Annotated in this window: 103 protein-coding genes and 2 tRNA genes (1 of these 105 cut by a window edge); 40 read left to right on the forward strand and 65 right to left on the reverse strand. The window is 67.8% G+C overall.

What is annotated here, in order from left to right:
- Positions 1 to 85: 85 nt before the first annotated feature.
- On the reverse strand, positions 86 to 1,270 hold the full coding sequence (locus O9344_RS12495; RefSeq protein ID WP_298477505.1) for a Mur ligase family protein: 1,185 nt from the start codon (positions 1,268 to 1,270) through the stop codon (positions 86 to 88).
- A gap of 258 nt (positions 1,271 to 1,528) precedes the next feature.
- Between O9344_RS12495 and O9344_RS12500 the strand changes: the two genes are divergently transcribed.
- From O9344_RS12500 to O9344_RS12510, 3 genes are read left to right on the forward strand one after another with little or no spacing between them, the layout of a single operon-like run.
- A complete protein-coding gene (locus tag O9344_RS12500; RefSeq protein ID WP_298477508.1) occupies positions 1,529 to 2,008 on the forward strand; it encodes a PqqD family protein in 480 nt (159 codons plus the stop codon).
- A 40-nt stretch (positions 2,009 to 2,048) separates the two neighbouring features.
- The gene (locus tag O9344_RS12505; RefSeq protein ID WP_298477511.1) at positions 2,049 to 2,432 is read left to right on the forward strand and encodes a lasso peptide biosynthesis B2 protein; all 384 of its coding nucleotides are present in this window, start codon (positions 2,049 to 2,051) and stop codon (positions 2,430 to 2,432) included.
- Positions 2,429 to 3,442, forward strand: a complete 1,014-nt coding sequence (locus tag O9344_RS12510; RefSeq protein ID WP_298477514.1) for a hypothetical protein — start codon at positions 2,429 to 2,431, stop codon at positions 3,440 to 3,442. Before O9344_RS12505 ends, O9344_RS12510 begins: the two co-directional genes overlap by 4 nt.
- Here the strand turns inward: O9344_RS12510 and O9344_RS12515 are convergent.
- The 4 genes from O9344_RS12515 to O9344_RS12530 are packed head-to-tail and all read right to left on the reverse strand — an operon-like array spanning position 3,436 to position 6,703.
- Positions 3,436 to 4,380, reverse strand: a complete 945-nt coding sequence (locus O9344_RS12515; protein ID WP_298477516.1) for a nucleotidyltransferase family protein — start codon at positions 4,378 to 4,380, stop codon at positions 3,436 to 3,438. The two genes, O9344_RS12510 and O9344_RS12515, sit on opposite strands and share 7 nt — an antisense overlap.
- A 43-nt stretch (positions 4,381 to 4,423) precedes the next feature.
- On the reverse strand, positions 4,424 to 4,690 hold the full coding sequence (locus tag O9344_RS12520; protein WP_298477519.1) for an acyl carrier protein: 267 nt from the start codon (positions 4,688 to 4,690) through the stop codon (positions 4,424 to 4,426).
- Positions 4,677 to 5,252, reverse strand: a complete 576-nt coding sequence (locus tag O9344_RS12525; RefSeq protein ID WP_298477523.1) for a GNAT family N-acetyltransferase — start codon at positions 5,250 to 5,252, stop codon at positions 4,677 to 4,679. Before O9344_RS12525 ends, O9344_RS12520 begins: the two co-directional genes overlap by 14 nt.
- A gap of 23 nt (positions 5,253 to 5,275) precedes the next feature.
- Positions 5,276 to 6,703, reverse strand: coding sequence for a class I adenylate-forming enzyme family protein (locus O9344_RS12530; RefSeq protein WP_298477526.1), 1,428 nt, complete (start codon positions 6,701 to 6,703; stop codon positions 5,276 to 5,278).
- 909 nt (positions 6,704 to 7,612) lie between these two features.
- Here O9344_RS12530 and O9344_RS12535 point away from each other — a divergent pair.
- A complete protein-coding gene (locus O9344_RS12535) occupies positions 7,613 to 8,713 on the forward strand; it encodes a formyltransferase family protein (protein ID WP_298477529.1) in 1,101 nt (366 codons plus the stop codon).
- Positions 8,714 to 8,883: 170 nt separating this feature from the next.
- On the opposite strand, the gene O9344_RS12540 is transcribed toward O9344_RS12535, so the two are convergent.
- Positions 8,884 to 9,792: a LysR family transcriptional regulator gene (locus tag O9344_RS12540; protein ID WP_298477532.1), complete on the reverse strand. Its 909-nt coding sequence runs from the start codon at positions 9,790 to 9,792 to the stop codon at positions 8,884 to 8,886.
- 97 nt (positions 9,793 to 9,889) lie between these two features.
- Between O9344_RS12540 and O9344_RS12545 the strand changes: the two genes are divergently transcribed.
- From O9344_RS12545 to O9344_RS12565, 5 genes are all read left to right on the forward strand, one after another.
- Positions 9,890 to 10,558: an RraA family protein gene (locus O9344_RS12545; RefSeq protein ID WP_298477535.1), complete on the forward strand. Its 669-nt coding sequence runs from the start codon at positions 9,890 to 9,892 to the stop codon at positions 10,556 to 10,558.
- The gene (locus O9344_RS12550) at positions 10,555 to 11,646 is read left to right on the forward strand and encodes an Ldh family oxidoreductase (protein ID WP_298477538.1); all 1,092 of its coding nucleotides are present in this window, start codon (positions 10,555 to 10,557) and stop codon (positions 11,644 to 11,646) included. Before O9344_RS12545 ends, O9344_RS12550 begins: the two co-directional genes overlap by 4 nt.
- Before the next feature lie 192 nt (positions 11,647 to 11,838).
- Positions 11,839 to 12,651, forward strand: a complete 813-nt coding sequence (locus tag O9344_RS12555) for a tripartite tricarboxylate transporter substrate binding protein (protein ID WP_298477541.1) — start codon at positions 11,839 to 11,841, stop codon at positions 12,649 to 12,651.
- Positions 12,652 to 12,654: 3 nt separating this feature from the next.
- Complete coding sequence (locus O9344_RS12560) at positions 12,655 to 13,566, forward strand: NAD(P)-dependent oxidoreductase (RefSeq protein WP_298477543.1); 912 nt, start codon at positions 12,655 to 12,657, stop codon at positions 13,564 to 13,566.
- Between the two features lie 620 nt (positions 13,567 to 14,186).
- The gene (locus tag O9344_RS12565; protein ID WP_298477545.1) at positions 14,187 to 15,092 is read left to right on the forward strand and encodes a cobalamin B12-binding domain-containing protein; all 906 of its coding nucleotides are present in this window, start codon (positions 14,187 to 14,189) and stop codon (positions 15,090 to 15,092) included.
- A 390-nt stretch (positions 15,093 to 15,482) separates the two neighbouring features.
- On the opposite strand, the gene O9344_RS12570 is transcribed toward O9344_RS12565, so the two are convergent.
- The 12 genes from O9344_RS12570 to O9344_RS12625 all read right to left on the reverse strand — a co-directional run bounded on the left by O9344_RS12570 (position 15,483) and on the right by O9344_RS12625 (position 32,042).
- Positions 15,483 to 16,175, reverse strand: a complete 693-nt coding sequence (locus tag O9344_RS12570) for a response regulator (RefSeq protein ID WP_298477548.1) — start codon at positions 16,173 to 16,175, stop codon at positions 15,483 to 15,485.
- Entirely contained in the window at positions 16,172 to 18,871 is a 2,700-nt protein-coding gene (locus tag O9344_RS12575) for a sensor histidine kinase KdpD (protein WP_298477550.1), read from the reverse strand. The genes O9344_RS12570 and O9344_RS12575 overlap by 4 nt, the downstream gene beginning before the upstream one ends.
- Before the next feature lie 4 nt (positions 18,872 to 18,875).
- Positions 18,876 to 19,469 carry a potassium-transporting ATPase subunit KdpC gene (gene kdpC / locus O9344_RS12580; RefSeq protein WP_298477553.1) on the reverse strand — a complete coding sequence of 198 codons (594 nt, stop codon included), beginning with the start codon at positions 19,467 to 19,469 and terminating at the stop codon, positions 18,876 to 18,878.
- A gap of 11 nt (positions 19,470 to 19,480) precedes the next feature.
- Positions 19,481 to 21,544, reverse strand: a complete 2,064-nt coding sequence (gene kdpB / locus O9344_RS12585; protein WP_298477557.1) for a potassium-transporting ATPase subunit KdpB — start codon at positions 21,542 to 21,544, stop codon at positions 19,481 to 19,483.
- Positions 21,545 to 21,555: 11 nt separating this feature from the next.
- Positions 21,556 to 23,247, reverse strand: a complete 1,692-nt coding sequence (gene kdpA, locus O9344_RS12590) for a potassium-transporting ATPase subunit KdpA (protein ID WP_298477560.1) — start codon at positions 23,245 to 23,247, stop codon at positions 21,556 to 21,558.
- A 13-nt stretch (positions 23,248 to 23,260) separates the two neighbouring features.
- Complete coding sequence (locus O9344_RS12595) at positions 23,261 to 23,350, reverse strand: potassium-transporting ATPase subunit F (RefSeq protein WP_298477563.1); 90 nt, start codon at positions 23,348 to 23,350, stop codon at positions 23,261 to 23,263.
- A 517-nt stretch (positions 23,351 to 23,867) separates the two neighbouring features.
- Positions 23,868 to 25,031 (reverse strand): iron-containing alcohol dehydrogenase, encoded by a 1,164-nt coding sequence (locus O9344_RS12600; RefSeq protein WP_298477566.1) that lies wholly within the window; start codon positions 25,029 to 25,031, stop codon positions 23,868 to 23,870.
- 226 nt (positions 25,032 to 25,257) lie between these two features.
- Positions 25,258 to 26,190: a 3-keto-5-aminohexanoate cleavage protein gene (locus O9344_RS12605; protein WP_298477572.1), complete on the reverse strand. Its 933-nt coding sequence runs from the start codon at positions 26,188 to 26,190 to the stop codon at positions 25,258 to 25,260.
- A gap of 38 nt (positions 26,191 to 26,228) precedes the next feature.
- Positions 26,229 to 27,155, reverse strand: coding sequence for a 3-hydroxyacyl-CoA dehydrogenase (locus tag O9344_RS12610; RefSeq protein ID WP_298477575.1), 927 nt, complete (start codon positions 27,153 to 27,155; stop codon positions 26,229 to 26,231).
- A 48-nt stretch (positions 27,156 to 27,203) separates the two neighbouring features.
- A complete protein-coding gene (locus O9344_RS12615; RefSeq protein WP_298477859.1) occupies positions 27,204 to 29,729 on the reverse strand; it encodes a branched-chain amino acid ABC transporter ATP-binding protein/permease in 2,526 nt (841 codons plus the stop codon).
- A 4-nt stretch (positions 29,730 to 29,733) separates the two neighbouring features.
- Positions 29,734 to 30,612 (reverse strand): branched-chain amino acid ABC transporter permease, encoded by an 879-nt coding sequence (locus O9344_RS12620; protein ID WP_298477578.1) that lies wholly within the window; start codon positions 30,610 to 30,612, stop codon positions 29,734 to 29,736.
- A 161-nt stretch (positions 30,613 to 30,773) separates the two neighbouring features.
- A complete protein-coding gene (locus O9344_RS12625) occupies positions 30,774 to 32,042 on the reverse strand; it encodes an ABC transporter substrate-binding protein (RefSeq protein WP_298477581.1) in 1,269 nt (422 codons plus the stop codon).
- Positions 32,043 to 32,236: 194 nt separating this feature from the next.
- Here O9344_RS12625 and O9344_RS12630 point away from each other — a divergent pair, with 194 nt between their 5' ends.
- Complete coding sequence (locus O9344_RS12630) at positions 32,237 to 32,950, forward strand: GntR family transcriptional regulator (protein WP_298477587.1); 714 nt, start codon at positions 32,237 to 32,239, stop codon at positions 32,948 to 32,950.
- 11 nt (positions 32,951 to 32,961) lie between these two features.
- Complete coding sequence (locus tag O9344_RS12635; RefSeq protein WP_298477591.1) at positions 32,962 to 33,738, forward strand: SDR family oxidoreductase; 777 nt, start codon at positions 32,962 to 32,964, stop codon at positions 33,736 to 33,738.
- Positions 33,739 to 33,786: 48 nt separating this feature from the next.
- On the opposite strand, the gene O9344_RS12640 is transcribed toward O9344_RS12635, so the two are convergent.
- From O9344_RS12640 to O9344_RS12690, 11 genes are all read right to left on the reverse strand, one after another.
- Positions 33,787 to 34,905: an FAD-dependent oxidoreductase gene (locus tag O9344_RS12640; RefSeq protein ID WP_298477594.1), complete on the reverse strand. Its 1,119-nt coding sequence runs from the start codon at positions 34,903 to 34,905 to the stop codon at positions 33,787 to 33,789.
- A 54-nt stretch (positions 34,906 to 34,959) separates the two neighbouring features.
- Positions 34,960 to 35,601 (reverse strand): VTT domain-containing protein, encoded by a 642-nt coding sequence (locus O9344_RS12645; RefSeq protein WP_298477596.1) that lies wholly within the window; start codon positions 35,599 to 35,601, stop codon positions 34,960 to 34,962.
- Between the two features lie 95 nt (positions 35,602 to 35,696).
- Positions 35,697 to 37,121 (reverse strand): FAD-dependent oxidoreductase, encoded by a 1,425-nt coding sequence (locus O9344_RS12650; RefSeq protein WP_298477599.1) that lies wholly within the window; start codon positions 37,119 to 37,121, stop codon positions 35,697 to 35,699.
- A gap of 159 nt (positions 37,122 to 37,280) precedes the next feature.
- Entirely contained in the window at positions 37,281 to 37,892 is a 612-nt protein-coding gene (locus O9344_RS12655; protein WP_298477602.1) for a CDP-alcohol phosphatidyltransferase family protein, read from the reverse strand.
- 140 nt (positions 37,893 to 38,032) lie between these two features.
- Complete coding sequence (locus O9344_RS12660; RefSeq protein ID WP_298477605.1) at positions 38,033 to 38,893, reverse strand: hypothetical protein; 861 nt, start codon at positions 38,891 to 38,893, stop codon at positions 38,033 to 38,035.
- Positions 38,894 to 38,920: 27 nt separating this feature from the next.
- Positions 38,921 to 39,712: an ABC transporter permease gene (locus O9344_RS12665; RefSeq protein ID WP_298477608.1), complete on the reverse strand. Its 792-nt coding sequence runs from the start codon at positions 39,710 to 39,712 to the stop codon at positions 38,921 to 38,923.
- Positions 39,713 to 39,715: 3 nt separating this feature from the next.
- Positions 39,716 to 40,597 (reverse strand): ABC transporter permease, encoded by an 882-nt coding sequence (locus O9344_RS12670; RefSeq protein WP_298477611.1) that lies wholly within the window; start codon positions 40,595 to 40,597, stop codon positions 39,716 to 39,718.
- On the reverse strand, positions 40,594 to 41,724 hold the full coding sequence (locus O9344_RS12675) for an ABC transporter ATP-binding protein (RefSeq protein WP_298477614.1): 1,131 nt from the start codon (positions 41,722 to 41,724) through the stop codon (positions 40,594 to 40,596). Before O9344_RS12675 ends, O9344_RS12670 begins: the two co-directional genes overlap by 4 nt.
- Positions 41,721 to 42,752, reverse strand: a complete 1,032-nt coding sequence (locus O9344_RS12680; protein WP_298477617.1) for an extracellular solute-binding protein — start codon at positions 42,750 to 42,752, stop codon at positions 41,721 to 41,723. Before O9344_RS12680 ends, O9344_RS12675 begins: the two co-directional genes overlap by 4 nt.
- Before the next feature lie 89 nt (positions 42,753 to 42,841).
- Complete coding sequence (gene hydA, locus O9344_RS12685) at positions 42,842 to 44,293, reverse strand: dihydropyrimidinase (protein ID WP_298477620.1); 1,452 nt, start codon at positions 44,291 to 44,293, stop codon at positions 42,842 to 42,844.
- 145 nt (positions 44,294 to 44,438) lie between these two features.
- A complete protein-coding gene (locus O9344_RS12690) occupies positions 44,439 to 45,422 on the reverse strand; it encodes a tripartite tricarboxylate transporter substrate binding protein (RefSeq protein ID WP_298477623.1) in 984 nt (327 codons plus the stop codon).
- Between the two features lie 215 nt (positions 45,423 to 45,637).
- On the opposite strand from O9344_RS12690, the gene O9344_RS12695 reads away from it, so the two are divergent.
- The 7 genes from O9344_RS12695 to O9344_RS12725 all read left to right on the forward strand — a co-directional run bounded on the left by O9344_RS12695 (position 45,638) and on the right by O9344_RS12725 (position 54,635).
- Positions 45,638 to 46,525, forward strand: a complete 888-nt coding sequence (locus O9344_RS12695; RefSeq protein WP_298477626.1) for an NAD(P)-dependent oxidoreductase — start codon at positions 45,638 to 45,640, stop codon at positions 46,523 to 46,525.
- A gap of 237 nt (positions 46,526 to 46,762) precedes the next feature.
- Complete coding sequence (locus O9344_RS12700; RefSeq protein WP_298477629.1) at positions 46,763 to 48,094, forward strand: extracellular solute-binding protein; 1,332 nt, start codon at positions 46,763 to 46,765, stop codon at positions 48,092 to 48,094.
- A 3-nt stretch (positions 48,095 to 48,097) separates the two neighbouring features.
- On the forward strand, positions 48,098 to 49,003 hold the full coding sequence (locus O9344_RS12705; protein ID WP_298477632.1) for a sugar ABC transporter permease: 906 nt from the start codon (positions 48,098 to 48,100) through the stop codon (positions 49,001 to 49,003).
- Positions 49,000 to 49,959: a carbohydrate ABC transporter permease gene (locus O9344_RS12710; protein WP_298477635.1), complete on the forward strand. Its 960-nt coding sequence runs from the start codon at positions 49,000 to 49,002 to the stop codon at positions 49,957 to 49,959. Before O9344_RS12705 ends, O9344_RS12710 begins: the two co-directional genes overlap by 4 nt.
- 3 nt (positions 49,960 to 49,962) lie before the next feature.
- A complete protein-coding gene (locus O9344_RS12715; RefSeq protein ID WP_298477638.1) occupies positions 49,963 to 51,042 on the forward strand; it encodes an ABC transporter ATP-binding protein in 1,080 nt (359 codons plus the stop codon).
- Entirely contained in the window at positions 51,039 to 53,420 is a 2,382-nt protein-coding gene (locus O9344_RS12720; RefSeq protein WP_298477641.1) for a xanthine dehydrogenase family protein molybdopterin-binding subunit, read from the forward strand. Before O9344_RS12715 ends, O9344_RS12720 begins: the two co-directional genes overlap by 4 nt.
- Positions 53,421 to 53,657: 237 nt before the next feature.
- Complete coding sequence (locus O9344_RS12725) at positions 53,658 to 54,635, forward strand: tripartite tricarboxylate transporter substrate-binding protein (protein ID WP_298477644.1); 978 nt, start codon at positions 53,658 to 53,660, stop codon at positions 54,633 to 54,635.
- A gap of 60 nt (positions 54,636 to 54,695) precedes the next feature.
- Here O9344_RS12725 and O9344_RS12730 read toward each other — a convergent pair whose 3' ends face one another.
- The 13 genes from O9344_RS12730 to O9344_RS12790 form a co-directional block, all read right to left on the reverse strand.
- Positions 54,696 to 55,436, reverse strand: coding sequence for an ABC transporter ATP-binding protein (locus O9344_RS12730; RefSeq protein WP_298477648.1), 741 nt, complete (start codon positions 55,434 to 55,436; stop codon positions 54,696 to 54,698).
- Positions 55,437 to 55,446: 10 nt separating this feature from the next.
- Complete coding sequence (locus O9344_RS12735) at positions 55,447 to 56,193, reverse strand: ABC transporter ATP-binding protein (RefSeq protein ID WP_298477651.1); 747 nt, start codon at positions 56,191 to 56,193, stop codon at positions 55,447 to 55,449.
- Positions 56,190 to 57,221 carry a branched-chain amino acid ABC transporter permease gene (locus O9344_RS12740; protein WP_298477654.1) on the reverse strand — a complete coding sequence of 344 codons (1,032 nt, stop codon included), beginning with the start codon at positions 57,219 to 57,221 and terminating at the stop codon, positions 56,190 to 56,192. Before O9344_RS12740 ends, O9344_RS12735 begins: the two co-directional genes overlap by 4 nt.
- Positions 57,218 to 58,096, reverse strand: a complete 879-nt coding sequence (locus O9344_RS12745; protein WP_298477657.1) for a branched-chain amino acid ABC transporter permease — start codon at positions 58,094 to 58,096, stop codon at positions 57,218 to 57,220. The genes O9344_RS12740 and O9344_RS12745 overlap by 4 nt, the downstream gene beginning before the upstream one ends.
- A 50-nt stretch (positions 58,097 to 58,146) precedes the next feature.
- Complete coding sequence (locus O9344_RS12750; RefSeq protein ID WP_298477863.1) at positions 58,147 to 59,289, reverse strand: ABC transporter substrate-binding protein; 1,143 nt, start codon at positions 59,287 to 59,289, stop codon at positions 58,147 to 58,149.
- Positions 59,290 to 59,416: 127 nt separating this feature from the next.
- Complete coding sequence (locus O9344_RS12755) at positions 59,417 to 60,403, reverse strand: tripartite tricarboxylate transporter substrate binding protein (RefSeq protein ID WP_298477660.1); 987 nt, start codon at positions 60,401 to 60,403, stop codon at positions 59,417 to 59,419.
- A 116-nt stretch (positions 60,404 to 60,519) separates the two neighbouring features.
- Positions 60,520 to 61,515: a tripartite tricarboxylate transporter substrate binding protein gene (locus O9344_RS12760; protein ID WP_298477663.1), complete on the reverse strand. Its 996-nt coding sequence runs from the start codon at positions 61,513 to 61,515 to the stop codon at positions 60,520 to 60,522.
- Between the two features lie 63 nt (positions 61,516 to 61,578).
- A complete protein-coding gene (locus tag O9344_RS12765; protein ID WP_298477666.1) occupies positions 61,579 to 62,748 on the reverse strand; it encodes an exo-alpha-sialidase in 1,170 nt (389 codons plus the stop codon).
- 10 nt (positions 62,749 to 62,758) lie between these two features.
- Positions 62,759 to 63,886, reverse strand: a complete 1,128-nt coding sequence (locus tag O9344_RS12770) for an iron-containing alcohol dehydrogenase (RefSeq protein WP_298477669.1) — start codon at positions 63,884 to 63,886, stop codon at positions 62,759 to 62,761.
- A 7-nt stretch (positions 63,887 to 63,893) separates the two neighbouring features.
- Complete coding sequence (gene pdxA, locus O9344_RS12775) at positions 63,894 to 64,904, reverse strand: 4-hydroxythreonine-4-phosphate dehydrogenase PdxA (protein WP_298477672.1); 1,011 nt, start codon at positions 64,902 to 64,904, stop codon at positions 63,894 to 63,896.
- Positions 64,901 to 66,049, reverse strand: coding sequence for a four-carbon acid sugar kinase family protein (locus O9344_RS12780; RefSeq protein ID WP_298477675.1), 1,149 nt, complete (start codon positions 66,047 to 66,049; stop codon positions 64,901 to 64,903). The genes pdxA and O9344_RS12780 overlap by 4 nt, the downstream gene beginning before the upstream one ends.
- Positions 66,046 to 66,729, reverse strand: a complete 684-nt coding sequence (locus O9344_RS12785; protein WP_298477677.1) for an SDR family oxidoreductase — start codon at positions 66,727 to 66,729, stop codon at positions 66,046 to 66,048. Before O9344_RS12785 ends, O9344_RS12780 begins: the two co-directional genes overlap by 4 nt.
- A gap of 4 nt (positions 66,730 to 66,733) precedes the next feature.
- Positions 66,734 to 67,633, reverse strand: coding sequence for a dihydrodipicolinate synthase family protein (locus O9344_RS12790; RefSeq protein ID WP_298477680.1), 900 nt, complete (start codon positions 67,631 to 67,633; stop codon positions 66,734 to 66,736).
- 315 nt (positions 67,634 to 67,948) lie between these two features.
- Between O9344_RS12790 and O9344_RS12795 the strand changes: the two genes are divergently transcribed.
- The gene (locus O9344_RS12795; RefSeq protein ID WP_298477682.1) at positions 67,949 to 68,692 is read left to right on the forward strand and encodes a FadR/GntR family transcriptional regulator; all 744 of its coding nucleotides are present in this window, start codon (positions 67,949 to 67,951) and stop codon (positions 68,690 to 68,692) included.
- On the opposite strand, the gene soxA is transcribed toward O9344_RS12795, so the two are convergent.
- The 7 genes from soxA to O9344_RS12830 form a co-directional block, all read right to left on the reverse strand.
- Complete coding sequence (soxA, locus tag O9344_RS12800) at positions 68,689 to 69,441, reverse strand: sulfur oxidation c-type cytochrome SoxA (protein WP_298477685.1); 753 nt, start codon at positions 69,439 to 69,441, stop codon at positions 68,689 to 68,691. The genes O9344_RS12795 and soxA overlap by 4 nt on opposite strands.
- Positions 69,438 to 69,767 (reverse strand): thiosulfate oxidation carrier complex protein SoxZ, encoded by a 330-nt coding sequence (locus O9344_RS12805; protein WP_298477688.1) that lies wholly within the window; start codon positions 69,765 to 69,767, stop codon positions 69,438 to 69,440. Before O9344_RS12805 ends, soxA begins: the two co-directional genes overlap by 4 nt.
- A 3-nt stretch (positions 69,768 to 69,770) precedes the next feature.
- Complete coding sequence (locus O9344_RS12810) at positions 69,771 to 70,247, reverse strand: thiosulfate oxidation carrier protein SoxY (protein ID WP_298477692.1); 477 nt, start codon at positions 70,245 to 70,247, stop codon at positions 69,771 to 69,773.
- A gap of 4 nt (positions 70,248 to 70,251) precedes the next feature.
- Complete coding sequence (gene soxX / locus O9344_RS12815) at positions 70,252 to 70,689, reverse strand: sulfur oxidation c-type cytochrome SoxX (protein ID WP_298477695.1); 438 nt, start codon at positions 70,687 to 70,689, stop codon at positions 70,252 to 70,254.
- Positions 70,686 to 72,860, reverse strand: a complete 2,175-nt coding sequence (locus tag O9344_RS12820; protein ID WP_298477698.1) for a molybdopterin cofactor-binding domain-containing protein — start codon at positions 72,858 to 72,860, stop codon at positions 70,686 to 70,688. Before O9344_RS12820 ends, soxX begins: the two co-directional genes overlap by 4 nt.
- 11 nt (positions 72,861 to 72,871) lie before the next feature.
- Entirely contained in the window at positions 72,872 to 73,330 is a 459-nt protein-coding gene (locus O9344_RS12825; protein WP_298477701.1) for a (2Fe-2S)-binding protein, read from the reverse strand.
- Positions 73,331 to 73,553: 223 nt separating this feature from the next.
- Entirely contained in the window at positions 73,554 to 75,095 is a 1,542-nt protein-coding gene (locus O9344_RS12830; protein ID WP_298477704.1) for an amidohydrolase family protein, read from the reverse strand.
- A gap of 225 nt (positions 75,096 to 75,320) precedes the next feature.
- Between O9344_RS12830 and O9344_RS12835 the strand changes: the two genes are divergently transcribed.
- Positions 75,321 to 75,932 carry a glutathione S-transferase gene (locus O9344_RS12835; RefSeq protein ID WP_298477708.1) on the forward strand — a complete coding sequence of 204 codons (612 nt, stop codon included), beginning with the start codon at positions 75,321 to 75,323 and terminating at the stop codon, positions 75,930 to 75,932.
- Positions 75,933 to 75,942: 10 nt separating this feature from the next.
- On the opposite strand, the gene O9344_RS12840 is transcribed toward O9344_RS12835, so the two are convergent.
- On the reverse strand, positions 75,943 to 76,851 hold the full coding sequence (locus O9344_RS12840; protein ID WP_298477711.1) for a LysR family transcriptional regulator: 909 nt from the start codon (positions 76,849 to 76,851) through the stop codon (positions 75,943 to 75,945).
- 120 nt (positions 76,852 to 76,971) lie between these two features.
- Between O9344_RS12840 and O9344_RS12845 the strand changes: the two genes are divergently transcribed.
- The 3 genes from O9344_RS12845 to O9344_RS12855 are packed head-to-tail and all read left to right on the forward strand — an operon-like array spanning position 76,972 to position 80,275.
- The gene (locus O9344_RS12845) at positions 76,972 to 78,033 is read left to right on the forward strand and encodes an ABC transporter substrate-binding protein (protein ID WP_298477714.1); all 1,062 of its coding nucleotides are present in this window, start codon (positions 76,972 to 76,974) and stop codon (positions 78,031 to 78,033) included.
- A gap of 11 nt (positions 78,034 to 78,044) precedes the next feature.
- Positions 78,045 to 78,839, forward strand: a complete 795-nt coding sequence (locus O9344_RS12850; RefSeq protein WP_298477717.1) for an SDR family NAD(P)-dependent oxidoreductase — start codon at positions 78,045 to 78,047, stop codon at positions 78,837 to 78,839.
- Between the two features lie 11 nt (positions 78,840 to 78,850).
- Positions 78,851 to 80,275, forward strand: coding sequence for a dihydroorotase family protein (locus O9344_RS12855; protein ID WP_298477720.1), 1,425 nt, complete (start codon positions 78,851 to 78,853; stop codon positions 80,273 to 80,275).
- A gap of 77 nt (positions 80,276 to 80,352) precedes the next feature.
- Here O9344_RS12855 and O9344_RS12860 read toward each other — a convergent pair whose 3' ends face one another.
- The 4 genes from O9344_RS12860 to O9344_RS12875 all read right to left on the reverse strand — a co-directional run bounded on the left by O9344_RS12860 (position 80,353) and on the right by O9344_RS12875 (position 83,712).
- A complete protein-coding gene (locus O9344_RS12860; RefSeq protein WP_298477723.1) occupies positions 80,353 to 80,769 on the reverse strand; it encodes a cytochrome c family protein in 417 nt (138 codons plus the stop codon).
- A 175-nt stretch (positions 80,770 to 80,944) separates the two neighbouring features.
- Positions 80,945 to 82,195 carry an aminopeptidase gene (locus O9344_RS12865; RefSeq protein ID WP_298477726.1) on the reverse strand — a complete coding sequence of 417 codons (1,251 nt, stop codon included), beginning with the start codon at positions 82,193 to 82,195 and terminating at the stop codon, positions 80,945 to 80,947.
- A 107-nt stretch (positions 82,196 to 82,302) separates the two neighbouring features.
- Positions 82,303 to 83,085 carry an SDR family oxidoreductase gene (locus O9344_RS12870; protein ID WP_298477730.1) on the reverse strand — a complete coding sequence of 261 codons (783 nt, stop codon included), beginning with the start codon at positions 83,083 to 83,085 and terminating at the stop codon, positions 82,303 to 82,305.
- Positions 83,086 to 83,175: 90 nt separating this feature from the next.
- Positions 83,176 to 83,712, reverse strand: a complete 537-nt coding sequence (locus O9344_RS12875) for a VUT family protein (protein WP_298477732.1) — start codon at positions 83,710 to 83,712, stop codon at positions 83,176 to 83,178.
- A gap of 135 nt (positions 83,713 to 83,847) precedes the next feature.
- Here O9344_RS12875 and O9344_RS12880 point away from each other — a divergent pair, with 135 nt between their 5' ends.
- Positions 83,848 to 84,714: a phosphatase PAP2 family protein gene (locus tag O9344_RS12880; protein ID WP_298477735.1), complete on the forward strand. Its 867-nt coding sequence runs from the start codon at positions 83,848 to 83,850 to the stop codon at positions 84,712 to 84,714.
- On the opposite strand, the gene metC is transcribed toward O9344_RS12880, so the two are convergent.
- Positions 84,715 to 85,896 carry a cystathionine beta-lyase gene (gene metC, locus O9344_RS12885; protein ID WP_298477738.1) on the reverse strand — a complete coding sequence of 394 codons (1,182 nt, stop codon included), beginning with the start codon at positions 85,894 to 85,896 and terminating at the stop codon, positions 84,715 to 84,717. It abuts the gene before it with no gap.
- 235 nt (positions 85,897 to 86,131) lie between these two features.
- On the opposite strand from metC, the gene O9344_RS12890 reads away from it, so the two are divergent.
- From O9344_RS12890 to O9344_RS12905, 4 genes are all read left to right on the forward strand, one after another.
- The gene (locus O9344_RS12890; protein ID WP_298477741.1) at positions 86,132 to 87,160 is read left to right on the forward strand and encodes an amino acid ABC transporter substrate-binding protein; all 1,029 of its coding nucleotides are present in this window, start codon (positions 86,132 to 86,134) and stop codon (positions 87,158 to 87,160) included.
- A gap of 134 nt (positions 87,161 to 87,294) precedes the next feature.
- Positions 87,295 to 88,488: an amino acid ABC transporter permease gene (locus tag O9344_RS12895; protein ID WP_298477865.1), complete on the forward strand. Its 1,194-nt coding sequence runs from the start codon at positions 87,295 to 87,297 to the stop codon at positions 88,486 to 88,488.
- Positions 88,489 to 88,499: 11 nt separating this feature from the next.
- Positions 88,500 to 89,837 carry an amino acid ABC transporter permease gene (locus O9344_RS12900; protein WP_363321938.1) on the forward strand — a complete coding sequence of 446 codons (1,338 nt, stop codon included), beginning with the start codon at positions 88,500 to 88,502 and terminating at the stop codon, positions 89,835 to 89,837.
- 59 nt (positions 89,838 to 89,896) lie between these two features.
- Positions 89,897 to 90,646: an amino acid ABC transporter ATP-binding protein gene (locus O9344_RS12905; RefSeq protein WP_211353820.1), complete on the forward strand. Its 750-nt coding sequence runs from the start codon at positions 89,897 to 89,899 to the stop codon at positions 90,644 to 90,646.
- Positions 90,647 to 90,715: 69 nt separating this feature from the next.
- Here the strand turns inward: O9344_RS12905 and sseA are convergent, their stop codons facing one another.
- The 6 genes from sseA to O9344_RS12935 form a co-directional block, all read right to left on the reverse strand.
- Positions 90,716 to 91,573 carry a 3-mercaptopyruvate sulfurtransferase gene (sseA, locus tag O9344_RS12910; RefSeq protein ID WP_298477743.1) on the reverse strand — a complete coding sequence of 286 codons (858 nt, stop codon included), beginning with the start codon at positions 91,571 to 91,573 and terminating at the stop codon, positions 90,716 to 90,718.
- Positions 91,574 to 91,585: 12 nt separating this feature from the next.
- Positions 91,586 to 92,305 (reverse strand): alanyl-tRNA editing protein, encoded by a 720-nt coding sequence (locus O9344_RS12915; protein WP_298477746.1) that lies wholly within the window; start codon positions 92,303 to 92,305, stop codon positions 91,586 to 91,588.
- The gene (locus tag O9344_RS12920; protein WP_298477749.1) at positions 92,305 to 93,345 is read right to left on the reverse strand and encodes a cysteine synthase A; all 1,041 of its coding nucleotides are present in this window, start codon (positions 93,343 to 93,345) and stop codon (positions 92,305 to 92,307) included. The genes O9344_RS12915 and O9344_RS12920 overlap by 1 nt, the downstream gene beginning before the upstream one ends.
- Before the next feature lie 87 nt (positions 93,346 to 93,432).
- On the reverse strand, positions 93,433 to 94,686 hold the full coding sequence (locus O9344_RS12925; RefSeq protein ID WP_298477752.1) for a cyclopropane-fatty-acyl-phospholipid synthase family protein: 1,254 nt from the start codon (positions 94,684 to 94,686) through the stop codon (positions 93,433 to 93,435).
- Between the two features lie 192 nt (positions 94,687 to 94,878).
- The gene (locus tag O9344_RS12930) at positions 94,879 to 96,327 is read right to left on the reverse strand and encodes a deoxyribodipyrimidine photo-lyase (protein ID WP_298477754.1); all 1,449 of its coding nucleotides are present in this window, start codon (positions 96,325 to 96,327) and stop codon (positions 94,879 to 94,881) included.
- Between the two features lie 136 nt (positions 96,328 to 96,463).
- Positions 96,464 to 96,538: transfer RNA gene (locus tag O9344_RS12935), tRNA-Asn, on the reverse strand.
- A 129-nt stretch (positions 96,539 to 96,667) separates the two neighbouring features.
- On the opposite strand from O9344_RS12935, the gene O9344_RS12940 reads away from it, so the two are divergent.
- Positions 96,668 to 96,964, forward strand: coding sequence for a hypothetical protein (locus O9344_RS12940; protein ID WP_298477757.1), 297 nt, complete (start codon positions 96,668 to 96,670; stop codon positions 96,962 to 96,964).
- A 13-nt stretch (positions 96,965 to 96,977) separates the two neighbouring features.
- Here O9344_RS12940 and O9344_RS12945 read toward each other — a convergent pair.
- Positions 96,978 to 97,051: transfer RNA gene (locus O9344_RS12945), tRNA-Cys, on the reverse strand.
- Between the two features lie 227 nt (positions 97,052 to 97,278).
- On the opposite strand from O9344_RS12945, the gene O9344_RS12950 reads away from it, so the two are divergent.
- From O9344_RS12950 to O9344_RS12960, 3 genes are all read left to right on the forward strand, one after another.
- Complete coding sequence (locus tag O9344_RS12950; protein ID WP_298477760.1) at positions 97,279 to 97,932, forward strand: protein-L-isoaspartate O-methyltransferase; 654 nt, start codon at positions 97,279 to 97,281, stop codon at positions 97,930 to 97,932.
- Positions 97,933 to 98,090: 158 nt separating this feature from the next.
- Positions 98,091 to 99,527 (forward strand): TolC family outer membrane protein, encoded by a 1,437-nt coding sequence (locus O9344_RS12955; RefSeq protein ID WP_298477763.1) that lies wholly within the window; start codon positions 98,091 to 98,093, stop codon positions 99,525 to 99,527.
- 153 nt (positions 99,528 to 99,680) lie between these two features.
- On the forward strand, positions 99,681 to 100,328 hold the full coding sequence (locus O9344_RS12960) for a DUF2497 domain-containing protein (RefSeq protein ID WP_298477766.1): 648 nt from the start codon (positions 99,681 to 99,683) through the stop codon (positions 100,326 to 100,328).
- Positions 100,329 to 100,334: 6 nt separating this feature from the next.
- On the opposite strand, the gene O9344_RS12965 is transcribed toward O9344_RS12960, so the two are convergent.
- Positions 100,335 to 101,549: an MFS transporter gene (locus tag O9344_RS12965; protein WP_298477769.1), complete on the reverse strand. Its 1,215-nt coding sequence runs from the start codon at positions 101,547 to 101,549 to the stop codon at positions 100,335 to 100,337.
- A 234-nt stretch (positions 101,550 to 101,783) separates the two neighbouring features.
- Here O9344_RS12965 and O9344_RS12970 point away from each other — a divergent pair, with 234 nt between their 5' ends.
- The 5 genes from O9344_RS12970 to O9344_RS12990 all read left to right on the forward strand — a co-directional run bounded on the left by O9344_RS12970 (position 101,784) and on the right by O9344_RS12990 (position 109,967).
- Positions 101,784 to 102,773 carry an alpha/beta fold hydrolase gene (locus O9344_RS12970; RefSeq protein ID WP_298477874.1) on the forward strand — a complete coding sequence of 330 codons (990 nt, stop codon included), beginning with the start codon at positions 101,784 to 101,786 and terminating at the stop codon, positions 102,771 to 102,773.
- Positions 102,774 to 103,094: 321 nt separating this feature from the next.
- Positions 103,095 to 105,761: a valine--tRNA ligase gene (locus O9344_RS12975; RefSeq protein WP_298477773.1), complete on the forward strand. Its 2,667-nt coding sequence runs from the start codon at positions 103,095 to 103,097 to the stop codon at positions 105,759 to 105,761.
- A 298-nt stretch (positions 105,762 to 106,059) separates the two neighbouring features.
- On the forward strand, positions 106,060 to 107,778 hold the full coding sequence (ilvD, locus tag O9344_RS12980) for a dihydroxy-acid dehydratase (protein ID WP_298477776.1): 1,719 nt from the start codon (positions 106,060 to 106,062) through the stop codon (positions 107,776 to 107,778).
- Between the two features lie 58 nt (positions 107,779 to 107,836).
- Positions 107,837 to 108,580: a tetratricopeptide repeat protein gene (locus tag O9344_RS12985; protein ID WP_298477779.1), complete on the forward strand. Its 744-nt coding sequence runs from the start codon at positions 107,837 to 107,839 to the stop codon at positions 108,578 to 108,580.
- Positions 108,581 to 108,593: 13 nt separating this feature from the next.
- Positions 108,594 to 109,967 carry a cytochrome P450 gene (locus tag O9344_RS12990; RefSeq protein WP_298477782.1) on the forward strand — a complete coding sequence of 458 codons (1,374 nt, stop codon included), beginning with the start codon at positions 108,594 to 108,596 and terminating at the stop codon, positions 109,965 to 109,967.
- Here the strand turns inward: O9344_RS12990 and xth are convergent.
- Complete coding sequence (gene xth / locus O9344_RS12995) at positions 109,964 to 110,746, reverse strand: exodeoxyribonuclease III (protein WP_298477785.1); 783 nt, start codon at positions 110,744 to 110,746, stop codon at positions 109,964 to 109,966. The genes O9344_RS12990 and xth overlap by 4 nt on opposite strands.
- Positions 110,747 to 110,838: 92 nt before the next feature.
- Here xth and O9344_RS13000 point away from each other — a divergent pair, with 92 nt between their 5' ends.
- Complete coding sequence (locus O9344_RS13000; RefSeq protein ID WP_298477788.1) at positions 110,839 to 111,444, forward strand: pyridoxamine 5'-phosphate oxidase family protein; 606 nt, start codon at positions 110,839 to 110,841, stop codon at positions 111,442 to 111,444.
- Positions 111,445 to 111,448: 4 nt separating this feature from the next.
- On the opposite strand, the gene erpA is transcribed toward O9344_RS13000, so the two are convergent.
- Positions 111,449 to 111,793 carry an iron-sulfur cluster insertion protein ErpA gene (gene erpA / locus O9344_RS13005; RefSeq protein WP_298477791.1) on the reverse strand — a complete coding sequence of 115 codons (345 nt, stop codon included), beginning with the start codon at positions 111,791 to 111,793 and terminating at the stop codon, positions 111,449 to 111,451.
- A 154-nt stretch (positions 111,794 to 111,947) separates the two neighbouring features.
- On the opposite strand from erpA, the gene O9344_RS13010 reads away from it, so the two are divergent.
- On the forward strand, positions 111,948 to 113,165 hold the full coding sequence (locus O9344_RS13010; protein ID WP_298477794.1) for a deoxyguanosinetriphosphate triphosphohydrolase: 1,218 nt from the start codon (positions 111,948 to 111,950) through the stop codon (positions 113,163 to 113,165).
- A gap of 29 nt (positions 113,166 to 113,194) precedes the next feature.
- A protein-coding gene (argS, locus tag O9344_RS13015) for an arginine--tRNA ligase (protein ID WP_298477796.1) crosses the window boundary here: on the forward strand, positions 113,195 to 113,305 show its beginning. The gene runs 1,644 nt beyond the window's last position; only the first 111 of its 1,755 coding nucleotides appear in the window; it begins with the start codon at positions 113,195 to 113,197; its stop codon lies off the right edge, out of view.

The raw sequence follows: 113,305 nt of genomic DNA on the forward strand, positions 1-113,305 counted from the left end.
GAGGGGTAATCGCCCTCGTGATCCAGCACCAATCGCACCGCGCGCTCCCGCACCTCGGGAGAGAACTTGTTCGTTGTCTTGCTCGTCATGGCTCCATCCTATTTGGAAGTTGGAGCCTCCGACAAACCGGGGGCGGTTCAAGGTGAAGATCTCGCGATCCCTTCAGCAGGATCAGGTCGTCCGTGCCAGCCTGCTGCAGAATGAGGTCCGCCACGGCCTTGACCGACCTGCCCTCGACGAAGCGGCCGGTAGCGCGATCGTCCTGGCTCGCCATGGACCGGTGCGCGTGGTCGCCGACGAAGATCACCTGATCAGCGGCGTCCCGCGCGTCCCGATAGGCGTCTCGATACTTGGCCTTCGGACTGCCCGTGTAGTCGGATAGCATTCCAAGGACGATGCGCCGGCGCTTGGCCTGCGCATGTCGGAGCACGTCGAAAGCAAGCCCCAGCGTCTGCCAGGGAGCCTTCCACGTATCGAGGATGAAGACAGGTCCCGTACGGGTAGGGAACGGCTGGCACCGGTCGGGAATCGGTTCGAAGCTCGCGATCCTTGCTCGCGCCCTTTCGACAGGCACACCGAGTTCGATGGCCGTTGCGAAGGCAGCCGTTACAGGCAGCCAGAAGTGCTCGCCAAGGATTCGCGTCTCGAGTGGCGTGACATGTCCTTTCCATTCGACCTCGAGGCGAAGGCACTCCGGGTAGCGCGACGCAATTGCGGTCGCCCTGAAGTCGGCGCCAGGCCCTCGCCCGAAGGTGACCGTACGGGCGGTGGTCCCGTGCCGCATGGCCAGCGTCAGATCGTCATCGGCATTGAGGACGGCCAACCCGGTGTCTGACAGCGCTTCGACAAGCTGGCCCTTTTCGGCAGCGATATTCTCGCGAGTCCGGTATTCCTTGTAGTGCTCGATGCCGATGAAGGTGACGATGGCGACATCCGGCTGCACCATCCTCACGACATGCTTGAGATGACCCCTCCGGCCGACGCTCAGTTCGGCGACATAGTACTGTGTGCTCCGCCTGAGGCGCGCGACCGACTTCACGATGTCGCTGGTAACAACGGCCGACGCCAGCGTCTCCACGCTCCCATGACCCTTGAGAATGTGAGACAGGAGAAGCGTCGTCGTTGATTTGGCGGAGCTTCCGGTCACCGCAATACAGGTCGCGGTCGCGAAGCGCCGGTTGGCCAGGGCTCCGACAAAACGCAGCGTCCGGCGCAGATTTCGTTCGAACAATCGGCCCCAGCGGCGCACCGCTCCGTCCCGATCCAGCACCGACCCGATCACATGGAACCCCGGACTCCCGAGAGATTGAAGGGCGATGCCATGACGAGCCTCATGCGTTGCAAAGGGATCGTCTGATGCATGGGGAGCAATGAGCAACGCCCCATTCGACATCGTCCGCGCCGGGGATGCAATGCTCGCCGCTCCCCGGTTTGACGCCGATGGCGACGCCCCCCGCAGGTGTTTCCAGCAATGCGCGGCGCGGAAATGACGAGTCCGAGCCCCTGGTGCTGCGCCCCGAAGGCGCATTTGTCGCGCCAGCAGCGATTCGAATTGTGGCGCAGGCGCTGGTTGGCTATCGGTGTCGGCGTGGTGATCTGGATGATCGCGATTGCGGCCTGGCCGTTTCGTGGTCTCAAGGACCAGTTCACGATGCAATTGCCTGCCAGGGTCGCGACAGGCCGCGCGGCAGGTCCGGGAAACATGCGGACAGGGCGACACAATTCCGTGGATATCAGGACGAAGAGCGTGAAACTGGCGCCCACCGCGGCCTTCAGGGCCATGGGGGATGAGGGGGTGATCCTCATGACGGATAGCGGCCAGATCTACTCCACCAATCCGAGCGGCACGGCCTTCATCCGGCAGATCACGGTGGGACGTTCGGTGGCCGATGCGGTGAATGCTGTGCTGGACGAGTTTGATGTGGGGGAGGATGTTCTCCTGGCCGACCTGGAAGAGCTGGTCACTTTCCTGGAGGCTGAAGGGGTTGTCGTCACTACCGGTTCCTGACCTTCGGGAGGGGCTGCCTGACAGCGGCCGGGCAGCGCGGATGCGTCGCCTGATGTGGTGGCACGCCCGGATGCTGCCCGCCATCGTCGGCAGGCGGGATCTGCAGGCGGTCCTGCGCTATGCGGATGTTCGGCCCGACCCGCGCTTCGCCGGGATTCCCGCCGAGGCGATTGCCGGATGGGTGATAGCAGCCACGCGCAAGCCGTGGCTGATGCGCAAGCGCCGCTGCCTGCGCCAGGGCCTTCTCGGCATGCGGTTCATGCGCCTGGCCGGACACGATCCGGAACTGCATTTCGGTATCGAAAGGCAGTCCCTCGCACGACCCGCAGTCGCAGCTCACTGCTGGGTGGTCCTCTCCGGCAGGCCTGTTCTCAACGACATCCTCGAGGACATGGAGCCTCTGCATGTCTGGCGGCCGGCATGACCGGCCCTGAGACCCGCTTCGATCTTCACACCGTCGAACTGATCTGCGCGATGGAAGACCTCCCCGCCAGCGCGGAGCACGCAGCGATGCTGGACTGGCTCATCGGCGAGCGGCGGATCGAGACACCTGGCGACCTGCCGAAGGCGCGCTTCACGGTCCGACGGGCCGGCAAGGACGGGCTCGCGCTTCCGGCGGACATGGTCGAAATGCCTGTCGCCGATGGAGGTCGGCTGAGAACCGGACGCACGGCCGACGGCCACCCCGTGCTGGCCTTGGAGGAGGCCGTCTGCCTGAGGCTGCTCCCCGGCGGTCACAGCCTGCTGGAGGCAGCGCTCCAAGCGGACCGGCTTCTACCCGCGCTTGGCGATGCCACGATTTTCGCGCTCGACCACGCGCTGTCATCCAATGGCCAGTGTCTCGCCCATGCCGCCTGCCTCGCGACCCCGGATGGCCGCGGCATGGTGATGCTCCATGCCGCCAGCGGCACTGGCAAGACGACGACGGCGATGGCGCTGGCGCTGGCCGGCTTCCGCCTGTCGGGCGATGACACGACGGCGCTTCTGTCGCCAGGCGGATCCGGGCAGCTCATGGGCTGGGGCTTGCCGCGCGGCGCCAAGGTCCATCGCAGAACGGCCGACATGCTGCCGGCCTTGCGGAAACTCGTCAGCGATGACGCATGGGATCGTCATGGCGAGCAGATGATCAGCCGGTCGACGCAGCATGGTGCAGGCCTTGCCACAGACGCCGGCCCGCTGCCTGTCATCGGCGTCGTGTCCCTCGCTCATGCGGACGAAGGGACGAGCCCCTACACCGTGCAGGGCGCCTTCGAAGCCCTCGAATCCTTGATGCGTGACAACATCAGCCCTCATCCGAATGGCTTTTTCCCAGGTCATGAGGCGCGCTTCGACATCTTTTCGTCGCTCGTCTCGGCCACCAGGTGCCTCCGCGTCCCGGTGCGCGGCCATCCCTCCGAGGTCGCCGCCACCATCGCCGCGGCGCTGGGCTATTGATCGTCCGCCGCTGCGTGCCGCTTCTGCTGCCAGCGAAAGGCGAAGCGTCGGAAGCGCGAGCGGATATCGCCGCGCAGATGTGCGTTGGTGATCGTGTCGCGGTCGAGCCAGCGCGGCGTGTCCATCAGGCTGGCGAGCCCGTTGATGGGCGCGTCGGCCTGGGCGTCCGGAAAAAGGCGGCCGACGAGGCTGGCCGCAGCCGCCAGTTCATAGGTGAGGTCCAGTTGGCGGGCGGCCGCGATGGCCTGCGGCATCGCGCCCCCGAGCCTCCTGATCGCCTGAAGCACGTCGACGGCCAGTTTCAGCTGGTGGAACTTGTGCCCGATCGCGCCATGGACCACCGCGGTGAGGAGATGCCCCGAAGCGGGGGAAGTGCCGCCATAGTCGGCGATCTCGACCTGTTGAAAGCCGAAGGTCACGCGCCGGCGCATCGCCGGCAGGTGAACCAGGTCCGTATGGACCTCGATCAGAAGATGCGGCTCGCCCTCCCGTATCCACTTCTGCTCGCGGTAGATCTCGGCCTTTTCCGGCCGCGGCAGGACGGCCAGTGCGAAGCCCGACGCGACCATGGCGGCACCGACGTCGTCGAGCACCGCCGCGGGAACGAGGATATCCACATCGGTGTAGGGCCGGTCCGAGATCTGCGGATAGAGCGCTCCGGCGAAGGCTGCGCCCTTCACCAGTCTGTGCGGCAGCCCTCTGGCTCTCAATTCATGAACGATGCGCGCCGCGTGAGCCTCAAGCATCATGGTCACGCCCGTGGCGACACGAACCCGCTCGGTTAGTGCCTCCATCGCTCCGGCCCAGCCATGGCCGGGGATGCCCGACAGTGGCGAAAGCTTGCGCCAAACGGTGGCTTCTATGGCGTGGTAGCAGACAAGATCGACCAGGTCCGCAGGCTCGAAGCAGGAGAGTTCCCCTGCCTCGGGCGCGGGCACCTCGGGGTCAGCGAGATGGCAGAGCAGCGCCTGCTGCCGCGGGTCAAGCCGTCGACGTGTCATGGGCAGCGGGCCGGCCGGCAGGAATGGATGCGAGGAAGTCTGCGATCGCTCCGACGCTGAGCAAGCCAGCGACCCTGTCGTGTGGAATCACACCTCCGGCGCGTTCCTCCAGGGCCAGCATGATGTTGATATGCACGATACTGTCCCAAGCCTCGGTATTGAGTACGCCCGTATCGGCTCCAACAACCGCGGGGTCCACTTGCAGGGCCTCAGCCACCATCTGGCGCGCATCCTCAAGCGGCGACAAGGGCACCTTCCTTCTCCCAGGCATCGACAGACCGCCGCAGGGCATCGCCCCGCAAAGAGAAGACCAGGAAGTCCGCGGGTTCATCGCGGAACTCGTCATAGGCCGCCATGGGGCTGGCCCCCACATGTTCGAAGCCCAGTTTTCCGTAGTTGAGAACCGAACCGAAATTGCGCGAATGAACCAGGCTGAGCATCTGCTCAAGCCCGGCCTGGCGGACCAGGACAATGATCAGAGCCTTGCGAACCTCGGGGACCACGTCTCGGCCCCACCAGGCCCTCTCGCCGAGGATGACCTCGAAGCCTGCAGTCCTGAAGGGGATCAGGCGGGTCGAATGGGTACCGATCACGGCCTTCGTGGTCCGATCGACGATCGCATGATGGAACCGTGTTCGCCCGTTCGCCCGGCCTATCCGTCGAAAGGACCGCCAGAGCGATGGCGGCTTGCGGTGCAAGGTGAGCAGGGCGCGGATTCCATCGTCCTTCAGGTAGCGATGTTGCAGCCGGGCCATCTGCCAGCGGGTGATCGGCTTCAGCACGAAGCGCGGCGTCACGATATCGCCCATCAGCGCCTCGATACGCCGCCGTCTCATCCTGTGCTCCCCGGTCCGGCCACGAGCGCGCGCACCTGGTCGCGCAGCACCTTGCCACGTTCATTACGCGGAATGTCCGGCACGACAAACAGGCGCACCGGCACCGCCTCGGCGCGCACCTGGCTGCGGCACCAGGACCGGAGCGCCGCGACGTCGAGATGCCGGCCGGCGATCGGAACAACCGCGGCTGCCACGGCCTCGCCGCTGGCCGGATCCGGCAGGCCGAAGGCGCAGGCTTCCGCAACGTCGGGATGACGTTCCAGCATCATGTCGATTTCCTCGGCCTGAATCTTGATGCCGGCACGGTTGATCTCGAACTTGATCCGGCCGACCAGTGTCAGCCCGCCATCGTCATCGATCTCCCCGATATCGCCGGTTCGAAACCAGGGACCGGCGAAGGCGGCCCGCGTCGGGTCGGGCTGGTCCAGATAGCCGCTCATGATGGACGGTGACAGCACCACGGCCTCGCCGCGCCCCCGGTCTCTCACCTGTCCGTCGCCGTCCAGTACGGCGATCCGGCCGCCCCATGGCCGGCCGACATAGCCATCGCGGCCGCGGGCCTCGCTGAGCGGGGCGCCCCCGATCCAATTGGCGGTCTCCGTCATGCCGAACATGTTCCAGACATCACCTGTACCGGACCATCCCGCGATCGCCTCCCATTGCGGTAGGGACAGAGGCGAGGACCCGACATGAATGCGTCTCGGCGGTCGCTGCGGCGGTGCAGACATCCGCATGGCGAGCTTCCAGAAGGCTGGAACGGAGCTCATGAAGGTGATGGATTGATCCGACAACCGCGTCGCGAAATCGACCAGTTCCGCCGCCGTCGGGGAGGTCCAGAGATGCAGCCTTCCGCCAGCGGCAAGCGGCGTCAGGCAGTTGCCGATCAGACCGTGGCCGAAGAAGACCGGCAGGACACAGAGCGTTTCGGTTAGCGGCGCTGGCCCGATCGCCGCAAGATTGAGTGCGATCCGGGCATGAAGACTGCGCAGTGTGTGGACGATCCCCTTCGGCACCCCTGTGGTGCCAGACGTCATCAGCACCAGCGCCGGATCGTCCGGATCTGATGGTCGAGGTGCCTGTCGATGCGCCGAGCGCCGGGACAGCAACACCTCGGGGCCGTCGCTGCCGATCCAGACGGACGGACGGGCGCGGGCGACAATGTTTGCCCTCTCGACAGTTGTAATGGCCGGATTGACGACGATTGCCGTCAGGCCGGTCTCCCACGCCGCGAACATCCACAGCAGCGCGTCGGCCGCGCCGGCAGGCGCGATGACACAGCGGTCTCCGCGCGCGACACCGTTCCGTAAGAGGATATTGCCCCTTGCGCGCGCCTCCGCCTCGATGTCGTGCCCGGTCCATCCTTGGCCGGACCGCAGGTCAACCATTGCTGCCGATGACGGGAACATGGCGGGAAGTATGCTCATGTGCGATATCTAGGGCACGGTCCGGCAAAGAGTCTGCTATTGCTCAATCGTCGCATTGACTCCATCGCCAATGATTGCCTCTGATGCGCGCTCTCCGCGTCAAGGATGGATCACGATGAAGAAGCTCTACGTCAAGGCCGCGGCCCAGAAGCGCCAGCCTCTGACGGCGGTCACCGCCGGCAAGCCGGTATCTTTCGGCAAGCCCGTCTGACGGATCGCGGGAACTCTCGTTCGGCAGACAGGAGGCCTGAAATGGTGATCACCAAGAAGACCTATGCCAAAGCGGTAGCCATGAAGCGCCAGCCTCTCGCGGCGGTGACGGCCATCAAGCCGGTATCCGGCGCCGCGCTCGGATGACGCTGAGCAGTTGGCACTCTCTATCGAGGGACAGGAGGCTTGAAATGGCGATGATCAGGAAGGCCTACGTCAAGGCCGCGGCCCAGAAGCGCCAGCCTCTCACGGCGGTGACCGCTATCAAGCCGGTCTCAGGGCCCGTCGCGACCTGATGGCCTCAAAGGGGCCAAGCTTGTCGACAGCTAGGAGGCTCGAAACGGCCATGATCAAGAAGACCTATGCCAAGGCGGTAGCCATGAAGCGCCAGCCTCTCACGGCGGTGACCGCTATCAAGCCGGTCTCAGGGCCCGTCGACTTCTGATGCCCCCAAAGGCGCCAAGCTTGTCGACAGCCAGGAGGCTCGAAACGGCCATGATCAAGAAGACCTATGCCAAGGCCGCAGCCATGAAGCGCCAGCCTCTCACGGCGGTGACCGCCCTCAAGCCGGTCTCAAAGAATATTTCACAGCAGTGACGGCGCCTTTGGCCTCTGGCCGCACCGGTCAGTGGTACGATTGGTCCGGCGGCGACGATATGTCTTGCGGTCCGAGGATCCGCGGCGCCACGCCGCAGAACGGTGGATGATGGAACGAAAGCCAGGCCGCTACCCATCCGGCATGGAGCTTCGCGAGCCGTTGCCTCCATTGCCCTGGCACTCGGCCGGCATGGCCGCTGGACTCAACGCGTGTCTGGCCTTTTGAACCCAGTCTCCGGTTCCGGCGACGCGCCTGTCGATTGCGTGCTCGTCGCAGACCCCGACGCCATGGGAGCCATGGCGATGGACGCTCTTCGGGCTGGCGGCTATCGGATCGTTGAAGTGTGGACGTCCGGCGTCGAGACCCCATCGGGCGCCATGTCCCGCATCGCGTCTCTTGCCTCTGCCCGCCAGCGCGCGGCCTCGAGGGTGCTGTCCAGAGCGGCGGCCCCGGTTCGCCGCTTGCGCCGTCCCTGGGCAGCGAGCCTTGATAACGCGTTGGAGGCTGCCCCGGCCTTCGACGTGCTTGTTTGCGCAGGGTCGCAGATCATCTTTCCGGCCGCCTTCCTGGAGCGCCTTCGGGGGCGCGCGGTCAATCTCCACCCCGCCCTGCTGCCGCATTACCGCGGCCCGAGGCCCCTCCATGCCCTGCTGATCGATGGCATGGCCGACACGTATGGCGGCATGACGCTTCATCTCATCACCAGCGAGATCGACGGGGGCCCCATCATCGGCCAAAGGCGGGTAGGGCTTGTTGATCATGGCACGCCGGACAACTGGCAAAGGGCCGTGATGGAGACCATGACGCCGCTCCTGGCCGATGATCTGCGTGCCTATCTCGCCGGCAGGCGCGAGCCTGTGCCGCAGCTGTCCGGCTCCGGCAGCTACCAGGCCTTGCGTGACGTGCCGCTTCATGCCGCGCCCGACCAGACGGTGGACCGGATTGCCCGTTACCTTGCGGCTGCCGCGGGAATGCAGCGCCACGCCATGGCGGTCCTGCCCGACCCGCACCGGCCGCGTCGCTTCGTCGTCACCGGAGGCGTGCGGATCATCGGCCGGCCAACGGGCGAGGCACCGGTCGTCAGCCTCGGCCATGTCGAATTCGACGCCTTGGATGCGCGGATCAGGATCCGGCGAATGACCCGTCCGGAGCGGCTCCTTCGCAAGATTCGCCGCCGTCTTGCGGCCGTCTTCCGTCGCTGAGAGCCCGATCGCCGCGGGGCTCTGGCACACGGCAATATTCGCGGCGTGTCACCCGCCGGCAGGCCCTCGCTCATGCCGGGCTTGCTCCAGCGCATCCAGAACGACGCTGGCTCGGGCCGTCGTCGCGGGGTCGTCAAAGTCGCCGAAATCAATGCACAGGGAAGCTTCTCTCAGCCTCGATCGTCACGTAGGCGTCGATCGGGAAGCTGCGACCCGGCCCTCACGAAGGCCTGAACGGCGGGTGATGTCTCCCCCTGACGCGCACCGATACAGACCTCGACGGCCTCGGGTCCATCGCTGATGCGCAGGAAGCGGACGCCTCTCACACCGAGGCGAGCCGCCACCTCCGGGACAAGTGCGACGCCCAGGCCGGCCGAGACAAGACCGACGACCGTGTGGATCTGCGTCGCCTCCTGAACGATGGGTGGCGTCACGCCGGCCCGGTCCAGGGCGCCGGTGACGCGCGCATGGAACATCGGGCTCGTCAATTGCGGAAAGCCGATCATCGCCGTGGTGGCCAGATCGCGCAACGATACCATCTGGCGCGCGGCGAGCGCCCAGTCGTCGGGGACGGCCAGCAGAAAATGCTCGCGGCCGATGGTTGTGAAGCAGAGGCCCTCGACGCCCGACACCGGCCGGAGGATGCCGACGTCGATTTCACCGGCAACGAGGGCGGCAGCCTGCTCGACCATCGTCATTTCCGAAAGGTCGAGCACCACCTGCGGATGATCATGCGCGAACAGGCGCAGCAGTTCCGGCAAAGTGCCGTAGGTCGAGGAGTGAATGAACCCGATACGAAGGCGGCCCGACTTTCCTTCGGCGATGGCACGCGTCTCGTCGCTGGCGCGACGGAGATCGTCGAGAATGCGCCGCGCCCGCGGCAGCAGGGCGGCGCCCGGTCGGCTCAGCACGACGCGGCGCTGGCTGCGCTCGAACAACACGGCGCCGACGTCGTCCTCCAGTTCGCGGATGCGTCGACTGAGATGAGGTTGAGCGATGCCGAGGCGCGCCGCTGCCCGGCCGAAGTGAAGATCCTCGGCGAGAACGACGAAGCTGCGCAGGCGAACGATATCCATCATGATACGATTACCGTATCAAAGGTGCTCTTTCAATTTATTGGACGTCTGTTTGGCCCTGTTCATACTCCCTGCACAAGAAAAGCGTCGGGGAGAGCACATGAGCATCGGTTTTCGCGTGCGGCCGCGGGTCTCCGCGGACAAGGCCCTCGTCACAGGCTTCGATGGGGTCCCGACCTCCATCGCCTCCGACAATATGGGTCGGCTCTTTGCCGGCGGCTGCGGTCTGAGGCCTTTGCACCGCGGCGGCGCGCTCCTCGGCACCGCTTTCACCGTTCGCACCCGACCCGGTGACAATCTCATGGTCCATAAGGCGATCGACATGGCCGAGCCCGGCGATGTCGTCGTCGTCGATGCGGGCGGCGACCTGACCAATGCGATCATCGGCGAGATCATGCTGTCGATCGCCGCACGCCGCGGCCTTGCCGGCTTCGTCATCGACGGGGCGGTCCGTGACACCGACCATATCGGCGCCTCGTCGCTGCCGGTCTATGCGCGGGGCGTTTCTCACCGCGGTCCCTACAAGGACGGGCCTGGCGAGCTGAACGGACCGGTGAGCGTCGGCGGCATGCCGGTCATGCCCGGTGACATCATTCTCGGTGACGCCGACGGGATCCTCGCCATTCCGCAGGCTGACGCGGCTGAGGTCGCCCGCCTCAGTCGCGCGCAGATGGCACGTGAGCGGGCGATCCTCGACTCCATCGCCGACGGCACGATCGATCGCTCCTGGGTGGACGCCACGCTGAAGGCGAGGGGGTGCTCCCTATGACCCGCTACGCGCCCGAGGTTCTGACCGCCTTCTGCACGGACGTGCTCGTTGCGAGCGGCGTGAGGCAACCCGTGGCCGCCACGGTAGCCGCGTCGCTCATCTACGCGGACGTGCGCGGGGTTGATTCCCACGGCGTTCTTCGCCTGCCCATCTATGTGCGCCGGGTGCGCGAGGGGATGGTGGATGTCGAGCGGGAACCGGGGATCATCGAGGATCGCGGTGCCACGGCGCTCCTCGACGGCGGCAACAATTTCGGCGCCTATGTCGGTCAGAAGGCCCTCGACCTCGCCATCGAGCGGGCGCGACGGCACGGGGTGGCGACCATCGCCGTGCGCCGCTCCAACCATTTCGGTACCGCCGCCTATTTCGCTGAACAGGCGGCGGCCGGCGGTCTGATCGCCGTCATCGTCTCCAATGCGTCGCAGACAATGCCGCCAACGGGGGGTGTCAGGCCGTTTCTCGGCACCAATCCGCTGGCTATCGCCGCCCCCTCTGGTGGTGTCAGCCCGTTCCTGCTCGACATGGCGACCAGCCAGGTCGCGCGTGGCAAGATCATCGCGGCCGCACGGCGGGGCGAGCCGATCCCGGAGGGCTGGGCGATCGATGCGGCGGGTCAGCCGACCCGCGACGCCGAAGCGGGCCTTGCCGGCGCCGTGCTGCCTTTGGGCGGCGCCAAGGGCTATGGCCTGTCCATGGCCATCGACATCTTGGCGGGCGTGCTCACCGGCGCCGGCTATGGGCCCTATGTGCGCAACATGTACGAGGATTGGGACAACCCGCAGGATGTCGGCCATGCCTTCATCCTCATCGACATTGCCGCCTTCATGCCGCTGTCGTCGTTTGTCGCCCGCATGAGGGAATATCTGGGCCTGCTGAAGACCGAGCCACGGGCGCCCGGCGTTGCCGAAATCCTCTTCGCCGGCGAGTACGAGCACCGGCTGGCGGAGGGGACCCGCGAAAGCGGCATCGCGCTTTCCCCGGCGCTCGTCCAGGAACTGGCCGTGCTGGCGAAGGACCTTGCAGTGGCCCCGCCGGTGCCCATTGTCACGCCCCTCGATCTGCGTGGCGCGGCCGCGGCCGGAAGTTGACCGATCAATCGTGAAGTCGCCGCAGCGCGACACCGTCAAGGGAGGAATGCCATGTTCGACCGCAGGCAGGTTCTTGGTCTCGCGGGATCCGCTGTCCTGGCTCCGGCCATCTCGGCCAGGGCCCAGTCCGGCTGGACCCCCGATCGCCCGATCACGCTCATCGTCGGCTTCCAGGCCGGCGGCGGGACGGATGTGACGGCGCGAACGACCGCGCAGGCGGCAGAGGGCATCTCGCCGGTCCCGGTGGTCGTCGTGAACCGTCCGGGGGCGGCTGGAGCCATCGCCGCCGAGTTCGTGGCGCGGGCCGAACCGGATGGCCATACGATGCTGATTGGCGGCGGGAGCGAAAGCACGACCCTGCCGCACTACAATCGCCTCAACTACAAGCTTGAAGATTTCCGCGGTATCGCCCGCGTCAACCGGGAGCACATGGTTCTGGTCACGTCCTCGAAAGGCGGCATCAACTCGGTCGCCGAACTGGTGAGACGCGCCAAGGCCGATCCCGGCAAGCTGACCTATGGGTCGTCAGGTCAGGGCGGTATTTTGCATGCCGCGTTCCAGGCGCTCGAGAAGACCGCGGGCATCCAGATGACCCACGTCGCCTATCGGGGCGGCGCCCATGCGTTCCAGGATGTTCTGGGCGGCCGGCTCGACATGACGCTGCTGACCCCGGCGGAGGCGAAAAACCAAGCCGATGCAGGAAATGCCTTCATCCTTGCAACAACGTCCAATCGCTCTGGCATCCTGCCAGAGACCCCCTCGCTGACCGAGGCGGGAGTCGCCGTCAACATCGAGAACATGAAGGGGCTGATGATCTCCGCCCGCACCCCCGAACCGGTGATCGCCTATCACGAGGCGCTGTTTGCCCGCGTGCTGCAGAGCGACCGCATGAAGGAACTGGCGCAGCGGACCAATCTCGACCTCGCCTATCTCAATGGCGCGGGCTTCATGAAGGCCATGGACGACACGTCACGTGCCGTGCTGGCTGCCAAGAGAGACGCCTGAGCCATGGCGCAACCGGGCGGACGTGTGACGTTCATCGGGCTTGGCGTCATGGGAGCCGGAATGGCCACCAACCTCGTCCGCAAAGGCTTTGACACGACGGTGTACAATCGCACCGCCGCCAAGGCCGAGCCGGTCGTCGCCGCCGGTGCGCGTCTGGCATCGTCACTGCGCGAGGCGGTGGAGGATGCCAGCGTCGTCTTCCTGTGTTTGCCGGCGACCGGTGACGTCGAGGCGGCGCTGTTTGGTCCCACGGGCATGGCCTCAGGTCTTGCCGCCGGGACCGTGGTCGTCGACACCAGCACGATCGACCCGGTGGCAAGCCGCGGCTTTGCCGAGCGCCTCGCCGCACAGGACGTCATGATGCTCGATGCGCCGGTCTCCGGTGGCCAGAAAGGCGCCGTGGACGGCACACTGACCTGCATGGTGGGCGGCCCGGACGAGGCGCTGGCCATCGCCCGGCCGTTCCTCGCGGCCATTGCGACGACCATCGTCCATATTGGTGGCCATGGCGCAGGGCAGGTGGCCAAGGCCTGTAACCAGCTCTGCGTCTCCGCCAACCTCGCGGGGGCGAGCGAGGCCATGGCTCTGGCGATGAAAATGGGCGTCGACCCTTCGCGCGTGCGCGAGGCCCTGCTCGGCGGCGCGGCGCGCAGCGTGGTGCTCGAACGGCACGTGCAGAAGCTTCTCGACCGCGACTTCCGGCCTGGATTCAGAACGGCCCTTATCGCCAAGGACCTCAGCATCGCTGCAAAGGCGCTGAACGACGCAGGCGTCTTCGCGCCGGTATCCGCTGCCGTGATGCAGGTCATCAAGGCTCTCGCTGCCTCGGGCCGGCAGGACGACGATTGGAGCTCTGTTGGTGCGCTCGTCCAGCAGCTCTCGGGCGTGCAGGAGTCGGACGCCGCCCAACCGTGATCCCCGGCGTTGCAGAGGCTACCTCGCAATCCAAAAGCGCCCTCGATTGTTGCGCGCCAGAAGCTTTGGCCGGGACTGCCGTCGCCAGCGTGAACTGTCGCTGAGGAGATGTCTTTTGGCCTTCTGCCGGTCTCCCTGGCACCGTGTCCTCCCGGCCAGAGGCCGGTTTTCTGCGGCGGCCATGAAAGGCCCCCTGACGGCCGAACAGATCCGGCGGCTTCGATCGGAGGGGCACGGGATCAGCGGGAGCCATCGCATCCAGATGGCAGACGTCCTGTTGGCGTCGCCGCCCGACACTCACCTTCAGACCTTCTGGGCAGATGAGGCCTCAGGTGCCGTCCACGATTCCGCTTTTTCGCGCCGTCGGCAATGGAGACGTCGCTGGCTCCCATGATGTCGCGGAGTCGGTCCAGCCCCGGCGCATTGTTGCCGGCGAACGGTAACGTCATCCCTTTTACCCTTCGTCAGGTGCCGAAAGGCTGGTTGCCAGGCGGCATGTGCGATGGTTCACTTGTCTATGGTGGGAGACAACGTTTTCCGGTTGCCTGATCGCTATCCTGCGGCAGGCGCCGATAAGGCCGAAGCGCCATTCCGGAAAACAGCCCGCCACGGGGAACGTCATGGCAGGGACCCACCGTACATCGTCCAGCGAAGACACTTGTCTTGATCTTCAGACGCGTGAGGCCAAGGCGACAACGCACAAGATTCTTCATCCCCTCGCAGACGTTCTGTCCCCGAACGGGCAAGGGAAGCTCAAACGAGCCATCGAGACCCAGATCATTCCGCGTTTGATGACCGCGCACCGGTCGGACTTGGGGTCCGGCTACGATCTGAGGCCCAGCGCGAGCGGCGGAACGTCATTCTCCTATGCCGAGGTCGAGGCCTTCTGTGACCTGCTGATCCGGCAGCCCTATGCAGCCGCCGATGCCTATGTCGAGAAGTTGCTCGACGACGGCTTTCCCATCGAAGCGGTCATCTCATCGGTTCTCTGCAGCGCTGCCCGGCATCTCGGCCTGCTCTGGGACAGCGACCGTGTGACCTTCGTTTCCGTCACGGTCGGACTGTCGCGGATCCAGCAGCTGCTGCGTTCCTTCGGGCCGAGTTTCAGCGCCAACGTCAAACCGCGCGGGGAGGGGTTTCACATTCTCCTCGCCCTTGTGCCGGGTGGCGGTCATTCGCTGGGCGTGTCGGTCGTCGAGGAGTATTTTCGACACGCGGGTTGGGAGGTCGACAATCTTGGCTCTGCGTCGCGGCCAGCACTGCTCGATCGAGTCCACGACAGATGGTTTGATGCCGTCGGCCTGTCGGCGGGCGGCGAGGTGTCGAACGACGACATCGCGGCGACCATCGCGCTTCTTCGAGACGCTTCGGCCAATCCGCGGATCTGCGTGGTGGTGGGAGGCTATCACTTCACCGAAAATCCCGACCTGGCCTTGACGCTCGGCGCCGATTTCGGCGCGCGCGACCCTGACCAGGCCATCGCGTTGCTTGAACAGGTGCCGCGTATGCAGCGTATCGGAGGCTAAGGGGCTCAACGGGCCGTCCGGCTCACCCGCGAACCCACGATGTGCCGCTTCCAGGTGTCGATGACGACGGACACGAAGACGAAGTCTGACCACGTCGAGTGATCGGCGCAGCCGCGCCTGGCGGCAATCGAGGCGCAAGCGTCCTAAACACCAGGACTGCTCAGCCTCCTGGACCGGTCCAAGCCGTACCGGGCGCGCGCTGACCGCAGGTAAAAACAGGTTCGTGAGCTTGCTCGTCATGGCTCCGACCCAGCTGGACTTTGGAACCCCCCGCAGACCCGCGGCGGTTCACATCTCAGCGGCAGGTCAGGGACAAGCCGAGGTGCTGTTGACGGTGGCCCCCGCCGCGCCCCTCGCAGGGTCGCGCGTCCTCTCGCCGCCACTAAGGCATCACTTCAGCCGGTAGCCGACGCCCGGTTCCGTCAGGACGAACCGCGGATCGGCCGCATCGTCGCCGAGCTTGTCGCGGATATGGCCAACGGCGATGCGCAGGTAATGGGTGTCCTCGACATGGGCCGGACCCCAGATCGTCGTCAGCAGCTGGCGATGGGTGAAAAGGCGGCCGTGATGGCGGGCGAGCAGCGCCAGCACGTCGTATTCCTTGCGAGTCAGCTTCACCTCGGCGCCATCAAGGGTCACGGTGCGGCGCGCGAGGTCGATGGCGAGTGCACCGATGGTCACCGCCGGTGTCTCGGCAGCCGTGGGCCGCCGGCTGCGCGTGAGGGCTCTGAGACGTGCCAGCAATTCGCCCGCGGCGAAGGGTTTGGTCACGTAATCGTCGGCACCGGCATCAAGGGCGGCGATCTTCTCGCCCTCGCCGTCGCGCACCGAGAGGACGAGGATCGGCACCTGCGACCATTCGCGAATGGCCGCCACCACCGCCTTGCCGTCCATGTCGGGCAGGCCAAGGTCGAGGACGACCACGTCGGGCGCCGAGGTCGCGGCCCGCTCGATGCCGTCGCGGCCGCGCGAGGCCTCCTCCACCGCCATCCCGGCGCTGCCGAGGATGATGCCGAGGAACCGCCGGATCGGCGCCTCGTCCTCGACCACCAGCACGCGCAGCGACTGTGCGCTCTCCGTCATCGCGCCTCCTCGGGCGGCTCGTTCACCGGCGCACGGGGCAGGGTGAGGGCGATGGCGGTGCCGCGGCCCCCGGGCCCTGCGTCGATGCTGACGCGGCCACCATGGGCTTCCACGAAGCCGCGCACGATGGCAAGCCCGAGGCCCGTTCCCGAGGGGGCGCCGTCGCCGCGGGCTGCACGGTAGAACTGGTCGAAGACGCGCTCCCGGTCGGCGGCGGGAATGCCCGGCCCGTCATCGGTGACAGTCAGGATCACCATGTCATCGGTCGGCTGGCCACCAATGACGATGCGCCCGCCGGGCGGGCCATACTTCGCGGCGTTCTCCACCACATTGGCGAGGGCCTGGCCGATCAGCACGGGATCGACGAGGGCGCGGGGCAGATCGCGCGGCATGTCGACGACGACCTCGTGGCCGGCGAGAGGGCGGGCAAGATCACCGCGCACCCGGCCGACCACCTCGCGCAGGTCGACGCTCTGCGCGTTCGGGGTCAGCGCCCCGTGGCCGAGGCGGGTCATGTCGAGGAGGTTCTGCACATAGCGGTCGAGACGGCGGGCCTCGTCCAGCGCCGTGCCGATCAGCTCCGACCGGTTCTCCGCCGTCAGCACCGTTTCGGCATCGGCGAGCGTGGTGACAGCACCGATGACGGTCACGAGCGGCGTCCTGAGGTCGTGGCTCACCGAGTTGAGAAGCGCCGCGCGCAGCTTCTCGCCCTCGGCGCTGACGCGCGCATCCTCGAGATCGGCAGCCAGCGTGAAGCGCTCCAGTGCCACGGCCACCTGGTCCTCCACGGCGAGAAGCAGCCGCTTGGTCTCAGGGTCCAGCCCCTGTGCCTCGCGGAACTGCACGCCGATGACGCCGAGGATGCGGCGGGCGGTTGCGAGCGGCACGAAGAGCCAGTCCGAGGTTGGCAGCGTGGTGGTGCCGGCGCCTGCCGGCTCGTTGCGCTCGAAGGCCCAGCGGGCCGCGCCCTCGGCCTTGGCATCCAGCTCCTCGATGGAGGGATGGCCCTGGACCTGTTCGAGGGCCCCCGAGGCTCCGGGCATGAGGATGAGCGAACGGCAATTGAGGGTGACGGCGATATGGGCCGCCGCTGCCCAGAGCACGTCATCGGCCTTGGTCGCGGCGGCGATCTTGCGGGCGAATTCATAGAGCGTCTCGGTGCGGCGCCGCGCGGCACGCATCGAATCGACCTGGGCCTTGAGCCGGCTCGCCAGCGTGCCTGTGAACACCGCACTGATGAGGAAGACGAGCAGCGCCACCACCGCCTCGTGCTGCTCGACGGCCAGCGAGTAATAGGGCGTGGTGAAGAAGAAATTGTAGGTGAGGAAGCCGAGCGCGCTGGCCAGCAGTGCCGCCGCAAGCCCCTGCCGGAAGGCGACGATGGAGACGGCGAGGAGATAGACCACGGCGATGGAGGCGACCGGCAGATGCGCCGAGAAGGGCCAGGCGATGGCGGTGGCTGCCGCCATGGCGCCGCAGGTCTCGGAGAGGATCGCGCCCCAGTCGCGCCAGCCTGCCATGTCGGGCGCGGAGAGAATCCGGCGCCGCTCGACACGGGCGCGATGGGTGACCACCGTCACCTCGAAATCGGTGGCGAGGTCGAGGATCCTGTCGCTCACCGGCTCGCGCAGCAGCACCCAGGGCCAGCGCTGGCGGGGACGTCCCACCACAAGCCGGGTCACGTTGCGCGAACGCGCGAAGGCAAGGAGCTCCGCCGCCACGTCCCTCTCGGTGTGGCGAGTCACGACCTCCGCCCCCAGCGTTTCGGCGAGCCTTAGCGCTTCGGTCGTTGTCGCCCGCGCCTCCTCGCCGAGCGCCTCGTGACGCGGCGTCACGACGGTCGCGACGATCCAGGGGATGCGGGCGCGGTCGGCCATGCGCTTGCCGGCTCGCACCAGGGCCTTGGCCACCGGCGCCTCGTTGACGCAGACCAGCAGCCGCTCCTGCGTCGGCCAGGGGCCCTTCACCGCATGGGCCTGCATGTAGGTGAGCATGTCGGCGTCGACGCGGCTCGCCGCCGTGCGCAGGGCAAGTTCGCGCAGTGCCGTCAGGTTGCCCTTGGTGAAGAAGCTCTCTAGCGCCTTCCCCACCTGCTGCGGCACATAGACCTTGCCGTCGCGCAGCCGGTTGATGAGCTCGTCCGGCGGCAGGTCGATCAGCTCGATCTCGTCGGCCCGCTGCAGCACCTCGTCCGGCACGGTCTCCTGCACGCGCACGCCGGTGATGCTGGCGACGACGTCGTTGAGGCTCTCGATATGCTGGATGTTGAGCGTTGTGGTGACGTCGATCCCCGCGTCCAGCACCTCCACCACGTCCTGCCAGCGCTTCGGGTGGCGGGCGCCCGGCACGTTGGTATGGGCGAACTCGTCGATCAGGGCGAGCTGCGGGCGACGCGCCAGCAGCCCGTCGAGATCGAGCTCCTCCAGCATCTGGCCACGATAGGGCACCGTCTTGCGCGGCAGTACCTCGAGGCTGGCGACGAGGGCCGCTGTTTCCGCACGGCCATGGGTCTCGACCAGCGCCACCACCACGTCGCGCCCGGCGCGCTGACGCTGCCGGGCCTCTTCTAGCATGGCGAAGGTCTTCCCCACGCCGGGCGAGGCGCCGAGGAAGACCTTGAGCCGGCCGCGCCCGTCGCGGCGATGCGCGTCGAGCAGGGCTTGGGGATCGGGGCGGTCGGGTTCTGTCGTCGGCATGCGCTCAGGGAAGTTCAGCGTCGAGGGCGAGGTTGAGCGCAAGAACGTTGACGCGCGGTTCGCCGATCACCCCGAAACTACGCCCTTCCACGTGCCGTTGCACCAGGGCCTCGACTCGGGCAGGCGCGACGCCCCGGGCGGTGGCGACGCGGGCCGCCTGCATCAGCGCCGCAGCCGGTGAAATGTGCGGGTCGAGGCCCGAGGCCGAAGCGGTGACGAGGTCGGCCGGCGCCTGCGCCACGCCCAGCGCGTCGGCACGCGCCTGCATCGCCTCGAGCAGCGCCTTGGACGAGGGGCCGAGGTTCGAGCCGCTGGACGCGGCGGCGTTGTACGGCGCATCCACCGTCTTGGTGGCGTCGGCGGGATCGGCGGCGCTGGTCGCCGCAGACGGGCGGGCATGGATATAGCGCGGGCCGGCGAAGGCCTGGCCGATCAGTTCCGAACCGACGACGCGGTCGCCGCGCGTGATCAGGGAGCCGTTGGCCTGGCGGGGCATGAGCCCCTGGGCGAGGCCGGTGATCGCTAGGGGATAGGCGAGGCCGGTCAGCACGGTGAAGAGCGCCGTCAGGACGAGGGCGGGACGCAGCAGGGTGAGCATGGAAGCCTCCTTTAGGCGAGGCGCAGGAGATCGACGATGATGTCGATCGCCTTGATGCCGATGAAGGGCACGACGAGGCCGCCGAGGCCATAGATCGTGAGGTTGCGGGCGAGCAGGGCGGAGGCCGAGGACGGCACGTAGGAGACGCCCTTCAGGGCAATGGGGATCAGCGCGACGATGACCAGCGCGTTGAAGATGATCGCCGACAGGATCGCCGACTGGGGCGTGCCGAGGCCCATCACGTCCAGCACGGCGAGGCCGGGATAGGCCGTGACGAACAGCGCCGGGAGGATTGCGAAGTACTTCGCCACGTCATTGGCGATGGAGAAGGTCGTCAGCGCACCGCGCGAGATGAGCAGCTGCTTGCCGACCAGCACGATCTCGATGAGCTTGGTCGGGTCGCTGTCGAGGTCGATGAGGTTGCCTGCCTCCTTGGCGGCGGGCGTACCGGAATTCATGGCGACGCCCACATCGGCCTGGGCGAGGGCGGGCGCGTCGTTGGAGCCGTCGCCGCACATGGCCACGAGGCGGCCCTCGGCCTGCTCCTTGCGGATGAGCTCGAGCTTGCGCTCCGGGGTCGCCTCGGCGAGGAAATCGTCGACGCCGGCCTCCGCGGCGATGGCCGCGGCGGTGAGCGGGTTGTCGCCGGTGATCATCACCGTGCGAATGCCCATGCGGCGCAATTCGGCGAAGCGCTCGCGGATGCCGGGCTTCACGATGTCCTTGAGGTGGACGACGCCGAGAACGCGGTCGCCCCGGGCGACGACGAGCGGCGTGCCGCCGCTCATGGCGATCTTGCGGACGATGCCCTCGAGCGCCGCATCGGCCGGCCGGCCGACGAGCCGCAGCATCGCGTCTGAGGCGCCCTTGCGGATGGCGGTGCCACCGGCGAGGTCGACGCCCGACATGCGGGTCTGGGCGGTGAAGGGGACGAAGGTCATGCCGACCCGGTCGGTGCGGGTGATCCCGAATTTGCGGGCGGCGAGATCGACGATGGACTTGCCCTCCGGCGTATCGTCGGCCAGCGAGGCGAGGCAGGCCGCCTCGGCGAGGTCGCGCTCCGCGACACCGGGGACCGGCTCGAAGGCATCGGCCATGCGGTTGCCGAAGGTGATCGTGCCGGTCTTGTCGAGCAGCAGCACGTCAATGTCACCGGCGGCTTCCACGGCGCGGCCGGACTTGGCCACGACATTGGCCTTCACCAGGCGGTCCATGCCGGCAATGCCGATGGCCGAGAGCAGACCGCCGATCGTCGTCGGGATCAGCGTGATGAACAGGGCGGCCAGATAGATCACGGGGATCTCGGTGTTCGACCAGGAGGCGAAGACCGGCAGCGTCACCACGACGAAGAGGAAGACCAACGTCAGGCCTGCGAGCAGGATGTCGAGGGCGATCTCGTTCGGCGTCTTCTGGCGCTTGGCGCCCTCGACCAGCGCGATCATCCGGTCGAGGAAGGTCTCGCCCTGGCGGGCGGTGACGCGCACCACCAGCCAGTCCGAGACGAGCCGCGTGCCGCCGGTGACGGAGGAGCGATCGCCGCCGGATTCGCGGATGACCGGGGCGCTCTCGCCGGTGATGGCGCTCTCGTCCACCGAGGCGACGCCCTCGATCACCTCGCCATCGGTCGGCACCGTGTCGCCGGCCTCGACGAGGATCACGTCGTCGATGGCGACGTCATCGATGTCCTTCGCCTGCCAGACGTCGCGGCGCGAGGGGTCCGCCAGCACCTTGGCGCGGGCGCTCGAACGCGTCGCGCGGAAGGCGTCGGCGCGGGCCTTGCCGCGGCCCTCGGCCACGGCTTCGGCGAAATTGGCGAAGAGCACGGTGAACCATAGCCAGATGGCGATCTGCACGCCGATGAAGGCGTTGACGCCGCCACTGGCGACCTCGCGAGCGGCGAGAATGGTGGCCAGCACCGCCACCAGCGCGGTGACGAAGATGACGGGATTGCGGACGAGGCCGCGCGGATCGAGCTTGGCGAAGGCCTGGACAGCTGCGGCCTTGAGGATGCGGCCATCGAACAGGCCGATCTCGGCGGTCGGCGACGGCGCGGTGGTGTTGGGACTCTGGGTCATGGCGGGGACTTTCAGAAGGTCTTGGCCGCCAGGATCGACACCTGCTCGGCGATGGGGCCGAGGGCGAGGACCGGCAGGAAGGTGAGGGCGCCGACGATCAGGATGGTGACCACCAGCAGCACGACGAAGACGGGGCCGTGGGTGGGGAAGGTGCCGGCGGAGGCGGGAGCCGTTTTCTTCGCCGCCAGCGAGCCGGCAATGGCGAGGATCGGCACGATGTATCCGAAGCGGCCGAGCATCATCGCAAGGCCCAGCATCGTGTTGTGGAACGGCACGTTGGCGTTGAAGCCGGCAAAGGCCGAGCCGTTGTTCCCCGTCGCGGAGGAATAGGCGTAGAGCAGCTCCGAGAGGCCGTGCGGGCCTGCATCCTGGATGGAGCCCTGCGCCGCGCCCGCGACGATGGCGATGGCCGCCAACGCCAGCGCGCCGATCGGCATGACCATGAGCGTCAGGGCCGCCAGTTTCACCTCGCGCGCCTCGATCTTCTTGCCGAGATATTCCGGCGTGCGGCCGACCATCAGACCGGCGAGGAAGACGGTGAGAATGACGAAGAGCAGCATGCCGGTGAGGCCGACGCCGACGCCGCCGAAGACGATCTCGCCGAGCTGCATCTGCAGCATGGCGACGAGGCCGCCGAGCGGCGTCAGGCTGTCATGCATGGCATTGACCGAGCCGTTGGAGGCGGCCGTCGTGGCCACCGCCCAGAGCGCCGAGCCGATGATGCCGAAGCGGACATCCTTGCCCTCCATATTGCCGGAACCGGGGGCGACGAGGCCGGCATGGAGCGGGTTGCCGATGCGCTCGGCCGCATAGAGCACCACGAAGGCGAGGACGAGCATCACGCCCATGGCGGCGAAGAGGGCGACGCCCTGGCGGCGATCGCCGACCATGCGGCCATAGGTGAAGCAGAAGGCTACCGGCAGGGCGAGGATGGCGAGGAGCGACAGAAGGTTCGAGATGGCGGTCGGGTTCTCGAAGGGATGGGCGGAATTGACGTTGAAGAAGCCGCCGCCATTGGTGCCGAGCTGCTTGATCGCAATCTGGCTGGCCACCGGCCCGAGCGCCAGGGTCTGCCGGCCGCCCTCGACCGTCGTTGCGTCCACCGAGGCCGCCAGCGTCTGCGGCATGCCGGTGGCGACGAAGGCGATGGCGAGCAGCACGGAGAGCGGCAGCAGCACGTAGAGGACGGAGCGGACGAGGTCGCTCCAGAAATTGCCAATGGTGCGCACCTGGCGGCCGGCGAAGCCGCGGGCAACGGCAGCAGCGACCGCCATGCCGGAGGCGGCCGAGACGAAGTTCTGCGTCGTCAGGCCGACCATCTGGGAGAGGTGCGAGAGCGTCGTCTCGCCGCCATAGGACTGCCAGTTGGTGTTGGTGACGAAGGAGATGGCGGTGTTGAAGGCGAGATGCGCCGGAACGCCATCGAAGCCCTGCGGGTTCAGCGGCAGCAGGTTCTGGAAGCGCAGCAGCAGGAAAAGCACCAGAAATCCGGCGGCGTTGAAGGCGATGAGCGACAGCGCATAGCGCGTCCAGTGCTGGCCTTCCTCGCCGCGGATGCCGGCGGGAGCGAGCAGCGCGCGCTCGAGCGGGGCGAGGAACGTGGCCTCGCCGGAGAAGACGCGGGCCATGTAGAGGCCGAGCGGCACGGCGATGACGACGAGCAGGGCCGCGTAGAGCGCGGCCTGGAGAAGGTCGGGTGTCATGGGATGGGGTCTTTCAGAAGCGCTCGGGACGCAGCAGGGCGACCGTGAGGTAGCCGAGGGCGAAGAGTGCGAAGGCGAGGCCGAGGCCGATATCGAAGGTCATTGCCGCCTCACACGCGCTCGGCGCCGGTGACGGCGGCGGCCACCAGGGCGAAGCCGGCAAGCCCGCCGGCGAGGAACAAGAGGTCGATCCACATGGGAATGGCTCCGGATGATGAGATCCGGAGGCTAGGAGCGCGGTGCGTAAAGCCGCGATGCGGAAGGTGGCGCGGGGCGTAAGGCGAGCGTAAAGCCCAGACGATGCAGGGGGCGGTGGTTCCTGCCGCCAGTTCCGGGCTAGCTGGAAATGGGGCTCCGTAAGGTCCGCTTTGGGCTCAATAAGAGTGTGTTCCTTGCGCGCTGCGTTGATGAGCCCAAGCCGGGCCACCGGTCTGGCATGATCGCGCTGCCGCGCGCTTTCTCCAGGCGTCAGCGGCCGGTGGGAATTTGGGCGCAAAATCGGTATGACTATGCTTGTGATGGGGGTTATAAATTATTGAAAATAAATATTATTTATTGCTTTTTCTGAGCCCCGTTGGAGGTGCCGCTACTGTGCCGCCTGGTTGATCCTGCCGATCCCGTCACGCCGCCAGCTGCAGGATCGCCAGCACGTCAGCCGGGCCGGTGATCGGGCGGGGATTCGCCTTCACGAAGGGGTTGCTCATCGCCAGCTCGGCGATGCGCTCGAACTGGTCCTCGCGCACGCCGACATCCGCCAGACGGCAGGGCTGGCCAAGATCAGCGATGAGCCGCGCCACCGCCGTCGCCGCGTCCGGGGCGCTCGCATCCACAGCCTCGTGGACCAACCGGTCGCGGCCGCCGACATGGCCGGCATTCCACCTCATCACTGCCGGCAGCATGACGCAGGAGGTGTGGCCATGGGCGACGCCCGCGACTGCGCCGAGCTGATGGCCGATCCCGTGGCTCGCGCCATAGCGCACGCGGCCGACGCTTTGCGATGCGAGCCAGACGCCGAACTGGCTGTCCTGGCGGGCCAGACGATCGCCGGGATCAGCCCTGGTCACCCGAAGGCTGCTGCCGAGGAGGCGCAGCGCATGCAGGGCGCAGCCGTCGATGAAGGGATTGGCGTCGGGTGACAGGATGGCCTCCACCGCATGATCGATCGCCCGGACGCCGCTGGACAGCCACAGTCCTTCCGGCGTCGCCTGGCCAAGGGCCGGATCGAAAATGACCGTCTCGGCCGGAAACCAGGATGCTGCGAAGCCGAACTTGATGCGCGTCTGCGGATCGACCGATCCGCCGATGGCGCCGAACTCCGCGCCTGACAGCGTCGTCGGGGCCGCGATGTAGCGCGGCGGATTCGCCACCGCCAGGGGCTGGCCGCCCTTCTGCATGGAGCGGGCAATCAGCGTCTCGCGGTCGCCGATAGCCTCGGCCTGGATGAGGCCGGCGATCTTCACCGCGTCGATCACGCTGCCGCCGCCAAGCGCCAGGATGAGGTCCGGGCGGAAGGCGGCGAGGCGCTGAGCCAGCGCGAAGACCGAGGGCATGGGCGTATGGGCGGGGATGGCATCCTCGACCTCCACCGCATCAAGGCCATCATGGGCCTTGGCCAGCGCCGCCGCCCGCTCGGCAAGCGAACGGGTGGTGACGATGAACAGCCGTCGGGTGCCGCGCTTGCTCACCTCCTCGGCGAGGGCTGCGTCGAGCGACTGGCCCCATGCGACAGCCTTCTGGTCGAGGAGGGCGAAACGGCCGGCCGGGGGAGTGGCATGGGTGGACATGAGCGGCTCCATGGCAGCACCGTTCAGGCGACGACGCCTTCTCCCTCAATGGTGCTGCCGGTTCGACGATGGGGACAAGCCTGCGGTTCGTTGATGCCCTTTTGACCGGGAGCCGGGCCGGCCACCGCGACATATGGATTGCACCATGCCGGTTGTGCCGGAGGTCGCCCATCGTCGCGGTGGGAGCGCAGATCCCTGTGCGGCCTGGAACTGCCCGATAGGGGCGTCAGAAATTGACCTTGTCGCCGCCCTTGAGGCCGAGGATCTCGCGGGCGTCGTCGGGGGTGGCGATCTCCAGCCCCATGCCCTCGATGATCTGGCGCACCTTGGTGACCTGCTCGGCATTGTTCTTCGCGAGCTTGCCGGGGCCGATCCACAGCGAGTCCTCAAGGCCGACGCGGACATTGCCACCCATGGCGAGCGCCATGGCGGCGATGGTCATCTGGTTGCGCCCGGCGCCGAGCACGGACCACTGGTACTGATCGCCAAACAGCCGGTCGGCCGTGCGCTTCATCATCACCACGTCCTCGTAATGGCCGCCGATGCCGCCGAGGATGCCGAAGACCGACTGGATGAAGAAGGGCGGCTTGATGACGCCGCGGTCGGCGAAGTGGCGCAGGGTGTAGAGGTGGCCGATGTCGTAGCACTCCACCTCGAAGCGGGTGCCATTGTTGGCGCAGGTGGTGAGGATGTACTCGATGTCGGCAAGCGTGTTCTTGAACATGCCGGCGCGCGAGCCCTCGAGATAGGGGCGCTCCCAGTCGTATTTGAACTCCTTGTAGCGCTCCAGCATCGGATAGAGGCCGAAGTTCATCGTGCCCATGTTGAGGCTCGCCACCTCGGGCGCGTAGTGCGCGGCAGGCTTCACCCGCTCGTCGACGGTCATCGTCTGCGAGCCGCCGGTGGTGATGTTGATGGCGACGTTGGAGGCCTGCTTGATCACCTTCAGGAAGGGCGCATAGGCCTCGATCGACTGGTCGGGCCGGCCGTCCTTCGGGTCGCGCGCGTGGAGGTGGACGATGGCCGCGCCGGCCTCCGCCGCGGCGATCGCATTCTCCGCGATCTCCTGCGCGGTCACCGGCAAGTGCTCCGACATGGTCGGCGTGTGGATCGAGCCGGTGATGGCGCAGGTGATGATGACTTTCTTCGACTTGGCCATGCGTGGCTCCTTACGTCGGCATGCGGGACAGGCGAGGATCAGGCTGGCTTCTTCTTCGCGCCGCGTTTGTGGGCCTTCAAGGCCGCCAAACGGCTGTCGCGCCATTTCGACAGGCGGGCTATGCGCTCGGGCGTCTGCTCGCCCGGCCATTCCGCCATGATCGCGGCTTCGTTGGCGGCGGTGAACACCTTGCGGCCGGTCAGGCGGGTGAGGCTCGGCCCATAGCGGCGGTTGTAGTCGGGGATGCCGCCGGGGGCATTGAGTTCGATGGTCTCGAAGGGCCCCATGAAGCTCCAGCGCAGGCCGAGCCCGTCGCGGATGGTCTTGTCGAGGTCCTCCGGCGAGACGACGCCGGAGCCGACGAGGTCGAAGGCCTCGGCCATCAGCACGGCCTGCAGGCGGTTCAGGACGAAGCCGTCGACCTCCTTGCGCACGATGATCGGGACCTGGCCGGCACGGGCATAGAGGCCGCGCGCCTTCTCGACCACTTTCGGGTCCGTCCAGGGCGAGGGACAGAGCTCGACGATGGGCACGAGGTGCGGCGGGTTGACCGGATGGGCGACCAGCACGCGCGAGCGGTGCTTCAGGTCTTTGGCCCAGAGCGAGGCGAAGAGGAAGGAGGTCGAGGAGACGACGATGGCCGATGCCGGTGCCAGGGTGTCGATCTCGGTGTGGATGGCGATCTTGGCCGCCACCGTCTCCGGCCCGTTCTCCTGGACGAGGGCGGCGCCGGCGAGGGCCTCGGCGAGGCTACCGCAGGCGATGAGCCTTGCCGCCGAGCCCTTCGGGTCCTCGACGAGCCCGAGTTCGGCGAGTTCGGCGAGGTTGCGGCGGATATGGGCCTTGGCCGCTTTGGCGACGCCGGGGACGGGATCGTAGAGCGCCGTCGTCCAGCCGTGGCTGCAGAAGACCGTGGCCCAGGCCCGGCCGATCAGGCCCGATCCGATGATGGCGACCTTCGGCATGTCAGTTGCCCTTCCTGGCAATGAAGTTTGGGTGGAAGCGCGGGCTCGTCACAGCCACAGCACCTTGCGGCGGAGATCCTGGTCCTCGCGCAGGTCGCGCGAAGCGCCTGCCCAGGTCACCGCGCCGCGCTCCAGCGCGACCGTCCGGTCGGAGAGCGCCAGCGCCAGGTCGAGATGGTGGTCGACGATGATGATCGAGACGTCGTGGCGCAGCTTGTCGAAGGCCTCGAACAGTTCCTCGGTGATGGCCGGCGACAGGCCTTCGAAGGGCTCGTCGAGGAGCAGCACGCGGGTGTCGCCGACAAGGGCGCGCGCCACCGCGACCATCTGCTGCTCGCCGCCGGAGAGGAAGTCGGCGGGCGTGGTCCAGCGCTCCTTGAGGCGCGGGAAGAAGTCGAGGACGCGCTCCTCGTCCCAGTGGCGCCCGGCGCCGGTGAGGCGGCGGAGGCGGCCGAGCATGAGGTTGTCCTTCACCGACATGCCGGCGAAGAGGCCGCGGCCCTGGGGCACGTAGCCGATGCCGCGCCGCGCCGCCTGGTCCGCTGCTAGGCCCGACAGCGTCTCGCCGGCCAGCGTGATCGTGCCCGAGGCCGGCTGGGCGATGCCGGTGATGGTCTTGAGGACGGTCGACTTGCCGGCCCCGTTGCGGCCGAGCAGGGCGACGATCTCGCCGGAGCGGAGGGTGAAGCTGACGTCGTTGAGGATGTGGCTCTTGCCGTAGAAGGTGTTGACCGTGTCGAGCGAGAGCAGCGTGTCCTGCGTCGCGGCAGAGGCCCGCTCCTTGGCGGCCACGGCATGGGCGCCGGAGCCGAGATAGACGGCCTGGACCTTTTCGGAGGAGCGCGCCTCCTCCACCGAGCCATCCACCAGCACCTCGCCGTCATTCATCACCGTGACGTGGTCGGCGAGCTGAAACACGCGGTCGATGTCATGCTCGACCAGCAACACGGGAATGTCGCCCGAAATGGTCTTGATGATGTCGCCGACGCGCTTGCGCTCGGCAGCGGCAAGCCCTGCCAGCGGCTCGTCGAGAAGGAGGATGCGCGGGCGCGTGGCGAGGGCCAGCGCCATGTCGACGAGACGCTGGCCGCCATAGGAGAGGGCGCCCGCCTCCGCCTGCTCGATGCCGGCGAGGCCGAGATAGCGGATGAGGGTCGTCGTGTCGTCCTTGAGGCCGGGGAGGGCGCTCGCCTCCGCCCACAGGCCGAAGCGGCCGGAATGGCGGGCCTGGACGGCGAGGCGGACATTTTCCTCGATGGTGAGCCCGGGGAAAAGATTGGTGATCTGGAAGGACCGCCCGACCCCGGCCTGGGTGATGGCCTGTGGCGATAATCCGCCGACCTCGCGGCCGTCGAGGCGCACTGAACCGCGATCCGGCGGGAACATGCCCGACAGCAGGTTGAAGGCCGTGGTCTTGCCGGCGCCGTTGGGGCCGATGAGGGCGTGGAGTGTACGGTCGCGGACGGCGAAGGACACGCCGCGCACCGCCTTGATGCCGCCGAAGCTCTTGGCGATGTCGTCGACGGCGAGGACCGGCTGACCCGGCGCCGTCGCGCCCTCGCGGATGAAGGCGGGCGGCACCGGCCCGACGGCCTCGACCCGCCGCGCCGCCATGGCCGCATCGGTCTCCGGCACCTTGCGGAAGGGCGCCATGATCCGCCCGGCGACGCCAACGAGGCCGGTCGGCGAGAAGATGATGAAGCCGACGAACAGGAGGCCGAAGATCAGCAGCCAGCTTGAGGTGTAGAGCGAGAGATACTCGCGGAAGAGCATGAAGAAGAGGGCGCCCAGCGCCGGCCCCATGAAGGAGCGCATGCCGCCGATCACCACCATGGCGAGGAGCTCGCCGGAGAACTGGATGGCGATGGGATCGGCGGAGGTGAAGCGGTGGTGGAAGGCCGAGAGCACGCCGGCAAATCCCGTCAGCGTGGCCGACAGGGTGAAGGCGATCAGCTTGTAGCGGTCGGTGTCATAGCCGACGAAGCGGGCGCGGACCTCGTTCTCGCGGATGGCGACGAGCACGGTGCCGACCGGCGAGCCGTGGAACCGCTGCAGCAGGACGACCACGAAGAAACCGACAAGGGCAACGACCGTATAGAACACCCAGCCATTGTTGAGGTTGGCAAAGCCCCAGTCGGGCCGCACCACGCCGCCGAGGCCGTTCTCACCGCCCGTCAGGTCTGTCCAGCGGAAGGACACGGTGTAGGCGACCGCTGTCATGGCGAGGGTCAGCAGCGAGAAATAGACGCCGCGTCGCCGCAGGATGAGCAGGCCAAGGATTGCCGAGACGACGCCGACGAAGAGGATGGCGAAGCCCATGGGCATGAGCATCTGGCCGGGAAAGAAATGGCGCTGCGCCAGCACGGCGGCATAGGCGCCAAGGCCGAAGAAGGCGCCGTGGCCGAAGGAGACGAGGCCGGTATGGCCGACCAGGATGTTGAGGGCGAGGGCGGCGATGGCGAAGATGACCACATCGGTCGCCGAGGTCAGGGTCAGACCGATCGACAGCATGAAGACGGGCAGGACGACAAGCGCCGCGATGGCCGCCAGAAGGTTGCGCTGGGCCGGGGTCATCATGTCACTCGAATTTCTGGATGCGCTCGCCGAAGAGGCCGCGCGGCCGCATCAGCAGGACGAGGACCATCAACAGGTAGACCGAGGCCTCGGTGGCGGCCGGGTAGAAATGGGCCGCGACGCCGCGGGTCATGCCGACGATGGCGGCTGCCGCCACCACCCCCCAGAAGGAGCCGAGACCGCCGATGACCACCACGACGAAGGCGAAGGTGATGATCTCCTGGCCCATGGCCGGGTGGACGCCGGCAATCGGCGCGATCAGCACGCCGGCCAAAGCCGCGAGGCCGACGCCGATCATTACAACCGCCGTCATGTAGGGCTTCAGCGAAATGCCGAGGGCGCCGACCATGTCGGGGTTCTGCACGCCGGCCCGCACCACCTTGCCGAAGGCCGTGCGGGTGAGCAGCAGCCACAGGCCGAGCACCGACAGGGCGGTGATGCCGAGGATGATGAGCCGGTAGCGGGAATAGACGAAGTCGCCGATGAAGACCTGACCGCGCAGCTCCGGCGGGATGGAGAAGGGGATGGGCGCGGCGCCATAGGCCATGCGCAGGCCCTGCTCGGCGACCATGGCCAGGCCGAAGGTCAGCAACAGGCCGAGGATGGGGTCGGCCGTGTAGAAGCGGCGCAGCAGGTAGCGCTCCACGATCATGCCGATGACCGCGACGATCAGCGGAGAGACCACCAGCGCGCCGCCGAAGCCGATGCGGTCGGCGAGCGTGACCGCGAGATAGGCGCCAATGGCATAGAAGGCCCCGTGGGCGAGGTTCACGATGCCGCCGAGGGAAAAGATCATCGACAGGCCGAGCGCGATCATCAGGTAGTAGGACCCGGCAAGCAGGCCGTTGAGGATCTGCGACAGGAGCGGGATCAGGTCAGGCACGGAATCCGTCCAGATTGCGGGATGGCATCGGCGTTCGGCGTGGGGAGGGGGTCGCTCGCGGCGCGGTCCGCAGGTTCGGCAGTGGCGCTTTGCGAGGAGCCGGGACCAGGTAGCACGGCAACCGGAGCGGCGAGATCCGCCGCCCCGGCCTTGCCGTCAGGTCACGCCCGGAACGTGCACTTGTTCTCGTCGTCGGTCGCCGCGATCACCTCGAGGCTCTCGTTGGCGGCCGGAACCGGGGGCGACGATGTGAAGATGTCGTACTGGTTCCTGATCTGCGCCGCGGGGAGCGCGGTGATCGCGTACATCTCCATCATCATCTGATGGTCCTTGGCCCGGAAATAGCCCTCGCGGGTCTTCAGGAGGTCGAACTTCGCGCCCTTCTCGAAATGTTCGACGATCTTCACCGGATCGGTCGCGCGCGTCTCGGCGATCGCCTGCGCGACGATCTTGAGCGAGCAATAGTCGCCCCAGGCCTGGTTCTCCGGCATCCGGTTGTACTTCCGCTGGAAGCCGCTGACGAAGGACTTCGAGCCGGGCGTATCGATCAGGTGGTGCCAGACGACCGGCCAGATGCCGCCGAAATTGCCGCGGCCCGCGCCCCAGGCCAGCGCCGTGTCGAAGCCGAAGCCGGCGACCGGGAAGGTGAGGCCGAACTCGGCATATTGCTTGAGGAAGTTGGTGATCTGCGTGCCTGCGAGGTTGAGGCAGACCACGTCCGGGCGGGCCTGACGGATCTTCAGCAGGAAGGGCGAGAAGTCCGCAAGGTCGGTCGGGATCAGGTCGTCGCCGGCATGGTTGCCGCCATTCGCCGCCATGTAGCGCTTGGCGACGTTCAGGAGGTCGTGGCCGAAGGCATAGTCGGCCGTCAGCGAGTACCACCTCTTGCCCGAGACGAGGCCGTCGCGGATGAGCGAGCGGCCGACCGCCTTCACATACATCGAGTTCTGCGCCTCGATGTGGAACATGAATTTCTGGCAGTCGGAGCCGCGCAGCGCGTCCGAATTGGCGCCGGTGTTGATGAACAGCACCTTCTCGCGCTGGACGACCTGGGCGATGGCGAGGGCCGAAGCCGAGGAGATTTCGCCGAGCAGGGCGATGATCTTGTCGCGCTGGACGAGGCGCTCGGCCTTGGCGGAGGCCTGCTGCGGGTTGGGGCTGTCGTCGAGGATGAGCTCGATCCGCCGGCCGAGGACGCCGCCTGCGGCGTTGATCTCCTCCGCCGCAAGCTGGACCGCCTGGGCGGCATATTCGCCCAAAGGACCGAGGAAGCCGGTGCGGGGGGTGATGTGGCCGATCTTGATGGTTTCGGCCTGGGCATAGCTGATGGCGGGGGCGCCAATGGCGCCGAGCGCCGTGATGCCGGCCGACGCCTTCAGCACGGTGCGGCGGGACAGGCTCTTGTGGTCCGGGGTCGTATTGCCCGTCATGGGACGTCTCCTCGAGGTGCGTTTCCAGGCCCTGCGTCACACCGGCGGGCGCGTTGGCCGCTCCTCGCCGACGGCCAGCCGAAGCTTGCCGTGATCTGTGATCACAGTTAGGGTTTCTCATTGGCGGCGCTTTGTCCAGTCCCTTCGCAGGGGTGGCGGGCCGCCGGACAGAAAGGTCGCAGCCCGGAGCCCCGATGAGCGTCGCCGACGCCCTCACCACGATCGGCCCGCTGGAGCGGGAGACGCTCGGCGAGCGCGTCTATGGTCACCTGCGGGAGCTGCTGATGGCCGGCCGGCTGGCGCCGGGCGACAAGATCTCCCTTCGGGCGACGGCGCTGGCGCTCGGCACCAGCATGATGCCGGTGCGCGAGGCGGTGAGCCGGCTTGTGGCCGACCATGCGCTGGAGGTCACCCCGAACCGGGCCGTGCGCGTGCCGGTCATGTCTGTGGAGGGGTTCCGCGAACTGACCACCGTGCGCATCGCCATCGAGGGCTTCGCGGCGGAAACTGCCGCGGCGGCGGCCGGTAGCGAGGCCATCGCACGCATCGCGGCGCATGAGAGCGCCTTCCGGGCGCTCGGCGGCCAGCCGAACGCCGACCTGTCTGAGGCCGTACGCATCAACAAGGACCTGCATTTCGCCATTTACGAGGCGGCGGGCCTGCCGACTCTTGTCGAGATCATTGGTGCGCTTTGGCTCAAGGCTGGACCGGTGCTCAATCTCGATCTCGGCGCCAATCCGGATCGCCTGGCGCGGGGCGGGGCGATCCGGTTCCACGCCAACGCACTTGCCGCCATCACCCGGCGGGACGGTGCCGCGGCACGGGCGGCCATTGCCGCCGACATCCGCGGCGCGGCTGATTTCATCATCGGGCGTGGCGGCCTCGCGGCCGCCCGCGACAGGGCATAGGGAGAACGATCATGGATCTCGGCATCGGCGGGCTGCGTGTCCTGGTGACGGCTGGCGCGAACGGCATTGGTCGTGAGGTTGCGCGCGCCTTTGCCGAGGAGGGGGCCAAGGTCCATGTCTGCGACGTCGACCGGGAGGCGCTCACGGCGCTTGCGGCCACCGATCCCGGGATCTCGTCGTCTTGGTGCGACGTGGCCGACCGGAGCGCGGTCAAGGCGCTGTTCGACACCGCCATCGACCGGCTCGGCGGCCTCGACGTGCTCGTCAACAATGCCGGGATCGCCGGGCCCACGGGCCGTGTCGAGGAGATCAATCCCGAGGACTGGGACCGCTGCATCGAGGTCTGCCTCACCAGCCAGTTCAACTGCGCAAGGCTCGCCGTGCCGCATCTGAAGGGCAGCACCAACGCCTCGATCATCAATCTCGCCTCGGTCGCCGGGCGCTTCGGTTTCGCGCTGCGCACGCCCTATGCGGCGGCGAAATGGGGCGTCGTCGGCTTCACCAAGTCGCTCGCCATCGAGCTTGGCGAGTTCGGCATCCGCGTCAACGCCATCCTGCCGGGGCTCGTCGAGGGCGACAGGATCCGGCGGGTGCTGGAAGCCAAGGCCCAGTCGCGCGGCGTGTCCTTCCGCGAGATGGAGAACCAGGCGATGGCCTACACGTCGCTCAAGACCTTCGTCACGGCTCGTCAGCTCGCCGACCAGATGCTGTTCCTGGCATCCCCAAAGGGCCGGACCATCTCAGGCCAGGCCCTGTCGATCTGCGGCGACATGCAGATGCTGACCTGACGCCGGCGCGCTGTGGGGAGATGGGGGAGAGCCGCTCGGCGTCCGTCCTCAGCGGACCGAAAAGCCCCCAACAAAGCGCTGGTCGATCCAGTCCTTCCACCACCAGACCCACCGCCCCTCGACGGCAAACCCGTCCCCCCAGGCGGCAACGGCCCGACCATCGCCAGTGGACAGGATGGAGAGCGCCCGGCCCTGTGGCCGGTAGGCGATTGGCGGCTCCCCGCGGCTTCGCCGGCGCAGGTTTTGGGCAAGCACCGGACCTTGCCGCACGGCATAGACGCCCGCCTTCTCAAGCGGTTCACCCATCAGCTCGGCGCAGTCTCCCGCGGCGAAAACCGCGTCATCGCCGGTGCAGGCAAGCGTGCTGCGGACCATTACCGATCCATCCGCCGAGAGAGGGAGATCCGTTCCTGCGAGCCAGGGCTGTCCCCTGGCCGCGGTCGCCATGATCGTCAGGTCCGCGGCGATCCACCGGCCATCGTGATCCCTTGCGCCATCCGGGTGGACCTCATCGATCCGACAGGGCGACAGGACCTCGATGTTCTTGCGCGCCAGAATCATCGCCAATTTGCTCCTGGCGCGATGATTGAGGCGGGGGACAAGGCCGCGACCCGTCGCGATGCCGATCCAGGGCTGGCGCGCGCCGCGGGTGAGCCGAGCCCGCAAGGCAAGGGCGATCTCGACTCCCGCAGGTCCGCCCCCGACCACCAGAATGCGACCGGGACCCGTCGGCGCTCCTGCTCCACCAAACGCCTCATCCAGCTTCGCAAGGAGGCTTCCGATCGGCTTGAGCGCCAGCGCATACCGGTCCGCCCCCCTGACGGACGAGCGGTCGGGCGTGATGCCGATGTTCAGCGAGAGCGTGTCGTAGGGAACAAGGCTTCCATCCGCGAGGACAACCCTGCGGCCTGTCCTGTCGATGCCGACCGCGGCCTGAGGCACGATGTCCGCCGCGCAGCGAGCAGCAAGGCCCTGGAGGTCGATATGCATGGCCGCGCGCGTATAGAGACCGGCAATGTGCCCCGGCAGCATGCCCGAATAGGGCGCTTCCAGGCGGTCGCTCACCAGCGTCAGCCTGACCCGCGGCTCGGGACGCTCCGCGAAAGCCCGAAGCACCAGGACATGGCTGTGGCCTCCGCCGATCAGAACGATGCGGTGGTCATCCATGCAACGGCCTGTCCGTGCTGACGGGCGTTCCACGAGTCGCCGCGCCCGAACGGGTCATGGATTGGATGCCTCCTCGGATCGGGAGAGCCATTTTCGCAGCGGAATCGCGACAAGCGACAGGAGAGCAAGGCCGCACAGGCCGATGATGATCTCAGGGGTGACGATGGATGCCGGCGACAGGGTCTCCCCGCGGTCGAGAACGGCACCGAGACCGGCACCGGTGACCGAGAAGACGGCCGTTGCCGGGATGATCCCGACAAAGGTCGTCGCCACATAGGTCCGCAGGGGCACGCCGATCAGGGCGGGGACGAGGTTCACCACGAAGAACGGGAACATGGGGACGAGACGGAGGACGAGCAGATAGGAGGCGGCATTGCGCCGGACGCCCGCCGCCATGGCGGCAGCGGCGGGGCCGAACCGCTCCAGGGCATCGGCGCCGAACATGGTGCGGGCGAAGAGAAAGATCAGCGTTGCGCCAAGGGTTGCGGCCACGACGGTGAACAAGGTGCCGGACAGGGCCCCGAACAGGAACCCGCCGGCGAGCGTGAGAAACACCGCGCCGGGGAGGGACACGGCAACCGCCGCCACATAGACCGCCATATAGGCGAGGGCGGCGCCGAGCGGATGCCCCGCGACCCAGTCCTGCAGCACTCCCCGGTGGGTCCGTAGCGTGTCCAGCGACAGCTGGTCCGCCAATCCCGACCACCTCAGCCCAACAAGCAGGCCAACGATCGCCACAGCGGCCCACAGGCGTTTGTCCCGCAGATGAGATCGCAGCGCCATGGTGCCGCCTAGGGAACGAGGCGCTGGATGAGGCCGACCAGCCGGCGGGTGGTCGGCCCGAACAGGCGCGGCGTGAAGTGGCTCCCCGCGGCGCGCTTCGAGATCTCCGACAGGGTGGGGTAGGGCAGGACCAGCCCCGCCATGGCGGCGAGCGGCAGGCGCTGCGAAATGGCCAGAGCCCACAGACCGATCAACTCGCCGGCGCCTGGGCCGACAATGGTCGCCCCGAGGATCCGCCCCCGACGGCCGACGATGATCTTGGCGAAGCCTTCGGTCTGGCGCTCGGTCTGGGCACGGTCATTGGCCGCGAAGGGCGATACCAGCACCTCGACGGCCTGACCCGCTTCGCGGGCGTCCTGCTCGGTCATCCCCACCTGGGCGAGTTCAGGGGCGGTGTAGGTCACCCGGGGCAGGGCGCGATAATCCACCTTGGCGGGGAGCAGAAACAGGGCGTTGCGGATGACAATGCCCGCCTGCTGGGATGCAGCATGGGTGAAAAGCGGTCCGCCAATGACGTCGCCGAGCGCGAAGATGCGTCGATTGCTGGTGCGCAGGCGCGCATCCACCGTAATGCCTCTGGCGCTGGTCGTGACCCCCGCATCCGCGAGGCCGAGGTCCTCGATGTTCGCCATGCGGCCTGTCGCAACGAGAAGATGCGTGCCGCTGATGACGCGCCCTGCATCAAGTTGAACCTCGACCCTCTCAGCGGTCCGGGCGACGGAGGCAACGCCCTCGTGCTCGATGATCGCGACACCCTCCGCCGTCAGCCTGTCTCGCACGACGGCCACGGCCTGTGGATCATCGCGGCAGAGGATGCTGTCCTTCTCGATGATGGTCACGACCGACCCGAGCCGCCGGAAGGCCTGCGCCATCTCCACGCCGATGGGCCCACCGCCGATGATGACGAGTGCGCCCGGCAAGGCCGTGAGCGCGAAGATCCTCTCGTTGGTGAGGAAACCGCTCTCTGCGAGCCCCGGTATGGCCGGGACGGCTGGCCGCGATCCGGTGGCGATCACGAAGCGTCGCGCTCTGATCCGTCGTCCCGCCGCATCAACCGTTTGCGGGTCGAGGAAGCGGGCAGGGGCCTTGATCACCTCTACCCCCAGGCCTGCGAAGCGCGCCTCGCTGTCGTGGGGGGCGATGGCGCCGATCACGCCGTGAATGTGGTCGTGCACCAGCCTGTGGTCGATGGATGCCGGGGCGAGCGCCACGCCGAAGGCCGGGCTGACCAGGGGCGCGCGAGCCTTTGCCGCGGCGGCAATGAGGGCCTTGGAGGGAACACATCCGGCGTTGAGACAGTCTCCGCCCATCTCGCCCTTCTCGATGAGGACGACTGCGGCCCCCATCTGCACCGCTCCGGCGGCGACGGAGAGGCCCGCTGACCCCGCACCGATGACGCAGATGTCGCAGACGAGATGGTCGCCACGCTGCACCGGTCGACGGGCCGTCGGGGGAGGAGCGGTTGCCTCTTGCATCAGATCTCAGACCCCCTTGGCCTTGCTTGCACGTCGGGACGTCCCTTGCGTGTCCGTTGGAGCGCCATCCTGCCACAGCTTGGCGCGATCGGCTGCAATCGCGACAGCCGCAGCCCGCTAAGGGGCATCATGGAAGAGCCGCGCCGCGTCGAGGCAGCGGCCTGCTGCCGTGACCACGCACATGGCCGCGAAGATCCAGGCGATCAAGGCAAAGCTCTGCGGAAAGAGGCACATCAGGCAAAACGCCGCAATCGTCTCGGTTCCTTCCGCCAGGCCTCCCGCGTGAAAGAAGCTCTTGGCGCCTCGTGCCGTGCTGGTCATCCCGCGCTTGGCGGCGATGGTCGCGAAGGCGAGGAAGCTTGTTCCAGACAGGAGAAAACTCGCGACGAGGACGAGCGCCGGCAAGGCGTTCGCAGCGTCGGCGACACCGAAGGCAACGGGGATGGCGGCATAGAATGCGAAATCCGCGATGATGTCGAAATAGCCGCCGAGATCGGTCGGGCCGCGCGCGCGGGCAACGGCGCCATCCAGCCCGTCAGCGATCCGCGACAGGGCGACGAGCAGGAGGCCGAGGGTGAAATGGCCTGCGGCAATCGCCACCGCTGCCATGAGGCCGAGGCCGAGACCGGTCGCCGTGATCGCGTTGGCGGTCGCTCCGCGATCCGCCAACCAGGCCCCTGCGCGGGTCAGCGGCGGATCGATGATGCGCCGCGCGAGTGGGTCCAGCATGCGACGATCTCCCGTTCCGCCGGCAGGGATATCGGCCAGACATGATGTCCAATGCCTTGGCCCTGCCGCCGCGGCCGCAAGCCTCGACCATACCACGGCAAAGGCCCATCAGTCAGCGCGCGGGACCGTCGGAGCAGCTCTCAGACCGGCGTCAACCGCGTGATGCGGCTCGGATTGACCTCGGCGAGGAAGAGGGTGCCGTCGGCGGTGCCCCAGATGCCGTGGGCGCCGTTCAGAACGGGACGGCAGGAGCCGACGAGGCGACCGTCGGCATCGTAGCGCGACAGCCGCGGCACCTGGTCGGTCACGAAGACGGACCCATCGGGAGCGCTCCAGACGTCCATGGCGCGCGGCAGGTCGGGCCAGGCGTCGAGCGGTTCTCCGTCCGCGGAGAAGACCTGGAGGCGGTCGTTTTCGCGGTCGGTCACCAGGACCCGCCCGTCTGCCGCCACCCAGACGCCGTGCGGCGTGCTGAATTCGCCCGGCGCCTTGCCACGCCGCCCGAAGCTTCCGACGAGGTCGCCCGCCGCCGAAAAATGCTGCACGCGCGAGGTCCCGTACCCGTCGGCGACGTAGAAGCTGCCATCGGCGGCGAAGGCGACGGACGAGGGGTGCGAGAAGGGTTCGCCCGGGCATTCCGGTGAGCCGATCGTTCGCATCGCCCGGCCATCGGTCCCGAAAAAGACCAGGCGATGGGCGTCACGGTCGACGACGACGACACGATCATCAGCGTCCACGGCCAGCATGTGGGCATCGAGGATGTCCGCGGCGCCGAAGGACCTGACGAAAGCGCCCTGCGGGTCCAGTTCGACGACGGGGTCTGCGGGTGCGTCCACCAGCGGATCGAGCCGCAGCAGCACGAAGACGTGGCCGCGGCTGTCGCAGGCAACGTCGCTGACCAGGGCGCGGCCGCGGTCGAAGTCACCGAAGGGGCGTTCGACCCGATATCGCTGCGGTCCCAGTGTCACGAAGAGGCGACGGTCGCCCGGTTCGGCGGTCATGGCGGCGCTCCTGATGGTCCGGCGGGGCTAGATCGAGGCCATCCGCTTCAGCCCCACCAGCCGGTCGCAGACGATGAGGGCGGCGATGGTGCCGAGGATGAGAAGGGCCGAGATGGCGGCAACCGTCGGGTCCGGCGACATCTCGACCTGGTTGAGGAGCTGGATCGGCAGCGTCTTGGTGCGCACGTCCACGAGGAAGATCGAGACGGGATAGTTGTCGAAAGAGGCGATGAAGGCGAAGAGCCCACCGCTGACGAAGCCCGGCAGAATGTTCGGCACCAGCACGGTCCACAGTGCCGCCGGATAGGAGCGGCCGAGCATGCGGGCGGCGTCCACCATGGCGAAGTCGAACAGCGACAGGCTCGCAAGCACCGTGCGCATGATGAAGGGCATGGTGATGACGACATGGGCGATCAGCAGGGTCGAGTAGGTGTCGCGCAGGCCGAAGTCGCGTGCCGCCTGGAGGAAGGCGATGCCGAGAACGAGGCCGGGCAGCATGAGCGGCGAGGCCATGAAGGTCGCCACTACCTTGGCGCCGGGGATCATGCCGCGCGTGATGGCGATGGCGCAGAGAGTGCCGAGCACCAGGGATATGGCGGTGGAGAGGGCGGCGATCTGCGTCGACAGCCAGACCGCCTGCAGCATCGAATCCGCGTTGGCGAGGGAGGCGTACCAGCGCAGCGAAAAGCCGGGCGGCGGGAAGGCGAAGACGGCCGAGGATGAGAATGACACCGTCAGCACGATCAGGATCGGCAGAAAGAGGAAGACGATGACAAAGCCGAGGACGAGGCGACAGAAGAGCGAGCCGAAAAGGGCCATGGGTCAGCGCCTCTCTCCGCCCGGCGTGCGGACGAGGTACGAGGACGCAAGGATCAGCGCTGCCGAGATGACCAGCATGATCACCGCCATGCTCGCCCCCAGCTGGAAGTCGCGGATGTTGAGATAGGCCTTGGCCATGACCTGCGACATGGTCATGAAGCGGTCGCCGACGAGCAGGCCCGGCGTCACATAGGCCGCCACCGAAATCGAGAAGACGAGCGTTCCGCCGGCAATGACGCCCGGCATGGTGAGCGGCAGGGTCACACGCAGGAAAGTGTGAACCGGGCCGGCGCCGAGCGAGGCGGAGGCGTCGAGCAGCCGCGGGTCCAGCATGCGCATGACCGAATAGAGCGGTAGGATCATGAAGGGCAGAAAGACGTTGACCATACCGAAATAGAGGCTGAATTCGGTGAAGACGAGCCGCATCGGCCGCTCGATGAAGCCGAGATTGACCAGCAGGAAATTGATGATGCCGTCGCGGCGCATCATGATGGTCAGGCCGAAGGTCTTGACGACAATCGACACCGTCAGCGGCAGGAAGATCAGCGCGAAGAGGATCACCTGCCACACGCCGCGGATGCGGGCGAGTGCCCAGGCGGCCGGATAGCCCACCGCGAGGCAAACGGCTGTCGTGATACAGGCGAGCTGCAGCGAGTTGCCGATGATGCCGATGTAGTAGGGATCGCCGAGCACCTTGCGGTAGCCGGCGAGGCTGAGGCCGTCGCGGTCGACGAAGCTGTCACCGATCAGCATCAGCACGGGCACCGCGAAGGCGAGGCCCATGAAGATGAGCCCCGGCGCGGCGATGAGCGCCTTGGCGTCGAAGGACCAGCGCGCGGGTTTCGCCGTCGACGCCACCGCTAGGTCGTCCCGGGCGAGGGTCATCGGTCGTCACCGGCCGGTGCGGGAAAGACGCGGCTGTCGTCAACGCGCCAGCGCACCGTCATCTCGACGCCGGGCGACACGGTATCGGGCAGGCGGTTGAGCTCGACGTGGAGGCGGTCGTCGTCCTGCGCGGTGCGGAAGTGGAGGAGGGTGCGCGAGCCGAAATAGATGACCTCGGCGACGGTCCCCCGCACGGTGTTGTATTCGCCGGCCGGCCCCTCGCCCGCGGCGATCGCTTCCGGCCTGACGCCGACGACGACCTTGCTGCCGCTGAGAAAATGCCCCGGTGCCCGGATCAGGCCGAAGGGCGTGTCGATCTCGACAAGGCCGTCGCGCCCGCCCGTCACCACGCCGCCGATTCGGCTCGACTGCCCCACGAACTCCATCGTGTAGAGCGATTTCGGCCGGGCATAGACCTCCGACGGGGTGCCGAGATGCTCGATCCGTCCCTCGTTCATCACCGCGATGCGGTCGCTCATGACCAGCGCTTCGTCCTGGTCGTGGGTGACGAAGATCGAGGTGATGCCGAGGTCGCGCAGAATGTGGCGCAGCTCGATCTGCATGGTCTCGCGCAGCTTGCGGTCGAGGGCCGAGAAGGGCTCGTCGAGGAGGAGGAGGCTGGGCTCCACCACCACCGCGCGGGCGACAGCGATGCGCTGCTGCTGACCGCCGGAGAGCGCGGTGACGGCGCGGTCGGCAAAGGCCTCCATCCGGACGAGGCCGAGAGCGTCAGCCACCTTCTTCGCCTGCTCCGCCTTCGGCACGCCCTTGGCGCGCAGCCCATAGGCGATGTTCTCGGCGACGGTCAGATGCGGGAACAGCGCATAGTTCTGGAACACCACGCCGATGTTGCGCCGGTGGGCGGCGACCCGCGTGAGGTCGCGACCGCCCACCTCGATCGCGCCCTGATCGGGCGCGAGGAGGCCGGCAATCAGCCGCAGCAGCGTTGTCTTCCCGCAGCCCGAGGGGCCGAGGAGCGACACGAATTCGGCCCGGCCCACGGACAGGCTAAGGCTGTCGAGAACCGTGGCGGCCCCGAAACGCTTGGTGACGTTGGAGACCGCCAGGTAGCCCGGCTCATGCTGCGCCTCCGCCTCGGGCGGCAGGGCGGTTGCCTGCTGGCTCATCGCGAGGAGACTTCCCGCTCGAAGCGCTCGATCATGGCGTTGCGATTGTCGGCGAAATACTCCCAGTCCAGCGAGATCAGCTCGGGGAAAGTGATGCCCTGCGGCAGGACCGTCTTGGTGTTGGTGGGCTTCGACCAGAAGGTGCGGGCGATGAGGGCCTGGGTCTCCGGGTTCAGCATCTCGTTGATGAAGGCGATGCCGAGATCCTGGTTCGGACCGCCCTCGACGAGGGCAACGCCGGCGGGCATGGCGAGCACGCCCTCACGCGGCAGACCCTTGTCGACAGGCGCGCCCTGTGCCTTGCGGAAGAGCGTCGTGCGCGAATCCGGCGCCATGTAAAGGTCGCACTCGCCGGTCTCGAGCAGCTGCTGGGCCTGCGGCGCGTTGGACGAGACCTGGATGACGTTGGGCCGCAGCTCCTTGAGCCGCTCGATGCCCGCGCCCCAGTCCTTCAGTGCCTGGTCGAGGGGCTTCTTCGTGGCGTAGGAGGCGGCCGCCACGAGCGGCGCCACGGCCTGCGTGATGCGCATCGAGATCATGATGATGCGCTCGCGGAAACGGCGGTCCCAGGCGTCGTTGTAGGAGGGAAGCCCCTGCGGCAGCGCGCGGCTGTTGTAGGAGAAGGAGCACATGGGCTGGCACCAGTTCGCCCACATGGCGTCGCGCGGCTTGGCGCCGGCCGGAACGTCGGCAAGGTTGGTGATGTCTGCGGGAAGCTTGCGGATGACCTTCTCGCGCTCGGCGAGGACGAGGACCGGGTCGTCCATCATCGTCACCGTCATCGTTGGACGGGCCTTGTTGGCGCGGATCTTCTCGAGATTGATCAGCGAGTTGGTCCCCTCGAAGAGGATCTTCATGTTGTGCTTGCGCTCGATGACCGGGAACAGGATGTCGGTCAGGCCGGGGGACGCGGGCCCGCCGACGAAGATCTCACGCGTCTGGCCGCGGACGATGTTGGGAAAGCCGGTGACAGCCAGGAGCGAACCAGCGGCGAATGCACGGCGCGACATGCGGGTCGGGGAGGCCATTCTGCGTCATCCTTGCACGGGGGCGCGGCGTTGCGCTCGGCCTTGGGGCTGGCAAGGGACGTGCCAGCCGGGCCGGACGTGACGTAAAGTCAGGTGAGCTTGCCCTCAACCGCGTTGAACGGTGTCGGGAAGCGCTGGAGGGGCGCGATCATCGGGTAGGGCTGGCGCGCGATGAAGCGGCCGCCACCGGCAGCGCCAACGACGGTCTCGCCGTCGAAGATCGGTTTGCCGCGCAGGAAGGTGGCGACCGGATAGCCCTGCGTCCGATAGCCCTCATAGGGCGTATAGTCGCCGCCGTGGTGCATCAGCGCATTGGTCAGGGTGACCGCCTTGTGCGGGTCCCAGAGGATGAAATCGGCATCGCTGCCGACAGCCAGGCTGCCCTTCTGGGGGAAGAGCCCGAACAGCTTGGCCGGATTGGTGCTGGTGAGGCGGACGAAGGTCGGCAGGTCGATGCGGCCTTTCGAGACTCCCTCGGTGAAAAGGACGGGCAGCCGTGCCGCGAGGCCCGGAATACCGTTCGGCACCTTGTTGAAGGGGGCGGGGTCGCCCGCGAACTTCTTGCCCTTGGGATCGTCGAAGCGGGTCGGTGAATGGTCCGAAGAGACCACCTCGATAACGCCGCGCTTCAGATAGCCCCAGAGCGCGTCCTGGTCGGCCTCGGTACGGGCCGGCGGGCCGAAAATGTACTTGGCGCCCTCGAAACCCGGCCGGTCGAGATCCTCCGCGGTCAGCGTCAGATAGTGGACGCAGGTCTCGCCCCAGACCTTGAGGCCGCGGGCCTGCGCCCGGGCGATCTCCTCAGCCGACTGGGCCCCCGACACATGGAAGATCTGGATGGGGACGTCCAACGCCTCGGCGAGGCTGATGATCCTGTATACAGCTTCCCGCTCGGCGATCATCGGTTTGGCATATGCATGAAATTTAGGCGCCGTTAATTCGGCAGAGACCAGTTGTTCAGTTAGCCAGGCGATGAGGTCGTGGTTCTCCGCGTGGACGCAGACGAGCGCCTCGTTGCGGCGGGCGGCTGCCAGGGTCCGCAGCACCTGGCGATCGTCGAGGCGGACGCCGTCATAGGTCATGAAGACCTTCACCGAGCGGCAGCCTTCGGCGATCAGCTGCGGCAGCTCCACCTCCAGGACCTCGGGCGTCGGGTCGGTCACCGTGAGGTGGAAGGAATAGTCGACCCGCGCCTTCTGCGCCTTGATCCGGTAGTCCGCGGCGACGGCGGCCAGCGAGCCGCCCTTGGGCTGCCAGGCGAAGCAGACCACGGTGGTGGTGCCGCCGGCGGCAGCCGATGCGGTGCCGCTCTCCCAGCTGTCGCACATTTCCGGCCCGAGGCCGGTCTGCTCCAGATGGACGTGGGTATCGACCCCGCCGGGGAGGATCAGCATGCCCGATGCGTCGATGATCTCTGCGGCTGTCCCGAGATCGCTCCCGATGGCGGCGACCACACCGTCCTTGATGGCGAGGTCGGCCAGGAAGACGTCGCTGGCGGTCACGATCGTGCCGCCACGAACGATGCTGTCGTAGTCTGCCATGACGTCTGTCCTCTCGCCGCGACCTCGCGGGCGTGACGCAGGGTCAGCAACTTGCGTGCCGTCGATAGTGGAGGCGCGACGGTCACGGCCGCCGCCATCGCGGCAGCGGCCGTCAGGGCAGGGCGCGTGACGGAAGGGGCTGGTCTTACTGGACCACCAGCTTCAGTTCGGTGATGAGCGGCCGCACGCCGTCGGCCTGACGCCGCAGGACCGCGAGGAATTCCGCCGGTGTCGACCCGATGGGATCCGCCCCTAGGGCAATGAGCCGCGCCCGCAATTCCGGCTCCTGCATCGCCCGCTTCACCCCCGCCTCCAGCTTGTCGACGATGTCGTCCGGGGTCGCAGCCGGCGCGAAGAAGCCGTTCCAGCCCTGCATCTCCATGTTGGGGAAGCCGAGTTCGCGAACGGTCGGAACGTCGGGGAGGGCCGTCGGCCGGCTGCTCGACAGAGTCGCAAGCGGTCTCACCGCCCCCGACCGGATGAATTCCAGGGAGGTCGACAATTGGTCACCGCCGAGATGCAGGCGGCCGGCGATGAGTTCCTGCAGCAGTGGTGCGGCGCCGCGGAATGGGACGTGGTCGAGCTTCAAGCCGGAATCCCGCCGAAACACTTCCATGGCGAAGTTCATGACGCTGCCCGGGCCGGTCGACCCGTAAAGAGCGGATTCGCTGGACTGGCGGGCGGCCGTGACGAAGTCGGCGAGCGTGCCCGGCGGACCATTGGCGCGTCCAAGGACGATCATGGGCACATGGGCCGCCAGCGATACCGGCCGGAAATCGCGGAACATGTCGTGCGTCGCACGCCCGGCGATCTCGAGCGACACGCTGGTCGTGGAGAATGTCAGGTTGTGGAACAGCAGCGTGTAGCCGTCGGGCGTGGCCTTGGCGACCCGATCAGCCCCGAGGGAGCCGCCGGCGCCGCCGACGTTCTCCACCACGAAAGGCTGGCCCCAGTAAGTCTGGAGCCGTTCGCTCACCAGGCGTGCCAGGAGGTCCGTGGTGCCGCCTGCGGGGAAGGGCACGATGACCCTGACCGCCCGGTTGGGATAGGCCGTCTGGCCCATGGCGCGGCTTGCGGCCGCCACCGACATCAATCCACCCGCGACAAAGCTTCTGCGATCGACCCGCATTCTATCCTCCCTGGTGAGCAGCCCCTGTTCCGAGGCTTGCGCCCAGCCAATCACGAAAGCGGCTGGCCTTGAAGACATGCATTTTGCAATGTGCTGCGCGGGGGGCGGCGCAGGCCGCATCCGGTCCGCGCGACCGGTGTCCCCGTTGAAGGAGCAGAGGCGCCAACGGAAGCGGTCACCGTGCCGCGAAGGCGCCCACGCAAGAGGGTGGATGGATGACGATGATCGGAGTGGCCGGGCTCGGCCGGATGGGGGCGGCAATCGCCCAGCGCCTGATCGAGACAGGCGCGGGCGTGGTTGTCTGGAACCGCAGCGCGGAGAAATGCGAGGCCTTGCGCGCACGGGGGGCAACGGTCGCTCCGTCCCCGGCGGCCCTGGCGGCGCAATGCGACGTCATCATCACGATCCTGACCGACGCGCATGCGATCGAGGCCGTCTATCGCGGTCCCGATGGGCTGCTCTCGGCCGCGGTCTCGACCAGGCTGTTCATCGAGATGAGCACCGTTCGCCCGCAGACGGAGCAGGCGCTCGCGCGGGACGTTGCTGCCGCCGGAGCCGCTTTCGTGGAATGTCCGGTCGGCGGGACGGTCGGCCCGGCCCTCAAGGGGCAGTTGCTCGGCTTTGCCGGTGGCGAGGCCGCGGCAGTGGAACGGGCGCGGCCGGTGCTCGAGAAGCTGTGCCGCCGCTTCGACCATGTCGGCGATGTGGGCGCCGGCTCGAGCTTCAAGCTCGCCATCAACCTGCCGCTCGCCGTGTACTGGCAGGCGCTGGGAGAGGCCTACGCCCTCTGTGAGCATCTGCCCATCGACCGGGCCAGGATGATCGAGATCTTCCAGGAGACGTCGGGGGCACCGAATGTCCTGAAAGCGCGGGGCGCAACCGTGGCGGAGGCGCTCGGCGGCAAGTCCCTCGGCCCCGGCCTGTTCGACTGCGACGGGATGCGCAAGGACCTCAGCACGATGATCGCCGAAGCCGGGGCGCGCGGCTATCAGCTGCCAGTGGCCGCCTCAGCCCTTGCCGTCTTCGACGAGGCCAGTGCCGCAGGTTGGGGCGCCAGGGACTGCATGGAAATGCCGACCTACACGGTGAAGCGCAGGTCCTGACGGGGCCGCAGGTTCGGCACGGCTGGAGCCGCATCCCCGCCTCACGGGCGCCAGGCCTGGATCGCCTGGCGCCGCCCCCGCAGCAACGCGGCGCCTGTCGGATGCGCGACCTGTTGCCGGCTCAGTCGGTCTCACTGCAATGGTCGGCTCCCCTGCGCTTGGCGCAACCCCTATTTGGTTGCGTGCAATGACACTGCATCGCAGTCTGCCTGACGCAGCGTCAAAGAGGGTGTCGCCATGGCTTTCCCGGATCGTTCTCGCATCTCCCGTCGATCGCTCCTGAAGGCCTCCGCGGCTGGCGGGCTCGTCGCCACCACGGGCGGGATCAGCGCCACTTTCGGCCAGGGCGCGCCCGTCAACTTCACCTCCTGGTCTGCGGCCGTCGATCAGGTCCGCAGCCATGTCTCGGCCTTCGAGCGCGCGACCGGCCTGAAGGTGAACTACGAGAACTTCCCCTGGGCACAGTATCGCACCTCCGTGGTGACACGCCTGGTCGGCAATGCGCCGATGGACGTGCTCTGGGTGAGCGATGCCTGGCTGCCGGAATTCGCCGAGGCCGGCTGGCTCGCGACCATCGACGATGTGCCGGAGCTGATGAAGTACAACGCCGATGCCGCCCAGTTCTGCACCCAGTCGATGGTCTACAAGGGCAAGCAGTACGGCCTCGCCTATTACGGCGACCACATGTCCTTCATCTACAACACCGAAATCCTCCAGAAGGCGGGTATCACCACCCCGCCGACCAGCTGGGAGGAGGTCGTCCAGCAATCGCTGAAGATCAAGCAGTCCGGCGGGCCTGAATTCCCCATGCTGATGGCGCTTGGCATCGACACCTGGCTGATCGAGTTCATGAGCGCGCTCGTCTTCGCCCATGGCGGTCGCTTCGTCGATGCCTCCGGCAATGCCATCATGGCCGATGCGAACCGTGGCGTGGTGGAGGCGGTGAGCTGGGTGCGTGAGGCGATCCACACCCACAAGATCGTCTCGCCGGGTGCGGTTGAGACCACCGAGATCAATGCGCTTCGGGCGATGGGCGCGGGCCAGCACGCTTTCGCCATCGTGCCAACCTATCGCCTGCGCGCCCTCAACGACCCCTCCCAGGCCCCGGCCGCCGGGAAACTGCGTCCCGCACTGATGCCGAGGGGGCCGCGGGCGACCGCCAGCGCCACCTGCGGCTGGATCCGCTTCTACGGCATGACGCCCGGCGCCAAGGCCAATGCGGGTCGCCGGGCCAATGCGGTGAGGTTCATGGAGTTCTTCGGCGGCAAGGACACGACCGGTTCCTACACGTTGCAGAAGCTCCTCTTGACCGATGTCGGCCTTCCCTTCTGCACGACGCCACTTTCGGCGGATCCGGAGGTGCAGGCCTTCTGGACGCGCTGGGCCGGCGGCGGCGATGTCATCGCCCAGCAGGCCGCGACTGCCGTCAAGAAGGACGTTATCGCCCCCTGGTTCGGCGAGTGGAACGAGACCGCCAATGCGGCCTGGCAGTCGGTCTTCCTCAACCGGGCGACGCCCCAGGCCGCTGCCACAGCCATGGCCGCAAAATGGAAGGACCTGAAGGGCTGAGCGATGGCCGACACATGGGCTGATCGGCTCAGCCGCAAGGCCGGCTACGACGAGCGCAGCGCCGCGATCCTCATCCTGCCGGTCTTCGTCGTGCTGATGGTGGTCGCGCTCTATCCGATCATCTACTCGTTCTACACGAGCCTGTTCGATATCGTGCTGACCCGGCCCTGGCGCCGGCCCTTCGTCGGCTATGGCAACTATGCCCGCATCTTCCAGGACCCGATGTTCTGGGTCGCGGTGCAACGGACGACGGTCTACACGGTCGTCACCGTGTCGATCACCACGGTCTTCGCCCTGGTCGTCGCCCTGCTGCTGAACGAGGCCTTTCCGGGCCGGCGGCTGCTCTCGGCGCTGATCCTGCTGCCCTGGGCGACGCCGAGCATCGTCAACGGCCTGATGTGGAAGTGGATCTACGATCCGGGCTACGGGCTGCTCAACGGCATCCTCGTCCAGGTCGGCCTTCTGGAGAGCTACACGGTCTGGCTCGGCAATCCCGACCGCACCCTGTTCATGATCGCCAATGCGGCGATCTGGAAGCAGATGCCACTCGCCGCCATCCTGCTGCTGGTCTCGATGAAGGCGATCCCGCAGGATCTCTATCGCGCCGCGACCGTCGACGGCGCCAATGTCTTCCAGCGGTTCTGGCATGTGACCCTGCCGGCGCTGAAGCCCGGCCTGATGCTGGTGCTGGTCTACGAGACGATGATCTCGATCCGCCACTTCGACCTGTTCCTGATCATGACGCAGGGCGGACCGGGGGATGCCTCCTACACCCTGTCCTGGCAGATCTATGTCGAGACCTTCCGCAACCTGAAGTTCGGCATCGGCGCGGCGCTGTCCTATCTCCTGGCGATCGCGACCTTCGTTCTGTCCTACCTGTTCATCCGCGGCTTCGGATCCAAGTCATGAGCGCAGGACCGGTCATGGGCATGGCGTCGGACGGAGGACGGGGGGCGATGATGTGGCGGCGGGGCCTCCGCGCGCTGGTCATCACGGTCTTGTCGCTGCTGCTGGTCATCTATGTCGCCGGGCCGGTCGCGTGGCTCGTCTCCTCCTCGCTGCAGTCGGAATCCGACATCACCGCCGTGCCGCCGAACTGGCTCCCGCCGAAGGTGACCTTCGACAATTTCGAGGCGATCTTCGCCCCGCCGAAGCGCGAGGTGACCTATGAGACCCGCCGCCAGGGCGATCCCGCGACGGGTCGCTTCCTGCCCTCGGGTGCCGAGAACCTTTTGCCAGCCCTGTGGAACAGCTTCGCGGTGGGAATGCTGGTCGCGATCCTCAACCTCGTGGTTTCGATGACCGCCGCCTATGCCATCGCCGTCATTCACTTCAAGGGACGAAAGGCGGCCCTCTACACGATCCTGGTGACGCGGGTCATTCCGGACATCGCGTTGATCGTGCCGCTCTTCCTCGTCATGCGGCAGCTCGACCTCGTCAACACGCGCTTCGCCCTGGTCGTCACCTACCTCGCGGTGACCGTGCCCTTCACCATCTTCATCCTCATCTCCTATTTCGAGCAGATCCCGCGCGACCTCTACCGGGCGGCGCGCGCCGACGGCTGCTCGCACTGGCAGGCGCTGCGCTTCGTCTATCTGCCGCTGTCGTTGCCGGCGCTCGTCGCCTCGGTGATGTTCGCCTTCCTGACCAGCTGGAACGAGTTCATCTTCGCGCTGATCCTCACCCAGAACATCACGTCGCAGACCCTGCCGATCATCATTTCCGGCTTTGTGATGGACTTCACCACCAGTTTCTCGTTCATCAATGCGGCGGGCGTCATCGCCATTGTGCCGCCGGTCGTGCTCGCCATGATGTTCGAGCGCTACATCGTCTCCGGCCTGACCGCCGGGGCCGTGAAGGGTTAGGCCATGGCTCGCATCCGCCTCGACGGCATCACCAAGCGCTACGGCCAGGTGACCGCGCTGCAGCGCCTCGACCTCGACATCCGCGACCGCGAATTCATGGTGTTCCTCGGCCCCTCCGGCTGCGGCAAGACCACAACGCTGAACATTATCGCAGGGCTCGAGGAGATTTCCGACGGCGATATCTGGTTCGATGACCGCCGCGTGACCTTCATCCCGCCGCACCAGCGGGAAATCGCCATGGTCTTCCAGTCCTATGCGCTCTACCCGCAGAAGAGCGTCTACGAGAACATCGCCTTCGGCCTCAGGCTGCGGAAGGTCGACGAGGCGACCATCGATGCCAAGGTGCGGGCGGCCGCGACCCAGCTGGAGATCGAGCATCTCCTGGACCGCAAGCCCCAGCAGCTCTCCGGCGGCCAGCGCCAGCGTGTCGCCCTCGGCCGGGCGCTGGTCCGCCAGCCCACCGTCTTCCTCATGGATGAGCCGCTGTCCAACCTCGACGCGGCGCTGCGCGTGTCGATGCGGGCGCTGATCAAGAAGCTGCACATCGCCATGGGCACCACCTTCGTCTATGTCACCCACGACCAGGCCGAGGCCATGACGCTGGCCGACCGGATCACCGTGATGCGCGACGGCGTGGTGCAGCAGCTCGACACTCCGGATGCGATCTACAACCGGCCGGCCAACCGCTTCGTCGCCGGGTTCCTCGGCAGTCCGCAGATGAACTTCGTCGAGGGCGAGATCGCGGAAGGGCCGGGCGGCCCGGCCTTCACCCGCGGTGCCCTCCGCATTCCCGTGGATCCAGCCGTCGCGGCCGGGCAGGGCGGGCGCAAGGTCGTTCTCGGGCTCAGGGCGGAGGATGCGGTGATCGCCGAGGGCGGGCCGCTCCGCGGCGAGGTCGCGCTGATCTCGCCGCTCGGCTCCGAACAGCATGTCCATGTCGCCGCCGGTGACAGCGAGCTCATTATCCGCGCCCCGAAGGACCAGCGTGTCGCGGTCGGCGAGGCCATCGCTCTCGCTTTCGATCCCGCCCGCCTGCACCTGTTCGACGCCGCCACCGAGCAGCGGCTCGGGCAGCAGCCATGAGCGCGCCGTCGTCCGGGTCGGCGGGCCCGCGCTCGTCCGGGGGCATCGGCGCCGCCGTGCCCCGGCGCGAGGACGAGCGCTTCGTGAAGGGCCAGGGGCGCTATCTCGCCGACATCGCCGTGCCGCGGGCGCTCCACGCGGTCTTCGTCCGCAGCCCCCATGCCCATGCCGACATCCGCGCCATCGATGCAACGGCCGCGCTGGCCATGGAGGGCGTCGTCGCGGTGTGGACGGGCGCCGATGTGGCGCGCCATGCCACGACGCTGCGGATGGCGCCGCCGATCGAGGGCCTCAAGCCCGTCGACGTGCCGCCGTTCCCTGTCGACAAGGTGCGCTTCGTCGGCGACCTCGTGGCGGTCGTCGTTGCCGAGCGGCTGGACATGGCCGTCGATGCGGCTGAGCAGGTGGCGGCGACCTATGGCCCGCGGGCCGCGGCTCCCGGCATGGCGGAGGCGGGCGAGCCGGTCGATCCCGGCCTGCCGACCAATCTCGTCTCGCACCAGACCTTCGCCAATGGCGACCTGCGCGCGGCCTTCGCCAAGGCGGATCGCATCGTCGAGAGCCGCTTCGCCCAGGGCCGGCAGACCCACATGCCGCTGGAGCCGCGGGGCATTGTCGCCGAGTGGGACGAGGGGCGGCGTCATCTCACGGTGCGGCTCGGCAACCAGGCGCCGCATCCGCTGCGATCGGCGCTGGCCGCTCGCCTGGGGCTTGCGGAAAGCGCCGTCACCGTCATTTCACCCGACATGGGCGGCGGCTTCGGCCAGAAGATCGCGTTGCTGCGGGAGGAGCTCACCATCGCCGCCCTGGCCCGCGCTCTTGGCCGTCCCGTGCGCTGGCAGGAGACACGCGGGGAGAACCTCATCGCCTCGCTTCACGCGCGCGAGGAGACCATCGTCACCCGCGCCGCCGTCACCCGCGAGGGCCAGATCCTCGGCCTCGAGGCCTGGATGGAGGCCGATGTCGGCGCCTATTGCTTCTTTCCCGCCAACTACATGGCACGCGTCGTCGCGCTCATCCTCCCGGGGCCCTACCGCATCCCCGCCTATGCCTATGACGTGAAGGTCTATCTCTCCAACAAATGCCCATCCGGGCCGATGCGCGCCCCCATGGCGAGCGCCTCCTGGGTGATGGACGGCACGATCGACGCAATCGCCCGCGCCCTCGATCTCGACCCCGTCACCGTCCGTCGCCGCAACACGATCCGCGACGGCGACCTGCCGTTCACGACCATCACCGGCGAGACCTATGTCGACGTCACGCCAGCGCAGACGCTGGAAGCGGCGGTCAAGGCGCTCGACTATGGCGCCCGCCGCGCCGAACAGGCCCGTGCGGCCCGCGCCGGGCGTCTCCTCGGCATCGGCTTCTGCACCGTCGTCGAGCCGACCACCTATGGCTCGGCCTTCTACAAGAATGCGGGGATCGCCGGTTCCGGCCACGAGACCGCGACGGTGCGCATCGAGCCCTCCGGTGCCGTGCTGGTCTCCTGCGGCATCATGGGATCGGGGCAGGGCTACGAGACGACGCTCGCCCAATGCGCCGCCGAGGGGCTCGGAGCGCGTTTCGAGGATATCTCGGTCCGGATCGGCAATACCGACGAGGCGCCCTATGGCATGGGCAGCCGCGGCGCGCGCGGGGCCGCCGCCGGCGGCGGCGTCGTGCTCATCGCGACGCGGCGCATGCGCGAGAAGCTGCTGAAGCTCGCCGCCCATCTCCTTGGCCTCAACAGTGCCGAAAGCCTCGCCATTGCCGACGGCCGGGTCCTCCGCCTCGTCGACGGGGCCTGGACCTCGACCGACCATTCGATCGCCAGCCTCGCCCGCATCGCCCATCTCGATCCGCTGCGGCTGCCGGAGGGCATGGAGCCTGGCCTTCACCTCACTGCCGCCTATGACCCACCGGCGATGACCTATGCCAACGCCACCCATGCCTGTGTGGTCGACATCGACCCGGGCTCGGGGGGGGTGAAGGTCCTGCGCTACCTCGTGGCGCATGATTGCGGCGTCGAGATCAATCCCACCATCGTCGCCGGCCAGGTGCACGGCGCCGTCGCCATGGGCCTATCCGGCGCATCCATGGAACGCTGCGCCTATGACGCGGATGGGCAGGCGCTCGCCGGCTCGCTGATGGACTATGCCGTGGCGCGGGCCACCGACATCCCGCCGATCGAGATCGTCGCGGTGAACCGGCCGAACCGCCTGACCCCCGGCGGCATGAAGGGCATGTCGGAGGGCGGCGTGATGGGGGCGAGCGGTGCGCTCGCCAATGCCATCAACGACGCGCTCGGCAAGGTCGATGGATCGCTGTCGCAGCAGCCCTTCACGCCCGAGGCGGTCTGGCGGGCGATCTGGCCAGCGCCATCGCCGTCGTCGCGCTGACCGGCGTTCCACAGGGCACGAGACGCGCCGAGACTGCTACCCCGTGATGAAGAGCGGCACGGAGAGGGTAACAAGGCCGGCGGTGTCTTGCGCGCCCATCAACGGACTGCGTGCGCCCCCCATGCGGGGGAGAGTGCCTGGAGATCTTCGCCATGCGGGGGCCTTTCCGCGGAGGCGTCATGGCGATAAGGCTCGCCATCGACCGATCCGTTTTGCATGCCCGTGAAGGTGTCGCCCATGACCTCTGGCCCGTTCACCCGCCGCGCCGCCCTCGCGGGTCCGGCAGTCCTTGCCGCCGCCGGTCTTGCGCCGGCCTTCGGCCAGCCAGCCTATCCCAGCCGTCCCGTGACCCTGGTCGTGACCTTCGCTGCGGGTGGCGGGGTGGACACCGTCTCCCGGCTCTTCGCCGATGCCATCGGGCGCGCGCTGAAGGAGCGGGTGGTGGTCGACAATCGCGGCGGTGGCGGCACGGTGCTCGGCACGCAGGCCGTGACCTCGGCGACGCCCGATGGGTACACCCTGCTGGCGGCACCGACGACCCTCGTCATCAACGCTGCCGTCCGGCCCTCCTTGCCCTATGACTGGCAGCGCGATCTCGTCCCTGTGGGGCTCATGGCCAAGCTTCCCTTCGTGGCTGTGGTCCGGCCTCAATCGCCGTTGCGGGGTACGGCCGACCTCCTGCCGGCGAGCCATTCGCGGGGCGTGCTGAACTACGCCTCCGGCGGTGTCGGCACGGTCGCTCATCTCGCCGGCGAGCTTTTCGCGCTGAAGACCGGAGCGAAGATGCAGCACGTGCCCTATCGCGGCGAGGGTCCGGCCATCACTGACCTGCTCAACGGCTCGCTGGACCTGACCTTCGCGACGCTTGCGGCGGTGGCGGGCCAGATCGAGAGCGGCCAGCTTCGGGCCCTCGGCATGACCACGGCCGAGCGGGCGCCGCTGCTCAAGGACGTGCCGACGGTGCAGGAACAGGGCGTCGCGCCCTTCGACGTGTCGGCCTGGATCGCGCTGATGACGCCGGCCCGCACGCCGGCCGAGGTCGTGACCCGGCTGCGGCAGGCGCTGGGCGAGGTGCTGGCGGATGCGGCGCTGGTCGACCGGCTGACGACGATCGGTGCGGTTGCGGCATCGCCCACGCTGGATGCGGCGGCCTTCATGGCGCGCGAGGCCGAAACCTGGGCCGAGGTCATCCGCCAGGCACGGCTCAGCTTCTGATCCGGGGCGCAGAGGAGCGGCAGGTCGCCGATCCTCTCGCGGGCCGCTTCTCCAACGTGTTCAGGCTGCGTCGTCGGCGAGACCGCCGCCGAGGAAGAGCTGGCCGACGCGGGGATCGGCGAGGATCTCCGCTGCCGGACCCTGCATCCGCGTGCGGCCGAGCTCCAGCACCAGTGCCTCATCGGAAATCTGCAACGCCGAGCGGGCGTTCTGCTCGACCATGAGGATGGTGACGCCCTTGTCGCGCAGGTCGGTGAGGATGCCAAAGGTCTCCTGCACCATGAGGGGCGAGAGGCCGATCGAGGGCTCGTCGATGAGGATCAGCTTCGGGTCCAGCAGCAGCCCGCGCATGATCTCCAGCTGCTTCTGCTGGCCACCCGACAGTGTCGAGGCCTGCTGGTCGGCCTTCTGACGCAGGATGGGAAAGCGGTCGAGCGCCCGCTCGATGCGTGCGGGAACATCCGTGATGCCGGGGCCGGCCGCGACCGCGCCGAGCTCCAGATTGTGGCGCACCGAGAGTTCGGGGAAGATGTTGCGGCCCTGCGGCACATAGACGATGCCGGCCTCGATCAGGCGGCGGGGCGTCCAGCTGGTGATGTCGGTCCCGGCGAAGCGGATACGGCCTGCGGTCGGGCGTATCAGGCCGAAAATGGCCTTGAAAACGGTCGATTTGCCGGCGCCGTTCGGGCCGATGATCGTCGTCAGCGTGCCGCGGCGGACCTGGAAGGAGCAGCCATTGAGGATGGTGATGCGGCCATAGCCGCCCACCACGCCGTCGAGATCGAGGATCGTGTCGCTCATCGCGTCGCCCTCAATGACCGAGATAGGCGTCGAGCACGGCCGGATCGGCGCGCACCTCGGCGGGCGTGCCGCTCATCAGCACCTTGCCCTCGACCATGACGATGACGCGGGTGCACAGGCTCATGACGAAGTCCATGTTGTGCTCGATGACGACAAAGGTCGCGCCGTGCTCGACATTCATCGCCCGTAGCCGCTCCTTGAGATCGGCGAGCATGGTGAGGTTCACGCCGCCCGCGGGCTCGTCGAGCAGCACGAGGCGGGGGCCGGCCATGAAGGCCATGGCGGCATCGAGCAGCTTCTGCTGGCCATAGGACAGGCCGCCGGCCTTGGCTTTTGTCAGATGGCCGAGGCGGAACACCTCGGCCATGCGGTCGGCCTCGGCGGTGAGGCCGGCATCCCCGGGACCGAAGAGGCGCGAGAGCATGGAGCCGCGATGCTCCTGGCCGGCGAGGATCAGGTTCTCGCGCACGGTCAGTTCGGGGAAGACCTGGAGCAGCTGGAAGGTGCGCGAGACGCCCTGGCGGTTCATCGCCTCGGGCGTCGCGCCGGTGACATCCATCCCGTCGAGCCGCACCGTGCCGGCACTGGGCAAGAGCTGGCCCAGGATGCAGTTGAACAGGGTGGACTTGCCGCAGCCATTCGGCCCGATAATGCCGAGGATCTCGCCCTCGTTCACGGTGAAGGAGACGCCATCCACCGCGACGACACCGCCGAAATGCTTCGCGAGGCCCGAGACCTCGAGGACCGGGCGCGTCACGGGCGGCTCCCGTCGGACGCGCCGAACCGCGCCTTCAAGGCCGTCCAGCCGCGGTCGAGGAGGCCGAGGATACCGGTCGGGCAGACGATCAGCAGCAGCAGCACCACGATGCCGAAGACGATGAGGTAGAGGCCGCCGGTGAAGCGCAGCCATTCGGGCAGCGCCACGGCGAGCAGCGCCCCGAGGAAGGGGCCGAGCTGGTAGCCGGAGCCGCCCGCCACCACCATCAGCAGCAGCATGAAGGAGGCCGAGAGGGCGAAGGGCGTGGGATCGATGAACTCGACGAGCGGGGCATAGAGGGCGCCGGCAAAGCCGCCATAGGCCGAGCCGATGGCGAAGGCGAGGAGCGTATAGGCGCGGATGTCGATGCCGAGGGAGGCCGCACGGATCGGGTTTTCGCGAAGCGCGAGGAAAGCGCGGCCCCAGGGGCTGCGGACGAGCCACCACAGGGCCAGCGCGAGGATGAGCGTCACCACGACAACGAAGCGGTGGAAGGCCAGCGCTCCGTCGGTGCGCAGCCCGAACAGGGTCGGGCGCGCGATGTTGGAAATCCCGAACGTGCCGCCGGTGAGCCATTGCTCGTTGCGGAGCACCAGCCAGACCAGCGTCGAGAAGGCGAGCGTGACGAAGGCGAGGTAATGCGCCTTCACCCGGAGCGCCGGAAAGCCGAGGACCAGGCCGAGGGCGAAGCAGGCGAGCCCCGACAGCGCGAAGCAGGTGTACCAGTCGATCCCGAGCTTCGTGCCGAGGATGGCGGTGATATAGGCGCCGATCCCCATGAAGGCGCCCTGCGCCAGCGATTTCAGGCCGGCGATGCCCAGGGTGAGGTTCAGCCCCATGACGGCGATGGCGGTGACCAGCCAGAGGGTCAGCACATAGGTGCCGTAGCGCCCCATGCCGACGGGCAGGAACCAGAGGATCACCGCGCCGGCGACCAGCGTCAGCAGCACGCCGTCGAGACGGCCAAGGAGGCCGCCGGCAAGGCCCGACGCCTTGGCCGGCACAGGGGAGGCTGCCGTCTCGCTCATACCCGGCGCTCCTCGCGGCGGCCGAACAGGCCCTCGGGCTTGACGAGGATGATGACAACCAGCAGCACCAGCGGCACGGCGAGCCGGTAGGAGGAGGAGATGTAGGCGGCGGCCAGGCTGTCGACGACGCCGACGATGAGGCCGCCGGCAAGCGCCCCGCGCACCTGGTTGAAGCCACCGACGATGGCGGCGATGAAGGCGAAGAGACCGATCACATCGCCGTTGGAGAACTTGGCGAGATAGATCGGCGAGATCAGCACCGAGGCCAGCACGGCGAGGCCTGCGTTGATGGCGAAGGTCAGCATGACCATGCGGGCAACGGGAATGCCGAGAATGAGCGCAACGCCCGGGTTCTGCGCGGTCGCCTGCATCTGCCGGCCCGTCCGCGTCGCGGTGACGAACCATTGCAGGGCGCCGATCGCGACGAAGGCCACGGCGATGATGGCGATGTGCTGGAGCGACAGCGACACGCCCAGCACGTCGACCGCGCCCGCCGGGAAGGGTGAGGGGAAGGTCTGGGCCTCGGAGGAGAAGAAGTCCTTGGCGCTCTCCTTCATGATGATGGCGAGCGCCATGGTGGCGATGGCGAGCGGCAGTACGCCGTGGCGGATCATCGGGTCGACCACGGCGAGCTTGAAGCCGAGGCCGAAGACCACGACGAAGAGCGCCGCGCCGAGGATCGCCGCCGCCCAGACCGGCAGGCCGAGGAACGCCACGGCCGCGAGAATGAGGATGGCCGGCAGCATCACATATTCGCCCTGGGCGAAATTGATCGTCTGCGAAGTCTGCCAGACCAGCGTGAAGCCGATCGCCGCCAGCGCGTAGATGGCGCCGGTGGCGAGGCCTGCCACGATATAGGCGACGAGTTCGGCCATGCCGGCGTCCGTCCTGGGATATGCGAGGGGGCGCCGGTGCCGCTGGCGCCTTACGGGTTGATCATCGGCAGCGTGGCCTTGATCACCTGCTGGCCATTCTCGACCTCGGCGAGGAAGCTCTCGCGGTCGAGGTCGCCATTGGCCTCGATCTTCGTGGTGATGAGGATGCCGGGCTCCATCTGCGGGGTGATGGTGGCTCCGCGCAGGGTGTCGGCGACGCCCTTGCGGTCGAAGCGGCCCATGCGCTCGGTCGCCCACTTGATCATGTGGACGGCCATGTAGCCCTTGAGGCCGTTATGGTCCGAGGCGATGTTGAAGCGCGCCTGATAGCGGCGGCCGAAATCCTGGAAGGCCGGCACCGGCGCGTCGATCGACAGGCCGACATGGCCGCGGGCACCGTTCGCCGCCTCGCCGGCGAGCTGGATGACGCGGGCGCCGAGCAAGGTGGTCTCGCCGATCATCGGCTTGTTGACGTTCTGCTGGCGGGCGGCGAGCAGGAAGCGGGCGCTCTCGTCCTCGTTCAGATAGACGAAGACCGCGTCGACATTGGCGTTGCGGATGCGGATGGCGTCGGCGGTGAAATCCGCCTGGCCCTGCTCGGTGGAGACGTCGAGGGCCACCTGGATGCCGCGGCGCTGCAATTCGGGCAGCATGGCGTCGCGGCCGCCCTTGCCAAAGTCGTTGTTGACCCAGACGACGGCGATGCGGGACGCCTTCACCGTGTCCTTCAGATAGGTCGCGAGCTTCGGCATGGCCGCGGCCTGGCTGAGCGAGGTTCGGAACAGGAACTGGTTGCCCTGGCGGGTGAGGCCGGCCGCCTCGCCCCCGACGATCTGGGCGATCTCGGCGCGCTGGGCGATCTGCATCGAGGCGCCGATCGGACCGGAGAAGACCGGGCCGAGGACAGAATAGGTGCCCTCGTCGATGGCGCGCTGGACGGCGGCGCGGGTGTTCCCGGGATTGGTCTGGGTGTCGTAGTGGACGATGTCGATCTGCCGGCCGAGGATGCCGCCGCGGGCATTGATGTCGGCAACCGCGAGGTCGATGCCGTTGCGCCACTGCGTGCCGGCGGTCGCGCCCGCTCCCGACAGCTCGACGACGTTGATGAGCTTGACGCGTTCCTGCGCCGATCCCGGCATCGCCGCAGTGAGGGCCAGTGCGGCTCCAAGCGCCAGAACGCGGGCGCGCGACATTGTGGTCATCGGCAGATCCTCCCTCGATCGCCCTTCATGCGGGGCGTTGATCGTTGGCCGTGACTTAGCAAGCCCGATGCGGTGGAGGCAACGGCCTTTCACGTTCGGGAAGGTGGATGGAGCCGCCCTAGTCGCCCGAGCGGATATTCGCGATGCGCACGAGCCGGCCCCATTTCTCGGATTCGGCGGCGAGCAGCGCCGCGAGATCCGCCGGCGGCGTGCCGCGCGCCTCGACCGAGAGTTCGGCAAGGCGGCTCTTCACGCCGTCCTCGTCCATGACCGCCGCGCTGGCTCCAGACAGCAGCTCGACCACGGCTGGCGGCGTTGCCGCCGGCGCGAAGACGCCGTTCCAGGTGGTCACCTCGAAGCCCGGCAGCGTGTCCGCCACCGGCGGCAGGTCGGGCAGGAGCGGATTGCGCTGGAGCGTCGTGACACCAAGAGCGCGAACGCTCCCCGCCTTCACCTGGCCGATGGCGGCGGTGAGGATGTCGAACATGACGTCGAGCCGGCCGCCGACGAGGTCGTTCAGCGCCGGTCCAGTGCCGCGATAGGGCACATGGGTCATCGTCACGCCGGTTATCTGGCAGAAGAGTTCGGCGGCCAGATGGGCCGAGGTGCCGATGCCGGCGGAACCATAGGTGATCTTTCCCGGCGCCGCCCTGGCGGCGGCGATCAGGTCGGCGGTCGAGCGGACGGACATGTGCGGGCCCGCGAGCAGCGCGTTGGGCACGGTTGCGACGAAACTGACGGGGGCGAGGTCCTTGACGGGATCGAAGGCGAGGTTGCGGAAAATGTGGTGATTGGTTGAGATCGACACCGAGGCGATGAGCAGCTCATGGCCGTCGGGGGCGGCCTTCGCCACCTGCGTCGCGCCGATGGTGCCGCCGGCGCCGGGCTTGTTCTCGATGACGACAGGCAGCGCCAGCCGTGTTGCGAGGCCTTCGGCCATGATGCGGCCGATAACGTCGGTCGATCCGCCGGCGGGGAAGGGGACCACCAGCTTGATGGGCCGGCCCGGCTGCAGAGCCTGGGCCAGGGCGGATGGGATGCTGCCCGCGGACAGGCAACCTGCTGCGAAACTAGCCGTACTGGCGATGAAGAGGCGTCGATCCATGGGGCTCGGGCTCGTCGGGGAGTGAAGCGTGCTTCCCTCACCGCAAGGCCGATGCCAAATGCCGCCGACCCGCGATCACGACATCGCGGGTCGGTCGGTTCCGATGCGGCCGGGCCTCAGCTCGGCTGGAAATCGACGAGCCTCAGCAATTCCGTCGCCCGGACGATGTCGCTGCGGATGAAGGCGCGCGTCGCCTCGCGGCTTTCGGAGATCGGCTCGATGAGGGTGGTGCGCAGGCGCTGGACGACTTCCGGATCCGCCATGGTTTCCTGGATCAGCCCGCTGATCGCGTTGGCGATGTCTGCGGGCAGGTTCTTCGGTGCCCAGATGCCATACCAGGACTGGAACTCAAAGCCGGGCATGCCGGCCTCCGCCATGGTGGGCACGGACGGCGCCAGCACCGAGCGCTCCTTGGTGGCGATACCGAGCGCGCGAACGCGGCTGCCGTCGAGAGCGGCTGGCAGGAGGGCGAAGCTCGGATCGATCAGCAACTGGACATTGCCGCCCATGATGTCCTGCAGCGCCGGCTGGGTACCGCGATAGGGCACCATCTGGATGTTGACGCCGGCGCGGCGGAGGAAATCGATGGTGGCGAGGTGGCCGGCCGAGCCGAGCGAGGAAATGGCGAAGTTCCACTTCGACGGCTCGGCCTTGGCGGCGGCGATAACCTCGGGCAGCGTCTTCTGCGGCAGGGACGCGCTCATTACGCAGACAAGCGGGGCGACTGCGGTGCGGCCGAGTACCTCAAGATCGGTCTCCGGATTGAAGTCGGCCGCGGCCTTCAGCACGAGTGGCATGACGGCGGTGTTGAAGGCGCTGGCGAGCAGCGTGTAGCCGTCCGGGTCGGCCTGGACGACGGCCTTGGTGCCGAGAAGGCCGGCACCGCCGACGCGGTTCTCGGTGACGGCGGCGACGCCGAACTTTTGCTGCAGCCGTTCGGCGATGAGCCGGCCGAGGGCGTCGTTGGCGGCGCCCGCCGGCCAGGGCACGATCATGCGCAGCGTGCGACCACGCTGCGGCCAGCCGGATTGGGCGCCGGCCGATGAGACGAGGGCGGGGGCGGCGATGGCCGCCATGGATGACATCAGGAATGTGCGCCTGCGCAGGGTCATTTTGGGCTCCCTCAGTGCTTCTCTTGCGTCTTGATTTGGATGGGCTGCGGCCCGCATCCCGCTTCAGGCGGGAGGCGCGAGCCGCACATGCTTGATCGCCTGCCGGTGGTAGGTGAAGGCGACGTGGATGGCTCCGTCCGGCGATTGATGGACGGAGGGATAGGACAGTTCGCGGTTGCGCCTGTCGGTGGAGTTGTTGGTCATGCAATAGCCGTCGCCGTCCTCGATGAGGCGACGATCCGGCCAGGTCCGCCCGCCGTCCGAGGAGATGGCGAGCATGAGCGGGGCCCGCGGCGCGCCCCAGAAGGCGGTGCGGGCCGGCGGCACGTGGTCGGCGGGCGGCGTGGCGCCGTCCTCCTCGTCCTCGATCTCGTCGTAGAGCGACAGGCGGCGCTCCGCGGCATTGGCGGCGCTCGAATGGTTGTAGACAAGCGCGATCCGGCCATCGGCGAGGCGGGTCGCTTGGATCGAGGAATTGTTGTTGGGCAACTCGGTCGGCACCGGCGCGGACCAGGTCGCTCCGCCGTCGGTCGAGCGCGAGGCGTGGATGAAATCCGCCCAGCGCGATCGATAGAGGGCGAGGAACTCGCCGTTCCCGGCCTCGACGATGCTCATATGGACACAGCCGAGGCTTCCCGGCACCGCGACGCTTGCCCAGGTCGCGCCTTCGTCGCGGGAGATGCGCACGGCGCTGACATCGTCGTCGCCGACCCATCGGACGCCCGGCACGGTGCGGCAGAGGAATGTCGGCAGGAGGATCGCGCCATCGGGACGGCGGAGCGGCGGCTGGCGCACGAAGGTGCCGGTATCGCCGATCAGGGTCTCAGGCGCCGACCAGCTCCACCCGTCATCGCGTGACCGGCGGCGGCGGACCACGGCCGTGTCCTGGTTGCCGGAGCGCTGGGAGGTATAGAGCAGCCACAGGTCGCCGGGGCCTGCCTGGAACAGGATCGGGTTCTGCTCCGAGCGCGTCGCATCGTCGGCGAGCTTTACCGCCTCGCTCCAGCGCGCAGCGCCGGGCTCCAGGCGCGCCATGTGGACGGAAATGTCGGCCATGCCTTCCTGGGTCCCGCCGAACCAGACGCAGGCGAGCGAGCCGTCCGCCAGGGTGAGCAGGTTTGCTGCATGGTTCTGGGGGGAGGGCGAAGGGATGAAGGCCTCGGACTGGCCGGCAAGGCCGTCCCGGGGCTTGAGAATACCGTCGAGGACGAGGGTCGCTGTGTCGCTGGTCATTGGCGGCTACTCAGAAGGCTGCGCGGTACATGGCGAGGATGGCCTCGCTGGAGAGCGGCCGCGGGTTGTTGTCGATCAGCCGCTTGATGGCGAAGGCCTCATCGGCCATGGCCGGCAGGTCGTCCTGCGGCACGCCGCGCGGTCCCATGCGCATCTCGATGCCGAGGCGGGCGCAGAAGCCGTTCGTGCGCTCCAGCACGGTTGCCGGGTCGTCGGAAGCCGGCAGGCCGAGCGCCTCCAGCACCAGCGCCGTCTTCGCCGGCACGGCAGGTGCGTTGTAGGCGAGCACATGCGGGAAGATCACCGCATTGGCCGCGCCGTGGGCAATGTGGTGCCGCGTGCCGAGCGGATAGGCGATGGCATGGCCGCCGGCTGTGTTCACAGGGCCAAGGCAGATGCCGCCATAAAGCGAGGCCAGCGCCATCCCACCGCGCGCTTCGAGGTCGCCGCCATCGGCGACGGCGCGGGCGAGATAGCGGCCGACGAGCCGCGTACCCTCGATGGCATAGGCGTCGATGATCGGATGGGCCTTGATGTTGGTGAAAGCCTCGACGCAATGCGCCATGGCGTCGATGCCGGTCTCGGCGGTCACCTGCGGCGGTACGGTCACCATCAGCGCCGGGTCGACAATGGCGATGTCGGCGAGGAGGTGGCGGCTCTGCACCGCCCATTTGTTGCGAGACACCGGATCGGTGACGAGGGCGCGGGTGCCAACTTCGCTGCCCGTGCCGGCAGTGGTCGCGACCTGCGCGAGGCCGACGCGGCGGCCCGTCACCTTGTCCGGGCCGACCACGTCGGCAAGCGCCTGCCCGCCATCGAGAAGCGCGGCGACCAGCTTCGCCACGTCCATGACGCTGCCGCCGCCGAAGCCGATGACGAGATCGGGCTTGTAACGGGTCGCGGAGGCCAGCGCCGCCTCGAAGTTCGGCACGTCGGGCTCCGCCACCACGTCGGTGAAAGCGGCGACATCGCCGAGGCCGAGCAGGTCGAGCCGACGAGCATGGAAGGAGGAGGCGAGAACGAAGGGCCGCGCATAGCCCTGCTCGCGCGCCCATTGGGCGAGGCGGGCGACGGTGCCGGTGCCAAAGGCGATCAGCGCCGGGCGAACGAGGTCGATGGGGGTGGCGAAGGTGTTCATCGGGATCTCACGCGGCTGCGAGCCGTTCGGCATATTCGATGGCCTCGATCAGGCTCGTCTCCGAGGCGACGCCCTTGCCGGCGATGTCGAAGGCGGTCCCATGGTCGACTGAGGTGCGGATGATCGGCAGGCCGAGGGTGATGTTGACGCCCGACAGACCTTCCCATGTGCCGGTTTCGGGATTGACCTTGAAGCCCAGCAGCTTGACGGGGATATGGCCCTGGTCGTGATACATGGCGACCACGGCGTCGTACTGGCCGGCGCGCAGCTTGACGAAGACCGTGTCGCCGGGGACCGGGCCGACAACGTCGAGCCCATCGGCGACAGCCGCAGCGATGGTCGGCATCGAGATGTCGATGTCCTGCCGGCCGAAGAGGCCGCCTTCGCCGGCATGGGGGTTCAGCGCCGCCACTGCAATCTTCGGGCGCGCCTCGCCGAGGCGCATCATCGCGTCATTCGTGAGATCGATGACGCGGCGGATGCGCTCGGGCGTGATGCGCTTCGGCACGTCCTCCAGCGCCACATGGGTGGTGACGTGGCTGACGTTCATCGTGCCATGGGCGAGCATCATCACCGACCCGCGCACGCCCGTCAGCTCGGCGAGCAATTCGGTGTGGCCGGCATAATGATAGCCGGCAAGGTTCAGCGCCTCCTTGTTGAGCGGCGCGGTGACGAGACCCTGGATGCGCCCTGCCATGGCGAGCGCGACCGCCTTCTCGATGGCGAGATAGGCCATGCGGCCACCGGGGGCGCCCACCTCGCCGGTGACGATGGGCCCGCCGGGATCGCCCGCCTGGAGGATGGCGGCCGCCGGCCAAGTGTCGCCCTCGCGCACTTCGGGAATGGCTGCGGCGCCGAACAGTGCCTCCGCCTTGCGCAAGGCCGGCACGTCGCCGGTGACGAGAAGCTTCAGTTCGCCGGCCGCGAGGCGGGGGCTGAGCCGCTGCACGGCGCGCACGATGATCTCCGGACCGATACCGGCGGGGTCGCCCATGGTGATGGCGAGATGGGGTGTCATGACGAGGACTTTCCGGCAGATGTCGGAGCGGGTGAGGCGCGCGCGGCGAGATCGGCGAAGAGGCCGGGCTCGCCAAAGGCGCCGGATTTGGAGATGACCGCGGTGCCGCGCCAGCGCCCTTCGGTGAGGCGCGAGAGGGCGATGCCCGGCTGCAGCTCGCCGAGGACGTCGAGGCCCGTGACGCCAAGGGCGGGAAGGAGCGCGCGGAGCGTCTCGCCGCCGCTGACCAGCAGCGTGCCGGGGCGGGGCAGGGCGGCGACAAGGCTAGAGAACCGGTCGGCGATGGTGGTGCGGGCGGCCGTGCGGTCGGTGCCATTGGGCAGGTCGCAGGTGACGAAGGCGGCGCCTGAGTGTTCCATCAGTTCTTCGATTCCGCTGACATTGGCGGCGGTCCGCCACAGGTGCGCCACGGCGTCGAGCTGGGCGCTCGTGATGGCATGGTCGGTGCCGATGAGGCCAAGGAGCGGCCCCTGCCAGGCAAGGGCAGCGGGCGGCGGCGGCCGCAGCGCCCGGGCGAGCGCACGGGCAAGGCCCGCCGAGCCGACCCAGAGAACGGAGCCGGAATGAGCGAAGCCGTTTGCAACGATCCGGTCGAGATCCTCCGGCGTCTCCGCGTCGAAGAGGCTGATGCCGTCGGTGGGCAGGTCCTCGGGGCCAAGGCGGGCCACCCGATGACCGGCGGCGGTGAGGCCGGCGCCCATGTCCTCGCCGGTCGGCGTCCAGGCCCCGCCCTGTATCCAGACCTGGCGCGCGGAGCGGGTGCGGCGGCCCTGTTCGGGGAGGGCCGGGGCGATGATGACGTTGTCGAAACGGATTGCGGCGAGGATGGCGGCGAGTTCGGCGCAGGCATGTCCGCGCAGCAGGCTGTCGACTTTGAAGAATGACAGGCGGCCGGGAATCGGCGCCAACAGGGGGGCAGCGGCGCGCGCCGCGGCACACGCCTCGGCGGCCGAGCGCTCGCGGGTTCCGATATCGAGGACAAGCGAGCCGCTATCCTGCGCCGCGATGCCGACGCGCAGCGGCGCCACGGGGCTGGCGAAGGCGGCGGCCGTGTCGAGCGCGCCCGTCATGTCGTCGGCGATCATCCGGATCGCCTCGAAGGCGAGGCCTTGTGCGCGCCTCGGCTCGCGGGCCAGCGCCGTCACAGCGAGGCTCCGCCGCAGATGGTGAGGACCTGGCCGGTGATGGCGTCGGCCTCCCGCGACATGAGGAAGGTCACCGCGGCGGCGACCTCGTCCGGGCGGATCAGGCGGCCCATCGGCGGCACGCGTGGCGGCACGCCGCTGCGGCCGGGATCGCCGAGCATGGGCGTCTCGGTCGCGGCGGGTGCGACGACGTTCACGGTGATGCCGCGCGCGACCAGTTCGGCGGCCCAGGATCGCGCCATGGCGACGAGGGCTGCCTTTGTCGCGGCATACTGGCTGCGCTGCGGCGAGCCGGTCCACGTGCGGCTGCCGATTAGGACGATGCGTCCGCCGGCAGTCATGCCGGGAGCGAGGGCGCCGGCAATCTCTTCCGCCGCGGCGACGTGGAGGTCCCACATGGCGCGGCCGCGCCCGGGATCGAGCGCCTCGAGCCCGCCGGTTGCGAGGATGCCGGCGGCATGGACGAAGGCGGTGGCGGCCGGGAGTTTGGCGATGAGGTCGCGCCGGGCCACGGCATCCGAGAGGTCGCAGGTGACATGCGCATAATGCGGCGAGGGCATGGTGACGGGGCGTCGGGCGACACCCGTCACGGTCCAGCCATCAGCGAGCAGGCGCGCCGCGACCGCCGCGCCGATGCCGGAGCTGGTGCCGGTGACGAGGGCGTGGCGCGAGCCGGGCATGGGATCAGGCCGTGGCTTCGGCGAAGGAGCGGGCGATCTCGGCAACCTTGGCCTCGACCTCGGCCGTCACGAGTGCCGGGCCACGGCTCGGGCCGACATCCGGCATGACGGCGCGGAGGGCACACTTGACCATGGTCGGCGGGAAGCCGTGCGCATAGAGCGTGGCGCGGAGGTCACTGAAGCGCTCCTGGTGGGCGGCGGCGGCGGCATGATCGCCCTTGGTGAAAGCCGTCCAGATGCCGTTGAGAGTCTCCGGCGCGACATTGCCGAGGCCGGAAATGCTCCCCGCCGCGCCGTTCTGAAGGCCGTGGAGCACGAGGGAATCCGGCCCGACCAGCACATCGAAATCGTCACGGCCAGCGGCGACGGCGAGGAAACCGTCGAGGCTCGCCTTCGAGCCCTCGCTATCCTTGATGCCGACGATGTTCGGATGGTCGGCGAGGCGGGCCGCCGTCTCCGGGGCGATCGTGTTCCCGGTGCGCGCGGGGATGTTGTAGAGGTAGACCGGCACGTCGAGGGCATCCGCGACGCGGCGGTAATGGCCCTCGAGCTCGCCTTGCGAGCAGGCGATGAAGGAGGGCGTGATGGCCGAGACGGCCCTGACGCCGAGGCCCTGGATCGCCTTGCCGAGCGCGATGGTCTGGTGCGTCGAGATCTCGCCGATATGGGCGAGCACCCCGGTCATGCTCGCGGCCGCCTCGACGCAGATCTCGGCGACGCGCACCTTCTCGGCGAGGGAGAGGGTGTAGAACTCGCCATTGGTGCCGCCGCAGAAAACACCATTGCCGGCTTTTGCCTGGCGGGCCACCTGCCGGCGCAGCGCGGATTCCGCCACGGCTTCTTGCGCGTCGAAGGGCGTCACGATGGCGACGAAGGGGCCGGTGGTCCGGGGCCGGGCGGTCATGGCATGCGCCTCCTATGCGGCGGAGCAGCAATGCCCGGACCCTTGGGGCCGGCGTCACGCGGACTGGGCGCTGCTCCCTGGCGCGGCCTTGCGCGGCCGGCCTCTGCTTGTAAGGCCCGTAGAAGTCATACTTGTTTCAATGTGTCAACTTATCGCCGCGGCTGGCATGGCGATCGTTCGGTTTGACCAACATTAAAATCCAATGATATCAATGTATTCGTGTCAATTTCTCGTTTGTGAGAAATCCTGGCTCGTTGACAGCTTTACAACTTTACAGCTTTGCGATAGGGTCGAGCCTGTTCAGGTGGGGGCTGTATGACCGACATTCATGTCTCGCCGGAGATCGCTGCTCCCACCCCGCTGGTCGAGCGCGTTTTCTCCGGGCTTCAGGCGCGGATTACCGGCGGCGAATTCCCCGCGGGAGGTCGCCTGCCGAGTGAGAACGACCTCGCGGCGGCCTATGTCGTGTCGCGCCCGATCGTGCGGGAGGCGCTGCGCCTGCTGCGCGAGGCGGGCCTCGTCGCTTCGCGCCGCGGTTCCGGAACCTTCGTGACCTCCCAGGCGACGCCAGCGAGCCATCCCGGTGCGAATCTCGCCTTTTCTCCGGTCTCGACCATCGCCGACGTCCAGCGCTGCTATGAGTTTCGCCTCGCTCTGGAGCCGGAACACACCTACTGGGCGGCTTTGCGCTGGAATGCGGCAGCCCTCGGCCGCATCGCCGAGGCGCTGGAGGCAATGAAATCCGCGACGCGGGCGCAGCATCACCGCGAGGATGCCGATTTCGCCTTCCACCTCGCCATCGCCGAGGCGAGCAACAACCACTACCACGTGTCCTCCCTGCTGGCGCTGAAGGACCACATCAGCGTCGGCATGAAGATGCATGGCACGACGCTGTTCCGGCCGAAGGGGTCGCTGGAAGGCGTCTATGCCGAGCACGCGGCGATCCACGACGCCATTCGCTCCCGTGACGCGGAGCGCGCCAGGATGCTCATGGCGCTGCACCTGAAGGGTTCGCGCGACCGCATTTTCGACGGCCACGCCCTGGATCTCGCGCTCTAGCGGCGGATCCCGGGGCTCTCGACGGGCAGGCCCCGGGCACGGGCGGCGAGATAGAGCTCCAGCGCCACATAATCATAGGCGCCATAGGGGAGCTGCGTTGCGCGGACGCCGAGGGAACAGGCCCTGAGCCGGCGGTGCAGCGAGCCCAGCGTGTTCCATTCGAGGCGATAGGCGGGAAAGCCGGTGCCGACGCCACTGGAGATCACGTCGCCGCGCAGCCTCCGGCCGACATTCTCATCATGGCACTGGCCGCAGGAGAGGTTCAGCTGGCCCTGCCGCGTCTCGTAGAAGCGCTTGCCGGCAGCAAGGTGCTGCGCCGCCGCGCCCTCGGTCTCCACGGCCACGGGCAGCCCACGCGAGCGCAGGGCGATGGCGGCGGTGAGCGACAGCAAGGCCTCGCTCTCGTAGCCGAAGGCCGGCGCCTGCTGGTTGTCGGTTCGGCAACGCTCGATGCGAGCCTCGAGGTTCAGGAGCGCGCCGTCGGAGGCGACAGCGGGATAGCGGGCGGCGACGCCGCGCATCCCGTCGATGGGGCCGTGGCAGCCCTCGCAGGAGGGCCGTCCCGAGCGCGGCGCCTCCCGCCAGAGCGCCTCGCCGCCATCGACCCAGAGCCAGCCGGGATGGCGCGAGGGGTCGTCCTGGAGCGCGCGCAGGTCGGGCGAGAGGAAGCTTGCCGGAGCGCGGACCTCGCCGGCCGAGGCGGTTGCCCCCAGCATCAGGGTCGCTGCGAGGACGACGAGGTGCCTCATGTCACCGTCAGCATTTGCCGGCGTTCATAGACCGCGCCGCCGTCCTCGAGCCATTCGAAGACCAGTTCGCCTGTGGTCGTGGCGACGGTGGTGAAGGCCACATAGGGATTGGCGGCGATGCCGGGCGACAGATCCATGTGGAGGATCTCGGCGCCGTCATAGGTGACGCGCAGCGTGTGGATGATCTTGCGCGGCACGGGGGTGAGGCCGGGCGCGTCGATGGCACGGTCCATGGCGTGGCGCGCGAGGACACGGATTTCGATGATCTCGCCGCGGCGGGCCTCGGCGGGCATGGTGATGCGGGCGGGAATGGAGGCACTGGCCATGAGTCAGCCTCCGTCCACGCAGGCGCCGAGGATGACGATGACCTCGCGGGCGCCGCGATGCACCGTGCCGCGGCTGGTTTCGGCGAGCACGACGATGGTCTGCGTCTCGGCGAGGCGGATGCGCGTGCCGACCTCAGCGCGTCCGGCCCTCGGCCCGATGCGGAAGGTCGCAACCCGCGGAAACGGGTTCTTGTCGGCAAGAACATGGATGGCGGTGACATGGTCCTCGCCGCTCATCGGACTGTCGATCCGGATCATCAGGTCGACCGAATTGCCGTTTTCCGACAGCGTCGGCATGTCCAGCGTGACGCCGGAGGCGAGCGGCGTCCGGCCGGCGAGGACGCTTCGCTCGACGGCGGCCATGGTCTCGCGATGCGCAGGCTGGGCGTCGGCCACGGTTGCGGCCGGCAGCAGGGCCGCGGCACCCGCGGCGAGGGCGGTGCGGCGTGTCAGCCCGATGCGTGGCGCGGGCAAGGTCATGGCGTCACTCCCTGAGCGTCGCGAGATAGGCCACGACGTCCTCGATCTCCTGCGCGGTCAGGACCGGCCGGCCCTGCCAGCGTGGATCGACACGCAGGAGGTCGGCGATGCGGTGATAGGCGGGCATGACCGCCTCGCGGTTGATGCGTGTCGGGTCGATGAGCCTCAGGCGCATCTGGCCCGGCGTCAGCCGCAGCGCCACGCCCGCAAGAGGCGGCCCGACCTCGCCCATGAAGGTCTCGCGCGGGTCCGGGATCGTGTGGCAGATCAGGCAATTGGCCGTCTCCCGGTTGCGGACGATGCGGGCACCGCGCCCGGCATCGCCGGCAAGGCCGTCCAGCGGCGCCGAGACGGCGTCGCCGGTAACCACGAAGGGCGCGACCTGCGCCGCCGCGGGTGCGGCGGCCAGGGCGAGCAGCAGGGCGGCGAGGGCCTGCCTCACGCGCGCCGGAGGTCCTGGTCCTTCAGCGGCACGGAGCGGATGCGCTTGCCGGTGGCGGCGAAGATGCCGTTCAGCACGGCGGGTGCTGCTACCATGATGGTCGGCTCGCCGACACCGCCCCAGAAGCCGCCGGAGGGCATGACGATGGTCTCGACCGGCGGCATCTCGTCCATGCGCAACACGTTGTAGCTGTCGAAATTGGTCTCGACGATCTGGCCGTCCTTCACCGTGCAGGCGCCGTAGAGCAGCGCCGACAGGCCATAGACGAAGGAGCCCTCGACCTGCATCTCGATCTGCCGCGGATTGACGGCGACGCCGCAATCAGTGGCCGCGACGATACGGTGGACCTTGAGCTTGCCCTGGGCATCGACCGAGACCTCGGCGGCGGCGGCGACATAGCTGCCGAAACCCATCTGCTGGGCGATGCCGCGATGGACACCGGCCGGCGGCGGCTTGTCCCAGCCGATCTTCTCGGCCACCGCGTTCAGCACCGCGAGATGGCGGGGATGGTTGCCCATCAGCTTGCGGCGGAAGGCGAGGGGATCCTGGCCCGCCGCGTGGGCGAGCTCGTCGAGGAAGCACTCGAGATAGATGGCGTTCTGGTTGTGGTTCACGCCGCGCCAGAAGTGCGGAGGAACGTGGGTGTTCCGCATGGCGTGGTCGATGAGCAGATTCGGGAACGAGTAGCCGATCTGGCTGTCGTTGCCGCCGGCGTTGAGCCCCTGGAACTGCACGGGATCGCGGCCGTTCTGCAGCGCGGTGGGGAAGACATAGGACAGGATCGACTGTCCGGAGATGCGCATGTGCAGGCCGACGAGATTGCCCTGCGCGTCCAAGCCGCCCGTCATCTTGGCCATGGTGACGGGGTGATAGCGCCCCTGGACCATGTCCTCTTCGCGGGTCCACTGCGTCTTCACCGGCACGCCGGGGATCTGCTTGGCGATGTTCACCGCCTGGATGAGCCAGTCATGGGTGGTGCGCCGGCCGAAGCCGCCGCCGAGGTCGACGCGATGCACGTCGCAAGCCGTCTGCGGCAGGCCGGCGGCCTGTGCGGTTGCGGCCAGCGCCGCCTCGCCGTTCTGGGTGGGGCACCAGACGTCGCAGCGCGTGGGGGTCCACAGCACCGTGGCGTTCATCGGCTCCATCGGCGCGTGGTTCTGGAAGGGATAGGCGTAAACCGCCTCGACCTTGCGGGCCGCACCGGCAATGGCCGCGCGGGCATCGCCATTGGTGTTGCCGACGAAGGCCTCCGTAGCATCCAGCCCCTCGCGCAGCTGCGCCTCGATGGTCTGGGAGGAGACCGCGCGGTTCGGGCCGTAATCCCAGGTGACGGGGAGGGCGTCGAGGGCTGTCTTGGCCTGCCAGAACGTGTCGGCCACCACCGCGACCGCCGTGTCGGCGACCTTCAGCACGTGGCGCACGCCCGGCATGGACGAGACCTTCGCCGCATCGAAGGAGGCGACCTTGCCGCCGAAGACCGGGCATTCCTTCGGCACGGCGACCAGCATGCCCGGCATCTTCAGGTCGGAGCCATAGACGAGGGCTCCGGTGGTCTTGGAGGCCGTGTCGAGGCGCTTCACCGACTTGCCGATGACGGTCCAGTCCTTCGGATCCTTCAGCGTCACGTTGGCGGGCGGCGTCAGGCGCGCGGCGGCCGCAGCCACCTGGCCATAGCGGACCGTGCGGCCCGAGGCGGCATGGGTGATGACGCTGTCCTTGGCGGTGCAGTCGGCGGCCGGGACGCCCCAGGCCTCGGCCGCGGCCTGGATCAGCATGATCCGGGCGGCAGCACCGCCGCGGCGCACATAGTCATGGCTCTGGCGGATGCCCTGGCTGCCGGCGGTGAGGAAGGCGCCCCAGGCGCGGTTGCGGGCGAGGGACTGGCCCGGCGTCACATATTCGGTGACGATCTTCGACCAGTCGCAGTGGAGTTCCTCGGCGATCATCTGGCAGAGGCCGGTGCGCGTGCCCTGGCCCATTTCGGAGCGGGCCATGCGCAGCACCACCGTGTCATCAGGCCTGATAACGACCCAGGCATTGATCTCGGGAGTGGCGGCCGGCGCCGGCTGCTGGGCGAAAGCGCTGGTCGGCAGGTAGAAGCCGACGGTGAGGCCGGCAGCGGCCTTGAGGACGGCGCGGCGGGAGGTCGTGGTGGTCTCGATGAGCGTCATGACGTCCTCCCTCAGCCCTGGCGGTTCGCGGCGGCCTGCTTGATGCCGGCGCGCACACGGTTGTAGGTGCCGCACCGGCAGATGTTGGTCATCGCATTGTCGATGTCCTCGTCCGTCGGGTTGGGCTTTTCCGCGAGGAGGGCGGCGGCGGCCATGATCATGCCGGACTGGCAATAGCCGCACTGGGGGACGTCGAGGTCGCGCCAGGCGACCTGGATCGGGTGCATGCCGTTGGGCGACAGGCCCTCGATGGTGACGATCTTCTGGTCAGCTGAGACCGCGCTCAGCGGCATCGAGCAGGCGCGCACCGCCTGGCCGTCGATATGGACGGTGCAGGCGCCGCAGGCGGCGATGCCGCAGCCATATTTGGTGCCGGTGAGCCCGATATGGTCCCGGATCGCCCAGAGCAGCGGCGTGTCGTCCGCCGCCGTGACCTCGACCACCTGGCCGTTGATGTTGAGTTTCGCCACCGCCGTCTCCCTTGTTTGCGTCGGGCCGTGACGGCCTCTTCGTTGGAAGGATTCCACAGTGGGTAGCGCTACGAAACAACCCGTAGCGGAGAGTTGCCGTTTCACTTTGTCGAGAGGTGGGAGACGAAAATTCTCCAGGTCTGGCCAGTGAAACTCTTCGGCCAAGCCTCGGAAGGTCCAGGCTTTCGCAAATGACCGGGTTCGCGCAGAGAAGTCGTGCCGCTCAGACGCGCGAACTGCCGCGATAGAAGGGCTCGTGCCGGGCCGGGTCGATATAGTCGGCATAGAAGCGCCGGACATGCGGGAGCAGCACCTTGGCGAGGTGCCGCCGCTCCATCTCGTCATGCGCCAGCGCTTTCGACAGATCGTCGTGCAGCGCCTTCAGGGCCGCGTCGCGATCGACGCGGGTGAAGCGGCCATCGGCATAGAGGACCTCGCCGTCGCACATGACCGCCTTCACGCCCGAGGGCTTTGCCCGCTGCACCAGCGCGTCGACGGCCGAGGTTTCCGTGTCGAGATAGGGCCAGGCGATGGCGTCATGGTCGTGGAGGACGAGGTCGGCGGCCCGTCCGACCTCCAGCCGGCCGATCGTGTCGCCGTAGGGCGTCGTCGCCGCGCCGCCCACGGTCGCCATCCGCAGGACCTGCGGGATGGTCGGCACATCCGCCTCGTTCATGCCGGGCACCCGATGGGCGCGCAGCACCATGCGCAGTTCCTGCAGCATGTCGCGGTCATCGTTGATGCCGGCTTCGTCGATGCCGATGGCGGTGGTGAGGCCGCGGGCCTCGAAGGCGTTGAGCGGGGCGAGCCCCGAGCGCAGGCGGAAATTGGACGAGCAGTTGTGGCAGATGCAGGAGCCGGCCTCGGCTAGGCGGTCGATGTCGCGCTCGGTGAGCCAGACACCGTGGCCGATGGTGAGGCGGTCGTTCACCAGTCCGAAGCGGTCGAGATAGTCCACGGCGGTCCCGCCGCCGCGGCGATGCGCATACTCCTTCTGGTAGGCGGTCTCGACGAGATGCATGTGCATCGGGGCTTGGAAGCGCCCCGAGGTCTCGGCGAGCCGCCCGAGCGCGGCGTCGGAGCACCAGTGGAGGTTGGCCGGTGCCAGCTGGATCTTCACCCGGCGCTTCGCCTGATGGCGGGCGTGGAGGCTCTCGAACAGGCCCATCGTGTCGTCGAGGCTCATGCGGAAGCGGTCGAAATAGCGCTTCATCGGGTCCTGGAGCTCGGCCGGCAGGCTGGCGACGAAATCGGCATCGGCCTGATAGACCAGTCGGTTCTGGTCGCGCACGCCGTAGCAATAGGAGACCCGCATCCCGATGGCCTCGTAGGCGCGGATGACCTCGCCGACCTTGGCCTCGACCTCCGGTCCCGTGCCCGGCAGCAGGCTCTGGATGTGTTGGACGGTGGTGACGCCGGAGCCGACCATCTCGAAGGCCGAGTAGAGCGTGTCGAGATAGAGGTCGAGGTTGCGGATCACCAAGCGGGTGATGAACCAGAGCTCCAGCGGCATGTCAGGCGAGCCGAGCTGCACCGGTGTCAGGCCGACATGGTGATGGGCATTGACGAAGCCGGGAAGGACCACCTCGCTGCCGGTGCCGATCACCGGCACGGTGGGATGGCGGGCGTGGAGCTCGTCGAAGGAGCCGATGGCGGTGATGACGCCGTCCTCCTGCAGGACGGCACCACCCGCGATGGTCTCGCAGGCGAAGCGGTCGGTGACGCCGGTCATGAGCGTGTGGCTGCGGACGAGCGAGGCGGGCATGGAGGATCCGGGGCAGGAGGGACGTGACGATGATGAGTGCTCAGCGGCGGCTGGCAAGCGCCGCGTTCACCCGATGCAAGAGCGGGGCCCGGCGGGACGCCTTCGCCCCCGCCGTTCGGGGGAGGGGCCCTGCGGCGGTCGCAGCTTCCGGGGCGCGGCGCGATGCGCCATCTTGGGCTGGCGGCCCGCCTGGGACGCCCCTGCCGTCTCTTCGGGATGTTTGCCGTGAAGCTGTTCTTCTCCCCCGCCTCGCCCTTCGTCCGCAAGGTCATGGTCTGCGCCATCGAGCGCGGCATCGACGGGCAGATCGAAAGGCTGCCGGCCGCCGCCCATCCGATCAACCAGGACGCCGCGATCAAGGCGCATAACCCGACCGGCAAGGTGCCGACGCTGATCGGTGATGACGGCGCGGCGATCTATGACAGCCGCGTCATCTGCGAGTATCTCGATGCCATCGGATCTGCCCCGGCGCTGTTCCCGGCAGGCGCTGCCCGCTGGCCGGCCCTCGTGCTGCAATCGGCGGCGGACGAGATGCTCGATGCGGCGCTCCTCGCCCGCTACGAGAGCGTCGCGCGCCCTGAGGCGCTGCGCTGGGCCGACTGGCATGCCGGGCAGATCACCAAGATCCGCACCACGGTCGCCAATTTCTCGTCGTCCTGGATGCCGCATCTTGAGGCGAAGGTCGACATCGGCACGATCGCGGTCGCCGTTTCGCTCGGCTATCTCGACTTCCGCTTCCCCGACATCGCCTGGCGCGACGGCAATGCTGCGCTCGCCGACTGGTATGCCCGGTTCTCCGAGCGTCCGTCGATGAGGGCGACTGTCCCGGTCGGGTAAGGGCCCGCCTTCAGACGGTCGCGGCGCCCTCCAGCCGCTGCACCAGCCGTTGGGCGAATTTGGCCGCAGCGACGGTAAGTGGCCGGCCGCGCAGCTGACCGATGGCAAGGCGGCCCGGCGGCACGTCGCGCGTATCGATCGGGCGCGAGACCAGCCCGTCGGCATCGCCCTCGGCCGGCGGCGCGCCGACCGCGATCTGGAAGGTGACGGCGTTCTCACGCAGCACGACATTGCGCAGGAATTCGAAGGAGTTCGACTCGATCGCCGGTTCGACCGGCAGTGACCGGCGGGCCGCGGCTTCGGCCAGCATCTGACGGCCGCCATAATTGCCGTCGGGCAGGGCGAGGGGATGGGCGAGGCAGTCGCGCAGCCTCAGGGTCGCCCGTGCCGCGAGCGGGTGGTCTCGCCGCATGATCGCCACCAGCGGCTGGTCAGCTGCGGCGATCACCGAAAAATCCGGCGACGGGGAGGGGCGGAAGACCACCGCTAGGTCGACGTCGAACTCGGTCAGCGCGTCCAGTGCCTGGCCATGGCCGAGGATGCGCACGTCGAAGCGCACCTGGGGGAAATCGGCGCGGTAGGCGGCGATCTCCTCGGGCAGCAGCCGGTAGGCGAGGGCGTGGCTGCAGGCGAGCGCGATCTTGCCGCGCCGGAAGCCCGACAGGTCCTCGATCTGCGAGCGGACGCGGCTGGTGTCGGCGATCTGGTCGCGGATGTGGCGGATGAGGAGCTCGCCGGCGGCGTTGAGGCGCACGCCGCGCGGCAACCGGTCGAAGAGCGGCGTGCCGAGTTCCGTCTCCACGTCCTGAAGGCGGCGGTTGAGGGCGGAGGCGGTGACGTTGAGCCGTTCGGCTGCCTGCCGGATGGAGCCGGTGCGGGCGACCTCGTCGATGTAGCGCCAGACCTTGAGATGCCGCATGTCGCCCGCCCTGACGATGACCGATGCCGTTTCGGCAGCGGAGTGTAGAAAACTCGGCACAAGACGGCAACGCTCGGTCGCTCTAGCCTGCGTCATCCCTATCCAAGCCCGGAGACATCGATGTCGCATGGTCCCAGCCGCAGGTTTGTCGTCGGTGGCGCCTTGGCCGCCTCCGTCCTGCCCTTCGTGCCGGCCGCGCCGGCCATCGCCCAGACCGCCCCGGTGCGGCTCAAGATGGTGCTGAACTGGCGCTATCAGGGACCGCAGAGCTGGTTCTTCCTCGCCCAGGACAATGGCTACCTGCGCCAGGCCGGCATCGAGATCGACATCGACCAAGGCAACGGCTCGGGCGCGGCAGTCGGCGCGGTCGGCTCCGGCACCTACGACATGGGCTTTGGCGACATCAACGCGCTGATCGCGCTCGCCGGCCGCAAGGCGGGCCCCGATCCGACCACGCCCATCGGCATCTACATGATGTTCAACCGCCCGCCCTTCACCATCGCGGTGAAGGCCGACGGGCCGATCCGTCAGCCGAAGGATCTTGAGGGCAAGAATCTCGGCGGTCCGGCCAATGACGGTGCGCTGCAGCTCTTCCCGGCCTTCGCCCGGTTGACCGGCATCGATGCCTCGAAGGTCACCATCACCAACATGGCGCCGAACCTGCGCGAGCAGATGTTGCAGCGCGGCCAGGTGGACGGCGCCTTCGGCTTCGTCAACACGATCCGCTTTTCCGCCAAGACCGCCGGCATCGATCCCGACAAGCAGTTCCGCTTCATCAATTACGGTGACCACGGCATGGACCTCTATTCCAACTGCCTGATCGTCTCCCGCAAGTTGGTGAACGAGCGTCCCGAGGCGCTGCGCGCCATCGTCGCTGCCTTCGATCGCGGTGTCGTCGACACGCTGAAGGATTACGACGCGGCGGTGGCCTCCGTCGCCAAGCGCGAGCCGCTGATCAACCGCGCCGTCGAGAAGGAGCGGCTCATCGCCACGCTGCAGGACGAGATGGGCCACCCCGAGATTGCCCGCTTCGGCTATGGCGCGCCGGATCCCGAGCGGCTCGCCCGCTCCATCGGCATCGTGCGCGAGGCCAATGCCCTGCCGCGCCAGCCCGGCCTGGAGGAGATCTTCACCGACGCCTTCCTGCCCGCGCCCGCTGCCCGGCTGCGCAAGATCCTCTGAAAGCGCCTTCCATGGACATGAATTTGACGGGCCGCGTTGCGGTCATCACTGGCCCGGCCAAGGGCATGGGCGCGGCCGTGACGCGGCTCTTCGCCGCCGAGGGCTGCCGCCTTGCCCTGCTCGGCCGCGACACCGCCGCCATCGAGCCGGTTGCCGCCGAGGTCAGGGCGAGGGGCGCCGAGGCGCTCATCATCCCCTGCGACATCACCAAGGGGTCCGATTGCGACGCCGCGATCGCGAAGACTCAAGGAGCCTATGGCGGGCGCATCGACATTCTCGTCAATGTCGCGGGTGGCTCGGGACCGGTCGGCAAGACCGGCTGGGAGACGACGGAAGAGGAGTTCGACGAGATCGTCGACCTCAACATGCGCGGCTGCTTCAACACGATGAAGGCCGTCACCCCCATCATGATCGCCCAGCGCTACGGCAAGATCGTCAATGTCGGCGGCACGTTCGGCATGCGCGGGCGGGCCGGGCGCATGGCCTATTCGGCGTCGAAATGGGGCCTGCGCGGCATCACCAAGAGCTTCGCGCTGGAGGTCGGGCCCCACGGCATCAACGTCAACTGTGTCGCGCCCGGCATGATCGAGGGCGACCGCTTCCGCACCAAGGTCATCCCCGAGATGGCGAAGCGGCTCGGCATCAGCCACGAGGAGGCGGTGGCCCATCACGCCGCCGACTATGCTTTGCGGCGCATCTCGACCGATGTCGACGTTGCCAATGCCTGCCTGTTCCTCGCCTCGGACGCGGCGCGCCAGATCACCGGCGTCGACCTGCCGGTCGATGGCGGCTGGGCCATGCTGTGACGGAGCGGACCATGAGCGCCACCCCCGATCTTCTTATCCACGGCGGCACGGTTGTCTCGGGCGACGCCACGGTGAAGGCCGATGTCGCTGTGAAGGACGGCCTCGTCATGGCCGTCGGTGCGCCGGGCACCTTGCCGGCGGGCCGCGAGAGCCTGGATGCGACCGGGCTCCACGTGCTGCCGGGCGCCATCGACGTCCACGTCCATTTCCGTGAGCCGGGCTACACGCACAAGGAGGACTGGGAGACCGGCACGGCGGCCGCCGCCATGGGCGGCACGACGACGGTCTTCGAGATGCCGAACACCCATCCGCCGACCCGGTCCATCACCGAGCTGCGGCAGAAGCAGGAGGCGGCCAAGAAGGCCTATGTCGACTACGGCATCTACGGGCTGCTTGCCGAGGACAATATCGCCGAACTTCCGGGGCTGATCGAGGGCGGGGTCAACGCCTTCAAGTGCTTCATGGGCAACACGTTCGGCAACCTGCCCTCGCCCTCGACGGGGGCCATGCTCGAGGGCTTCGAGATCATCGCGCCCTCCGGCCTGCGCATCTCGCTCCATGCCGAAACGGCGTCCATCATGGCCTGGCGGCAGAAGCGCCTGATGGAGGCCGGCCGCAACGATCCGCTCGCCCATGTGGCGGCGCGGCCCGCCGTGGTCGCGGCGGAGGCGGTCGCCCGCGCCGCGATCCTCGCGGAATGGACGGGCGCGCGGCTGCACGTGCTCCACATTTCGTCAGGCCTCGAACTCGGGCCGCTGCGCGATGCGAAAGCCCGCGGCGTCGACATCACCGGCGGCACCTGCCCCTGCTACCTGCTGCTCGACACCCGCGACTATGGCCGTCTCGGATCGGTGATCCGGGTCAATCCGCCGGTGCGCGAGGCGAGCGATTCCGAGGCCATCTGGGCGGCGCTGAAGGACGGCACGGTGGATCTCGTCGAGACCGACCACGCCCCCCATACGCCGGAGGAGAAGACCAAGGCGGTGATCTGGGAAGCCGATTGCGGCTTTCCGGGCGTCGAGACGCAGATGCCGCTGATGCTCAATGAGGTGGCCAAGGGCCGCATGAGCGTCGAGGACTATGTCCGCTGGTCCGCCGAGAACCCGGCGAAGCGCTTCGGCCTCTGGCCGGTGAAGGGGCGCATTGCCGCCGGCGCCCATGCCGATATCGCGGTGGTGGACCTCACGCGCACCGAGACGATCCGCGCCGAGGCGCTGCATTCGCGGGCGAAGGTCACTCCCTTCGAGGGCAAGGCAGTGACGGGCGTTCCCGTGCACACGCTGGTGCGCGGGCGCTTCGTGCAGAAGGACCGCAGGCTGGTGACCGAGGCTCGCGGTCACGGACGGCAGGTCACCGATGTGCAGCGCATGCCGGCGCCGACAGTGGCCAATGCCGACAAGACCCTCGCGGCAGAAATCGCCCGCGCGAGGGCCTGATCGCGTCAGCGGACGGCCCGGGTTGTCATGGGAAGACCGATGATGGCGGCGGTCCTCAGACCGCCGCCATCCGAGGATCACTGGGTCCGCTTGCCGTCCGCGGCGAACTGGCGGAGATAGGCGGTGAGGTCGGCGATCTGGTTGTCGCTGCGGATGCCGGCGAAGACCATGCGGGTGCCGGGCGTCACCTCGCGCGGATTGCGGATGTAGACCGCGAAATTCTCCGGCGACCAGACCTTCTCGGCGACTGCAGGGGTCTTGAAGGCGGGCGAATAGTTGAAGCCCTCGACCGTGCCGGCCTTGCGGCCGAACAGGCCGTTGAGATTGGGGCCGACGCCGTTGCGGGCGGTCTCGCCGACCTGGTGGCAGGCGCGGCACTGGGCGAAGACACGCTCGCCGGCGGCCGGATCGCCGGCGGACTGGGCGAGAAGCGGGGACGCCGCGACGGCGGCGAGGAGGGACACGGACAGGGCCGTGGCGGCGACGATGCGCATGGTGCAGATCCTGACGATGGTGGCTGAAAAGGCCGATGGCGATGGTCTCGCCATCGGCCTCGTCCGGGGGTGCCCCCGATGTAGCGACAAATAGGATTCGTCGCCACCACGACAATGTCCTGCGACGACACCGGTCGAGCCATCGCCATCCTGGAAGAGTCTGGCCGTGGGACCGTCAAGCCCACTCGCCGCGGCGGAAGACCGGCACCCGCTGGCCGTCGGCGGTTACGCCGTCGATATCGACTTCGCCCGAGCCGATCATCCAGTCGATATGGATGAGCGAGCGGTTGCCGCCGCGCGCGGCGATCTCGTCGGGCGTCAGGCTGGCGCCATTGACGAAGCACTTGGCGTAGCACTGGCCGAGCGCGATATGGCAGGAGGCGTTCTCGTCGAAGAGCGTGTTGTAGAAAAGGATGCCGCTCTTGGAGATGGGCGAGGAATGCGGCACGAGCGCCACCTCGCCGAGCCGGCGAGCGCCCTCATCGGTGTCGAGCACCTTGCCCAGAACCTGTTCGCCGCGGCTCGCATGAGCCTCGACGATCCGCCCCGCTTCGAAGCGCACGCGGATGCCGTCGATCAGCGTGCCCTGGTAGGACAGCGGCTTGGTGCTGGAGACATGGCCGGTCACTTTCAGCGCATGGGGCGTGGTGAAGACCTCTTCGGTCGGGATGTTGGGGTTGCAGGTGATGCCGTTCTTCGCCGTGGAGGCGCCGCCCTCCCAGAGGTGATCGTCGGCGAGGCCGACGGTGAGATCGGTGCCGGGCCCCGTGAACTGGAGGGCGGCGAAGCGCTGCTCGTTGAGCGAGGCGGTGCGGCGGGCAAGCGCGGCGTTATGCGCTTCCCAGGCCGCAACGGGATCGTCCTGGTTGACGCGCGAGGCAGCGAAGATGGCATCGGCCAGGCGCGTCACGGCCGCCGCCTCGTCGAGGTCGGGGAAGACCAGCTTGGCCCAGGCCGTGCCGGGATAGGCGACGATGTTCCAGTTGATGTCGAAGCCGGCGATCTTCTCCAGCGCGGGCTGGTAGGCCCGCGAGGTCGCGCGGTTGGCGCGCGAGACCTTGTCGGGGTCCTCGTTGGCCAGCAGCATCGGATTGTCACCGACGACAGCGAGGCGGGCGGTGTTGTCGCCGAAGGCCTCGGCCATGCCGCGATAGAGCCAGTCCGGCGCCTTGTCGAAGCTCTCGGTATGGGCGTGGCGGAAGCGGGTGAGGGTGAGTTCCTCGTCCGAGAGGATGGGCGTCACCAGATTGGCGCCGGCCTGATAGGCATGGCGGGCGATGCGCCGCACCAGAGGCAGCGAGCCGGCCGAGCCGGTGAGCAGGAGATCCTGGCCCTTGCGCAAGCGGAGCCCGACCTTGACGGCGACTTCCGCGAGCTTGTCGAGGCGGGCTTCGTCAATCCGGGAGGAGGGATGTGCTGCGTCCATGGTCGGGTCCTGGTGGCGTGCCGGCGAAAGGTGACCCTGCGTCACGAGCCTGGCAACCCATCCGAGCAAGCAGCGGGCATGCGCGCCGCGGGACGCGCGCCCTGCCGTCAGAAGATGCTGTAGCCACCATCAATGACGAGGGTCTGGCCCGTCATGTAGGACGATGACCGGCTCATCAGGAAGACTGCCATCCCTCCGAAATCGGCCGGCGTGCCGAAACGCCGCACCGGAATGCGCGGCGAGACCGCCTTGACGAACTTCTCGTCGGCGAGGGCGCGGGCGGTCATATCCGTCTCGATCCAGCCCGGCAGGATGGTGTTCGCGGTGACGCCATGGCGGGCGAGCTCGACGGCGATGGCCCGGACGAACGCATTGAGCGCGCCTTTCGAGGCGCCGTAATGCTCGTTCCAGGCGGCGCCCTCGATGGAAGCGACGGACGAGGTGGCCACCAGCCGGCCGAAGGGATCGCCCGCCTTGGCACGGACCACCATGTGGCGGGCGGCGAGCTGGAAGCCGCGGGCGACGCCCTCGACATTGGCGGTCATCAGCCGGCGCCATTCATCCCAGTCGCGCTCGATGAAGGGGCCCTTGCTCTCGCCGGTGATGCCGGCATTGGCGAAGAACCCGTCGACGCGGCCGAGGGCGGACAGGGTTGCGGCGAAGGCTGCCTCGATGGAGGCGGGGTCCGTGACGTCGCAAGTCCGGCCCTCGACCTGCCCGCCGGTCGCCTTGAGACCCGACACCGCAGCCTCCGTCTTGTCGCGGTTGCGGCCCCAGATGGAGACGGCGCAACCCGCTCCGACCAGCGCCTCGGCCATGCCGAGGCCAATGCCGCCATTGCCGCCGGTGACGATGGCCACGCGGCCCGAAAGGTCGAAGATCTGGGTCATGGCTGTCCTCCGTCGCGCACTGCCGGCGCCTGTTCGTCATGGGACGGGCGGGGCGGCCCGGCCGTCAACCGGGCCGACGGAGGGAGGGGGTCAGCTGGCGGCGGCGGTGGAGGTTTCGCGACGGCGGAGAATCCAGAGCACCAGTGTCGCCAGCGCCACCATCCACATCTTGCCGAGGACGAGGCCGGGAAGAAGCTGGACCGAGCCGAAGGCGAGCCAGAGGAACAGCGTGGAATCGATCACCGTGCCGACGAGGCTCGAGGCCCAGACGGCGGCGATGAGGCGCTTGCGGGCAAGGGGGGTATAGACCGCCGTATCGGCAAGTTCCGAGAACAGGAAAGCGCAGGCGGAGGCGAGGGCGAGGGCAGGGGCTGCGACGGTCCAGGACAGGGCGGCGCCGACGACGATGCCGGCGAGCGACCAGACGAGGCCGAGGCGGCGCTGGACGAGATCGCGCAGCACCAGGGCAAGGCCGATCATCAGCACGCCGCTCGGCGCCATCAGGCCGAAGCCGACGGGAATGAGGCAGGGGCCATTGGGCACGCAGGTCGTGCCGAGATTGCCGATCAGCCAGTTGGCGGCGGGAATGGTGGCGACGAAGCCGGCGAGGGCGAGATATCCGAGCATGTCTGGCCGTGGGGTGGTGGCGGAAAGGCGCCTCCATACAGCGACAGGCCGCCAAGGTCACGCGATGTGTGCAGTGCGGTCGTGCCCCGCCGCGGCCCGGGTGACCCGCCGGCCGATTTGGCCTAGAGGAGGGGAATGACCACGTCGTTCGACCCGAGCAGCGCAGAAACACCGCGGACGTCCGCGCAGCGCTTCGCCGATTTCGGCCTGGCTTTCCGTGCCGGAATCGAGCGCCTGTTCCGCCCGGTCCGGCCGCTCGCCTCGCCGGCCTTCCGCGTCTTCCCCGGCTGGCCCGAGCGTTTTGCGGCCGCGGCCATCGCGCTGGCGCTCATCCTCGCCGGCATGGTCTATGTCGATCCCGTGGTGATCGGCGTACGCGCCTGGACGCGCGGCGGATGGGCCTTCGTCTGGGAGCTCATCACCGATGTCGGCAAATCCGCCTGGGTGCTGATCCCCAGCGGCGTCATACTGCTGGTGATCCTGTCGGTCGTCACGCCGGCGCGGCGCTTTGCCGACAGGGTGATGCTGGCGCTTGCCGCCCGGCTCGCCTTCGTCTTCATCGCGGTGGGCGGATCTGGACTGATCGTCACCATCGTCAAGCGCATCATCGCCCGCGGGCGGCCGCGCTATTTCGACGAGTTCGGCGCCTTGCACTTCCAGTTCCCGAGCTGGCAGGCGTCCTATGCGAGCTTCCCCTCGGGGCATTCGCAGACGGCCTTTGCCATCGCGCTGTCCTTCGCCGCGCTGTTCCCGCGCTGGCGTAACACCTTCATCGTCCTGGCGGTGATCGTCGCCTTCAGCCGCGTGGCCGTGGACGCCCACTATTTCACCGACATCGTCGCCGGTTCGCTGTGGGGCGCCTGGTTCACCGTGATGACGCGCGAATGGTTCGCGCGTCGCGGTCTCGTCTTCTCGCCGATGGCGCACCGGGAGCCGGTGCCGATGCCCCGGCACAGGCTGAAACAGGCACTGGCGCAGGTCTGGCGCCGCTTGCGCGGCTGATCAGGCCGCGGCCTTCAACCGCTCGAAGCCGGCGGCGAGGTCGGCCTGCAGGTCCTTCACGTCCTCGAGGCCGATCTGGAAGCGCAGGGCCGGGCCGCCCGGATTCCATGTCGTCGCGCTGCGATAGGGCGCGCAGTCGAACGGCACCACGAGGCTCTCGTAGCCACCCCAGGAATAGCCCATGCCGAAGAGCTCGAGCCCGTCGAGGAAGGCGGCAAGCTGGCGCTCGCTTGCGGGATGCAGGATCACCGAGAACAGGCCCGAGGCGCCCTTGAAGTCGCGCTTCCAGATGGCATGGCCGGGATGGGACGGGAAGGCCGGGTGAAGAACGGTCTTCACTTCGAGCCGGGCGGCGAGCCATTCGGCCATGGCCATGCCCTGACGGTTGGCCTCGTCGAGGCGCAGCTTCATGGTGCGCAGGCCGCGCAGCGCCAGGAAGCAGTCCTCGGGGCCGGCGCCGATGGCGGTGAGGTCGAAAGTCTCGCGCAGGGCCGGATAGGCCCGCTCGTTGGCAGTGACGAGACCCATGAGCAGGTCGGAATGGCCGCCGAGATATTTGGTGCCGGCCTCGATGGCGATGTCGACGCCGCGTTCGTGCGGCGGGAAATAGAGCGGCGTCGCCCAGGTGTTGTCCATGACGACGAGGGCGCCCTTGGCATGGGCGGCAGCCGCGATGGCCGGAATGTCCTGCATTTCGAAGGACTGCGACCCCGGGGCCTCGGTGAAGACCACGGTGGTGTTCGGGCGCATCAGGTCGGCAATGCCGGCACCGATCAGCGGGTCGTAATAGGTGGTCTCGACCCCGAAGCGCTTGAGGACCCCGTCGGCATACTGGCGGGTGGGACGATAGACCGAATCCGTTACCAGCATGTGGTCACCCGCCTTCAGGCAGGACTGCAGCGCGATGGCGATCGCGGCAAGGCCCGACGGCACGATCACCGTGCCGGCGGCCCCGGAAATGTCGGTCCAGGCCTCTTCCAGCGCCTTGGTCGTCGGCGTGCCCTTGGTGCCGTAGATGTATTTCTGGCGGCGGGCCTTCAGCTCCTCATAGGTCGGGTACAGCACCGTCGAGCCGCGATAGATCGGCGTGTTGACGAAGCCATACTGATCGGCGGGGTGGCGGCCTCCGAGCACCAGGCGAGTGCGCTCGGACAGGGACTTGGTATCGGACGGGCCAGCCATGCCTGCCTCTGACGTTAGGAAAGGAGAGGGGCGTGACGGTCGGCCGCCGCGCGGTGGGACTCGGGCTTGTCGGCGGTCCGGCGTTCGCTCGTCAAGGCCTTGACCCCCGTTTCAAGATGGCCTGTGATGCAGTTATGCGGGGTCTTGCGGACGACAGGTCCGGGAGGCAGCGCCCCAGGGGCGGCCCGCGGCGGACAAGAACCAAGCCACAACCAGAATGGGAAAGGCTGTCACCATGAAGCGAATCGTATCGACTCTCGCGCTCGGAGCCGCGCTGGGCCTCGGGGCCACGGCTGCGCTGGCCCAGGCGCCGTCGACGACCCTCCGCAACATCCAGAACAAGGGCTTCGTCCAGTGCGGCGTGAGCCAGGGTCTCGCCGGCTTCTCGCAGCCGGACAGCGCCGGCAACTGGACCGGCCTCGACGTCGATTTCTGCCGCGCGCTTGCGGCGGCGATCTTCAATGACCCCTCGAAGGTGCGCTTCTCGCCGCTTTCGGCGAAGGACCGCTTCACCGCCCTGCAGTCCGGCGAGGTCGACGTGCTCTCGCGGAACTCCACCTGGACCATCCAGCGCGACACGTCACTCGGCCTGAACTTCGCAGGCATCAACTACTATGACGGCCAGGGCTTCCTGGTCCGCAAGTCGCTCAACGTGAAGAGCGCCCGCGAGCTGTCGGGTGCTTCGGTCTGCGTGCAGACCGGCACCACCACCGAGCTGAACGTCGCCGACTTCTTCCGGACCAACAACCTGAAGTTTGAGCCGGTCGTGTTCGCCACGGCCGACGAGACGATCAAGGCCTATGATGCCGGCCGCTGCGACGTGTTCACCACCGACGCTTCGGGCCTCTATGCCGAGCGCGTGAAGCTCGCCAAGCCCGACGACCACATGGTGCTGCCGGAGATCATCTCGAAGGAGCCGCTCGGCCCGGTCGTGCGCCATGGCGATGACCAGTGGTTCGACATCGTGAAGTGGACCCATTTCGCGATGATCACCGCCGAGGAGCTCAACATCTCCAAGGCGAACCTCGACCAGATGCTGCAGTCGACCAATCCCGAGATCCGCCGCACGCTCGGCGCCGAGGGCAATTTCGGCGAGGCGCTCGGCCTCAGCCGCGACTGGGTCGTCCGCATCGTCCGCCATGTCGGCAATTATGCCGAGGTTTTCGACCGCAATGTCGGCCCCTCGACCCGCCTCGGCATCTCCCGTGGCCTCAATGCGCTGTGGAACAAGGGCGGTCTGCAGTACGCACCGCCCATCCGTTGAGCGCGCCTAATTAATCAGCGATAAGCGCTGGACAGCATCGCCGTTCCGGGTCCACGATCCGGAACGGCAATCGGTGCAGACAACCGCCCTCCATCGAGGGGGCACGCACCGGACCAGAGCAGGGGATGGCGATCATGACGGACGGCACGGTGCCGGCTCGTGGGACCAGTGCGACCAAGGTGGCGTTCTTCAACGACCCAAAGGTCAGAAGCCTCATCTTCCAGGGGCTCGCCCTCGCACTGCTGGTCTTCGTCATTTACTCGGCGGTCTCGAACGCCGTCACCAACCTCTCCAACCAGCGGATCGCCGCCGGTTTCGGGTTCCTCGACCAGACCGCCGGCTTCGGAATCTCGCAGACGCCGATCGCCTGGTCCGAGTCGATGTCCTATGGCCGGGCCTTCGTCATCGGCCTGTTGAACACGCTGCTGGTGGCGGTGGTCGGCATCTTCTTCGCCACCATTCTCGGCTTCATCGTCGGCGTGTCCCGGCTGTCGCCGAACTGGGTGATCTCCAAGATCGCCTATTGGTATGTCGAGATCATCCGCAACCTGCCGCTGCTCTTCCAGATCCTGTTCTGGTATCTGGCGGTGCTCGCGGCCATGCCGACGCCACGCAATTCCTACTCGCTTTTCGGCCTGTTCTTCGCCAACCAGCGCGGCATCACCGTACCCAAGCCGATCTTCGAGGCCGGGTCAGGCGCCATCGGCATCGCTCTGATCGTCGGCATCATTGCCGCCTTCGCGGTGCGCAGCTGGGCGCGCAAGCGTCAGGCCGCCACCGGCCAGCAGTTCCCGGTCGTGTCGACCATGATCGGGCTGATCTTCGGCCTGCCGATCCTCGCCTATCTCGCCTCGGGCATGCCGGTTTCCTTCGACTATGCGCAGCAGGGCCGCTTCAACCTCGCCGGCGGCATGACGCTGATCCCGGAATTCGTCGCCCTGACCCTCGCCCTCGTCGCCTATACCGCGGCCTTCATCGGCGAGATCGTGCGCGCCGGCATCCAGGCGGTGAGCCACGGCCAGACCGAGGCGGGCCGTTCGCTCGGCCTCGCCGAGGGCCGCATCCTCAACCTCATCGTCATCCCGCAGGCGTTGCGGGTGATCATCCCGCCGCTGACCAGCCAGTACCTGAACCTCGCCAAGAACTCCTCGCTCGCGGTCGGCATCGGCTATCCCGACATGGTCTCGGTCGGCGGCACGATCCTCAACCAGACCGGCCAGGCCATCGAGATCATCGCGATGTGGATGGGCTGTTACCTTACCATCTCCATCGTCACGTCGATCTTCATGAACTGGTACAACGCGCGCATCGCGCTGGTGGAACGCTGAAGGTTCGCGCGATGACCATGCCCAACGCCCCCACCGCTCCCGTCTCCTTCACCCGCGGTGAGATCCTCCAGGCAGCGCCGCCGCCGGCGAGCCTCGTCGGTCCCATCGGCTGGATGAGGGCCAACCTGTTCTCCAGCCCGCTCCAGGCGCTGCTGACGGTCGTTGGCGCCTATATCGCCTACAAGCTCGTCTGGACCTTCGTCGATTTCACGATCATCCGCGCGGTCTGGACAGGCGCGGACCGCGACGCCTGCCTCGACGAGAAGGTCGGCCGGTCGGTCGGCGCCTGCTGGCCCTTCGTCTGGGCGAAGTTCGGCCAGTTCATGTACGGCTTCTATCCGCTGGACTCGCGCTGGCGCGTCGACCTGACCGGGATCGTCGCCATCGTCCTTTTGGTGCCGCTGCTGATCCCCTCGGTGCCCCATAAGGCGCTGAATGCGGTGCTGTTCTTCGGCGCCTTTCCGATCCTCGCCTTCAACCTTCTCTATGGCGGTTCGATCATCAATCCGTGGCTGGTCGTGCTCGGGTGGATCGCGATTGTCGCGGGCATTGGTCTGCTCGTGGCTTATCTGATGGGGCGTGCCGACGGCAGCGCCAGTGACGCCATTCTGAAATATGGCGCCGGCGCACTCGCGGTCGGCGTCGCGGCCATGGTCCTCGTGCGCTCCGGCATGTTCGCCGCACCCGCCCTCCCGGTGGTCGAGACGCGGCAGTGGGGCGGCCTGCTGGTGACGCTGGTGGTGGCCACGGTCGGCATTGTCGCGGCCCTTCCCATCGGCGTGGCCCTGGCCCTCGGCCGACGCTCGAAAATGCCGATCATCCGTTTCCTGTCGGTGGCGATCATCGAGCTGGTGCGCGGCGTGCCGCTCATCACCGTGCTGTTCTTCGCCACCTACATGCTGCCGCTGTTCCTGGAGCGTTCGCCCGACGCCATGGTGCGCGTTCTGGTCGGCGTGTCGGTCTTCTCCGGCGCCTACATGGCCGAGACGATCCGCGGCGGCCTCCAGGCGATCCCCAAGGGCCAGTTCGAGGGCGCCATGGCGCTCGGCCTCAACTATCCGCGGATGATGGGCCTCATCGTCATGCCGCAGGCGCTGAAGCTGGTCATTCCCGGCATCGTCAACGCCTTCATCGGCCTGTTCAAGGACACGACGCTGGTCTCGATCGTCGCGATCTTCGACCTGCTCGGAGGCATGCGCGCCGGCTTCACCGATCCGCAATGGGCGAGCCCGGTGACGCTCTACACGGGCTTCGCCTTCGCCGGCATCATCTACTTCGCCTTCTGCTACTTCATGTCACGCTATTCGATCTTCGTCGAAAATCGTCTCAATACCGGCCGCCGGCGCTGACAGCGCGCGTCCCGTCGTTCCAACAGGAGTCCCGCATGAGCAGCCAGGCCGCGGCCCGTATGCCGACCACCACCAACGAAGTCGCCGTGTCCATCACCGGCATGCACAAGTGGTACGGCGAGTTCCACGTGCTGAAGGACATCAACCTGACGGTCCATCGCGGCGAGCGCATCGTCATCTGCGGACCCTCGGGGTCCGGCAAATCGACCATGATCCGCTGCATCAACCGGCTGGAGGAGCACCAGCAGGGCAAGATCGTCGTCGACGGGATCGAGCTGACCAACGACCTCAAGAAGATCGACGAGATCCGTCGCGAGGTCGGCATGGTGTTCCAGCACTTCAACCTCTTCCCGCACCTCACCATCCTCGAGAACTGCACTCTCGCCCCGATCTGGGTGAAGAAGATGCCGAAGAAGGAGGCCGAGGAGGTGGCGATGCACTACCTCAAGCGCGTGCGCATCCCCGAGCAGGCCAACAAATATCCCGGCCAGCTTTCGGGCGGCCAGCAGCAGCGTGTCGCCATCGCCCGGGCGCTGTGCATGAGCCCGAAGATCATGCTGTTCGACGAGCCGACCTCGGCCCTCGACCCGGAAATGGTCAAGGAGGTGCTCGACACCATGGTGGGCCTCGCCGAGGAGGGCATGACCATGCTCTGCGTCACCCACGAGATGGGCTTCGCCCGCCAGGTGGCCAACCGCGTCATCTTCATGGACTACGGCCAGATCATCGAGATGAACGAGCCGAACGCCTTCTTCTCGAACCCGCAGCACGAGCGTACCAAGCTCTTCCTCAGCCAGATCCTGCACTGAGGGCGCGCGCCGTCCGGCTGCGAAAAGGGCGCCCCGCGGCGCCCTTTTTGTTGCGATGGATGGGGTCGGTCAGGCCGGGCCGGTGACGACCGGGCAGTCCTCGCGGCCGCCCCATTCGCTCCAGGAGCCGTCATAGAGGCCGGCCGGCTGCTTGCCGAGGGCGTCCAGGCCGAGCCAGAGGATGCCGGCGGAGACGCCGGAGCCGCAGCTGGTGATGACCGGGCGGTCGAGATCGACGCCGGCCGAGGTGAAGGCCTCGCGGATGCGCTCCTGCGAGACGAGCCGGCCGTTCTCGACGAGGGCGGAGGAGGGCACGTTGAGGGCGCCGGGCATATGGCCGCCGCGCAGGCCCGCGCGGGGTTCGGGCGCCTCGCCGCGGAAGCGGTCGGCGGGACGGGCATCGACCACCTGCACCTTGCCGCCGGAGAGCGCCTTCTTGACGTCGCCGAGGTCGGCGACCGCACCATGGTTGCGACGGGGGGTGAAGTGGCGCGCCTCGCGCGCGCGAGCCGGGCCGCTCTCCACCGGCCGCCCTTCCGCGATCCATTTGGGCAGGCCGCCATCGAGGATGAAGACGCGCTCGGCGCCGTAGCTCCGGAACATCCACCAGACCCGCGGGGCGGAGAACAGGCCGAGCGCGTCGTAGATGATGACCGACTTGCCGTCGCCGATGCCGAGCTTGCGGCAGGCTGCGGAGAAGACGGTGGCCGGCGGCATCATGTGCGGCAGGTCCGAGTCGGGGTCCTTGACCACATCGATGTCGAAGCGCTGGGCGCCGGGAATATGCGCCTCGAGGAATTCGGCATCGGCGTCACGCTTCTGGGTGGGCAGGAAATAGCTGCCGTCGAGGATGACGAGATCGGGATAGTCGAGATGCTCGGCCAGCCAGTCGGTGGAGCGCAGCCAGGGCGAGGGCAGGGTGGTCACGGGCAGTCCTCCTCAGGCGAACACGACGCGCACGCGCCGGTTCTGCTTGCCTTTTTTCTCAATCGCCGAGACGGTCATGGGGCCGATCTCGCCGGTGCGGCGTACATGGGTGCCGCCGCAAGGCTGCAGGTCGAGGCCGGCGATCTCCACCAGCCGCACCTGGCCGGAGCCCATGGGCGGCTTGACGCTCATGGTTTTGACGAGGCCCGGATTGGCCTCGAGCTCGGCATCGGTGATCCAGCGCTCGGTCACGGCGGCGTCGGTGGCGATGAGCTCGTTGAGCTTCGCCGTGATCGCGTCCTTGTCTAGCCCGGCCTCGGGAATGTCGAAGTCGAGCCGGCTCTCGTCCGTGCCGATGGAGCCGCCCGTCACGGGGTAGGGCAGGGCGACGGACAGGAGGTGCAGGCCGGTATGCATCCGCATCCGCTTGTGACGGGTCGGCCAGTCGATCCGGGCCAGCACGGTCGCTCCGACAGCCGGTGGCGTCGCGCCCGGCGCCAGGACGTGGAGGATGTCACTCTTCGTCGCGCCATAGACCGCGGTCGCGACGGGGATCTCCACATCGCCGGCACGGAGCAGGCCGGCATCGCCGGGCTGGCCGCCGCCGGTCGGATAGAAGACGGTGCGGTCGAGGCCCACGGCGACATTGCCGTCCTTCTCGGTGACCTCGATGACGGTCGCCTCGCATTCGACGAGATAGGCGTCGTCGCGGAACAGGAAGAGGGTCGGCATCAGGTCACCGGAACGAGGTCGACGAGCGGCTGGGGCGCACGCTCCAGCCAATGGGGGACCGGCAGGCCGCGACTGCGCAGGAAGGCCGGATCGTAGATTTTCGACGCGTAACGGAAGCCGTAGTCGCAGAGGATCGTCACGATCGTGTGCCCAGGCCCCAGATGGCGGGCGAGACGGATGGCCCCCGCGACGTTGATGCCGCTCGACGGGCCAACGCAGAGACCCTCGTGTTCGAGCAGGTCGAACATGACCGGGATCGCCTCCTCATCCGGGATCTGGAAGGCGATGTCGACGGGCGCGCCCTCGATGTTCTTCGTCACCCGGCCCTGACCGATGCCCTCGGTGATCGAGGAGCCGCTGGCCTCCAGCTTGCCGTGAGTGAACCAGGAATACATTGCCGCGCCCATCGGGTCGGCAAGGCCGATGGTGACGGAGGGCGATTTCTCCTTCAGCGCCATGGCGATGCCAGCGAGCGTTCCGCCCGAACCGATGGCGCAGATGAAGCCGTCGATCTTGCCTCCCGTGTCGCGCCAGATCTCCGGTCCCGTCGTCTCGATATGGGCCTGGCGATTGGCGACATTGTCGAACTGGTTGGCCCAGAAGGCGCCGTTCGGGTTCTCGCGGGCAAGGCGCGCCGCGGTGCGCTCGGAAACGCGGACAAAATTGTTCGGGTTGGAATAGGGCGCCGCGGGAACCTCGATGAGGCTCGCACCGAGCTGGCGCAGCGTGTCCTTCTTCTCCTTCGACTGGGTCTCGGGAATGACGATGACGCATTCGAGGCCGAGCGCCCGGCCGACCATGGCAAGGCCGATGCCGGTATTGCCCGCCGTGCCCTCGACAATGGTGCCGCCGGAGCGGACGAGGCCCTTGGCCATGGCGTCGCGCACGAGATAGAGCGCCGCGCGATCCTTCACGGACTGGCCGGGATTCATGAACTCGGCCTTGCCGAGGATGGTGCAGCCCGTCGCCTCGCTGGCGCGTTCCAGCCTGATGAGCGGCGTGTTGCCGATGGCCGCGACGACGTTTGGATGAATGGTCATGCTCGCGACGGGGTGCGCGTGGATGGGACCGCGGACGCTATCCGAGGCCCGATCCGCGCTCAACCCCGCCAAGTGTCGTGCGGGAGGTCAGGCGCGGCGATAGACCATCTGCCGCACATCGATGCCGCCGGTGTTGAAGCCCGCCTCGCAATAGAAGAGGTAATAGAGCCACATGCGCTGGAATCGCTCGTCGAAACCGAGCGGTGCGAGGGACGACCAGGAGGCGGTGAACCGGTCGGCCCAGTCGTGGAGCGTGCGGGCATAGTCGCGACCGAATCCGAGGTCGGTGTCGAGTGTGAGCCCGCTGGCGCGCGGCAGGTCGCGCATGTGGGTCGGCGTCGGCAGCATCCCACCGGGGAAGATATAGGCCCGGATGAAGTCGATCTCGCGCTCGTAGCCTTCCCAATAGGCCTCGTCGATGGTGATGACCTGCAGGCCGGCGCGGCCGCCGGGAGCAAGGCAGGCAGCGATACGATCGAAATAGGTCGGCCAGAATTCCTTGCCGACCGCCTCGAACATCTCGATGGACGCCACCGCGTCGTAGCGGCCGGTCTCGTCGCGATAATCCTGCAGCTTGATGGTGACGCGGTCGGAGAGGCCCGCGCGGGCCATCCGCTCGGTAGCGTAGTCGAACTGCTCCTGCGACAGGGTCAGGCCGGTCACCCTCGCGCCGAACTCCCTGGCGGCGACCTCGGCGAAGCCACCCCAGCCGCAACCGATCTCCAGCACGTGGTCGCCGGGCTTCAGGGCGAGTTCGCCGGCGAGGCGGCGATATTTGGCAAGCTGGGCCTCCTCGAGCGTCTCGGTCCCGGTTGCGAACAGCGCCGAGGAATAGGTCATGCTCGGGTCGAGCCAGGCGCGATAGAAGGCGTTGCCGAGGTCGTAATGGGCGGCGATGTTGCGCCGGGCCTGGGTGCGGGTGTTGCGATTGCGCCAGTGGCGCAACTGGTGCAGCAGACGCGCCAGCGGGTTGTAGCGCGTCAGGTTGCGCACCGCGTGCATGTTGACCGCGAAGAAGTTTAGGAAGCCCGAGAGATCAGGCGTGTCCCATTCACGGCGTATGAACGCCTCGGCAAAGCCGAGGTCACCGTCGAGGATCAGGCGCCGGGCGAAGCCGAAATCGTTGACGATCATCTCCGCCTGCGGACCGGGCTCGGTGCCGCGGAAGAGCAGGCGCCGCCTGTCGGGCAGTTGCATGGTGAGCTGGCCGTAGCGGATGGCGAGGGGATAGCCGAGCGCAAGGCGCAGGAGCGATGGCAGGCCGGCGGTCGCACGGCGCAGCGTGTCGCGCGTCACCTCAATCGTGTCGGCGAAGGAATGGCGTTGGTCTGTAATGCTCATCGAGACGGCGCCTCCGGATGTGACGGACCCCACGGCGCGCTCAGGGTCGCCGCGACCGAGCGGTCCGTCTTCCCGGTTTCGGGTCGCGCCGGGTGACGCTTCGCAGCCGAGGTCGCCCTCCGGCGCATGGGGCAGTCTAGGCCAGTTGAAAAATCCATCAATGCCTCAGGTGGTTCCCGGTCGGGGTGCAGGTCAGGCGGCGGAAGGCTCGCGGATCGTCGCGAAGGCGGCGAGCGCCCGTGTCCGAGCCGCATCGTGGTCGACGATCGGCTTCGGATAGGTTTCCCCCAGCCTGATTCCAGCCTGGAGCAGCACCGCGGGCGGCGCCTCCCAGGGCGTGTGGATCACCTTGGCCGGAAGGCCGGCGAGCTCAGGCACCCAGCGCCGGACATAGTCGCCCTTGGGATCGAATTTCTCGCCCTGGAGCATGGGATTGAAGATGCGGAAGTAGGGGGCGGCGTCCGCACCGGAGCCGGCTACCCACTGCCAGCTCGCGGGATTGTTGGCGACGTCAGCGTCGACAAGCGTATCCCAGAACCACGCCTCGCCCGCGCGCCAGTCGATCAGCAGGTGCTTTACCAGGAACGAGGCGACGATCATGCGGACCCGGTTGTGCATCCATCCGGTCTGCCAGAGTTCGCGCAGGCCGGCATCGACGATGGGATAACCGGTCAAACCCTTCTGCCAGGCCTTGAGGGCCGTTGCATCGGCGCGCCAGGGGAAGGCGTCGAAACGGTGTTGGTAATTGGCCTCGGGCAGGTCCGGAAAGTGATACAGCAGATGGTAGGCGAACTCCCGCCAACCGACCTCGGCGAGGAATTTGGCGACGTCGCGGCCCGGCTCCGTGCCGGCCACGCTGCGGGTGCGGTGCCAGATCTGCACCGGGGAGATCTCGCCGAATCGCAGATGGGGGGACAGGCGCGAGGTCGAGGCGCGGTCCGGTCGGTCGCGCCCGTCGGCATAGCCGTCGAGGCCACCTGCGAGGAAGGCCTCAAGCCGTGCCTGCGCGCCTGCCTCGCCGGGTGTCCAGTGGTCGGTGAAGCCCTTCGCCCAATTTGGCCCGGTGGGTTCGAGCCCCCAGTCCTGCAGGCTCTCGCTCGCGAGGTGGCTTCCCCATACGGCGAGGGCCGTCGGCGCCCGCAGTGGCGCGCGGATGTCGCCGAGGCGCTGATGGGCCCGCCAGAAGGGTGTGAAGACCTTCATCGGCTCGCCGACGGCGGACTTCACCTCCCAGGGCTCGCGCAGGAGATGGGCGCCGAAGCTTTCGACCATGATGCCGCGCGCCGCCAGGTCGGCCTTGATCGCCTTGTCGATGGCGATGCCGCCTGCGTCATAGCGGCGATTCCAGACGACGCTGCCGGCTCCCGTCTCGGCGATCACCGCATCGAGCACATCGGCCGCCTTGCCGCTGCGCAGGACCAGGCTCTGGCCGAGCGTTTCGAGGCTGCTTGCGAGGGCCCGGAGGCTCTGCGCAAGCCACCAGTCGGCCGCTGCCCCCATGGCGCGCCGGCCGATTCCTGGCTCTTCGCGAATGTAGAGACAGATGACGGGAGCACCGCTCGCGCCGGCCCGCGCGAGCGCGGGATTGTCGGAGAGGCGGAGGTCGTCGCGGAACCAGACTATGACGGGCACTTGCGGCATTGCGAGGTTACGGGCCGGGCAGGGGGCCGGTTCACCGAAGTGCAGCAGATTCTTGCCGTCCGCACGCTCGTAATGCGCCAGGGCCAAAAAAAGCAAAACCCCCGAAACGCGGCTTGCGTTTCGGGGGTTCGCGAATTGGCTCCCCGGGCCGGATTCGAACCAGCGACCAACCGGTTAACAGCCGGTTGCTCTACCACTGAGCTACCGAGGATCACGCTCGTCGTGAGAGCGGCGCGAATAGCACAGGTGTTTCGCACCTGCCAAGGGCCAATCGTCGCGCAACGCATTTTTCGACCGCCGGCCTGTTGAAAGACGGGCGGTTGACCTCCATCACAGGGCGATGACCGCCACGACTTCTCCTGAGACCTCACCGAAAGCCCCGTATCGCACGACGATCTTCGGGCGCTCCTACCGTTTGCCCCGTACGCGGCTACGCCGGCAGGTGCTTGGCTGGGCTTTCGTGGCCGGTGGCGTGTTCAGCGTCCTGCCGGTCCTTGGCATCTGGATGCTGCCGGTCGGATTCGTGATCCTGTCAGTCGACAGCCCGCGCGTGCGTCGGTCGCGCCGTCGGATGTCGGTGACCGTCGCACGCCGCTGGCCGAAGCTCAACGCGATGATGACGCCGAAACGTGCCTAAGGAGGAGAGAAGGTGGAGGCCTCGCCCGGAATCGAACCGGGGTGCAAGGATTTGCAGTCCTCTGCGTAACCACTCCGCCACGAGGCCATCCGGGGGGTCGCCGGACGAGCCGGCGCGGAGTGCGGAGGCTCTAGCATGGAGCCACCGACCCCGCAACCGCGCCGAGCGCAACCGGGGCACGGCTGCCGATCGCCGTCGCGGCTGCGCGTCGGCCCGTGGGACAGCTTGCCTTTTTCGCGCCGCAACCGGTAAAGACGGAGCCAGAACGGGCGCGGCGTGCCTCGCCGTGCCGATCGCGATCCGAGGATGATCCCATGATGGACTTCGCCCGCGCGCGCCGCACCATGGTCGATACCCAGATCCGCGTGAACGACGTGACCGACGCGCGCATCGTCAATGCATTGATGGCGGTGCCGCGGGAGGAATTCGTCCCCGATTCGCTCAAGGCGCTCGCCTATCTCGACGATGACATCGCGCTGGGCAGCGAACCCCCGCGCTACCTCATCGAGACCATGGTGCTCGCCCGCATGATCCAGACCGGGGCGGTCGGGGAGGGCGACCGCGTCCTCGATGTCGGCGCCGCCACCGGCTATTCGAGCGCGGTTCTTGGTCTGATCGCCGCCGAGGTGGTGGCGCTTGAGCAGGACGGCGCTCTTGTCGGGGCGGCCCGCGGCGCTCTCGGCGGCACTGCCAACATCACCGTGGTGGAGGGGCCCCTCACGGCCGGTGCCGCCTCCAAAGGTCCCTTCGACGTGATCCTCCTGGAGGGAGCCGTCGAGCAGTTGCCGCAGGCGCTCCTCGACCAGCTCGCCGAGGGTGGCCGGCTTGTCGCGGTGGTCGGACGGGGGCGCGCGGCGAAGTGCCTCGTCCACACCCGGATCGGTGCCGAGATCAGCATCCGGCAGGCCTTCGACGCCGCCATTCCCGCACTTCCCGGCTTCGACGCACCGCGCGGTTTCGTGTTCTGACCTGTCCGGGTGTGGCCTTCATGCTGCACCATGGTGGGTAACGTCGGTCTAGGCCGCCTCGGGGGTTTCCTCGCGCGTCCAATCCCTTTAACCAACGTTACCAATTGCCCTGGAGTCGTGGCGGACGCTTCGGGGGGCGCCAAAATGCAGGTGTGTCCATGACCGGAGCCACGAGGTCTCGTGCCGGCTCCGCGGCGGCAGTCTCCGTCGCGATCCTCGCCATATCCCTGACCGTTCCCCCCGCCCGGGCACAGTCGATCGAGCAGACGCTCGTCCAGACCTATCGCAACAATCCCGATCTCAATGCCGCCCGTGCCGGCGTGCGTGTCGCCAACGAGGGCGTGCCGGCCGCGCTCTCGGGCTATCGCCCGTCGGTGAACGCGACGGTCACCGCTGCCGGCCAGTATTCCGAATCCAGCGTCGGCACGCGCGGCACGAATGTCGGTGGCGTGCCGGTGACCATTGCGGGATCTCGCAGCGCGGCCCGTTTGGAGCCGCGCGCGGCCACTCTGTCCGTGACGCAGACTCTGTACGACGGCAACCGGACCACCAATACGGTCCGCCAGGCCGATCAGAACGTGCTCGTGGCGCGCGAGACGTTGCGCAATACCGAACAGACGGTGCTGCTTTCGGCCGCCACCGCGCACATGAACGTGCTGCGCGAACAGGCAGTGCTGGAACTGCGGCGTCGCAACGTCGAGGTGCTGCGCGAGCAGCTGCGTGCTACCCGCGACCGCTTCAATGTCGGCGAGGTGACCCGAACCGATGTGGCGCTCGCCGAGTCGTCGCTGCAGGCCGCCATTGCCACGGCAACCGTCGCGGAATCGGACCTCGCCAACGCCCGCGCTGTCTACCAGCAGCAGGTCGGCGTCCTTCCCAGCCGCCTCGTCCCCGCTCGTACCGTCGAACGGCTTCTGCCGCGCAATCTCGATTCCGCCGTTGTCGCCGGACAGACGGAACACCCGTCGATCATCGGTGCCCGTCACGGTGCCGACGCCCAGATGCTCCAGGTCCGCATCGCCGAATCGGCTCTCTACCCGACGCTCGGGCTGAGCGGCACTGTGACGCGCGCTGCCGAACAGGCGGTGACCAGCGGCCAATCGCTCACCGCTTCCCTCGGCGTGACCCTGACCATCCCGATCTTCGCCAATGGCGGCCGCGACTACGCGACCATCCGCCAGGCCAAGGAGCAGTATGGCCAGCGGCGTATCCAGATCGAGACCGCCGCAGCCAGCGTGCGGCAGGCCGTCATGCAGTCCTGGGCCGCGCTTGAGGCGGCGCGGGCGCAGATTCAGGCTGCCGAGGTCCAGGTCCGCTCGCAGGAGATCGCGGTCAACGGTATCCGTGAGGAGTACAAGGTCGGCCAGCGCACCATCATCGACGTGCTGAACGCCCAGCAAACCCTTACCGAGGCGCGCGTCGCCCTCGTCCGCGCCCAGCGCGACCGGGTCGTCCTGTCGTACTCGGTGCTGTCGGCCATGGGCCGTCTCAACGCCCCGCGCCTGGCCCTGCGGACGGAGATCTTCGATCCGACCCAGCACTACAACCAGGTCCGCGATCAGTGGATCGGCGTGCGCACGCCGGATGGGCGGTAAAGCGACGCTGTTTGCCTGTGGATCGCCAGCCTCTCGGTTGGCCACACACGGCGCGAGGGTGCATAGTCGTCACAGTTGATTCGGAAGCGATTCGGCCAATGGCCGGATCCGATCCCTTCGCTTCCGAGCGTGCGACGTCAGGGTAGGGCGGGGATGTCACAGACGGCCAAGGCGAACGAACCGTCGATGGAGGAAATCCTCGCTTCGATTCGCCGCATCATCGCCGATGACGAGCCGGCCAAGGCTGCGCCGGCCAAGGCGGCAGCCCCGCCGCCCCCTCCACCGCCGCCCGCACCGGCCGCCGAGGAAGCGCCGAAGTCTCAGGACGACATCGACGCGCTGCTGGCCGGTTTCGACGCCATGGAGGATGAGCCGCCTCCGCCTCCGCCGCCTCCTCCGCCGCCGAAACAGGCTGCGCCGCCCCCGCCGCCAGAGCCCGAGATCCTCGAGCTCAGCAAGGCCGACGCGGTGCCGGATCGCATGGGCATGATCAAGCCGATCGCCCAGCGTGCCGATCTGGATTTCATCGATGCGGCCCCTCCGCCGCCGCTGCCGAGCTATGCCCCGCCGGTTGGCGCGGCTCCCGCTCTGCTGTCGGCCGAGGCCCATGCCGCCGTCGGCGCCGCGTTCGGCTCGCTCGCGAGTTCGATGATGGTCGGCTCGAACCGTACCCTTGAGGACCTGCTCAAGGATATGCTCAGGCCGATGCTGAAAACCTGGCTCGACGACAACCTGCCGCAGCTGGTGGAACGGCTCGTGCGGGCCGAGATCGAGCGCGTCTCGCGCGGCCCCGGCCGCTGACGCCGCTCAGGCGGCTCTCACCGCGGCGAGCCGTCCGCGGAACCACACGATCAGCAGCGGCATGAGGATCGCGGATGCCGCGAAGAGCGGCACCGCGCCCCAATGGTCATAGACGAAGCTCGAGACGAAGACGCCGGCCGTCTGTCCCGCGAAGAAGCAGAAGGCGAAGGTGGCGATGGAGGCCCCGCGCGCCTCGGGGTTCATCTGCGTGGCGAGATTCTGGAGGGCGTTGTGGAAGAGGGCGAAACTCGCCCCGCCGATGACGATGGCGAGCGCCACGAGGGCAAGGACGGGCGCCACCGCGAGCAGCAGGAAACTCGCAGAGAAGGCAAGGGCGGCGCCGAGAAACAAGGTCGCTTGGCTGTAGCGGGTGAGCAGGGACGGCGCCGCGGAGGAATAGAGGACCGCTCCCAGCGCGCTCAGCGCCGTCAATGCACCGATGGCGGTGTAGCTGATGGCGAATTCGGCGCGCAGATAGGCGCCGAGGAAGGTGAAGGCGCCGATATAGAACGACGCCTCCATGAAGACGGTCACGAGGACGAGGCGTCCGAGCGGCGTCCGGCCGCTGGTGGCGATCTGCCGGAACGAGCCAGCGAGGCCGCCTTGCGGAGTTGCCGCCCGCTTCGACAGGACCGGATTGGTCCGCAATTGCAGCGTCAGCACGGTGCCCGCCACCACGAGGAAGGCGCCGACCATCAGGAAGACCGCATGCCATCCGAAGGCGTCGGCAATGATGCCGCCGATGGCCTGGCCGCTCACCGCGCCGGCACTCATGAAGATCATGTAGCGGGCAAGAACCGCCTGGCGCTGCGAGGCAGGGATCGTATCGCCGATGAAGGCGAGACAGTTGGGGATAATGGCCGCGCCCGTGAGCCCAGCGAGCAGGCGAAGCACCGCGATCTGGTCGAGCGTGACCGCGAAGGCGCATGCGATCGTGAACAGGCCGCAGAGGATCGCGCCCAGCGAGACGAGCCGCACCTTACCGTAGCGGTCGCCGAGCGGACCGGTGACAAGCTGGAAGCCGCCATAGGCGACCGAATAGGTGGTGACGACGATGGCCGCCGCGCCGGGGGTCGTGGAGAAGGCGTTGGCGAGCTTCGGGAGAAGAGGGTCGCAGAAGCGCAGCGCGGCCGAGGAGGCGAAGCTCGCCGAGCCGAGGATCATCAGGGACCGCCAGGGAATGGCATCCTCGGGCGGGGGCGTTGCGGTATCCTGCGTCATTGATGTCTTTGTGGCCGGATTTTGCATTGCGGCAAGCCACGGCTTCGCATGGCAGAAATGTTAGCGCACCCCACCAGTATTCGCCCGGTGAGCGCAGCCATGTGTCGCGTCTCCCTCACGATCATTGGCGGGCCCTCCCGCAACAATCACCGTTCAGAATTAAATCGGCGACAAGGGACAAGAACCTGTTAGGGTCCATTTCAATTCATCCGCGGAGCACGAACGTTGCGCCATGTGTTGCGCGGAATATTTGGTCTGATCGCCCTCGGGATCATTGGTCTCGTCACCGCGCTAGTTTTGATTGCGCGACCATTTCCCCCAATGCCGCCAGAGACCGACGTGTTCGGCTTTTCGGCCGAGCGGGACGAGCGCCCTGCACAGATGCCGCCTTTGCGGCAGCACCGCGCGCGTGACGGTGAAGCGCTCGCCTACAGGCTCTATGAGGCGACCAGCGACCGCATCCTGATCTTCGTTCACGGCTCTTCCTACCATGGCGGCGGCTATCACGACCTGGCGACCTCGATCAGCGCGGCAGGAACCGCGAAGGTCGTTTTGCCGAACCTGCGGGGTCACTATTTCTCGGGGCGCCGCCGCGGCGACGTCGAATATATCGGTCAGTACGAGGACGACGTCGTCGACCTCATCCGGGAACTACGCCGTCAGGGCCATGCGGGGCCCATCATCCTCGGCGGGCATTCCAGCGGCGGCGGCTTCGTCCTGCGCTTTGCGGGCGGGGATGGTCCGAGGCAGGAGGCGATTGCCAGCTTCGTTGCCCTCTCTCCGATCATTCCGCGCACGGCGGCTGTCCGTGGCGGCAATGCGGGCGGTTGGAACGTCGTCCATGTGCCCCGCATCGTGGGCCTCGTGGCGCTGAACATCGTCGGAGTGCATGGCTTCGACGGGCTTCCCATCATCGCCTTCAACAAGCCAGCGGCCGCATGGAACGGGACAGAGACGCTCGCCTATTCCTGGCGTCTCAACCTGTCCTATCATCCGCGCAACGATCATGCGGCGGATGTGGCGGCGATGCCGTCGCGATCGCTGATCCTCGTCGGCGACAAGGATGAGGCTGTCGACGGCAGCGCACTTCTCGATCTGCTGAAGGCCGCAGGCTACCGAGGCAATGCGGAGGTCATTGGGCAGACCACGCATTTCGGCATTTTTCACAATGATGAAACGCTGAAGCGGATGACCGATTTCATCGCGGGCGTTCCCAAGCGTTGAAGCAGCCGAATGCATCGATGGCTTTGCCCGGCCTTGGGTCATCGCTGTCGATAGCCCTGCATCGCAAAGGGCGTCCTGTTGCGCTTCAGCCGCGGAATAAGCGACACGGCCGCTGGGCAGACGGTGGTTCGTTGCGGTGTTCGTCGCTGCGGCGCTCGGATCGTGGGCCATCCATCGCTGTCCGGCCTCTGCCTCGGCACAGAGCCACTCATGGGGCGGCCCCCGATCCGAGGCAAGCTGCTGCCTTTTGGCGCTCAATTCTTGACTTCCGCGCCGTGGCGCGGCTTTGGTGCCCGCCCTAGCCACGGATCGCCTGACGCCATGCTCGAAAAGACCTATTCGCCGAAGGATATCGAGGCCCGCATCGCCGCCGCCTGGGAGGCCGCCGAGGCCTTTCGTGCCGGCCGCCCGGACCGCGCCGGCGCCGATCCCTATTGCATCGTCATCCCGCCGCCGAATGTCACCGGCTCGCTGCACATGGGCCACGCGCTCAACAACACGCTGCAGGATGTCCTCTGCCGCTACTGGCGCCTCAATGGCCGCGACGTGCTGTGGCAGCCGGGCACCGACCATGCGGGCATCGCCACGCAGCTCGTGGTCTCGCGGCAGCTGGCCGAGAAGCAGATCCAGATGCGCGACCTCGGCCGCGAGAAGTTCCTGGAGAAGGTCTGGGAGTGGAAGGCGGAGAGCGGCGGCACGATCGTCAACCAGCTGAAGCGGCTGGGGGCCTCCTGCGACTGGTCGCGCGAGCGCTTCACCATGGATGAGGGCCTGTCGAAGGCCGTCATCAAGGTCTTTGTCGACCTCCACAAGGCCGGCCTCATCTACCGCGACAAGCGGCTGGTGAACTGGGACCCGGAGTTCCAGTCGGCCATTTCCGACCTCGAGGTCGATAGCCTCGAGGTGAAGGGCAACCTCTGGCACTTCAAGTATCCGCTGAAGGACGACCCGACGCAGTTCATCACGGTGGCGACGACGCGCCCGGAGACGATGCTGGGCGACACGGCCGTCGCCGTGCACCCGGAAGACGAGCGCTACAAGCACCTCATCGGCAAGATGGTGGTGCTGCCGCTCGTCGGCCGTGAGATCCCCATTGTCGGCGACACCTATTCCGATCCCGAAAAGGGCTCGGGCGCGGTGAAGATCACGCCGGCCCACGACTTCAACGACTTCGAGGTGGGCAAGCGCCACAATCTCGAGCTCATCAACATTTTCGACGCTTCGGCCGTGGTAAACGAGAACGCCCCGGAGGCCTATCGCGGTCTGCCGCGCTTCGAGGCGCGCAAGAAGGTCGTCGCCGACCTCGAGGCGCTCGGCCTCGTCGACAAGATCGAGCCCCACACCCACATGGTGCCGCATGCCCAGCGCGGCGGCGCGGTGGTCGAGCCCTGGCTGACCGAGCAGTGGTATGTGGATGCCGCGACGCTCGCCAAGCCGGCGCTGGAAGCGGTTCGCAAGGGCGAGACGCGCTTCGTTCCCGAACGCTTCGCCGGCGACTATTTCCGCTGGCTGGAGAACATCCAGCCCTGGTGCATCTCGCGCCAGCTGTGGTGGGGCCACCAGATCCCCGCCTGGTACGCCGAGGATGGCACGATCTTCGTCGCCGCCAGCGAGGCTGAAGCGCAGGCCCAGGCCGACGCGCAGTTCGGCCGGGCAGGGGTGCCGCTGACCCGCGATCCCGACGTGCTCGACACCTGGTTCTCATCGGGCCTCTGGCCCTTCTCGACGCTGGGCTGGCCCGACGAGACGCCGGAGCTGAAGCGCTTCTATCCGACCGCGACGCTGGTCACCGGCTTCGACATCATCTTCTTCTGGGTGGCGCGCATGATGATGCTCGGCCTCCAGTTCATGGGGGAGAAGCCCTTCTCCGACGTCGTCATCCACGGCCTCGTCCGCGACGACAAGGGTCGGAAGATGTCGAAGACGCTCGGCAATGTCGTCGATCCGCTCGGCCTCATCGACGAGTTCGGCGCCGATGCGCTGCGCTTCGCGCTGGTGGCGCAGGCGAGCCAGGGCTCGGACGTGAAGTTCGCCCGCTCGCGCGTCGAGGGCTATCGCAATTTTGCGACCAAGCTGTGGAACGCGGCGCGCTTTGCCGAGATGAACGAGTGCCGCCGCGTTGCCGACTTCGACCCGAAGGCGGTCAAGACGACGCTCGCCAAGTGGATCGTCGGCGAGACGGCGAAGGCGGTTGCCGAGACCGGCGCCGCCATCGAGGCCTACAAGTACAACGATGCGGCGGGCGCGGCCTATCGCTTCGTCTGGAACATTTTCTGTGACTGGTTCCTGGAATTCGCCAAGCCGATCTTCACCGGCACCGACGAGGCGGCCAAGGCCGAGGTGCGCGCCGCCACCGCCTGGACGCTCGATCAGATCCTGAAGCTCCTCCACCCGTTCATGCCCTTCATCACCGAGGAGCTGTGGACGGTGACGGGCGAGGCGGGGCCGGCCCGCGCCGGTGTGCTGGCGCTGGCCGACTGGCCGAAGCTCGACGGCCTGATCGATGCCGAGGCAGAGGCCGAGATCGGCTGGCTGGTGGATGCGATCAGCGCCATTCGCTCGGTGCGTGCGGAGATGAACGTCGCCCCGGCGACGCAGGTGCCGCTCGTCCTCATTGCCCCATCGGACAAGACCCTTGCGACGTCAGAGCGTTACGGCGATTTGCTCAACCGTCTTGCGAGGCTTTCTGGCGTCGCCTCCGGCGCCGAGGCGCCCGCCGGCTCCGTCCAGCTGGTGGTGCGCGGCGAGACCCTCGCCCTGCCCATGGCCGGTCTCATCGACGTCGCCGCCGAGCGGACGCGCCTCGCTAAGGCGCTGAAGGAGGCGGAAGGCGATATCGCCCGCTGCGATGGCAAGCTCAACAACGCCAACTTCATGGCCCGTGCGGCGGAAGACGTCATCGCCGAGCAGCACGAGAAGCGCGCCGAGGCGGTGGAGCGCAAGGCGAGCATCGAGACGGCGATGCAGCGGCTGACCGCCCTCGGCTGATCCGCCGGTCCTATTGCCTGTCGCATGAGCACACCGGCGCGGCCATGGCCCGCCGGTGTTTTCGTGTCATTTCCGCAACAGGCTGGAACGGCTCGAAGCGGAACGGTTCCTTCACCATGTTTCGCCGCAATCCCGCCACAGGCCGGAGCGCAGAAATTTCGGGACAAACGTCTGTTTTCCATCGTCGATGGAGAACGTTTTTCTGGGCTGCCGCATTGATGGTCTTCGGGTCGTTCGTTCCGAATGTCTCCGCGTCCCTCCACCGGTCGGTCCTCAAGGTGGCGGCGCGGTGAGTGGTATGACGTTCGACAAGTCCAAATTGCCCAGCCGGCACGTCACCGAGGGCCCGTCTCGGGCGCCGCACCGGTCCTATCTCTATGCGATGGGCCTGACGACCAAGCAGATCCACCAGCCCTTCGTCGGCGTGGCCACCTGCTGGAATGAGGCGGCACCCTGCAACATCGCGCTGATGCGACAGGCACAGGCGGTGAAGAAGGGCGTCGAGGCGGCCCAGGGCACGCCGCGCGAGTTCTGCACCATCACCGTGACCGACGGCATCGCCATGGGCCATGCCGGCATGAAGTCCTCGCTGCCCTCCCGCGAGATCATCGCCGACTCGGTCGAGCTGTCCATGCGCGGCCACGCCTATGACGCGCTGGTCGGCCTTGCCGGCTGCGACAAGTCGCTGCCCGGCATGATGATGGCGATGATCCGCCTCAACGTTCCGTCGATCTTCATCTATGGCGGGTCGATCCTGCCCGGCACCTTCCGTGGCAAGCAGGTGACCGTCCAGGATCTGTTCGAGGCAGTCGGCCAGCATTCGGTCGGCGCCATGAGCGACGAGGACCTCGACGAACTGGAGCGTGTCGGCGCGCCGTCCGCAGGCGCCTGCGGCGCGCAGTTCACCGCCAACACCATGGCGACGGTGTCCGAGGCCATCGGTCTCGCGCTGCCTTACTCCGCTGGCGCGCCCGCTCCCTATGACATCCGCGATTCCTTCTGCTACGCGGCCGGTGAGAAGGTGATGGAGCTGATCGCCCGCGGCATCCGCCCCCGCGACATCGTCACCCGCAAGTCGCTGGAGAACGCCGCGACCGTGGTCGCCGCCTCGGGCGGCTCGACCAATGCCGCGCTGCACCTGCCGGCCATGGCGCATGAATGCGGCATCAAGTTCGATCTGTTCGACGTCGCCGAGATCTTCAAGCGCACGCCCTACATCGCCGACCTGAAGCCGGGCGGAAAGTACGTCGCCAAGGACATGTTCGAGGCCGGCGGCATCCCGCTTCTGATGAAGGCGCTGCTCGACGGCGGCTTCCTCCATGGCGACTGCATGACTGTCACCGGCCGCACCATGGCGGAGAACCTTGCCAAGGTGCGCTGGAACCCTGACCAGGACGTGGTCTATCCGACCTCCAAGCCCATCACCAAGACCGGCGGCGTCGTCGGCCTGAAGGGCAATCTGGCGCCGGATGGGGCGATCGTGAAGGTCGCCGGCATGAAGAAGCTGAAGTTCAAGGGGCCGGCGCGCTGCTTCGACCGCGAGGAAGAGTGCTTCAAGGCGGTCACCGAGCGCACGATCAAGGCGGGTGAGGTCATCGTCATCCGCTACGAGGGCCCCAAGGGCGGCCCCGGCATGCGCGAGATGTTGGCGACGACGGCAGCCCTCTATGGCCAGGGCATGGGCGACAAGGTTGCGCTCATCACCGACGGTCGCTTCTCCGGCGCCACCCGCGGATTCTGCATCGGCCATGTCGGTCCGGAGGCGCAGGTCGGCGGTCCCATCGCGCTGCTGCGTGACGGCGATATGATCGAGATCGACGCCGTCAAGGGAACGCTCAAGGTTCGCCTTACGGCCGCCGAATTGCGGGCGCGTAAGAAGGAATGGACTGGCCCGAAGCCGACCGAGTACGGCGCGGGCGCCATTTGGAAATATGCCCAGCAGGTCGGACCTGCGGTTGACGGTGCCGTGACCCATCCGGGCGGTGCCGGGGAAAAGCACGTCTATGCGGATATCTGAGCTTTCCAGCCTGATGCGCGTCGCCTGTGCGGCGACGCTGCTCACCGGGAGCCTCCCGGTGACCCAGGCTTTGGCCTTTGACGGTCAGCCGGCCGGCGACGCGCGCTCGGCGCTCGACGCCTTCCGCGCCTATGGCCGGGCCCTGCGCGACGGCCGCACGGACGATGCCGTCTCGGCGCTTCAGTATGCCGCGAGCGGCGGCCATGCCGCCTCTGCCTGGCGCCTGGGGCGTATGTACATGGAGGGCGAAGGTGTCGCCCGCTCCGACCTCAAGGCCTTCGAGACCTTCCGCCAGATCACCATCACCCGCCGCGATGAGGGCCCGACCTCGCCGGACGCGCGCTTTATCTCCTCGGCCTTCGTTGCCATGGGCAACTATTTCGTCGAGGGCATTCCGAACACCTATGTGCGGCCCGACCCGGCCAAGGCGGTCGAGCTTTATTTCTACGCCGCCTCGACCTTCGGCGACGCTGATGGCCAGTTCCGACTCGGCCGCATGATGCTGGAAGGCAAGGGCACCCAGCGCGATCCGCGTCAGGCCGCCCGCTGGCTGCAGCTCGCCGCGCAGAAGAGCCATCACCAGGCGCAGGCCGTTCTCGGCCACATGCTGTTCACCGGCCGCGACGTGCCGCGCGCCGCGCCGCGGGGCCTGATGTTCCTGACGCTGGCCAAGGAATCGGCGAACGAGAACGAGACCTGGATCGCCGACATGTACGAGGAGGCGATGCGCCAGGCCTCGGACGACGAGCGCGGCGTGGCTCTGCGCATGGTCGAGGCCTGGATCAAGACCGTCCGCCGATGACCGGCGAGGGCACATGACGGCGGCGGACGGAGCGCTCTTCACGCCTCAGGCCCTGACCCATCCCGTGCAGCCATTGGGGCTTTTGCCCTTCCTGCGCCGCCTCATCGACAATCCGCTCGCCACCTGGCCACAGGCCGTCTTCGAGGAGAAAGCCCTCGAGGTTCCGTTCGGCAAGCGTGGCCTGCTCTTCGTGATGGACCCGCCGCTGGTCGATGAGGTGCTGGTGGGCAAGGCGTCGTCCTTTCCCAAGGCGCCCATCATCCGCCGGACGATCGGGCCGGCGGTCGGCGACGAGTCGATCTTCACGGCCGAGGGCGCCGCCTGGCGCTGGCAGCGCCGCGCCGCCTCGCCGCCGTTCCGGCACGGGACGATCCTGTCCTTCATGCCGGCCTTCTCCACCTCCGCTGCCGCCACGGTGGAGCGTCTCGGAGCCTCCTCCGGCGCGACCATCGACATGGCCGAGGCGATGATGGAGACGACCTTCGACGTCATCGTCGAGACGATGCTGTCGGGCCGCACGCGTTTCGACACGAAGCGTTTCGGCGAGGAGATTTCGCGCTATTTCGACACCGTTGGCTGGATCGCCGCCTATACGACCCTGCGCCTGCCGGAATGGCTGCCTTACCCCGGGCGGCGGCGCGCCATGGCCGGCAACCGCTTCCTCAGGGCCGAGATGGCGCGGGTCATTGCCGAGCGGCGGGCTGAGCCCCTGGCGGAACCGGATCTGCTCGATGCGCTGATCGCCGCGACCGACCCGGAAGACGGCCGGGCCATGACCGATGCGGAACTGGCCGACAACCTGCTCACCTTCGTTGTCGCAGGCCACGAGACGACGGCGCTGGCGCTGACCTGGGCGCTCTGGCTGGTCGGCAACGCGCCTGCGGTCGAGGCGCGGCTGGTCGAGGAGGTGGCCCAGGTGGTCGGCGAGGGGCCCGTTGAGGCGCGCCACATCGAGGGCCTCGTCTATGCGAAACAGGTCATCCAGGAGGCGATGCGTCTCTATCCGCCGGCGCCGATCATTCCGCGCATCGCGGCGGAGGAGGTGACGCTCGGCGACAAAGTCCTGGCCAAGGGCACGCCGGTCTACATCCCCGTCTATGCGGTCCACCGCCACACACTGATCTGGGACAACCCCGCAGCCTTCGATCCGGACCGCTTTGCGCCCGACAAGGCCCGCCAGCTCCATCGCGGCGCCTATCTGCCCTTCGGCGCCGGCCCACGCATCTGCATCGGCGCAGCCTTCGCGCAGATCGAGGCGGTGGCGATCCTCGCGACCCTCATCCGGTCCCTGCGCTTCGTGCCGCTCGCCGGCCACAAGCCCATGCCGACGACGCGGCTGACGCTGCGCCCCGAGGGCGGCATGCCGATGCGGGTGGAGCGGCGTTAGACGCTGATTTCACACCAGACCGGCACGTGGTCGCTCGGCTTCTCCCAGCCGCGGACATCTCGGTCGATGCCGGCAGTGACAAGGCGGTCGGTTGCCTGCGGCGACAGCATCAGGTGGTCGATGCGGATGCCGTTGTTCCGCTGCCAGGCGCCGGCCTGATAGTCCCAGAAGGAGTAGAGGCCGGGGGTATCGTCGCAGGCGCGCAGCGCGTCGGTGAAGCCGAGGGCCGTGAGCTCCCGCAGCTTTCCCCGCGATTCCGGCTGGAACAGCGCGTCGTTCACCCAGTCCTTGGGGTTCTTCGCGTCCTCCGGCATGGGGATGACGTTGTAGTCGCCGCAGAGCAGGAACGGCTCCTCCAGCGCCAGCCGCGCGCGGGCATGGCGGATGAGTCGGTCCATCCAGGCGAGCTTGTAGGTGAACTTTTCGGTGCCGAGCGGATTGCCGTTGGGCAGGTAGAGGCTGGCGACGCGCACCGCGCCGCTCCCGGTCGAGACGACCGCCTCGAGATAGCGGGCCTGTTCGTCCGAATCGTCACCGGGCAGCCGCGGCGTCACGTCCTCGAGCGGCAGCTTCGAGAGGATGGCGACGCCGTTATAGGTCTTCTGCCCGTGGGTCGCGACATTGTAGCCGGCGCTCTCGAAGGACTCGCGCGGGAAGGCCTCGTCGACGCATTTCAGCTCCTGCAGGCAGACGATGTCGGGATCGCGCTCCTTCAGCCAGGCGAGCGTGTTCTCCACCCGGATCTTGACCGAATTGACGTTCCAGGTGGCGACGATCATGACGGGTCCTGCGATTCTGCGGCCGGCGCACTCTAGCGCCACTGTTGGCCGCGGTCGCCCCCGGCGACGGCAGCAGCGAGACGGAGAGGGCCATGTGGATCGACGACGAGGCGGCGCTGAAGGTCCTCTACGGTTCGGTCGGAGAGGCCTCGATCGCCAAGGAGGTTCGTCACCTGACGCCTGCCTATCGGGCGCTGGTCGAAGCCTCGCCCTTCTGTGTGCTGTCCACCGCCGGCCCCGAGGGGCTCGATGCCACGCCGCGCGGCGACCCGCCGGGCTTCATCCGTGTCCTCGACGAGCGAACACTGCTGATCCCGGACCGGCGCGGCAACAACCGCATCGACAGCCTGCTGAACATCGTCCGCGATCCGCGCCTCGCTTTGCTGGTGATGGTCCCGGGCGTCGCCGAGACGCTGCGGATCAATGGCCGCGGCCGCATCACCACCGATCCGGCGCTGCTCGCGCCCTCCGCCATCGATGGCAAGGTGCCCGTTACCGGCCTGGTGATCGAGGTTGAGGCTGTCTATTTCCAGTGTTCGCGCGCGCTCATCCGCTCGCGCCTGTGGGACCCGGCGGCGCAGCAGCCCCGTGGCGCCTTGCCGAGCGCCGGCCAGATGCTGAAAAGCGCCAAGGAGAGCTTCGACGCGGAGGCCTACGACCAGGCGCTGCCCGGCCGGGTCGCGACGACACTCTACTGACGTCTCAGAGCGAGAAGCTGGTGCCGCAGCCGCAATTGGCGACGGCATTGGGGTTCCTGAGCTTGAAGGCCGAGCCGATGAGGTCGTCGACCCAGTCGAGCTCGGTGCCGGCCATGTAGGGCAGGGACACCTCGTCCACGAGAACCGTCGCGCCCGCCTTCTCGATGGCGAGGTCGTCGGCATTGCGCTCGGTGGTGAAGTCGAAGCGGTACTGGAAGCCGGAGCAGCCGCCACCCTCCACGGAGATCCGCAGCATGGTGCCCGGAGGCTCCGTTGCCATAATCTTCGTAATCCGCGCCGCGGCGCGGTCAGTGACGGTGACGGACGTGTCGAGAGTCTCGGTGGTCATGGCGATGTCTCCCCGGTTCAAGGCCGGAAACACATGAAAGGGCGGCTCAGCCTTGCGGCCGGCCGTTCCCATAGGTATGTGCGCCCCTGGTGCCGGTCAATCACCCGCCGCTGACGGGCGGAACCAAAGGGCCGGGCAGGGGACCTGAACCCGCATGGCCGTCGCGAGCTACTTCTATCCGCCGCTGGCCCCTTACGCCTCCGATTCCCGGCGCAGCCGCGGCCGGCTGGTGGCTGAGCCGTCCTCGCCGACGCGCACCGAATTCCACCGCGACCGCGACCGCATCGTCCATGCCACGGCCTTCCGGCGGCTGAAGCACAAGACGCAGGTTTTCGTCGCGCCCGAGGGCGACCACTACCGGACCCGCCTGACGCACACGATCGAGGTGGCGCAGATCGCCCGCTCCCTCGCCCGTGCGCTCGGCCTCGACGAGGATCTCGCGGAGACGCTGGCGCTCGCCCACGACCTTGGTCACACGCCCTTCGGCCATACCGGCGAGGATGCCCTCGACGAGGTGATGCGCCCCTATGGCGGCTTCGACCACAATGCCCAGTCGCTGCGCATCGTCACGCGGCTCGAGCGCCGCTATGCCGGCTTCGACGGGCTCAACCTCAGCTGGGAAACGCTGGAGGGGCTGGTGAAGCACAACGGGCCCCTGCTGGCCCCGGACGGCACGCCGACCGAGCGCTATGCGAAACGCGGCATTCCCGTCGCGATCCTCGAATATGACGCATTGCAGCCCCTCGACCTTGCCACCCATGCCAGCGCTGAGGCGCAGGCGGCCGCCATTGCGGACGACATCGCCTATGACGCGGCCGATATCGACGATGGCTTGAGGGCAGGGCTCTTCACCCTCGACGATCTTGCCGCCGAGGTGCCGCTGGCCGCCGAGTTTCTGGTCGAGATCCGCGGCCGCTATCCGACGCTGGAGAAGAGCCGCGAGATCAACGAGCTGACGCGGCGCGTCATCACCCGGCTGGTCGAGGATGTGATCGGCGAGGCGGGCCGCGCCATCGCAGCGCTTGCGCCATCCTCCGTCGAGGACATTCGTGCAGCAGGCCGCACCCTCGTGCAGTTCTCGCCGGTGATCCGCGACTACGATGACGGGATCAAGCGGTTCCTCTTCGCCAATGTCTATCGCCACCCCCGGGTCGTGCCGATCCGGCGGGACGCGGCCGGGGTGGTGCGCGACCTCTTCGCCGCCTTCTTCGAGCACCCCACGGCCATGCCGCCGCAATGGTCGTCTGGCGTCGAACTGCTCGACGAGGCCCGCCGCGCCCGCCGCGCCGCCGACTATATTGCCGGCATGACGGACCGTTACGCCCTCGACGAACATCGCCGCCTGTTTGCCCAGACCCCCGATCTGCGCTAGAGGCGACCGCCTCCCATCAGGTCATCGGCATGAACATCTTCGCTCTCTTCACCCAGCACGTGCGTGCAGCGGTCTCCGCGCTCGCCGCCGACGGCATCGTCCTGCCGGAGGCCGCGCTCGACCGCGTCGTGGTGGAAGCG

Origin of the sequence: Phreatobacter sp. (assembly GCF_027532945.1) — a bacterium.
GTDB lineage: Bacteria > Pseudomonadota > Alphaproteobacteria > Rhizobiales > Phreatobacteraceae > Phreatobacter.

Excerpts from the sequence above, each read along its gene's own strand:
- O9344_RS12850 (WP_298477717.1), top strand. The coding sequence starts at position 78,045 with ATGGACATGAATTTGACGGGCCGCGTTGCGGTCATCACTGGCCCGGCC.
- O9344_RS12540 (WP_298477532.1), bottom strand. The coding sequence starts at position 9,792 with ATGATGGATATCGTTCGCCTGCGCAGCTTCGTCGTTCTCGCCGAGGAT.
- O9344_RS12805 (WP_298477688.1), bottom strand. The coding sequence starts at position 69,767 with ATGGCCAGTGCCTCCATTCCCGCCCGCATCACCATGCCCGCCGAGGCC.
- O9344_RS12505 (WP_298477511.1), top strand. The coding sequence starts at position 2,049 with ATGCGTCGCCTGATGTGGTGGCACGCCCGGATGCTGCCCGCCATCGTC.
- O9344_RS12550 (WP_298477538.1), top strand. The coding sequence starts at position 10,555 with ATGACCCGCTACGCGCCCGAGGTTCTGACCGCCTTCTGCACGGACGTG.
- O9344_RS12760 (WP_298477663.1), bottom strand. The coding sequence starts at position 61,515 with ATGACCCTGCGCAGGCGCACATTCCTGATGTCATCCATGGCGGCCATC.
- O9344_RS12625 (WP_298477581.1), bottom strand. The coding sequence starts at position 32,042 with ATGACGGGCAATACGACCCCGGACCACAAGAGCCTGTCCCGCCGCACC.
- O9344_RS12770 (WP_298477669.1), bottom strand. The coding sequence starts at position 63,886 with ATGAACACCTTCGCCACCCCCATCGACCTCGTTCGCCCGGCGCTGATC.
- O9344_RS12610 (WP_298477575.1), bottom strand. The coding sequence starts at position 27,155 with ATGCCGAAGGTCGCCATCATCGGATCGGGCCTGATCGGCCGGGCCTGG.
- O9344_RS12525 (WP_298477523.1), bottom strand. The coding sequence starts at position 5,252 with ATGGGCGATATCGTGACGCCGCGCTTCGTGCTGAAGCCGATCACCCGC.
- O9344_RS12785 (WP_298477677.1), bottom strand. The coding sequence starts at position 66,729 with ATGCCCGGCTCGCGCCACGCCCTCGTCACCGGCACCAGCTCCGGCATC.
- xth (WP_298477785.1), bottom strand. The coding sequence starts at position 110,746 with ATGATCGTCGCCACCTGGAACGTCAATTCGGTCAAGATCCGGGTGGAG.
- O9344_RS12600 (WP_298477566.1), bottom strand. The coding sequence starts at position 25,031 with ATGTCCACCCATGCCACTCCCCCGGCCGGCCGTTTCGCCCTCCTCGAC.
- O9344_RS12725 (WP_298477644.1), top strand. The coding sequence starts at position 53,658 with ATGACCTCTGGCCCGTTCACCCGCCGCGCCGCCCTCGCGGGTCCGGCA.
- O9344_RS12895 (WP_298477865.1), top strand. The coding sequence starts at position 87,295 with ATGACGGACGGCACGGTGCCGGCTCGTGGGACCAGTGCGACCAAGGTG.
- O9344_RS12890 (WP_298477741.1), top strand. The coding sequence starts at position 86,132 with ATGAAGCGAATCGTATCGACTCTCGCGCTCGGAGCCGCGCTGGGCCTC.
- O9344_RS12810 (WP_298477692.1), bottom strand. The coding sequence starts at position 70,247 with ATGACCTTGCCCGCGCCACGCATCGGGCTGACACGCCGCACCGCCCTC.
- O9344_RS12560 (WP_298477543.1), top strand. The coding sequence starts at position 12,655 with ATGGCGCAACCGGGCGGACGTGTGACGTTCATCGGGCTTGGCGTCATG.
- O9344_RS12665 (WP_298477608.1), bottom strand. The coding sequence starts at position 39,712 with ATGGCCCTTTTCGGCTCGCTCTTCTGTCGCCTCGTCCTCGGCTTTGTC.
- O9344_RS12730 (WP_298477648.1), bottom strand. The coding sequence starts at position 55,436 with ATGAGCGACACGATCCTCGATCTCGACGGCGTGGTGGGCGGCTATGGC.
- O9344_RS12715 (WP_298477638.1), top strand. The coding sequence starts at position 49,963 with ATGGCTCGCATCCGCCTCGACGGCATCACCAAGCGCTACGGCCAGGTG.
- O9344_RS12695 (WP_298477626.1), top strand. The coding sequence starts at position 45,638 with ATGACGATGATCGGAGTGGCCGGGCTCGGCCGGATGGGGGCGGCAATC.
- O9344_RS12750 (WP_298477863.1), bottom strand. The coding sequence starts at position 59,289 with ATGTCGCGCGCCCGCGTTCTGGCGCTTGGAGCCGCACTGGCCCTCACT.
- O9344_RS13000 (WP_298477788.1), top strand. The coding sequence starts at position 110,839 with ATGTGGATCGACGACGAGGCGGCGCTGAAGGTCCTCTACGGTTCGGTC.
- O9344_RS12530 (WP_298477526.1), bottom strand. The coding sequence starts at position 6,703 with ATGAGCATACTTCCCGCCATGTTCCCGTCATCGGCAGCAATGGTTGAC.
- O9344_RS12710 (WP_298477635.1), top strand. The coding sequence starts at position 49,000 with ATGAGCGCAGGACCGGTCATGGGCATGGCGTCGGACGGAGGACGGGGG.
- O9344_RS12855 (WP_298477720.1), top strand. The coding sequence starts at position 78,851 with ATGAGCGCCACCCCCGATCTTCTTATCCACGGCGGCACGGTTGTCTCG.
- metC (WP_298477738.1), bottom strand. The coding sequence starts at position 85,896 with ATGGCTGGCCCGTCCGATACCAAGTCCCTGTCCGAGCGCACTCGCCTG.
- O9344_RS12830 (WP_298477704.1), bottom strand. The coding sequence starts at position 75,095 with ATGCCCGCCTCGCTCGTCCGCAGCCACACGCTCATGACCGGCGTCACC.
- O9344_RS12630 (WP_298477587.1), top strand. The coding sequence starts at position 32,237 with ATGAGCGTCGCCGACGCCCTCACCACGATCGGCCCGCTGGAGCGGGAG.
- O9344_RS12790 (WP_298477680.1), bottom strand. The coding sequence starts at position 67,633 with ATGACCGCCCGGCCCCGGACCACCGGCCCCTTCGTCGCCATCGTGACG.
- O9344_RS12965 (WP_298477769.1), bottom strand. The coding sequence starts at position 101,549 with ATGACGCAGGATACCGCAACGCCCCCGCCCGAGGATGCCATTCCCTGG.
- O9344_RS12615 (WP_298477859.1), bottom strand. The coding sequence starts at position 29,729 with ATGACCCCGGCCCAGCGCAACCTTCTGGCGGCCATCGCGGCGCTTGTC.
- O9344_RS12960 (WP_298477766.1), top strand. The coding sequence starts at position 99,681 with ATGTCACAGACGGCCAAGGCGAACGAACCGTCGATGGAGGAAATCCTC.
- O9344_RS12510 (WP_298477514.1), top strand. The coding sequence starts at position 2,429 with ATGACCGGCCCTGAGACCCGCTTCGATCTTCACACCGTCGAACTGATC.
- kdpA (WP_298477560.1), bottom strand. The coding sequence starts at position 23,247 with ATGACACCCGACCTTCTCCAGGCCGCGCTCTACGCGGCCCTGCTCGTC.
- O9344_RS12705 (WP_298477632.1), top strand. The coding sequence starts at position 48,098 with ATGGCCGACACATGGGCTGATCGGCTCAGCCGCAAGGCCGGCTACGAC.
- O9344_RS12635 (WP_298477591.1), top strand. The coding sequence starts at position 32,962 with ATGGATCTCGGCATCGGCGGGCTGCGTGTCCTGGTGACGGCTGGCGCG.
- O9344_RS12930 (WP_298477754.1), bottom strand. The coding sequence starts at position 96,327 with ATGCCGCAAGTGCCCGTCATAGTCTGGTTCCGCGACGACCTCCGCCTC.
- O9344_RS12545 (WP_298477535.1), top strand. The coding sequence starts at position 9,890 with ATGAGCATCGGTTTTCGCGTGCGGCCGCGGGTCTCCGCGGACAAGGCC.
- O9344_RS12840 (WP_298477711.1), bottom strand. The coding sequence starts at position 76,851 with ATGCGGCATCTCAAGGTCTGGCGCTACATCGACGAGGTCGCCCGCACC.
- O9344_RS12675 (WP_298477614.1), bottom strand. The coding sequence starts at position 41,724 with ATGAGCCAGCAGGCAACCGCCCTGCCGCCCGAGGCGGAGGCGCAGCAT.
- O9344_RS12990 (WP_298477782.1), top strand. The coding sequence starts at position 108,594 with ATGACGGCGGCGGACGGAGCGCTCTTCACGCCTCAGGCCCTGACCCAT.
- O9344_RS12915 (WP_298477746.1), bottom strand. The coding sequence starts at position 92,305 with ATGCCGACCCTCTTCCTGTTCCGCGACGACGCCTATCTCGTCGAATGC.
- hydA (WP_298477620.1), bottom strand. The coding sequence starts at position 44,293 with ATGGCAGACTACGACAGCATCGTTCGTGGCGGCACGATCGTGACCGCC.
- O9344_RS12595 (WP_298477563.1), bottom strand. The coding sequence starts at position 23,350 with ATGACCTTCGATATCGGCCTCGGCCTCGCCTTCGCACTCTTCGCCCTC.
- O9344_RS12720 (WP_298477641.1), top strand. The coding sequence starts at position 51,039 with ATGAGCGCGCCGTCGTCCGGGTCGGCGGGCCCGCGCTCGTCCGGGGGC.
- O9344_RS12870 (WP_298477730.1), bottom strand. The coding sequence starts at position 83,085 with ATGACCCAGATCTTCGACCTTTCGGGCCGCGTGGCCATCGTCACCGGC.
- O9344_RS12670 (WP_298477611.1), bottom strand. The coding sequence starts at position 40,597 with ATGACCCTCGCCCGGGACGACCTAGCGGTGGCGTCGACGGCGAAACCC.
- O9344_RS12950 (WP_298477760.1), top strand. The coding sequence starts at position 97,279 with ATGATGGACTTCGCCCGCGCGCGCCGCACCATGGTCGATACCCAGATC.
- O9344_RS12860 (WP_298477723.1), bottom strand. The coding sequence starts at position 80,769 with ATGCGCATCGTCGCCGCCACGGCCCTGTCCGTGTCCCTCCTCGCCGCC.
- O9344_RS12570 (WP_298477548.1), bottom strand. The coding sequence starts at position 16,175 with ATGACGGAGAGCGCACAGTCGCTGCGCGTGCTGGTGGTCGAGGACGAG.
- O9344_RS12740 (WP_298477654.1), bottom strand. The coding sequence starts at position 57,221 with ATGAGCGAGACGGCAGCCTCCCCTGTGCCGGCCAAGGCGTCGGGCCTT.
- O9344_RS12795 (WP_298477682.1), top strand. The coding sequence starts at position 67,949 with ATGACCGACATTCATGTCTCGCCGGAGATCGCTGCTCCCACCCCGCTG.
- O9344_RS12975 (WP_298477773.1), top strand. The coding sequence starts at position 103,095 with ATGCTCGAAAAGACCTATTCGCCGAAGGATATCGAGGCCCGCATCGCC.
- O9344_RS12765 (WP_298477666.1), bottom strand. The coding sequence starts at position 62,748 with ATGACCAGCGACACAGCGACCCTCGTCCTCGACGGTATTCTCAAGCCC.
- ilvD (WP_298477776.1), top strand. The coding sequence starts at position 106,060 with ATGACGTTCGACAAGTCCAAATTGCCCAGCCGGCACGTCACCGAGGGC.
- O9344_RS12605 (WP_298477572.1), bottom strand. The coding sequence starts at position 26,190 with ATGGCCAAGTCGAAGAAAGTCATCATCACCTGCGCCATCACCGGCTCG.
- O9344_RS12565 (WP_298477545.1), top strand. The coding sequence starts at position 14,187 with ATGGCAGGGACCCACCGTACATCGTCCAGCGAAGACACTTGTCTTGAT.
- O9344_RS12575 (WP_298477550.1), bottom strand. The coding sequence starts at position 18,871 with ATGCCGACGACAGAACCCGACCGCCCCGATCCCCAAGCCCTGCTCGAC.
- kdpB (WP_298477557.1), bottom strand. The coding sequence starts at position 21,544 with ATGACCCAGAGTCCCAACACCACCGCGCCGTCGCCGACCGCCGAGATC.
- O9344_RS12690 (WP_298477623.1), bottom strand. The coding sequence starts at position 45,422 with ATGCGGGTCGATCGCAGAAGCTTTGTCGCGGGTGGATTGATGTCGGTG.
- O9344_RS12940 (WP_298477757.1), top strand. The coding sequence starts at position 96,668 with ATGACCGCCACGACTTCTCCTGAGACCTCACCGAAAGCCCCGTATCGC.
- O9344_RS12925 (WP_298477752.1), bottom strand. The coding sequence starts at position 94,686 with ATGAGCATTACAGACCAACGCCATTCCTTCGCCGACACGATTGAGGTG.
- O9344_RS12680 (WP_298477617.1), bottom strand. The coding sequence starts at position 42,752 with ATGGCCTCCCCGACCCGCATGTCGCGCCGTGCATTCGCCGCTGGTTCG.
- O9344_RS12920 (WP_298477749.1), bottom strand. The coding sequence starts at position 93,345 with ATGACCATTCATCCAAACGTCGTCGCGGCCATCGGCAACACGCCGCTC.
- O9344_RS12700 (WP_298477629.1), top strand. The coding sequence starts at position 46,763 with ATGGCTTTCCCGGATCGTTCTCGCATCTCCCGTCGATCGCTCCTGAAG.
- O9344_RS12655 (WP_298477602.1), bottom strand. The coding sequence starts at position 37,892 with ATGCTGGACCCACTCGCGCGGCGCATCATCGATCCGCCGCTGACCCGC.
- erpA (WP_298477791.1), bottom strand. The coding sequence starts at position 111,793 with ATGACCACCGAGACTCTCGACACGTCCGTCACCGTCACTGACCGCGCC.
- O9344_RS12660 (WP_298477605.1), bottom strand. The coding sequence starts at position 38,893 with ATGACCGCCGAACCGGGCGACCGTCGCCTCTTCGTGACACTGGGACCG.
- O9344_RS12845 (WP_298477714.1), top strand. The coding sequence starts at position 76,972 with ATGTCGCATGGTCCCAGCCGCAGGTTTGTCGTCGGTGGCGCCTTGGCC.
- O9344_RS12640 (WP_298477594.1), bottom strand. The coding sequence starts at position 34,905 with ATGGATGACCACCGCATCGTTCTGATCGGCGGAGGCCACAGCCATGTC.
- pdxA (WP_298477672.1), bottom strand. The coding sequence starts at position 64,904 with ATGACACCCCATCTCGCCATCACCATGGGCGACCCCGCCGGTATCGGT.
- O9344_RS12745 (WP_298477657.1), bottom strand. The coding sequence starts at position 58,096 with ATGGCCGAACTCGTCGCCTATATCGTGGCAGGCCTCGCCACCGGCGCC.
- O9344_RS12820 (WP_298477698.1), bottom strand. The coding sequence starts at position 72,860 with ATGACGCTCATCGAGACCACCACGACCTCCCGCCGCGCCGTCCTCAAG.
- soxA (WP_298477685.1), bottom strand. The coding sequence starts at position 69,441 with ATGAGGCACCTCGTCGTCCTCGCAGCGACCCTGATGCTGGGGGCAACC.
- O9344_RS12875 (WP_298477732.1), bottom strand. The coding sequence starts at position 83,712 with ATGCTCGGATATCTCGCCCTCGCCGGCTTCGTCGCCACCATTCCCGCC.
- O9344_RS12865 (WP_298477726.1), bottom strand. The coding sequence starts at position 82,195 with ATGGACGCAGCACATCCCTCCTCCCGGATTGACGAAGCCCGCCTCGAC.
- O9344_RS12905 (WP_211353820.1), top strand. The coding sequence starts at position 89,897 with ATGCCGACCACCACCAACGAAGTCGCCGTGTCCATCACCGGCATGCAC.
- kdpC (WP_298477553.1), bottom strand. The coding sequence starts at position 19,469 with ATGCTCACCCTGCTGCGTCCCGCCCTCGTCCTGACGGCGCTCTTCACC.
- O9344_RS13010 (WP_298477794.1), top strand. The coding sequence starts at position 111,948 with ATGGCCGTCGCGAGCTACTTCTATCCGCCGCTGGCCCCTTACGCCTCC.
- O9344_RS12900 (WP_363321938.1), top strand. The coding sequence starts at position 88,500 with ATGACCATGCCCAACGCCCCCACCGCTCCCGTCTCCTTCACCCGCGGT.
- O9344_RS12955 (WP_298477763.1), top strand. The coding sequence starts at position 98,091 with ATGACCGGAGCCACGAGGTCTCGTGCCGGCTCCGCGGCGGCAGTCTCC.
- O9344_RS12880 (WP_298477735.1), top strand. The coding sequence starts at position 83,848 with ATGACCACGTCGTTCGACCCGAGCAGCGCAGAAACACCGCGGACGTCC.
- O9344_RS12755 (WP_298477660.1), bottom strand. The coding sequence starts at position 60,403 with ATGGATCGACGCCTCTTCATCGCCAGTACGGCTAGTTTCGCAGCAGGT.